General features: G+C 64.0%; 114 protein-coding genes, 2 tRNA genes and 6 pseudogenes (1 of these 122 cut by a window edge). 71 read left to right on the top strand and 51 right to left on the bottom strand.

The window, feature by feature from the left end; genetic code table 11:
- The 5 genes from XH88_RS23960 to XH88_RS23940 all read left to right on the top strand — a co-directional run.
- Nucleotides 1-89 carry the 3' portion of a DNA-directed RNA polymerase subunit alpha gene (locus XH88_RS23960; RefSeq protein ID WP_271670748.1) on the top strand. It extends 943 nt beyond the left edge of the window, so the window shows 89 of its 1,032 coding nt (coding positions 944-1,032); the start codon falls outside the window, past its left edge; the stop codon is at nt 87-89.
- 120 nt (nt 90-209) lie between these two features.
- Nucleotides 210-626 carry a 50S ribosomal protein L17 gene (gene rplQ / locus XH88_RS23955; protein ID WP_057745449.1) on the top strand — a complete coding sequence of 139 codons (417 nt, stop codon included), beginning with the start codon at nt 210-212 and terminating at the stop codon, nt 624-626.
- Between the two features lie 199 nt (nt 627-825).
- A complete protein-coding gene (locus XH88_RS23950; RefSeq protein ID WP_271670747.1) occupies nt 826-1,614 on the top strand; it encodes an SDR family NAD(P)-dependent oxidoreductase in 789 nt (262 codons plus the stop codon).
- A 9-nt stretch (nt 1,615-1,623) separates the two neighbouring features.
- Nucleotides 1,624-1,920: a DUF1330 domain-containing protein gene (locus tag XH88_RS23945; RefSeq protein ID WP_271670746.1), complete on the top strand. Its 297-nt coding sequence runs from the start codon at nt 1,624-1,626 to the stop codon at nt 1,918-1,920.
- Between the two features lie 57 nt (nt 1,921-1,977).
- Nucleotides 1,978-3,291, top strand: coding sequence for a chloride channel protein (locus XH88_RS23940; RefSeq protein ID WP_271670745.1), 1,314 nt, complete (start codon nt 1,978-1,980; stop codon nt 3,289-3,291).
- Nucleotides 3,292-3,323: 32 nt separating this feature from the next.
- Here XH88_RS23940 and XH88_RS23935 read toward each other — a convergent pair whose 3' ends face one another.
- The gene (locus XH88_RS23935) at nt 3,324-4,337 is read right to left on the bottom strand and encodes a zinc-binding alcohol dehydrogenase family protein (RefSeq protein WP_271670744.1); all 1,014 of its coding nucleotides are present in this window, start codon (nt 4,335-4,337) and stop codon (nt 3,324-3,326) included.
- 120 nt (nt 4,338-4,457) lie between these two features.
- Here XH88_RS23935 and XH88_RS23930 point away from each other — a divergent pair, with 120 nt between their 5' ends.
- The 4 genes from XH88_RS23930 to XH88_RS23915 all read left to right on the top strand — a co-directional run bounded on the left by XH88_RS23930 (nt 4,458) and on the right by XH88_RS23915 (nt 9,161).
- A complete protein-coding gene (locus tag XH88_RS23930) occupies nt 4,458-4,835 on the top strand; it encodes a winged helix-turn-helix transcriptional regulator (protein ID WP_271670743.1) in 378 nt (125 codons plus the stop codon).
- A 306-nt stretch (nt 4,836-5,141) separates the two neighbouring features.
- Entirely contained in the window at nt 5,142-6,545 is a 1,404-nt protein-coding gene (locus XH88_RS23925; RefSeq protein WP_271670742.1) for a DegQ family serine endoprotease, read from the top strand.
- On the top strand, nt 6,542-7,879 hold the full coding sequence (locus XH88_RS23920) for a replication-associated recombination protein A (RefSeq protein WP_271670741.1): 1,338 nt from the start codon (nt 6,542-6,544) through the stop codon (nt 7,877-7,879). The genes XH88_RS23925 and XH88_RS23920 overlap by 4 nt, the downstream gene beginning before the upstream one ends.
- Before the next feature lie 52 nt (nt 7,880-7,931).
- Entirely contained in the window at nt 7,932-9,161 is a 1,230-nt protein-coding gene (locus XH88_RS23915; protein ID WP_271670740.1) for an RluA family pseudouridine synthase, read from the top strand.
- A gap of 134 nt (nt 9,162-9,295) precedes the next feature.
- Here XH88_RS23915 and XH88_RS23910 read toward each other — a convergent pair whose 3' ends face one another.
- Nucleotides 9,296-9,742 (bottom strand): hypothetical protein, encoded by a 447-nt coding sequence (locus tag XH88_RS23910; protein WP_271670739.1) that lies wholly within the window; start codon nt 9,740-9,742, stop codon nt 9,296-9,298.
- Nucleotides 9,743-9,816: 74 nt separating this feature from the next.
- Here XH88_RS23910 and XH88_RS23905 point away from each other — a divergent pair, with 74 nt between their 5' ends.
- Genes XH88_RS23905 through XH88_RS23895 form a run of 3 tightly spaced genes read left to right on the top strand, consistent with a single transcriptional unit; the run spans nt 9,817 to nt 12,573 of the window.
- Nucleotides 9,817-10,611 carry an ATP12 family chaperone protein gene (locus XH88_RS23905; RefSeq protein ID WP_271670738.1) on the top strand — a complete coding sequence of 265 codons (795 nt, stop codon included), beginning with the start codon at nt 9,817-9,819 and terminating at the stop codon, nt 10,609-10,611.
- A gap of 58 nt (nt 10,612-10,669) precedes the next feature.
- A complete protein-coding gene (locus XH88_RS23900) occupies nt 10,670-12,313 on the top strand; it encodes a flagellar hook-length control protein FliK (RefSeq protein ID WP_271670737.1) in 1,644 nt (547 codons plus the stop codon).
- Entirely contained in the window at nt 12,310-12,573 is a 264-nt protein-coding gene (locus XH88_RS23895; RefSeq protein WP_271670736.1) for an EscU/YscU/HrcU family type III secretion system export apparatus switch protein, read from the top strand. Before XH88_RS23900 ends, XH88_RS23895 begins: the two co-directional genes overlap by 4 nt.
- Before the next feature lie 137 nt (nt 12,574-12,710).
- Here the strand turns inward: XH88_RS23895 and XH88_RS23890 are convergent, their stop codons facing one another.
- From XH88_RS23890 to XH88_RS23880, 3 genes are all read right to left on the bottom strand, one after another.
- Nucleotides 12,711-13,703, bottom strand: coding sequence for a dienelactone hydrolase family protein (locus tag XH88_RS23890; protein WP_271670735.1), 993 nt, complete (start codon nt 13,701-13,703; stop codon nt 12,711-12,713).
- A 69-nt stretch (nt 13,704-13,772) separates the two neighbouring features.
- Complete coding sequence (locus XH88_RS23885) at nt 13,773-14,369, bottom strand: hypothetical protein (RefSeq protein ID WP_271670734.1); 597 nt, start codon at nt 14,367-14,369, stop codon at nt 13,773-13,775.
- Between the two features lie 152 nt (nt 14,370-14,521).
- On the bottom strand, nt 14,522-14,926 hold the full coding sequence (locus tag XH88_RS23880; RefSeq protein WP_271670733.1) for a DUF4260 domain-containing protein: 405 nt from the start codon (nt 14,924-14,926) through the stop codon (nt 14,522-14,524).
- A gap of 140 nt (nt 14,927-15,066) precedes the next feature.
- Between XH88_RS23880 and XH88_RS23875 the strand changes: the two genes are divergently transcribed.
- Nucleotides 15,067-16,599: an acyl-CoA carboxylase subunit beta gene (locus XH88_RS23875; protein ID WP_271670732.1), complete on the top strand. Its 1,533-nt coding sequence runs from the start codon at nt 15,067-15,069 to the stop codon at nt 16,597-16,599.
- Between the two features lie 67 nt (nt 16,600-16,666).
- Nucleotides 16,667-17,014, top strand: a complete 348-nt coding sequence (locus tag XH88_RS23870) for a hypothetical protein (protein WP_271670731.1) — start codon at nt 16,667-16,669, stop codon at nt 17,012-17,014.
- A gap of 9 nt (nt 17,015-17,023) precedes the next feature.
- Here the strand turns inward: XH88_RS23870 and XH88_RS23865 are convergent, their stop codons facing one another.
- Nucleotides 17,024-17,176: a hypothetical protein gene (locus XH88_RS23865; protein WP_271670730.1), complete on the bottom strand. Its 153-nt coding sequence runs from the start codon at nt 17,174-17,176 to the stop codon at nt 17,024-17,026.
- 92 nt (nt 17,177-17,268) lie between these two features.
- Nucleotides 17,269-17,922 (bottom strand): glutathione S-transferase family protein, encoded by a 654-nt coding sequence (locus XH88_RS23860; RefSeq protein ID WP_271670729.1) that lies wholly within the window; start codon nt 17,920-17,922, stop codon nt 17,269-17,271.
- A gap of 172 nt (nt 17,923-18,094) precedes the next feature.
- Here XH88_RS23860 and XH88_RS23855 point away from each other — a divergent pair.
- Nucleotides 18,095-18,405 (top strand): annotated as a pseudogene (locus tag XH88_RS23855) (twin-arginine translocation signal domain-containing protein).
- A 115-nt stretch (nt 18,406-18,520) separates the two neighbouring features.
- Here the strand turns inward: XH88_RS23855 and XH88_RS23850 are convergent.
- The 3 genes from XH88_RS23850 to XH88_RS23840 all read right to left on the bottom strand — a co-directional run bounded on the left by XH88_RS23850 (nt 18,521) and on the right by XH88_RS23840 (nt 20,753).
- A complete protein-coding gene (locus tag XH88_RS23850) occupies nt 18,521-18,766 on the bottom strand; it encodes a GCG_CRPN prefix-to-repeats domain-containing protein (protein WP_271670728.1) in 246 nt (81 codons plus the stop codon).
- Between the two features lie 190 nt (nt 18,767-18,956).
- Nucleotides 18,957-19,964: an alpha/beta fold hydrolase gene (locus XH88_RS23845; protein ID WP_271670727.1), complete on the bottom strand. Its 1,008-nt coding sequence runs from the start codon at nt 19,962-19,964 to the stop codon at nt 18,957-18,959.
- Nucleotides 19,965-20,054: 90 nt separating this feature from the next.
- Nucleotides 20,055-20,753 carry a winged helix-turn-helix domain-containing protein gene (locus tag XH88_RS23840; protein ID WP_271670726.1) on the bottom strand — a complete coding sequence of 233 codons (699 nt, stop codon included), beginning with the start codon at nt 20,751-20,753 and terminating at the stop codon, nt 20,055-20,057.
- A 156-nt stretch (nt 20,754-20,909) separates the two neighbouring features.
- Here XH88_RS23840 and XH88_RS23835 point away from each other — a divergent pair, with 156 nt between their 5' ends.
- From XH88_RS23835 to XH88_RS23825, 3 genes are read left to right on the top strand one after another with little or no spacing between them, the layout of a single operon-like run.
- Nucleotides 20,910-21,218 carry an NIPSNAP family protein gene (locus XH88_RS23835; protein ID WP_271670725.1) on the top strand — a complete coding sequence of 103 codons (309 nt, stop codon included), beginning with the start codon at nt 20,910-20,912 and terminating at the stop codon, nt 21,216-21,218.
- A 24-nt stretch (nt 21,219-21,242) separates the two neighbouring features.
- A complete protein-coding gene (locus tag XH88_RS23830; RefSeq protein WP_271670724.1) occupies nt 21,243-21,593 on the top strand; it encodes an antibiotic biosynthesis monooxygenase family protein in 351 nt (116 codons plus the stop codon).
- 51 nt (nt 21,594-21,644) lie between these two features.
- The gene (locus tag XH88_RS23825) at nt 21,645-22,454 is read left to right on the top strand and encodes an isocitrate lyase/PEP mutase family protein (protein ID WP_271670723.1); all 810 of its coding nucleotides are present in this window, start codon (nt 21,645-21,647) and stop codon (nt 22,452-22,454) included.
- A 173-nt stretch (nt 22,455-22,627) separates the two neighbouring features.
- Here XH88_RS23825 and XH88_RS23820 read toward each other — a convergent pair whose 3' ends face one another.
- Nucleotides 22,628-23,020: a hypothetical protein gene (locus XH88_RS23820; protein WP_271670722.1), complete on the bottom strand. Its 393-nt coding sequence runs from the start codon at nt 23,018-23,020 to the stop codon at nt 22,628-22,630.
- Between the two features lie 165 nt (nt 23,021-23,185).
- Between XH88_RS23820 and XH88_RS23815 the strand changes: the two genes are divergently transcribed.
- Nucleotides 23,186-23,830 carry a trimeric intracellular cation channel family protein gene (locus XH88_RS23815; protein WP_271670721.1) on the top strand — a complete coding sequence of 215 codons (645 nt, stop codon included), beginning with the start codon at nt 23,186-23,188 and terminating at the stop codon, nt 23,828-23,830.
- Between the two features lie 131 nt (nt 23,831-23,961).
- On the opposite strand, the gene XH88_RS23810 is transcribed toward XH88_RS23815, so the two are convergent.
- Entirely contained in the window at nt 23,962-25,173 is a 1,212-nt protein-coding gene (locus XH88_RS23810) for a c-type cytochrome (protein WP_271670720.1), read from the bottom strand.
- Between the two features lie 281 nt (nt 25,174-25,454).
- Between XH88_RS23810 and XH88_RS23805 the strand changes: the two genes are divergently transcribed.
- From XH88_RS23805 to XH88_RS23765, 9 genes and pseudogenes are all read left to right on the top strand, one after another.
- Entirely contained in the window at nt 25,455-28,946 is a 3,492-nt protein-coding gene (locus tag XH88_RS23805; RefSeq protein ID WP_271670719.1) for an indolepyruvate ferredoxin oxidoreductase family protein, read from the top strand.
- Nucleotides 28,947-29,314: 368 nt separating this feature from the next.
- On the top strand, nt 29,315-30,472 hold the full coding sequence (locus XH88_RS23800; protein ID WP_271670718.1) for a thiolase domain-containing protein: 1,158 nt from the start codon (nt 29,315-29,317) through the stop codon (nt 30,470-30,472).
- The gene (locus XH88_RS23795; protein WP_271670717.1) at nt 30,472-30,858 is read left to right on the top strand and encodes a Zn-ribbon domain-containing OB-fold protein; all 387 of its coding nucleotides are present in this window, start codon (nt 30,472-30,474) and stop codon (nt 30,856-30,858) included. The genes XH88_RS23800 and XH88_RS23795 overlap by 1 nt, the downstream gene beginning before the upstream one ends.
- Nucleotides 30,859-31,053: 195 nt before the next feature.
- Nucleotides 31,054-31,914, top strand: a complete 861-nt coding sequence (locus XH88_RS23790; protein ID WP_271670716.1) for a MaoC/PaaZ C-terminal domain-containing protein — start codon at nt 31,054-31,056, stop codon at nt 31,912-31,914.
- Between the two features lie 165 nt (nt 31,915-32,079).
- Nucleotides 32,080-32,957, top strand: a pseudogene (locus tag XH88_RS23785) (SDR family oxidoreductase).
- A 107-nt stretch (nt 32,958-33,064) separates the two neighbouring features.
- Entirely contained in the window at nt 33,065-34,018 is a 954-nt protein-coding gene (locus XH88_RS23780; protein WP_271670715.1) for a dihydrodipicolinate synthase family protein, read from the top strand.
- Nucleotides 34,019-34,022: 4 nt separating this feature from the next.
- Nucleotides 34,023-34,817 (top strand): NUDIX hydrolase, encoded by a 795-nt coding sequence (locus tag XH88_RS23775; RefSeq protein WP_271670714.1) that lies wholly within the window; start codon nt 34,023-34,025, stop codon nt 34,815-34,817.
- A gap of 65 nt (nt 34,818-34,882) precedes the next feature.
- Nucleotides 34,883-35,182, top strand: a pseudogene (locus XH88_RS23770) (EamA family transporter); the annotation flags it as partial.
- 100 nt (nt 35,183-35,282) lie between these two features.
- On the top strand, nt 35,283-37,970 hold the full coding sequence (locus XH88_RS23765) for a PAS domain S-box protein (protein ID WP_271670713.1): 2,688 nt from the start codon (nt 35,283-35,285) through the stop codon (nt 37,968-37,970).
- A 108-nt stretch (nt 37,971-38,078) separates the two neighbouring features.
- Here XH88_RS23765 and XH88_RS23760 read toward each other — a convergent pair whose 3' ends face one another.
- The gene (locus tag XH88_RS23760) at nt 38,079-38,432 is read right to left on the bottom strand and encodes a GrlR family regulatory protein (RefSeq protein WP_271670712.1); all 354 of its coding nucleotides are present in this window, start codon (nt 38,430-38,432) and stop codon (nt 38,079-38,081) included.
- 263 nt (nt 38,433-38,695) lie between these two features.
- Between XH88_RS23760 and XH88_RS23755 the strand changes: the two genes are divergently transcribed.
- On the top strand, nt 38,696-39,193 hold the full coding sequence (locus XH88_RS23755) for a hypothetical protein (RefSeq protein WP_271670711.1): 498 nt from the start codon (nt 38,696-38,698) through the stop codon (nt 39,191-39,193).
- 37 nt (nt 39,194-39,230) lie between these two features.
- Here the strand turns inward: XH88_RS23755 and XH88_RS23750 are convergent, their stop codons facing one another.
- A complete protein-coding gene (locus XH88_RS23750) occupies nt 39,231-39,617 on the bottom strand; it encodes a VOC family protein (RefSeq protein WP_271670710.1) in 387 nt (128 codons plus the stop codon).
- A gap of 164 nt (nt 39,618-39,781) precedes the next feature.
- Between XH88_RS23750 and XH88_RS23745 the strand changes: the two genes are divergently transcribed.
- The 3 genes from XH88_RS23745 to XH88_RS23735 all read left to right on the top strand — a co-directional run bounded on the left by XH88_RS23745 (nt 39,782) and on the right by XH88_RS23735 (nt 41,172).
- Entirely contained in the window at nt 39,782-40,333 is a 552-nt protein-coding gene (locus XH88_RS23745; protein WP_271671009.1) for a hypothetical protein, read from the top strand.
- Between the two features lie 157 nt (nt 40,334-40,490).
- Nucleotides 40,491-40,949: a hypothetical protein gene (locus XH88_RS23740; protein WP_271670709.1), complete on the top strand. Its 459-nt coding sequence runs from the start codon at nt 40,491-40,493 to the stop codon at nt 40,947-40,949.
- 146 nt (nt 40,950-41,095) lie between these two features.
- Nucleotides 41,096-41,172 (top strand) — tRNA-Arg (locus XH88_RS23735).
- Nucleotides 41,173-41,252: 80 nt separating this feature from the next.
- Here XH88_RS23735 and XH88_RS23730 read toward each other — a convergent pair.
- The 3 genes from XH88_RS23730 to XH88_RS23720 all read right to left on the bottom strand — a co-directional run bounded on the left by XH88_RS23730 (nt 41,253) and on the right by XH88_RS23720 (nt 43,503).
- The gene (locus XH88_RS23730; protein ID WP_271670708.1) at nt 41,253-41,537 is read right to left on the bottom strand and encodes a GYD domain-containing protein; all 285 of its coding nucleotides are present in this window, start codon (nt 41,535-41,537) and stop codon (nt 41,253-41,255) included.
- Between the two features lie 258 nt (nt 41,538-41,795).
- Nucleotides 41,796-42,773, bottom strand: coding sequence for an AraC family transcriptional regulator (locus XH88_RS23725; protein WP_271670707.1), 978 nt, complete (start codon nt 42,771-42,773; stop codon nt 41,796-41,798).
- Between the two features lie 442 nt (nt 42,774-43,215).
- On the bottom strand, nt 43,216-43,503 hold the full coding sequence (locus tag XH88_RS23720; protein WP_271670706.1) for a hypothetical protein: 288 nt from the start codon (nt 43,501-43,503) through the stop codon (nt 43,216-43,218).
- A gap of 318 nt (nt 43,504-43,821) precedes the next feature.
- Here XH88_RS23720 and XH88_RS23715 point away from each other — a divergent pair, with 318 nt between their 5' ends.
- Nucleotides 43,822-44,283, top strand: a complete 462-nt coding sequence (locus tag XH88_RS23715) for a host attachment protein (RefSeq protein WP_271670705.1) — start codon at nt 43,822-43,824, stop codon at nt 44,281-44,283.
- 36 nt (nt 44,284-44,319) lie between these two features.
- On the opposite strand, the gene XH88_RS23710 is transcribed toward XH88_RS23715, so the two are convergent.
- A complete protein-coding gene (locus XH88_RS23710; protein WP_271670704.1) occupies nt 44,320-44,583 on the bottom strand; it encodes a hypothetical protein in 264 nt (87 codons plus the stop codon).
- Between the two features lie 306 nt (nt 44,584-44,889).
- Between XH88_RS23710 and XH88_RS23705 the strand changes: the two genes are divergently transcribed.
- From XH88_RS23705 to XH88_RS23695, 3 genes are all read left to right on the top strand, one after another.
- On the top strand, nt 44,890-45,333 hold the full coding sequence (locus XH88_RS23705; RefSeq protein ID WP_092294986.1) for a hypothetical protein: 444 nt from the start codon (nt 44,890-44,892) through the stop codon (nt 45,331-45,333).
- Nucleotides 45,334-45,422: 89 nt separating this feature from the next.
- Nucleotides 45,423-46,301 carry a DMT family transporter gene (locus tag XH88_RS23700; RefSeq protein WP_271670703.1) on the top strand — a complete coding sequence of 293 codons (879 nt, stop codon included), beginning with the start codon at nt 45,423-45,425 and terminating at the stop codon, nt 46,299-46,301.
- 88 nt (nt 46,302-46,389) lie between these two features.
- Nucleotides 46,390-47,133, top strand: coding sequence for a hypothetical protein (locus XH88_RS23695; protein ID WP_271670702.1), 744 nt, complete (start codon nt 46,390-46,392; stop codon nt 47,131-47,133).
- Nucleotides 47,134-47,313: 180 nt separating this feature from the next.
- Here XH88_RS23695 and XH88_RS23690 read toward each other — a convergent pair whose 3' ends face one another.
- Complete coding sequence (locus XH88_RS23690) at nt 47,314-47,973, bottom strand: peroxiredoxin (protein ID WP_271670701.1); 660 nt, start codon at nt 47,971-47,973, stop codon at nt 47,314-47,316.
- A 393-nt stretch (nt 47,974-48,366) separates the two neighbouring features.
- Between XH88_RS23690 and XH88_RS23685 the strand changes: the two genes are divergently transcribed.
- Entirely contained in the window at nt 48,367-48,939 is a 573-nt protein-coding gene (locus tag XH88_RS23685; RefSeq protein WP_271670700.1) for a hypothetical protein, read from the top strand.
- A 39-nt stretch (nt 48,940-48,978) separates the two neighbouring features.
- On the opposite strand, the gene XH88_RS23680 is transcribed toward XH88_RS23685, so the two are convergent.
- The gene (locus XH88_RS23680) at nt 48,979-50,847 is read right to left on the bottom strand and encodes an alkaline phosphatase family protein (protein WP_271670699.1); all 1,869 of its coding nucleotides are present in this window, start codon (nt 50,845-50,847) and stop codon (nt 48,979-48,981) included.
- Between the two features lie 572 nt (nt 50,848-51,419).
- On the bottom strand, nt 51,420-51,596 hold the full coding sequence (locus tag XH88_RS23675) for a hypothetical protein (RefSeq protein WP_271670698.1): 177 nt from the start codon (nt 51,594-51,596) through the stop codon (nt 51,420-51,422).
- Between the two features lie 333 nt (nt 51,597-51,929).
- Between XH88_RS23675 and XH88_RS23670 the strand changes: the two genes are divergently transcribed.
- Together XH88_RS23670 and XH88_RS23665 are read left to right on the top strand one after the other, a co-directional pair.
- Entirely contained in the window at nt 51,930-52,148 is a 219-nt protein-coding gene (locus tag XH88_RS23670) for a hypothetical protein (RefSeq protein ID WP_271670697.1), read from the top strand.
- A gap of 1,229 nt (nt 52,149-53,377) precedes the next feature.
- The gene (locus tag XH88_RS23665; RefSeq protein WP_271670696.1) at nt 53,378-53,590 is read left to right on the top strand and encodes a hypothetical protein; all 213 of its coding nucleotides are present in this window, start codon (nt 53,378-53,380) and stop codon (nt 53,588-53,590) included.
- Between the two features lie 92 nt (nt 53,591-53,682).
- Here XH88_RS23665 and XH88_RS23660 read toward each other — a convergent pair whose 3' ends face one another.
- Nucleotides 53,683-53,904, bottom strand: a complete 222-nt coding sequence (locus XH88_RS23660; protein WP_271670695.1) for a hypothetical protein — start codon at nt 53,902-53,904, stop codon at nt 53,683-53,685.
- Nucleotides 53,905-54,050: 146 nt separating this feature from the next.
- Nucleotides 54,051-54,528, bottom strand: a pseudogene (locus XH88_RS23655) (SOS response-associated peptidase family protein); the annotation flags it as partial.
- Between the two features lie 243 nt (nt 54,529-54,771).
- On the opposite strand from XH88_RS23655, the gene XH88_RS23650 reads away from it, so the two are divergent.
- A complete protein-coding gene (locus tag XH88_RS23650) occupies nt 54,772-55,233 on the top strand; it encodes a hypothetical protein (protein ID WP_271670694.1) in 462 nt (153 codons plus the stop codon).
- A gap of 25 nt (nt 55,234-55,258) precedes the next feature.
- Here XH88_RS23650 and XH88_RS23645 read toward each other — a convergent pair whose 3' ends face one another.
- Together XH88_RS23645 and XH88_RS23640 are read right to left on the bottom strand one after the other, a co-directional pair.
- Entirely contained in the window at nt 55,259-55,651 is a 393-nt protein-coding gene (locus XH88_RS23645) for a hypothetical protein (protein ID WP_271670693.1), read from the bottom strand.
- 79 nt (nt 55,652-55,730) lie between these two features.
- Entirely contained in the window at nt 55,731-56,567 is an 837-nt protein-coding gene (locus XH88_RS23640) for a GNAT family N-acetyltransferase (protein WP_271670692.1), read from the bottom strand.
- A gap of 137 nt (nt 56,568-56,704) precedes the next feature.
- Between XH88_RS23640 and XH88_RS23635 the strand changes: the two genes are divergently transcribed.
- The gene (locus XH88_RS23635; RefSeq protein WP_271670691.1) at nt 56,705-57,409 is read left to right on the top strand and encodes an SDR family oxidoreductase; all 705 of its coding nucleotides are present in this window, start codon (nt 56,705-56,707) and stop codon (nt 57,407-57,409) included.
- Between the two features lie 34 nt (nt 57,410-57,443).
- On the opposite strand, the gene XH88_RS23630 is transcribed toward XH88_RS23635, so the two are convergent.
- Nucleotides 57,444-58,628, bottom strand: a complete 1,185-nt coding sequence (locus XH88_RS23630) for a serine hydrolase (protein ID WP_442868465.1) — start codon at nt 58,626-58,628, stop codon at nt 57,444-57,446.
- A 132-nt stretch (nt 58,629-58,760) separates the two neighbouring features.
- Here XH88_RS23630 and XH88_RS23625 point away from each other — a divergent pair, with 132 nt between their 5' ends.
- From XH88_RS23625 to XH88_RS23615, 3 genes are all read left to right on the top strand, one after another.
- Entirely contained in the window at nt 58,761-59,201 is a 441-nt protein-coding gene (locus tag XH88_RS23625) for an ArsR/SmtB family transcription factor (protein WP_271670690.1), read from the top strand.
- Nucleotides 59,202-59,203: 2 nt separating this feature from the next.
- Complete coding sequence (locus tag XH88_RS23620) at nt 59,204-59,695, top strand: SRPBCC family protein (RefSeq protein WP_271670689.1); 492 nt, start codon at nt 59,204-59,206, stop codon at nt 59,693-59,695.
- A 197-nt stretch (nt 59,696-59,892) separates the two neighbouring features.
- The gene (locus XH88_RS23615; protein WP_271670688.1) at nt 59,893-60,735 is read left to right on the top strand and encodes a hypothetical protein; all 843 of its coding nucleotides are present in this window, start codon (nt 59,893-59,895) and stop codon (nt 60,733-60,735) included.
- A gap of 103 nt (nt 60,736-60,838) precedes the next feature.
- On the opposite strand, the gene XH88_RS23610 is transcribed toward XH88_RS23615, so the two are convergent.
- The 5 genes from XH88_RS23610 to XH88_RS23590 form a co-directional block, all read right to left on the bottom strand.
- Nucleotides 60,839-62,047: an ABC transporter substrate-binding protein gene (locus XH88_RS23610; protein WP_271670687.1), complete on the bottom strand. Its 1,209-nt coding sequence runs from the start codon at nt 62,045-62,047 to the stop codon at nt 60,839-60,841.
- Between the two features lie 73 nt (nt 62,048-62,120).
- Complete coding sequence (locus XH88_RS23605; RefSeq protein WP_271670686.1) at nt 62,121-63,323, bottom strand: ABC transporter substrate-binding protein; 1,203 nt, start codon at nt 63,321-63,323, stop codon at nt 62,121-62,123.
- A 64-nt stretch (nt 63,324-63,387) separates the two neighbouring features.
- Nucleotides 63,388-64,239: a fumarylacetoacetate hydrolase family protein gene (locus tag XH88_RS23600; protein ID WP_271670685.1), complete on the bottom strand. Its 852-nt coding sequence runs from the start codon at nt 64,237-64,239 to the stop codon at nt 63,388-63,390.
- A gap of 24 nt (nt 64,240-64,263) precedes the next feature.
- Nucleotides 64,264-65,766 carry a bifunctional 3-(3-hydroxy-phenyl)propionate/3-hydroxycinnamic acid hydroxylase MhpA gene (gene mhpA / locus XH88_RS23595; RefSeq protein ID WP_271670684.1) on the bottom strand — a complete coding sequence of 501 codons (1,503 nt, stop codon included), beginning with the start codon at nt 65,764-65,766 and terminating at the stop codon, nt 64,264-64,266.
- A gap of 74 nt (nt 65,767-65,840) precedes the next feature.
- Nucleotides 65,841-66,632 carry a DNA-binding transcriptional regulator gene (locus XH88_RS23590; RefSeq protein WP_271670683.1) on the bottom strand — a complete coding sequence of 264 codons (792 nt, stop codon included), beginning with the start codon at nt 66,630-66,632 and terminating at the stop codon, nt 65,841-65,843.
- A gap of 148 nt (nt 66,633-66,780) precedes the next feature.
- On the opposite strand from XH88_RS23590, the gene XH88_RS23585 reads away from it, so the two are divergent.
- A complete protein-coding gene (locus tag XH88_RS23585) occupies nt 66,781-67,764 on the top strand; it encodes a VOC family protein (RefSeq protein ID WP_271670682.1) in 984 nt (327 codons plus the stop codon).
- A 22-nt stretch (nt 67,765-67,786) separates the two neighbouring features.
- On the opposite strand, the gene XH88_RS23580 is transcribed toward XH88_RS23585, so the two are convergent.
- Nucleotides 67,787-68,440, bottom strand: a complete 654-nt coding sequence (locus tag XH88_RS23580) for a response regulator (RefSeq protein ID WP_271670681.1) — start codon at nt 68,438-68,440, stop codon at nt 67,787-67,789.
- A complete protein-coding gene (locus tag XH88_RS23575) occupies nt 68,437-69,822 on the bottom strand; it encodes a sensor histidine kinase (RefSeq protein ID WP_271670680.1) in 1,386 nt (461 codons plus the stop codon). The genes XH88_RS23580 and XH88_RS23575 overlap by 4 nt, the downstream gene beginning before the upstream one ends.
- 185 nt (nt 69,823-70,007) lie before the next feature.
- On the opposite strand from XH88_RS23575, the pseudogene XH88_RS23570 reads away from it, so the two are divergent.
- A pseudogene (locus XH88_RS23570) lies at nt 70,008-70,445 on the top strand (DUF2380 domain-containing protein); the annotation flags it as partial.
- Between the two features lie 87 nt (nt 70,446-70,532).
- Here XH88_RS23570 and XH88_RS23565 read toward each other — a convergent pair.
- The 3 genes from XH88_RS23565 to XH88_RS23555 are packed head-to-tail and all read right to left on the bottom strand — an operon-like array spanning nt 70,533 to nt 73,568.
- The gene (locus XH88_RS23565; protein ID WP_271670679.1) at nt 70,533-71,564 is read right to left on the bottom strand and encodes an L-idonate 5-dehydrogenase; all 1,032 of its coding nucleotides are present in this window, start codon (nt 71,562-71,564) and stop codon (nt 70,533-70,535) included.
- A gap of 24 nt (nt 71,565-71,588) precedes the next feature.
- Entirely contained in the window at nt 71,589-72,356 is a 768-nt protein-coding gene (locus XH88_RS23560) for an SDR family oxidoreductase (protein ID WP_271670678.1), read from the bottom strand.
- 12 nt (nt 72,357-72,368) lie between these two features.
- Nucleotides 72,369-73,568 (bottom strand): mandelate racemase/muconate lactonizing enzyme family protein, encoded by a 1,200-nt coding sequence (locus XH88_RS23555; protein ID WP_271670677.1) that lies wholly within the window; start codon nt 73,566-73,568, stop codon nt 72,369-72,371.
- A 175-nt stretch (nt 73,569-73,743) separates the two neighbouring features.
- Between XH88_RS23555 and XH88_RS23550 the strand changes: the two genes are divergently transcribed.
- Complete coding sequence (locus XH88_RS23550) at nt 73,744-74,511, top strand: GntR family transcriptional regulator (protein WP_271670676.1); 768 nt, start codon at nt 73,744-73,746, stop codon at nt 74,509-74,511.
- Between the two features lie 24 nt (nt 74,512-74,535).
- Entirely contained in the window at nt 74,536-75,900 is a 1,365-nt protein-coding gene (locus XH88_RS23545; RefSeq protein WP_271670675.1) for an MFS transporter, read from the top strand.
- Nucleotides 75,901-75,909: 9 nt separating this feature from the next.
- Here the strand turns inward: XH88_RS23545 and XH88_RS23540 are convergent, their stop codons facing one another.
- From XH88_RS23540 to XH88_RS23530, 3 genes are all read right to left on the bottom strand, one after another.
- Nucleotides 75,910-77,160, bottom strand: coding sequence for an arsenic transporter (locus tag XH88_RS23540; protein WP_271671007.1), 1,251 nt, complete (start codon nt 77,158-77,160; stop codon nt 75,910-75,912).
- A 63-nt stretch (nt 77,161-77,223) separates the two neighbouring features.
- Nucleotides 77,224-77,664: an EamA family transporter gene (locus tag XH88_RS23535; protein ID WP_271670674.1), complete on the bottom strand. Its 441-nt coding sequence runs from the start codon at nt 77,662-77,664 to the stop codon at nt 77,224-77,226.
- Between the two features lie 11 nt (nt 77,665-77,675).
- Nucleotides 77,676-80,153, bottom strand: a complete 2,478-nt coding sequence (locus XH88_RS23530) for a hybrid sensor histidine kinase/response regulator (RefSeq protein WP_271670673.1) — start codon at nt 80,151-80,153, stop codon at nt 77,676-77,678.
- A 214-nt stretch (nt 80,154-80,367) separates the two neighbouring features.
- On the opposite strand from XH88_RS23530, the gene XH88_RS23525 reads away from it, so the two are divergent.
- From XH88_RS23525 to XH88_RS23510, 4 genes are all read left to right on the top strand, one after another.
- Nucleotides 80,368-81,450, top strand: a complete 1,083-nt coding sequence (locus XH88_RS23525; RefSeq protein ID WP_271670672.1) for a zinc-binding metallopeptidase family protein — start codon at nt 80,368-80,370, stop codon at nt 81,448-81,450.
- Nucleotides 81,451-81,628: 178 nt separating this feature from the next.
- Nucleotides 81,629-83,644 (top strand): acetyl-CoA carboxylase biotin carboxylase subunit, encoded by a 2,016-nt coding sequence (locus tag XH88_RS23520; RefSeq protein ID WP_271670671.1) that lies wholly within the window; start codon nt 81,629-81,631, stop codon nt 83,642-83,644.
- A gap of 165 nt (nt 83,645-83,809) precedes the next feature.
- Entirely contained in the window at nt 83,810-84,676 is an 867-nt protein-coding gene (locus XH88_RS23515; RefSeq protein WP_271670670.1) for an isocitrate lyase/PEP mutase family protein, read from the top strand.
- Nucleotides 84,673-84,972 (top strand): acylphosphatase, encoded by a 300-nt coding sequence (locus tag XH88_RS23510; protein ID WP_271670669.1) that lies wholly within the window; start codon nt 84,673-84,675, stop codon nt 84,970-84,972. The genes XH88_RS23515 and XH88_RS23510 overlap by 4 nt, the downstream gene beginning before the upstream one ends.
- Nucleotides 84,973-85,029: 57 nt before the next feature.
- Here XH88_RS23510 and XH88_RS23505 read toward each other — a convergent pair whose 3' ends face one another.
- Nucleotides 85,030-86,550 carry a PAS domain-containing sensor histidine kinase gene (locus XH88_RS23505; RefSeq protein WP_271670668.1) on the bottom strand — a complete coding sequence of 507 codons (1,521 nt, stop codon included), beginning with the start codon at nt 86,548-86,550 and terminating at the stop codon, nt 85,030-85,032.
- Nucleotides 86,551-86,702: 152 nt separating this feature from the next.
- Here XH88_RS23505 and XH88_RS23500 point away from each other — a divergent pair, with 152 nt between their 5' ends.
- Together XH88_RS23500 and XH88_RS39100 are read left to right on the top strand one after the other, a co-directional pair.
- Entirely contained in the window at nt 86,703-87,260 is a 558-nt protein-coding gene (locus XH88_RS23500) for a GbsR/MarR family transcriptional regulator (protein ID WP_271670667.1), read from the top strand.
- A 16-nt stretch (nt 87,261-87,276) separates the two neighbouring features.
- Nucleotides 87,277-87,656 (top strand): annotated as a pseudogene (locus XH88_RS39100) (DUF4166 domain-containing protein); the annotation flags it as partial.
- A gap of 63 nt (nt 87,657-87,719) precedes the next feature.
- On the opposite strand, the gene XH88_RS23485 reads toward XH88_RS39100, so the two are convergent.
- Nucleotides 87,720-88,574, bottom strand: a complete 855-nt coding sequence (locus tag XH88_RS23485) for a LysR family transcriptional regulator (RefSeq protein ID WP_271670665.1) — start codon at nt 88,572-88,574, stop codon at nt 87,720-87,722.
- 112 nt (nt 88,575-88,686) lie between these two features.
- Here XH88_RS23485 and XH88_RS23480 point away from each other — a divergent pair, with 112 nt between their 5' ends.
- Nucleotides 88,687-89,109, top strand: a complete 423-nt coding sequence (locus XH88_RS23480; RefSeq protein WP_271670664.1) for a tautomerase family protein — start codon at nt 88,687-88,689, stop codon at nt 89,107-89,109.
- A 44-nt stretch (nt 89,110-89,153) separates the two neighbouring features.
- Here XH88_RS23480 and XH88_RS23475 read toward each other — a convergent pair whose 3' ends face one another.
- Together XH88_RS23475 and lipB are read right to left on the bottom strand one after the other, a co-directional pair.
- Nucleotides 89,154-89,867 (bottom strand): DNA helicase, encoded by a 714-nt coding sequence (locus XH88_RS23475; RefSeq protein ID WP_271670663.1) that lies wholly within the window; start codon nt 89,865-89,867, stop codon nt 89,154-89,156.
- Nucleotides 89,868-90,077: 210 nt separating this feature from the next.
- Nucleotides 90,078-90,815 carry a lipoyl(octanoyl) transferase LipB gene (gene lipB / locus XH88_RS23470; protein WP_271670662.1) on the bottom strand — a complete coding sequence of 246 codons (738 nt, stop codon included), beginning with the start codon at nt 90,813-90,815 and terminating at the stop codon, nt 90,078-90,080.
- A 112-nt stretch (nt 90,816-90,927) separates the two neighbouring features.
- Between lipB and XH88_RS23465 the strand changes: the two genes are divergently transcribed.
- Nucleotides 90,928-91,170 carry a FliM/FliN family flagellar motor switch protein gene (locus tag XH88_RS23465; RefSeq protein ID WP_011088012.1) on the top strand — a complete coding sequence of 81 codons (243 nt, stop codon included), beginning with the start codon at nt 90,928-90,930 and terminating at the stop codon, nt 91,168-91,170.
- A gap of 160 nt (nt 91,171-91,330) precedes the next feature.
- Nucleotides 91,331-91,415, top strand: a tRNA-Leu gene (locus tag XH88_RS23460).
- 137 nt (nt 91,416-91,552) lie between these two features.
- Here the strand turns inward: XH88_RS23460 and XH88_RS23455 are convergent.
- Nucleotides 91,553-92,119: a type II toxin-antitoxin system VapC family toxin gene (locus XH88_RS23455; protein ID WP_271671006.1), complete on the bottom strand. Its 567-nt coding sequence runs from the start codon at nt 92,117-92,119 to the stop codon at nt 91,553-91,555.
- 1 nt (nt 92,120) lies between these two features.
- Nucleotides 92,121-92,492 (bottom strand): hypothetical protein, encoded by a 372-nt coding sequence (locus XH88_RS23450; RefSeq protein WP_271670661.1) that lies wholly within the window; start codon nt 92,490-92,492, stop codon nt 92,121-92,123.
- 313 nt (nt 92,493-92,805) lie between these two features.
- Between XH88_RS23450 and XH88_RS23445 the strand changes: the two genes are divergently transcribed.
- The gene (locus tag XH88_RS23445; RefSeq protein ID WP_271670660.1) at nt 92,806-93,030 is read left to right on the top strand and encodes a GDCCVxC domain-containing (seleno)protein; all 225 of its coding nucleotides are present in this window, start codon (nt 92,806-92,808) and stop codon (nt 93,028-93,030) included.
- Nucleotides 93,031-93,269: 239 nt separating this feature from the next.
- Here XH88_RS23445 and XH88_RS23440 read toward each other — a convergent pair whose 3' ends face one another.
- Nucleotides 93,270-93,932 carry a hypothetical protein gene (locus XH88_RS23440; protein WP_271670659.1) on the bottom strand — a complete coding sequence of 221 codons (663 nt, stop codon included), beginning with the start codon at nt 93,930-93,932 and terminating at the stop codon, nt 93,270-93,272.
- Between the two features lie 334 nt (nt 93,933-94,266).
- Between XH88_RS23440 and XH88_RS23435 the strand changes: the two genes are divergently transcribed.
- From XH88_RS23435 to XH88_RS23400, 8 genes are all read left to right on the top strand, one after another.
- A complete protein-coding gene (locus XH88_RS23435) occupies nt 94,267-94,596 on the top strand; it encodes a hypothetical protein (protein WP_271670658.1) in 330 nt (109 codons plus the stop codon).
- Nucleotides 94,593-95,207, top strand: a complete 615-nt coding sequence (locus XH88_RS23430; RefSeq protein ID WP_271670657.1) for a TlpA disulfide reductase family protein — start codon at nt 94,593-94,595, stop codon at nt 95,205-95,207. Before XH88_RS23435 ends, XH88_RS23430 begins: the two co-directional genes overlap by 4 nt.
- Nucleotides 95,208-95,346: 139 nt before the next feature.
- The gene (locus XH88_RS23425) at nt 95,347-95,691 is read left to right on the top strand and encodes a BufA1 family periplasmic bufferin-type metallophore (protein WP_271670656.1); all 345 of its coding nucleotides are present in this window, start codon (nt 95,347-95,349) and stop codon (nt 95,689-95,691) included.
- 49 nt (nt 95,692-95,740) lie between these two features.
- On the top strand, nt 95,741-96,625 hold the full coding sequence (gene bufB, locus XH88_RS23420) for an MNIO family bufferin maturase (RefSeq protein ID WP_271670655.1): 885 nt from the start codon (nt 95,741-95,743) through the stop codon (nt 96,623-96,625).
- Nucleotides 96,609-97,397, top strand: coding sequence for an HvfC/BufC N-terminal domain-containing protein (locus XH88_RS23415; protein WP_271670654.1), 789 nt, complete (start codon nt 96,609-96,611; stop codon nt 97,395-97,397). The genes bufB and XH88_RS23415 overlap by 17 nt, the downstream gene beginning before the upstream one ends.
- The gene (locus tag XH88_RS23410) at nt 97,394-97,903 is read left to right on the top strand and encodes a DoxX family protein (protein ID WP_271670653.1); all 510 of its coding nucleotides are present in this window, start codon (nt 97,394-97,396) and stop codon (nt 97,901-97,903) included. The genes XH88_RS23415 and XH88_RS23410 overlap by 4 nt, the downstream gene beginning before the upstream one ends.
- Nucleotides 97,900-98,532, top strand: coding sequence for a sigma-70 family RNA polymerase sigma factor (locus XH88_RS23405; RefSeq protein WP_271670652.1), 633 nt, complete (start codon nt 97,900-97,902; stop codon nt 98,530-98,532). The genes XH88_RS23410 and XH88_RS23405 overlap by 4 nt, the downstream gene beginning before the upstream one ends.
- Nucleotides 98,529-99,197 (top strand): DUF1109 domain-containing protein, encoded by a 669-nt coding sequence (locus tag XH88_RS23400; protein WP_271670651.1) that lies wholly within the window; start codon nt 98,529-98,531, stop codon nt 99,195-99,197. Before XH88_RS23405 ends, XH88_RS23400 begins: the two co-directional genes overlap by 4 nt.
- A gap of 177 nt (nt 99,198-99,374) precedes the next feature.
- Here the strand turns inward: XH88_RS23400 and XH88_RS23395 are convergent, their stop codons facing one another.
- The 3 genes from XH88_RS23395 to XH88_RS23385 form a co-directional block, all read right to left on the bottom strand.
- Nucleotides 99,375-100,199 carry a DUF2182 domain-containing protein gene (locus tag XH88_RS23395; protein ID WP_271670650.1) on the bottom strand — a complete coding sequence of 275 codons (825 nt, stop codon included), beginning with the start codon at nt 100,197-100,199 and terminating at the stop codon, nt 99,375-99,377.
- Between the two features lie 51 nt (nt 100,200-100,250).
- On the bottom strand, nt 100,251-100,880 hold the full coding sequence (locus tag XH88_RS23390; protein WP_271670649.1) for a DUF1326 domain-containing protein: 630 nt from the start codon (nt 100,878-100,880) through the stop codon (nt 100,251-100,253).
- 231 nt (nt 100,881-101,111) lie between these two features.
- Nucleotides 101,112-101,369 (bottom strand): hypothetical protein, encoded by a 258-nt coding sequence (locus tag XH88_RS23385; protein ID WP_271670648.1) that lies wholly within the window; start codon nt 101,367-101,369, stop codon nt 101,112-101,114.
- A 247-nt stretch (nt 101,370-101,616) separates the two neighbouring features.
- Here XH88_RS23385 and XH88_RS23380 point away from each other — a divergent pair, with 247 nt between their 5' ends.
- Nucleotides 101,617-101,991 (top strand): hypothetical protein, encoded by a 375-nt coding sequence (locus tag XH88_RS23380; protein ID WP_271670647.1) that lies wholly within the window; start codon nt 101,617-101,619, stop codon nt 101,989-101,991.
- 10 nt (nt 101,992-102,001) lie between these two features.
- On the opposite strand, the gene XH88_RS23375 is transcribed toward XH88_RS23380, so the two are convergent.
- Nucleotides 102,002-103,246 (bottom strand): polysaccharide deacetylase family protein, encoded by a 1,245-nt coding sequence (locus tag XH88_RS23375; protein ID WP_271670646.1) that lies wholly within the window; start codon nt 103,244-103,246, stop codon nt 102,002-102,004.
- Between the two features lie 180 nt (nt 103,247-103,426).
- Nucleotides 103,427-104,194 (bottom strand): polysaccharide deacetylase family protein, encoded by a 768-nt coding sequence (locus XH88_RS23370; RefSeq protein ID WP_271670645.1) that lies wholly within the window; start codon nt 104,192-104,194, stop codon nt 103,427-103,429.
- Between the two features lie 122 nt (nt 104,195-104,316).
- Between XH88_RS23370 and mgtE the strand changes: the two genes are divergently transcribed.
- The 4 genes from mgtE (at nt 104,317) to XH88_RS23350 (ending at nt 108,253) form a co-directional block, all read left to right on the top strand.
- A complete protein-coding gene (mgtE, locus tag XH88_RS23365) occupies nt 104,317-105,738 on the top strand; it encodes a magnesium transporter (RefSeq protein ID WP_271670644.1) in 1,422 nt (473 codons plus the stop codon).
- Between the two features lie 229 nt (nt 105,739-105,967).
- On the top strand, nt 105,968-106,279 hold the full coding sequence (locus tag XH88_RS23360) for a helix-turn-helix domain-containing protein (protein ID WP_271670643.1): 312 nt from the start codon (nt 105,968-105,970) through the stop codon (nt 106,277-106,279).
- A gap of 158 nt (nt 106,280-106,437) precedes the next feature.
- Complete coding sequence (locus XH88_RS23355; protein ID WP_271670642.1) at nt 106,438-107,256, top strand: aldo/keto reductase; 819 nt, start codon at nt 106,438-106,440, stop codon at nt 107,254-107,256.
- A gap of 49 nt (nt 107,257-107,305) precedes the next feature.
- Nucleotides 107,306-108,253 carry a hypothetical protein gene (locus XH88_RS23350; RefSeq protein WP_271670641.1) on the top strand — a complete coding sequence of 316 codons (948 nt, stop codon included), beginning with the start codon at nt 107,306-107,308 and terminating at the stop codon, nt 108,251-108,253.
- Nucleotides 108,254-108,400 lie beyond the last annotated feature (147 nt).

The following is a 108,400-nucleotide window of genomic DNA, read 5'->3' as shown; positions in this document are numbered from 1 at the left end:
AGATGGGTCTGCACCTCGGCATGGAAGTGCCGGGCTGGCCGCCGGAGAACATCGACGAGCTCGCCAAGCGCTTCGAAGATCACTACTGATCCGACTTCACCGTGACGGCCGGCGTCCCCGGCCGTCATTTTTATGGGCGAACGCAGGCAGCCCACCTGAGCAACATGTCCGACGAACCGTCGCGGCAGTTTTAAGTAAGGACTACACACATGCGTCACGGCAAGGTTCATCGGAAGCTCAACCGCACGGCCGAGCACCGCCGCGCGATGTTCGCCAACATGGCGGCCGCGCTGATCAAGCACGAGCAGATCGTCACCACGCTGCCCAAGGCCAAGGAGCTTCGCCCGATCGTCGAGAAGCTCGTTACCCTCGGCAAGAAGGGCGGCCTGTCCATGCGTCGCCAGGCCATCTCCGAGATGCGCGACAAGGACCAGGTCAAGAAGCTGTTCGACGTGCTGGCGCCCCGCTACAAGGACCGTCAGGGCGGCTACACCCGCATCATCAAGGCGGGCTTCCGCTACGGCGACAACGCCGCGATGGCCGTGATCGAGTTCGTCGATCGCGACGTCGATGCCAAGGGCCAGGACTCCGGTCCCGTGCAGGCGAAGGAAGCCGAGGCGGCGTAAGCCTGAAGGCATAGAGTTTGGAAAAGCGGCGCCCTCGAGCGCCGCTTTTTTGTTGGCCGTTCTCGAAGCTTTGGTCCGGCTTGAGATTGTTCGGGGCTTCGAACAGGCAACGAGCAGAATCCTCTCACGCATCGGTGAGAGACGATTGCAGCTGCTTTCGCCGCGCACGATATCTCCGTCAGCATCAAGGAGATATTGCATGCACATCGACCTTTCCGGCAAGACCGCGCTCGTGACCGGCTCGACCGCCGGCATCGGCCACGCCATCGCCAAGGGCCTCGCTGGATCCGGCGCCAGCGTGGTGATCAACGGGCGCGGCCAGGACAAGGTCGATGCGGCCGTACGCAAGCTGGAGGGAGTCGGGGCCAAGGTGCGCGGCATCGCCGCTGATGTCTCGACCGCTTCGGGCTGCAAGGCGCTGGTGGCGGCGTTGCCCGAGGTCGATATCCTCATCAACAACGCCGGCATTTTCGAGCCGAAGGATTTCTTCGCGATTCCGGACGAAGACTGGAGCCGCTTCTTCGAGGTCAACGTCATGAGCGGTGTGCGGCTGTCGCGCGCCTACATGAAGAGCATGCTCAAGCGCAACTGGGGCCGCATCGTCTTCATCTCCTCGGAGTCCGGCCTCAACATTCCCGTCGAGATGGTCCACTACGGTATGAGCAAGACGGCCCAGCTTGCGGTCGCGCGCGGCCTCGCGCAGCTCACCAAGGGTACCGGCGTCACCGTGAACTCGGTGCTTCCTGGCCCGACCATGTCCGAGGGCGTCGAAACCTTCGTGAAGGATCTCGCCAGGCAGAACGGGCAGTCGGTCGACGAGGCCGCGGCCAACTTCGTCAAGCAGCACCGCCCGAGCTCGCTGATCCAACGTTTTGCCAGCGTCGACGAGATCGCGAACATGGTCGTCTACGTGGCCTCGAAGGAAGCCTCCGCAACCAATGGCGCGGCGTTGCGCGCGGAAGGCGGCATCGTCAACACGATTGCCTAGGAGCGATGCATGACGGCTTATGTGATTTCCGAAGTCGAGATGCGCGATCCCGAGGGATTTGAAGCCTATCGCACCCTTGCCGCAAAGACGGTCGCACAGTACGGCGGGCGTTACCTCGTGCGCGGCGGCAAGGCCGAACTGGCGGAAGGCAACCTCCCGCCGAAGGCTGTCGTGGTCGTCGAATTCCCGTCCATGGTGCGGTTGAAGGAATGGTATGCCTCGCCGGAATATGCCGAGGCGCTCAAGCTGCGGCAGACGGCGCTGCAGCGGCGGCTGCTGTTTGTCGAGGGGGCGGCCCCCATCTAGCTGATCTGCCGGTTTGCCCCTTCTTTTCCGAGCGCAACCGGCTACAACAGGGGCTCCATGCTCTGGCCCCTCTCGACCCGACACAAACGTCTGTTCAGGCTGACATCCGCGCGATGGCAGCGGCGGACGATTTTCGTGCTCGGTGGCATTGGGGTCGGCGCCGCTGCGGTGGCGCTGGCGCAGCTCGCCGATCTCGCGCAGTATGCCTTTGCGCTCCTGCTGACCAGGTCGCGTTACGCCGTGCTGGCGGTGACGCCGCTCGGCTTCATGCTGTCAGCCTATCTGACCATCCGCCTGTTCCCGAATGCGCAGGGCAGCGGAATCCCACAGGCAATCGCGGCCCGGCATCTGACCGATCAGGCGGCACGCGCGAGTCTGGTCTCGATTCGGATCGCGGTCGGCAAGATATTCCTCACTCTGTTCGGCCTGCTGTGCGGCGGCTCGGTCGGGCGGGAAGGACCGACCGTCCAGATCGGCGCCTCCATCATGTTTGCACTCGGCCGTGTCTCGCCGCGCCGCCAGCCCGGGTTGATCCTGGCTGGGGCCGCCGCGGGCGTCGCCGCGGCTTTCAACACGCCGCTTGCGGGAATCGTCTTCGGCATCGAGGAGATGAGCCGGGCGTTCGAGACCCGCACGTCGAGCCTCATCATTGCTGCTGTCATTGCCGCCGGCCTGACCTCGCTCGCACTGGCCGGAAATTACGCCTATTTCGGCAGTAGCGCGATGTCGCTGGCGCGTGGCGCCGATTGGCTTGCTGTTCCGCTTTGCGGCGTGGCGGGGGGGCTTGCGGGCGGCCTGTTCAGCCGCGTCGTTATCGCCATGGCGCGCGGTTTCGACAACCCGCTCGGCAGGGCGATCAAGGCACATCCGCTCTGGTTCGCATTTGCCTGCGGCCTCGCCGTCGCCATCTGTGGCCTGGTGTCCGGCGACACGATCTACGGCACAGGTTATGCGCAGGTGAGGACCGCGCTCGACCACAGCTCGCCATTGCCCCAGGATTTCGGAATCCTCAAACTTCTGGCGACGACCTTTGCCGCGATCAGCGGTGTCCCGGGCGGCATATTCTCGCCATCACTCGCCGTCGGTGCCGGCATCGGCAGCAACATCGCATCTTTCTTCCACGACGCGCCGCTCGGCGCGATCATGCTGCTCGGCATGGTCTCCTATTTCGCGGGCGTGGTGCAGGCGCCGATCACGGCTTTCGTGATCGTGACCGAGATGACCGACAATCACGGCATGGTCGTGCCGTTGATGGCGGCCGCGCTGATCGCCCACGCGACCTCGCGGATGATCTGCGAGGAGGGCATCTATCATGCCCTCGCCAAAGGCTATATCGAGCGGGCGACGCGCCCGAAGGAAGAGGAATCGTAGGACGGGCAAAGCCCATCCTACGGTGTCTTCCGCTACCATCCCTCCAGCACGATCTTGCCGCGCGACTTGCCGCTCTCGAGCAGCGCGTGCGCGCGCTTGAGGTTGGCTGCGTTGATCGTGCCAAAGGTCTGGTCGAGCGTGGTGCGCAGCACGCCCTTGTCGATGAGATCGGCGACGTCATTGAGCAGGTGATGTTGCGCGATCATGTCCGATGTCTGGAACGAGGAGCGCGTGAACATCGATTCCCAGTGCACCGAGATCGCCTTGCCCTTGAACGTGCTCATGGTGAACTCCGGGGGATCGTCGATCAGGCCGAAGCGGCCCTGCGGCGCCATGAATTCAGCAATGCTCTTGTAGTGCTGATCGGTGAAGGTGAGGCTCGCCACCAGCGCGACCGGCGGCAGCTTGAGCTTTTCGATCTGCTCCTTCATCGGCTTGCCGTGGTCGATCACCGCATGCGCGCCGAGATCGAGGCACCATTTTTGCGACTCCGGTCGCGTCGCGGTCGCGACCACAGTGAGCCCGGTGAGGCGACGGGCAAGCTGGATCAGGATCGAGCCGACGCCGCCGGCGCCGCCGGTGATCAGGAGCGTGCGCGGATCGATGCTCTTGCCGGGAATTGCGCCGAGCCGGTCGAACAGCAATTCCCAGGCGGTGATGGAGGTGAGGGGCAGGGCGGCGGCCTGTGCGAACGAGAGCGACTTCGGCTTGTTGCCGACGATGCGCTCGTCGACCAGGTGGAATTCGGCATTGGTGCCCTGGCGCAGGATCGAGCCTGCGTAAAATACCTCGTTGCCCGGCTTGAACAGCGTGACCTCGGGACCGACGGCATCGACCACGCCGGCGGCGTCATAGCCGAGAATCTTGGTCTCGCCCTCGGGCGGGGCGGCGCGCTTGCGCACCTTGTAATCGACCGGATTGGCCGAGATGGCCTTCACGACGACGCGAATGTCGCGTCCCTGCGGCTCGGGCTTGGCGGTTTCGAAATCGATCAGCGCGTCCTGATCCTCGATCGGAAGCGATTTCTTGTAGCCGACGGCCTTCATGGCTTGTCTCCATCAGATGGCGTTTCGCCTGCCGCTCTAACTGTCGTTCTGGCTCCGGTTTGGCAAGTACTGTAAATTCGGGGATATAGTCCCTGTTTGGATACTATTGGGAAAACACGCATGAGACGGCGCAATTTTGCCCGGCGTCCGGGCTGCTCGGTCGAGGCGACGCTGGACCTGATCGACGGCAAATGGAAGGGCGTGATCCTTTACCATCTCCAGGGCGGCACCCAGCGCTTCGGCGAATTGCGCCGGCGGATGCCTGGCATCACCCAGCGGATGTTGACCAAACAGCTTCGCGCGCTGGAGGAGGACAAGCTCGTCATCCACAAGGTCTATGCCGAAGTGCCGCCGCGGGTCGAATACTGCCTTTCCGAACTCGGCGAGAGTCTCAGGCCGGTGATCGACATCCTGAAGGCCTGGGGCGAGAGCCACCAGCAGCGGCTGTCCTGCGCGCCGCCGCCAGTGGTCGTGAGGAAGCCGAAGCGCGCGGCGTGAGAACCGGCAGCGGCGTGTGCCGCTCTCGGTAGAGATCGCCTTGGAACGCCACAAGCGTACGCATGGCGACCGCACGCAAGGACGAGCCGGTGTTGACCGAAGATGTCGCGCTCGCCTGCTTTCGACACGTCGCCATGCAGATGACCCAGCCCGAAGCGGACGCTGCTGTTGACGTTCCAGTTCGGCGTGGCGCACGCAGAACTTGTAGGCCCAAGGCGTCCTGATGGACCCCAATATTGCCCCCGGGCGCCCTTCTATTGAGGGACGAACGCGCCTATATTCCGGCGTCTTTTCCAAGAGGTAGGAATGTTTCGATCGACCTGGACCGCCGTCGTCACGGCATTGTGCATAGGCTTTTCGACCCACTTCAATCCGGCTGCCGCGCAGGAGCGCCGCGTCCCGTCGTCGCCGGCCGAACTGCGGCTGTCTTATGCGCCGATCGTGCAGCGGGTGCAGCCGGCTGTCGTCAACGTCTATGCCGCCAAGGTGGTGCAGAACCGCAATCCGCTGCTGGATGATCCGATCTTCCGCCGTTTCTTCGGCGACGGGCAGCAGCAGGAGCAGGTGCAGCGCTCGCTGGGCTCGGGCGTGATCGTCGATTCCTCCGGCCTCGTCGTCACCAACGTTCATGTCATCGAAGGCGCCGACCAGGTGAAGGTGTCGCTGTCGGACAAGCGCGAGTTCGAAGCCGAGATCGTGCTGAAGGATTCGCGCAGCGACCTCGCCGTGCTGCGTCTCAAGGATAGCCACGAGAAGTTCCCGGCGCTCGAGTTCACCAACTCCGACGAGCTGATGGTCGGCGATGTCGTGCTGGCGATCGGCAATCCGTTCGGTGTCGGCCAGACCGTGACCCACGGCATCATCTCGGCGCTGGCGCGCACGCAGGTCGGCATCACCGACTATCAGTTCTTCATCCAGACTGATGCGCCGATCAATCCAGGCAATTCCGGCGGCGCGCTGGTGGACATGAATGGCCGGCTCGCCGGCATCAACACTGCGATCTATTCGCGCTCCGGCGGCTCGCAGGGCATTGGTTTTGCGATTCCGGCCAACATGGTGCGCGTCGTCGTGGCCTCCGCCAAGAGCGGCGGCAAGGCGGTGAAGCGTCCGTGGCTCGGTGCGAAGTTGCAGGCGGTGACGCCGGAGATCGCCGAAAGCCTCGGCCTCAAGACGCCGAGCGGCGCCCTGGTCGCCAGCGTCGTGCCGAACGGTCCCGCGGCGAAGGCCGGCCTGAAATCCTCCGACCTGATCACCGCGATCGATGGCCAGACGGTGGATGATCCCAATGCGTTCGACTACCGCTTCGCCACCCGTCCACTCGGCGGCACCGCGCAGATCGACGTGCAGCGCGGCAGCAAGCCGCTCAAGCTGACGATTGCGCTCGAGACCGCGCCCGACATCGGCCGCAACGAGCTCGTTATCACCACGCGTTCGCCGTTCCAGGGCGCGAGGATCTCCACCATCACGCCGGCGGTGGCTGACGAGCTGCATCTGGACGCCGACACCGAGGGCGTCGTCGTCACCGACATCGGCGACGGTACGGCGGCACAGAATGTCGGCTTCCAGAAGGGCGACATCATCCTGTCCGTGAACAACCAGAAGATCGGCAAGACCAGCGACCTGGAGCGGGCAGCGAAGGAGCAGCCGCGGCTCTGGCGCATCGCGCTGGTGCGCGGCGGTCAGCAGATCAACGTTACGCTGGGCGGATGAGTCCGAAGCGACCACAGGAGGCGCCAACTCTCTTTGCCGCGGCGGGGCTCGATCACGATGCCCCGCATCCGCTGCCGGACCGGCTGCGGCCGCGCGCGCTGTCGGAGGTTGTCGGCCAGGATCACATCCTCGGCCCCGACGGTGCGCTGACGCGCATGCTGGAGACGCGCACGCTCGGATCGCTGGTGTTCTGGGGACCGCCCGGCACCGGCAAGACCACGGTGGCGCGGCTGCTTGCCGATGCGACCGACCTGCATTTCGAGCAGATCTCGGCGGTGTTCTCCGGCGTCGCCGATCTGAAGAAGGCGTTTGATGCCGCGCGTGCCCGGCGCGAGATGGGCAAGGGCACGCTGCTGTTCGTCGACGAGGTGCACCGCTTCAACCGGGCGCAGCAGGATTCGTTTCTGCCGGTGATGGAAGACGGCACCGTCGTGATGGTCGGCGCCACCACCGAGAACCCGTCCTTCGAGCTCAATGCGGCGTTGCTCTCCCGCGCGCGCGTCCTGGTGTTTCGCTCGCTCGATGCGGCCGCGATCGAGAAGCTGTTTGCGCATGCCGAAGAGGTCGAGGGCCGCAAGCTGCCGCTCGATGCGGAAGCACGCGCCGTGCTGGTCCGCATGGCCGATGGCGATGGCCGCGCGTCGCTGACGCTGGCCGAAGAGGTCTGGCGCTCGGCACGCGCGGACGAAATCTTCAACGCTGCGCAGCTGCAGGAGATCCTGCAGCGCCGCGCGCCGATCTACGACAAATCCGCCGACGGCCACTACAATCTGATCTCGGCGCTGCATAAGTCGGTGCGCGGTTCCGATCCGGATGCGGCGCTCTACTACCTCGCGCGCATGCTCGATGCCGGCGAGGACCCGCTGTTCCTGGCCCGCCGCGTCGTGCGCATGGCGGTGGAAGACATCGGTCTTGCCGATCCGCAGGCGCTCGTCATCGCCAACGCGGCGAAGGATGCCTTCGACTTCCTCGGCCATCCCGAAGGCGAGCTCGCCATCGCGCAGGCCGTCGTCTATCTCGCCACCGCGCCGAAATCGAATGCGGTTTACACGGCGTTCGGTACCGCGATGCAGGTCGCAAAACAGGCCGGCTCGCTGCTGCCGCCCAAGCACATCCTGAACTCGCCGACGAAGCTGATGAAGTCGGAAGGCTACGGCTCCGGCTACGAATACGACCACGACGCCCCCGATGCCTTCTCCGGCCAGGACTATTTCCCGGAGGCCCTCGGCCGCCAGACCTTCTATGATCCGCCCGAGCGAGGCTTCGAGCGCGAGATTCGCAAGCGGCTGGATTACTGGGCCAAGCTGCGCAAGGAGCGGGGCGGCTCGCGCTAGAGGTCGCCGTTTCGTCGTGACGAAAGGCAGCTTTTAGGGTAGGCAGGCAAGCATGAGCCGCCGCATCAAAAGAACCAACCAAGAGTCCCGTTCGCGCGATGAGCGCAAGGAATCGCGCCCGTTCAAGGCGCGGAGCGCGAAGAAGGCGGGGCCGCGTCCGGGCGGCAAGCCCGGCGGGAAGCCGCCGCGCTTTGCGGGCGAGCGCGCGGAGCGTCGTCCGCCCCAGGCCAAGCTGGAGAAGGCTGAGCTGCAAAGGGCCGCGCCGGCGAAGTCGGTCGAGCCGCTGCTGCCGACCAAGGTGCAGACCGTCGCGGTCACGGCTGATGAGAACAACATGCGGGTCGATCGCTTCCTCGAAGCGCGCTTTCCCGGCCTGTCGTTTTCCCACATCCAGCGCGTCGTCCGCAAAGGCGAGCTGCGCGTCGACGGCAAGCGCGTCGACAGCAAGGACCGGTTGGAGGAGGGGCAGAGCGTCCGCATTCCGCCGCTGAAGCTCGATGCGCCGAAGGTCGGCGGCGAGCTCTCGGAGGCTGCGCAGAAGACGCTCAAGGCGCTGAAGGAGATGACGATCTACGAGGACGACGACGTCCTCGTCCTGAACAAGCCCGCCGGCCTCGCCGTGCAGGGTGGCTCGGGCATGACGCGCCACATCGACCAGATGCTGGAGGTGATGCGCGATTCAAAGGGGCAGAAGCCGCGGCTCGTGCACCGCATCGATCGCGAGACCTCGGGCTGCCTCTTGATCGCCAAGACGCGCTTTGCCGCCTCGCACTTGACCGGCGCGTTCCGTTCGCGCTCGGCGCGAAAAGTCTATTGGGCGCTGGTGCCGGGTCTGCCGAAGCCGAAGCAGGGCCGCATCTCGACCTTCCTGGCGAAGGACGAAGGTGAGGACGACACCATCATGCGCATCGCCCAGCATGGCGACGAGGGCGCGAGCCACGCCGTCACTTATTACGCGGTCGTCGAAACCGCCGGCAACAAGCTGACCTGGGTGTCGCTGAAGCCGGTGACGGGCCGCACGCACCAGCTTCGCGCCCACATGGCCCATATCGGCCATCCCATCGTCGGCGATCCCAAATATTTCAACATCGAGAACTGGCAGCTGCCGGGCGGCCTGCAAAACCGGCTGCATCTGCTCGCGCGCCGCATCGTCATCCCGCATCCGCGCGGCGGCGTGATCGATGCCACCGCGCCGTTGCCGCCGCACATGCAGCAGTCGTGGAATCTGCTCGGGCTGGACGCCAGCCGGTTTGATCCGATCGAGAATGCGCCGGAGGAGTAGGGGCGTAACACCTCCTCAGCGTCATCGCCCGAAGGCGGGCGATGCAGTATTCGAGAGGGGAGCCGAATTCGCTCTCACCATATCCGCCGCGGCGTACTGGATGCCCGGTCAAGCCCGGGGCATGACGGCGGCGGCTAGTTCCGAAACTGCTCGAGAAACATCCGCAATGAATCATGCGGACTCTCAACGTCCGTGATCAGCCAGCCTTCCGGACCGTTGACCAGGATGAAGTTCAGCGCCACCCGTCGTCCGCGATTGTCGAAATTCGCCGCGACATAGGTCTTGTCGTATTGCTTGCGCAGGATCGCGATCGCGACCGGGCCGAGTTTCCAGTTCGGGCTCTGCACCAGGAAGTCGTAGGGTTCGTTCCGCGGCTCGGACCATGCTTTGCGCAAAGAGGGATCGAAAAATTGCCGGGTGGTCGCCGCGTCCCGCGGCAGGCCTTTGGAAAGCTCCGGTGCACCTTCGCCATAGTAAGCGTAGACGTTCCGGACCAGCGATTCCGGGGTGCGAAAACCGGCCTCGGCTGCGGCGGGCCAAAGCCCGGTCAGCAGGGCCACAATGCCAGCAAGTTCCCTCATGCCCGCCGCTCGCTTTATCGGCCACAGGTCTTATCTTAAAAGCTAGCATCGAGCGACCGGGACCGAAAACTCACATGCGCGAATTGTTCGAAGAAGCAGCTAACCAGCCCCCGCCGGATCCCAGGGAATCGGCGCGGGCGTCCGCGCGCACGCCGCTGCGCAAGCGCTTCTACAAGGAAGCCGGCATCGTCGAGGCCGAGGGCGGCTTTGCCATCACGCTCGACGGCAAGCCGATCCGCACCCCGTCCGCCCGCCAGGTGTTGATCCCTTCGCAGGCGCTCGCCGATGCCGTGGCCGCGGAATGGGCCGCCCAGGGCGAGGCGATCGATCCCGTCACCATGCCGCTGACGCGGATCGCCAACAGCGTGGTCGAGGGGGTGGTGGATCGCGTCGAACTCGTCACTGATGACCTCGCAAAGTACTTCGAGACCGACCTGCTGTTCTATCGCGCCGGGCATCCCGAGGGGCTGGTCGCCCGCGAAGCCGCGCATTGGGACCCGGTGCTGTTCTGGGCCGCGGAGGCGCTGGGAGCACACTTCATCCTCTCCGAAGGCATCATGCATGTGAAGCAGCCGGACGAGGCGGTCAGGGCCGCCCGCGCGGCACTGCCTGATGATCCCTGGTCGGTGGCGGCGCTCCACATGGTGACGACCCTGACCGGCTCGGCGCTCCTGGCGCTGGCGCTGGCCCATGGCGTGCGCGACGCCGATCAGGTCTGGGCCGCCGCCCATGTCGACGAGGATTGGAATATCGACCAGTGGGGCGTGGACGAGGAGGCGGTCGCCCGCCGCGCCACCCGCCTCAGGGATTTCGAGGCCGCCGTGGCGGTGCTGGCCGCCGTCAATCCCGACGTGGTCAAAGGTCCTTAACGAGAGGTTTACGACGGCGGCCTTAGGGTGGGGACCAGCGTTCTCCCGGGCCTCTGAAATGCCGACGCCAGTCACTTCGATCCTTCCCGTCAGTGCCCCCAGCCCCGTGGCTGATGCGGCGACGCCGGATCTTGTGCTGCAGGCCGGTAGCGTGGTCGAAGCCAGGGTCGTCAGCCTGCTTGCCGACAATCTGGTGCGGATCGCGATCGCGAACCTCTCGATGGACGTGATGTCCGAGGTGTCGCTGACCCCAGGGCAGAATCTCCAGCTCGCGGTCTCGCAGAACGACGGCACTATCAGGCTCGCCGTGGTCAACGGGCCAGGCGAGGCCAGCGCCGATCAGGTTAGTTTAACGCCGAGGGCGGCCTCGCTGATCGACAGCCCCTCGCTCGCACCATCCGCGACCGCGGCACGCATTCCCCTGACGCCGACCGAGCAGGCTGCGGTGACCGTGGCCTCGGCCGAGGCCGTGACCAAGCAGGGCAGCCAGGCGCCGTTGTTCGCCAATCTGACATCCGTCGTGACCGGCAGCGATTTGCCGGAAGGCTTGAAGCAGGCCGTGCTGGACGTGCTGGCGCAACAGACGCCGCTCCACACCGCCCTCGACGGCGGCGATATCGAATCCGCGTTCCAGAAGTCCGGCCTGTTTCTCGAGGCCTCGCTTGCCGCAGGCACGACGCCGCCGTCGGGCACCATGCCGGACCTGAAGGCCGCGCTGCTGGTGCTCCGCCAAACGCTGGCGGCAACATCAGGCACCATGGAGCCCGCCGTGCCACAGGTCGCGGCGCCAAGCGCATCACTTCCGTCCGGCACTGCGGCCACGCTGCAGACTGCAGCCTCGCCGCTGCAAGTGACGGGCGAGGCCGCCCAGGCCGTGCTGTCACCGCTCGAGGTTGGGACTGCGCAATCCGCGCAATTGCCACGCGAGGCTGCGTTGGCGGCTGCCGTGCTGGCGGATGTGGCTGGCGCAACTCCGCAGCCGGCATTGCCGCGCACCACCATGTCAGCAGGTGTTGCCGCAACCCTGCTGCAAGAGGTCACGCAAAGCTTGCCGCGCATGACCGGCAACGTTCCGGGCTCCAACAAGCCCGTGCCTGACAGCCGCATCTTCGAAGCGGCCGCACTTACGACGACGCCACCGCCGTTCCGCGGTGCGTTGCCGTCGCCGCAAGCCGTCGCCTCGCCATCGCTGGCACCAAACCCGCCGCTCGCGGCAACCGTGCATCGCCTGCTTGGCGATACCGACGCCGCGATCGCACGGCAGACGCTGCTGCAGGTGGCGTCGCTTCCTGATCGTACCGATGCCAGCGGACATCGCATCGATCCGACCGCGCCGCAGTGGAATTTCGAGATTCCGTTCGCGACGACGCAGGGCACCGCGATGGCGCAGTTCGAGATCTCGCGCGATGGCGACAACGAAACACCAGAACTTGCCAAGCGTGCCTGGCGCGCGCGATTCACGCTCAATCTCGAGCCGAGCGGACCCGTGCACGCGCTGATCACGCTGAGCGGCGACAAGACCTTTGTGCGGATGTGGGCCGAGCGGCCGGGGACCGCGCAGCAGCTCCGCGCCGGGATCGGTGAGCTCAATCTGGCGCTGACCAAAGCCCAGCTCAAGCCCGGCGACATCATCGTGCGCGACGGCACGCCGCCGCAGCCGGCGCCCGCGCGTGCGGGGCATTTCCTGGATCGCGCCACATGAGCGAGGAGTCCAAGCTCGCCATCGCGCTGCATTACGAGAAGGGCCGCGGCGCGCCCGTGGTCGTCGCCAAGGGCGAGGGCACGATCGGTGCCAAGATCGTCGAGATCGCCAGGGCGCATGACATCCCGATCGAGGAGAATGAAGTGCTCGCCGGCGCGCTCTCCAAGGTTGAACTCGGCGAGGAGATCCCGCCCGATCTCTACAAGGCCGTGGCCGAAGTGCTGGTGTTCGTGCTGCGGCTGTCGGGGCGGGGGCGGTAGGGGATAACGCCAGCACACGCGATGCCGTAGGGTTGGGCAAAGGCGCGCAGCGCCGTGCCCGCCATCTGCAATTGGTGGGGGACGCTTTCGCTTTTGCTTACCCTACGGCAGCTGCACTCGTAGTGCCGGCGTCGGCTCTATCCCAGCTTGAACAACGCCTGCAGGAACTCCACCACCGCTTTCTGCGACTCCGCGGCCGTGGCGGGATTGCCGCCGACATGCGGGTTGAGCTCGACGCACGCGTCCTTGTAGGTGAATGGCGCGTTGGTATCGCCGTTCATCAGCACGCCGCCGTCGCCCTCTTTGATGTGGCAGTTGCGTACGGTCTGCGAGTTGGCCGAGACCGTGACCCTGTTGACGCCGAGCAGGCCGCTGTCGAAGCCGTGCGCGCTGTCAGGATATTCGGTCAGCACCACGTCGCGTCCCGCAGACTTGAGCCGCTCGACGAAGGCCTTGCAGCTCCTCACGGGGTTATAGTCATCGGGCGTGCCGTGGAAGATGCGGATCGGACGCGCGGCGACTTCGGTGTCGGTCTGATAGGTCGTCGAGCAATCGGGATAGAACGGGATGTAGGCCGCGAACTGCAGGCCGGACCTGTTCCAGAGCTTGTGGAAGCGGTCGAGGCTCGCATAGAGCGTCGCCTGGCCGCCGCGCGAAAAGCCCATCAGCACGATGCGGTCAGGATCGACCCGCGGGTGCTTCGCCAAAATCTCCAGCGAGCGATAGACGTCGATGATGAGATTGAGCCGGCCGAGCAGAGCCTGGTTCGGTCCGACCACGGTGAGACCGCGGCCGGTAAAGCCGTCGATGACGAAGGTCGAGATGCCCATGGCGTTGAACGCGTGCACCCAGGCGTCCGTGGTGGGGCTGACGCCGCTTGAACCGTGCATCAGCACGACGACCGGCATCTTGCCCGAGCCTTGCGCGACGCGGAATTCGCCGGCAACCGTGACCGGCTTTCCGGCCGCGGCATCGCCGCTGAGGAATTGCTGGTCGGAGAGGGTGAGTGACGGGATCGGGAAGATCTCGGTCCGGGCCGGCGCGTTCTTGGGAAGCGATTGAGCGCTGGCGAGCCCGGTCGAAATGCAGAGCGCGATAAGCGCCGCAGCGGCGCGCAATGCCGTCGGCATCGGATCCTCCCTTGATTTTCGGGAAGTAGATCAACGCCCGTGCGCGCTGTCAATTTGCGCGGGCGCGCCTCACGTCTTGTCGGCCGGATTCTTCGCCGTCAGCGCCTGGTCGATGGCGAAGCCGCCGATCTCGCTCATCGCCGCCGAGATCACATCGCCTTTGCGCGCAAAGTCGCTGGAGAGATAGTCGAACTGGGTGCGCGCCAGCCGCAGCACTTCGATCGGCACTGAGACGACGGTCTCGTTGAAAGCATCGACGGAGGTCCGCAAGCTCTCGAGCTCGGTGGTGAGCTTGCCGATGTGACTCTCCGCATCCCGCATCAGCATGAGCAGCTTGCCGCGCTCGGTATCGAAGGCGGCGCGTTCGGCGGCGGCGGCCGTGGTGACCTCCGCAAGCTGCGTCCGCAGCGCGGCGATCTGATTGATCATGGCGTTGGAGGCGAGCTCGGCGGCTGCACGCCGCTCGGCGAGGTGCTTGTTCTCCTCCTGCTGCTCGTGAAACAGCCGCTCGGCCGACATCGCCCGCTGCGCCAGCGATTGGATCAAGCTGGCCGCACGCAGCAGCATCTCGCCGTTCCCGCCCGACACCATGCTGGCCATCCGCCGCAGGAAATCGGTGGTCTCGGACGCTCTGTTCGGAGGCAGGGGAACGACCGTGGCGGACATGGGAGATGCTTGCAGCCGGACGTGATGACCGCCGCCGTACCGACTGAGCTCACGCAACATTCGGCGCCTGATCGTGACAGGAGCAAGCCTGAATCGGCTGGCCCGGTCAACCGGCCAACGGCAATAAAATGCCGGCCATCCCGTGGGCGGGATCAGGTACCGCTCTGCCGGCCGATCCGCCCCAAATGGGTGAAGCCGAAGCCGGCGGAATATTTCAGGCCGTAGCCCAGCGCCCGGTCGATGCCGATATGGGCGAGCCAAATCAAGGCGATGGACAAGGTGAGGGGCGAGGCGAGGCCAAAGCCCAGCGTCAGCAGCGCCACCGGCGCCATGTAGCTGTGGACGGCGTTGTAGACCATGGCGCCGAATTTGGCGTCGACGAGATAGGCCAGGAAGCTCAGATCGGGGACGAAGAAGAGCAGGGCAAATACCCACCAGGAGCCGTCCCAGGCCCAGTAAAGCACCACCATCCCCGCAAACAGGGTCAGCCCCTCCAGCCGCAGCAGGATGTTGACGCCGCCCGTTGCCGCGCCGGTTTCGGCCGTTGCTTCACTCATGCTCGCCTCCCGCGGCAAAACTCTGAAATTCCTTGCGCTTTCACGCTGATTCAGGGCTGCCCTGCAAGGCTGAAAGCCGCTTCCCGCCCCGCAAAATGCCGTGTTAGAACCCCGCATCACTTAAGAACTGGCGGGAGCAAATGAAACATATCCTGGACGCCCTTGAAGACCGTCGTGCCGGGGCCAAGCTCGGCGGCGGGGAGAAGCGCATCGAGGCGCAGCACGCCCGCGGCAAGCTGACCGCGCGCGAGCGCATCGAGCTCCTGCTCGACAAGGGATCGTTCGAGGAGTTCGACATGTTCGTCGAGCACCGCTCCACCGAGTTCGGCATGGAGAAGACCAAGGTCCCCGGCGACGGCGTCGTCACCGGCTGGGGCACCGTCAACGGCCGCAAGACGTTCGTCTTCGCAAAAGACTTTACCGTGTTCGGCGGCTCGCTGTCCGAAACGCACGCGCTGAAGATCACAAAACTCCAGGACATGGCGATGAAGGCGCGGGCGCCCATCATCGGCCTCTATGACGCGGGCGGTGCCCGCATCCAGGAGGGCGTTGCCGCGCTCGCCGGTTATTCCTACGTGTTCCGCCGCAACGTGCTCGCCTCGGGCGTGATCCCGCAGATCTCGGTCATCATGGGCCCCTGCGCCGGCGGCGATGTCTATTCGCCCGCGATGACCGACTTCATCTTCATGGTGAAGAACACCAGCTACATGTTCGTCACCGGCCCGGATGTCGTGAAGACCGTCACCAACGAGGTCGTGACCGCCGAGGAACTCGGCGGCGCCTCGGTGCACGCCACGCGCTCCTCGATCGCGGACGGCGCCTTCGAGAACGACGTCGAGACGCTATTGCAGATGCGGCGCCTGATCGACTTCCTGCCGTCCAACAACAGCGACGGCGTGCCGGAATGGCCGAGCTTCGACGATCCTGCACGGATCGACATGTCGCTCGACACGCTGATCCCCGACAATCCGAACAAGCCCTATGACATGAAGGAGCTGATCCTGAAAGTCGTGGACGAGGGCGACTTCTTCGAGATCGCGGAAGCCTTTGCCAAGAACATCGTCACCGGCTTCGGCCGCATCGCCGGCCGCACCGTCGGCTTCGTCGCCAATCAGCCGATGGTGCTGGCCGGCGTGCTCGACTCTGACGCATCGCGGAAGGCCGCGCGATTTGTCCGCTTCTGCGATGCCTTCAACATCCCGATCGTCACCTTCGTCGACGTGCCGGGCTTCTTACCCGGAACCGCGCAGGAATATGGTGGCCTGATCAAGCACGGCGCAAAGCTGTTGTTCGCCTACTCGCAGTGCACGGTGCCGCTCGTCACCGTCATCACCCGCAAGGCCTATGGCGGCGCCTTCGACGTCATGGCGTCCAAGGAAATCGGCGCCGACATGAACTACGCCTGGCCGACCGCCCAGATCGCGGTGATGGGCGCCAAGGGCGCGGTCGAGATCATCTTCCGCTCTGACATCGGCGACCCCGACAAGATCGCCGCGCGCACCAAGGAATACGAGGACCGCTTCCTGTCACCCTTCATCGCCGCCGAGCGCGGTTACATCGACGACGTCATCATGCCGCACTCGACACGGAAGCGGATCGCGCGGGCGCTGGCGATGCTGAAGGACAAGAAGGTGGAAGCGCCGGCGAAGAAGCACGACAATTTGCCGCTGTGAGATCGTAGCCCGGATGGAGCGCAAGCAAAATCCGGGTTCTCCGTCGACCGTTGCTGGTTGATAGCCAATGACCGAAGACGATCCGACCGACGAAATCTCCGACATCGAAGACCGGATCGAGCGGCTCGCCGAGATCGCGGAGCGGTGCCGGAAGTACATCCTGGCGTCCAAGATCGCGATCGGCGGCGGTGCGGCGCTGCTCGTGATCACCATCCTCGGGCTGTTTGGTTTTGGTCAGACCGCCGCGCTCGGCTCGATCGCGCTGGTGCTCGGCGGCATCGTCTCGCTCGGCTCGAACATCAGCACGTTGCGGCAGACGGACGGTGCGATCGCTGCTGCCGAGGCGCGCCGCGCCGCGCTGATCGGCAGGATTGATCTCCGCGTGGTCACCGATACGCCGATGAAGCTGGTGTAGTGCGCTACCTTACGCGGCAGGCTTGAGGTTCAGCACCTGCAACTCCGCGCGACATTCGGCGGCGAACGCTTGGAGCCGTTCCGAGGTTTGCTGGTCGAGGATCGCTTTCGCCAGACGCTCGGCACGGGCTACTTGCTCTCTGAGATAGTCGATGCGGGTCATGTGTCACCTTCCACCGGACAATTTGAAGCAAATTGCTTCGTTCCAGTGGCCATGAGCGTATGGCTAACGGCGGGTTAATGATGTGCGGCGGGTCACATCCCGCGCGCCTTATCCGCCGCAGCGAAATGCGCCATCTGATCCGCGTGGGCTTTCGCGAACGCCGGGCGGCCCGTTGCACGCGCGACATAGGCGCGGCAGGCGGGGCTGTCCGCCAGCCCGTCGAATTGATCGACGACGCGCAGCACGTCCGACATCAGGACGTCGGCGACGGAGAAGGATCCCGCCAGCCATTCGCGCGCCGCAAGCACCGGCTCGAGATGCTTGAGACGGAGCTTGAGGAAGTCGTCCACGAACTTCCACGCCGCCGTGTCGCTCGGATGGCCCATGAATTTCGACATCGTCCAGGGCAGGCTCGCCATCTCCACCGAATTGAGCGCGGCGAACAGCCATTCCGTCGCCTCAACGCGGCCGCGCGGATCTGATGGCATCAGCTTCGCGCTGAGCGCGCCGAGATGGAGCAGGATCGCGCCGCTTTCGAAGATCGAGAGGTCGCCATCGGTCAGCCACGGCACCTGGCCGAACGGCTGGTGCGCGAGATGTTCGGCGCCGCGCCCGTTGAACGGCACGCTCGCGACGCGATAGGGCAAGGCGGCTTCCTCGAGCGCCCAGCGCACCCTGAGGTCGCGCACAAAACCGCGCGGGGGCGGGGGAACCCAGTCGAAGGTGGTCAGGGTGAGATCGGACATGTGGTGTCTCCGTGCTGTCTGGCAGAGGACGGGTGGAGAAAGCGCGTTCCGACATGTCGAGAGATCTTTTTTTCGCATGGGCCCACATCTGAACGAGCGATTCGGTGGCAGTTCATATCATCGTCGCGACACTTCCTCTGCATCACTTGATCGATCAAACAGAGGACACGCCATGGAGCGTAGGAACTTTTTGAAACTTGCCCTTGGTGTCGCGGCGGGAGCCGCCGCGTTGATGCCGCCGCACAGGCCGCGCCATCGGCGCCGCAGCCGCTGCGTCGTGCCGGCATGCCCCAGGGCAGTCCGGAAGTTGATCCTGCGGTGACCAGCAGCGAGGAAGTCGCGCAGCTCAAGCCCGAGCAGGTGCACTGGCGCGGCCGCTGGCACCACCGTCACTGGGGCTGGCACCATCGTCACTGGGGCTGGCGCCATCGCCATTGGGGCTGGCGTCGTCGCTGGCATCGCAATCACTGGCGTCATTGGTAACAGCGCGTGGAATGAAAGAGGAGATCGCGATCACGATTCCCTTTTTATTGACGTCAGGCGCTCAATGAAAATGGCCGCGCAGGCTCATGCGCGGCCTTTCGCATGGTGCGGAAGATCAGAACGGACGGCAGCGGCCGGCGTACCAGCGGAAGCCGTAGGGGCAAACGCGCGGGCGCACGACGACGACAGGCGGGGCGACCACGACGGGAGCGGGGCGCACGACAACCGGACCGCGCATCGGACGGCAGCCGCCATAGGGGCCGAGATACCAGCCCGGTCCGCAACCGCCGGCGGCGCTGGCCGCCTCGCCGAACCCGACGACCGCGCCGGCGACCATCAGGGCGGCGAAGAGATATTTCATGGGGTCTTCCTTCTCGTCCTTGGGGCAAATCTTTGAGCTTGCGCGCTTGCGCGCACGATGAATCAAAAGACACGATTCGACACGTTAAATCTGGCAGTCGTGTCGGCACGTTGCGATGCAAGCCTGCCAATCATGATCTGAATGCGGCATGAACATTTGTCGCGCGCGGCTTTGCGCGACATGAATGGCGCTAGCGGCGGAGAAAGCTCAACACCATTTCCTTGTACTTCTCCGGCGCCTCCAGGAAAACGAGGTGGCCGGTGTCCGGGATTACCTCCGCCCGCGCATCCGGCATCTTTGCTGCCAGTGCTTTTGCGAGCGCGGCGTTTTGTCCCATCTTCGTGCGCAATGCTTCCGGCGCGTTCGGTCTGCCCGGTGCATTGTGATCGTCGGCGCCCATGATGAACAGCACGGGTCCCGTGATGAGAGCGATCTCGTGCGCGACCGGCTCGCGATAGATCATCTGGCCGGAAGAGACGAAGGCATGCAGCCAGCGCGGATAGTCCGGGCTGCCCTTGATGTTGAAGCGGGCATCGGTGAACGGCGCGATGGCGTCGGGCGGCAGCTTGATCGCATAGTTGGTCTGGAGCTGGTTGCGATAGCCGTCGGCGGTGAGCTTGTCTTCGGCCTCCATCATCTTCTCGGTCGGCGTCGGCGGCACGTAGAGGCGATAGTCCTCGAGGCCGATCGGTGCGGTCAGCACCAGATGGGTGACGCGGTCCGGATAGGCGCGCGCGATGCGCACGCCCAGCATGCCGCCCATTGAATGCGCGACGATGTCGGCTTTGTCGATCTTGAGATGATCGAGCAGCGCGATGGTGTTGCGCGCCAGCGTATCGAAATGCAGCTCGCCCACAGGCTTGGAGGATTTGCCGAAGCCGATCTGGTCCGGCACCACGACGCGATAGCCGGCCTCGCTCAGCATCTTGATGACATCAGCCCAATAGCTCGACGGAAAATTGCGCCCGTGCAGCAGCACCACGGTGCGGCCGTTCGGCTGCGACGCCGCGACGTCCATATAGGCCATGCTGAGCCGCTCGCCGTCATTGACGACCGGCAGCAGGTGCACGGGATAGGGATAGGCAAAACCTTCGAGCGCGATGCCGTAGGGTTCGCGTTGTGGCGCGTCGGTGGCGCGGGCTGCGAGTGGGACAGCGAGCAGGGCGGCTGCGAGCGCGGCCGGAATGATGCGGTTCATGGGAGGTCTCGTGTTTTTGACCCGTGAAAACGTGAATGGCCGGGTCAAGCGCGGTCACGACGACGGTGACAGCTGACACGCAAACGCGTGTCAGTCTTTCCCGTTCCCGAACAGCGCCGCGAACTGCTTCTCGCCGGTGCGGGTGAAGTTCACCACGCGGCTGCCGGGCGTGGCGTCGCGCGCTGCCCATTTCAGCTCGGAGAAGCGCTGCATGATGGCGGCGCCCAGCGTGCCGGCGAGATGGTGGCGCCGTTCGCTCCAGTCGAGGCAGGCCTTGCAGACCGGGCGGCGCGGATGGCTGAGCATCTCAGGCGAGATCTGCAAATGCTTGGCCAGGAAGCGCTCGCCTTCCGCCGTCAGCTCGATGTCTTGCTTCTTCTGCCTGACGAGATTTCGCGCACGCATCGTGTCGAGCATCTGCACGCCGAGGTCGCCGGCGAGGTGGTCATAGCAGATCCGCGCACGGCGCAGCGCCGGGTCCTTCGGTCCAGTGCGCACGCGCATATGGCCGGTGCGCGCGGCAAGGCCCGCAAGGCCTTCGAGCACCCCGGCGACGTCGTCGTCAGTCAGGCGGTAATAGCGGTGACGGCCCTGCTTCTCCGGCTCGACCAGCCCGCCGGCCTCGAGCTTGGCGAGGTGCGAGCTCGCGGTCTGCGGCGTGATGCCGGCTTCCTGCGCCAGCTCGCTTGCCGTGAGCGCGCGTCCGTTCATCAGCGCCGTAAGCATGTTGGCGCGCGCGGGGTCGCCGACCAGCGAGGCGACCATGGCGATGTCGGGTCCTGCTTTCATGCTTCGATGATAGCCGAAGCATTGTGGTCGGGCAAGGGCGTAGCCTCTCACCATCTCGTCATTGCGAGGCGCGCAGCGACGAAGCAATCCAGACTGTCTCCGCGGAAGGATTACTGGATTGCTTCGCTGCGCTCGCAAGAAACAGGAGAACTCATCATGTCCGTCACCGTCTTCATCCGCTACCAGCTCGATCCGTTCAAGCGCGCGCAGTTCGAGGAGTACTCGAAGCGCTGGCTCACCATCATCCCGAAATGCGGCGGCGACCTGATCGGTTATTTCATGCCGCATGAGGGCACCAACAACATCGCCTTTGCGCTGATCAGCTTCGAGAGTCTGGCCGCCTACGAGGCCTATCGCGCGCGGCTGCGGCAGGATGCGGAAGGCATGGCCAATTTCCACTTTGCCGAGGACAACAAATTCATCATGGCGGAGGAGCGCACCTTCCTGCGGAAGGTGATAGTGTAGTCCATCAACGACAAGGAGACGCCCATGATCGCCGTGATCTTCGAAGTCTGGCCCAAGCCGGAACATCGCCAGGAGTACTTCGACCTCGCGGCCGATCTGAAGCCGATCCTGCAGACCATCGACGGCTTCATCTCGGTCGAGCGGTTCGAAAGCCTGACCGAGAAGGGCAAGATCCTGTCGGTCTCGTTCTGGCGGGACGAGGCCGCGGTCCAAGCCTGGCGCAACACGATGGAGCATCGCCGCACCCAGGCCAAGGGCAGGGCGCAGATCTTTGCCGATTATCATCTGCGCATCGCCAGCGTCGTCAGAGACTACGGCATGAACGATCGCGAGCAGGCGCCGAGGGACAGTCGCTCGGTGCACGACGCGCACTAGCGGTCATGAATGCGCGTGCCTATCTCTGCGCGGCCAACAAGGGAGAGAAACATGCATGTGACAACTGCTGACAAGCGCGCGACATTCCGGAAGATGCACGAGAGCGGTTGCTTCATTTTGCCCAATCCGGTCGATGTCGGCGGCGCCAAGGCGTTGCAGCATCTCGGTTTCAAGGCGATCGCCTCGTCGAGCGCGGGCTTTGCCTGGACCGTCGGCAAGGCCGACAATCGCGTCACCGTCGAGGACGTCTGTCAGCACCTGGCAGCACTGAGCTCGTCCGTCGACATCCCCGTGAATGCGGATTTCGAGGGCGGCTTCGCGGTCGAGCCGGATCAGGTCGCCGATCATGTCGAGCGTGGCGTGCGCACCGGTGTTGCGGGCCTCTCGATCGAAGATTCCACCGGCGACAAGGACAAGCCGCTCTATGAGCGCTCGCTCGCGGTCGAGCGCATCAAGGCCTCGCGCAAGGCGATCGGCGACAGCGGCACGCTGCTGGTCGGTCGCTGCGAGGCTTACTTGTGGGGCGTGACCGACCTCAAGCTCGTCATCGACCGGCTCACAGCTTATGCCGACGCCGGCGCCGACTGTCTCTATGCACCCGGCCTGAAGACCCGCGAGGACATCAGCGCTGTGGTGAAGGCCGTCGCACCCAAGCCGTTCAACCTCTTGATCGGCGGCTCCGGCCTGTCGCTGAAGGAGGCCGAAGATCTCGGCGTCCGCCGGATCAGCGTCGGCGGCTCGCTCGCCCGCGCCGCCTGGGGCGGCTTCATGCGCGCGGCGAAGGAGATGGCGGAGAAGGGGACATTCGCCGAGCTTGCCAGCGGCTATCCCGGCGGCGAGCTCAACAAGATGTTCAGCTAGAGCGTCTGGGAAACGAAAGGCGGCGGAACGTGAGTCCCGCCGCTCATCCTCTCGGTGTCGTGCCCCGGCTTGACGGCGGCATCCGGTACGCCGCAGTCTCTCGATCGATCACGACCGCCTCCGAGTACTGGGTCGCCCGGTCGAGCCGGGCGACGACGGCCGTCCTGTTAGTCTTACTTCGCGCCGTCAGACGGCGTCTGCGTGTCCGGAGCCGGCTTGCTCGGCGCAGCGCCCGTGGTCACGCCAGGTGCAGTGTTGTTGCGCGGCGTTACGTCGCGCATGCCGGGAGGCGCGGCCGGATTGGCAGGCTGCGTCTGCTGAGCGGTCTGCGTGGCCGGCGTATTGCTTGCCTGGTTGCCGGTCCTCGTGTTGTTCAAGCCATAGAACACGGCCCCCAGCACCAGGGCGATCGCCACGGCGAATAGTGCGACCTTGCCGCTGGAGGCGGGGCCTTCGCCCAGCTCGGGATCGGCCTGCAGGTCGGCATCCCGGCGCGCCGCGCGAAGATACTCATCGTCGGCGAGGTTCGGGCGGTACGGATCGTTGGGAAAACGGTCGTCAGCCATCGATTGGTCTCCTCGTTGATTGCGCGGTGACAACCCTCAGGCGAGAGGTTCTGTTCCGCGCTCCCTAATGCTTTCGTCGTATGTTGCCCTCCTACGAGGAATCGGGAACCTGTTCATCGGGGAACCCCGCGCGATGGTTCCATCGAGGAGGAAGGGAACAAGGCGATGTGGAGCCTGCCGCCGAGCGATAGTGTGCTGCATTTCCTGTCATTGGTTGCCGTGGCCGCGCAGGGCATGACGGCCGCGCTCGCCGCTGGGCGACGCAGCATGGACTGGCTCGGCGTGTGCTTCCTGGGCTGCATCACGGCGCTCGGCGGCGGCACGCTGCGGGATCTCTTTCTCGGGCACTATCCGCTGGCCTGGGTGCAAAACCCGATCTATCTCGCTCTCGCCGGTGGCGCCGCCTTCCTCACCATTTTGACCGCACGGCTCGTGCACCGGCTAAAGGTCGCCTTCATCGTGCTCGATGCGATCGGCCTCGTCGTCTTCACCATGGCCGGGTGCGACATCGCCTGGCAGATGGATGCCTCGCTGCCGATCGTCATCGTCTCCGGCATGATCACGGGCTGCGCCGGCGGCGTGCTGCGCGACGTGCTTTGCAACGACGTGCCGCTGCTGTTTCGCTCCGAACTCTACGCCAGCGTCTCCGTGGTGACCGGTCTGTTCTATGCCACGGCCTTCGGCCTCAACCTGAACGCCGAGCTCTGGACCATCCTGACCTTCGCCCTCGGCATCTCCTTCCGCCTGCTTGCTGTGCGCTACAAATGGGAGATGCCGAAATTCGTGTTCACGGGGGACGAGGAGAAGTAGCCAGCTCCATCCACTCGTCATTGCGAGTTTAGCACCGGCCGAAGGCCGACCCAGTGATTCCAGAATCATTCCGCGGGGGGATTCTGGATTGCTTCGTCGCTGCGCTCCTCGCAATGACGGGGAGAAGAGAGCTATGGCCCTTGCCCGCGCGCCTTCGCCACCTGCGCCGGCGTCACCAGCGGGCCGGCGTTGCCCCAGGAGTTGCGGATGTAGTTCGTCACCGCTGCGATCTCTTCGTCGGACAGTTGCTTCGCATAGCCCGGCATCTCCCCGGTGTTCGGCGCGCGCGGCGTCGTCACGGTGTGGGCGCCGTCGAGAATGATGCGCAAGGTCGAGGACGGATTGATCGATTGCAGCAGCGCATTGGCCGGCAACGGCGGATAGATGCGCGGGGCGCCGCTGCCGTCGGCTTCATGGCAAGCAATGCAGAGCTTGGCATAGACAGCCTGGCCTGCTTTCATCTCAGCCTCGTCGGGCGGCGTCACAATGCTCTCGCGGCGCGCCGGCGGCAGGCTCTTCAGGTAAACCGCGATCGCGTGCACGTCGGCGTCGCTCAGCTTAGAGGTCGAGGCGATGATCACCTCGGCCATTGGTCCGCCGGCATGGCTCTTCGCGTTGCGGCCGGTTTGCAGATATTCGGCGATGTCCTGCTCACTCCACGACTGCAATCCAGCGCGCGCGGCGCCATCGAGCCGCGGTGCGTACCAGCCGCCGAGCTCGCTGCCGGTCAATGCCTGCGCGCTCTTGTCTGCGCCAAAATAATTCTTCGGCGTGTGGCAGGCGCCGCAATGGCCGGGTCCCATGACGAGATAGCCGCCCCTGTTCCACGCCACGCTCTTGCTCTGGTCAGGCTCGAAAAGGCCGGGCTTGAAGAACAGCCAATTCCAGGCGCGCATCAAGCCGCGATAACCGAACGGCCAGCGCAGCTCCGGCGGCTTGTTACGGCTGACAACAGGCGCGAGCGTGCCGAGATAGGCGCGGATCGCCAGGGTGTCGTCCTTGGTCATCCGGGTGAAGTAGGGGTAGGGGAAGGCCGGGTAGTAAAGCGAGCCGTCCGGCGCGGTGCCGTAGCGCACGGCGCGGGTGAAATCGGCGTCCGTCCAGGCGCCGATCCCGGTGTCGCGGTCCGGCGTCAGGTTCGGCGCATAGATCGCACCGAAGGGCGTTTCAATGCGCTTGCCGCCGGCGAACGGCTTTGTCGGATCGGCGGTGTGGCAGCCGGCACAGTCGCCGGCCTCGACCAGCGTCTTGCCGGTGGCGATCAGTTCGGGTGACGGCTCGGCGGCGACGGCTGCGCTCGCAACCGCAGTGCACAAGACCAGGCCAGCCAGAATCCTCCGCATCGTCGACCCTTCTTGCTGCGACTCATCAGCCCACTCGCATCATATGGCGTCACGTCATTTCGCGGCGCCGGGCCATGGTGACACAAATTGAAAATCGCCAATGCCTTTCCGGCCACGAAATTGCGTTTTTTTCCCGTCGCCGGGTGAGATCCAGATTTGTGATGCGGAAGGTGAAATATCCGACATAGAGTGGCGCAGGTGGTCGGGGCGCCCTAGCTAAAAACAACGGGTAGGCAACGGCTTAAGTGGCCAAACGCTCAAGAGGGCGGAAGAGGACAACGATGGGCATCAACCAGGGTCCGATCAGTCTTGATCAAAAATACACGCAGGAAACCGGACACGTCTTCACCACCGGCATCCAGGCGCTGGTCCGCCTGCCCATGGCCCAGATCCGGCGCGATCGCGCCAGTGGCCTCAATACCGCAGGCTTCATCTCCGGCTATCGCGGTTCGCCGCTCGGCGGCTACGACCAGCAGCTGTTTGCGGCGCGAAAGCACCTCGAGCAGTACAACATCAAATTCCAGCCCGGCGTGAACGAGGACCTGGCCGCGACTGCCGTCTGGGGCTCGCAGCAGCTCAACCTCTCGCCCGGCGCCGCCTATGATGGCGTGGTCGGCATCTGGTACGGCAAGGGCCCGGGCGTCGACCGCTGCGGCGACGTCTTCCGGCACGGCAATGCCGCGGGCTCGGCCAAGAACGGCGGCGTGCTGTGCCTTGCCGGCGACGACCACGGCGCCAAATCCTCGACCGTGCCGCATCAGTCCGACCACGCCTTCATCTCGGCCTTGATGCCGTATCTCTATCCCTCGAGCATCCATGAGATGATCGAGATGGGTCTGCTCGGCATTGCGATGTCGCGCTATTCCGGCTGCTGGGTCGGCATGAAGGTGATCACGGAAACGGTGGAGACAACGGCCGAGATCGACCTCACCGACGAGATGAAGCCGTTCATCATCCCCAGCGATTTCGAGCTGCCGCCCGGCGGCCTCAACCTGCGCTGGCCCGACGATCGTTTCGAGCAGGACCGACGCCTGCAGGACTACAAGGGCTTTGCCGCGATCGCCTTCGCCCGCGCCAACAGGGTCAACCGCGTCACCATGGATTCGCCGAACGCGCGTTTCGGCATCATGGCATCGGGCAAGAGCTACGAGGACGTGCGGCAAGCGCTGCGCGAGCTTGGGATCACCGAAGAGGTTGCCGCCAAGATCGGCCTGCGTCTCTACAAGATCGGCATGCCCTGGCCGCTGGAGCCGGAAGGGGTGCGCCAGTTCGCCGTCGGCCTCGAAGAAATCTTCATCGTCGAGGAGCGCCGCGAAATCGTCGAGAACCAGGTCAAGCAGGAACTGTTCAACTGGCGCGACGACGTGCGGCCGCGCATCGTCGGCAAGATGGACGAGCACGACAAGCGCTTTTTGACCTTCGCCGCCGAGCTCAGCGTCGCCTCGCTTGCGACTTCGCTCACCGAGCGACTGCTTCGACTGAATCTCAACCCCGAGATCGCGGACATGCTCCGCGCCAAGGCCGACTGGTTCAATGGCCGCCAGGCCACCCAGATGCAGGCCGTCGCGCCTGTCTCCCGCACTCCCTACTTCTGCTCCGGCTGTCCCCACAACACATCGACGAAAGTGCCCGAAGGCAGCCGCGCGCTGGCTGGCATCGGCTGCCACTTCATGGCGCTGTGGATGGATCGTTCGACCGAGACCTTCACGCATATGGGCGGCGAAGGCGTGCCATGGGTCGGCATCGCGCCCTTCACCAACGAGAAGCACATCTTCGCAAATCTTGGCGACGGCACCTATTTCCATTCCGGCAGTCTCGCCATCCGCCAGGCGATCGCCTCCAAGGCCAGCATCACCTACAAGATCCTCTATAACGACGCGGTCGCCATGACCGGCGGCCAGCGGCATGACGGCGATCTGTCGCCGCAGAAGATCATGGCCCAGCTTCACGCCGAAGGCATCAGCGAGATCTACCTCGTCTCGGAAAATCCCGATGCCTATCCGGCCGACACCATCGCGCCCGGCGTGAAGAAATATCACCGCGACGAACTGCAAGACGTGATGAAGTTGTGCCGCGAGTTCAAGGGCACATCCGCAATCGTCTTCGTCCAGACCTGCGCCGCCGAGAAGCGCCGCCGCCGCAAGCGGGGCCTGATGGAGGATCCGGCGCGCCGCGTCATGATCAACCCGGCCGTCTGCGAAGGCTGCGGCGACTGCTCGGTGCAGTCGAACTGCATCTCGGTCGAGCCGCTGGAGACCGAGTTCGGCCGCAAGCGCGCCATCAACCAGTCCTCCTGCAACAAGGACTATTCCTGCGTGAAGGGCTTCTGCCCGTCCTTCGTCACCATCGATGGCGGCGCGCCGCGCCACCGCGCGCCGGCGGAGCTGGAGGAGATCGGCGCGCTGCCGGAGCCGGCCTCGCGGCCCAGTCTGGACAAGCCCTACAATATCGCCGTCGGCGGTGTCGGCGGCACCGGCGTCCTCACCATCGGCGCGCTGCTCGGCATGGCCGCCCATATCGAGGGCAAGGCCTCGATGATCCTCGACATGTCGGGCCTGGCACAGAAGGGAGGTGCGGTGCTGAGCCATGTCCGCCTCTCGGATCATCCGGCCGAGGTGACCTGCTCGCGCATCGTCACCGGCACCGCCGATCTCGTCCTCGCCGCCGACGAGGTGGTCGCGGTCGCCAAGGACACGATTTCGCTCTGTGACAGCAGCCGCACCCGCGGCATCATCAACAGCCACGTCATTCCCACCGCTGACTTCATCCTCAACCGCGACTTCAACTTCCAGACCCGCAAGCTGAACGGGCTATTGGAAACCGCGTTGCACAAGGACTCCGTTTTCTTCGACTTCACAAAGCCGGCCGAGCAGCTGCTCGGCGATGCCATCGCCACCAACATGATGATGATGGGCTACGCCTATCAGAAGGGCCTGCTGCCGCTGTCGGCGGAGGCGATCGAGCAGGCCATCGAGGTCAACGGCGTCTCGATCAAGATGAACAAGGAGGCCTTCCGTCTCGGTCGTCTCGCGGTAGCCGATCCGTCCCGCCTTGCCGGCCTGCTGAAGGGCACCGACGAAGCGGTGGCGCCGAAATCCCTGGACGCGATGACGCTCGATGAGATCATCGAACATCGCGCCAAGCATCTGACCGCGTATCAGAACACCCGTCTTGCCAAGCGGTATCGCAGGCTGGTCGACCAGGTCCGCGACGCTGCGGTCAAGGGCGGCTTTGGCGATGCCCTGCCGCGCGCGGTCGCGGTGAACTACGCCAAGCTGCTCGCCTACAAGGACGAGTACGAAGTCGCGCGCCTCTTTACCGACGGCGCCTTCGAACAACAGCTGCGCGACCAGTTCGAGGGCGACTACAAGTTCAACTTCAATCTGGCGCCGCCGATCCTCAGCAATGGTGTCGACGCGCTGGGCCGCCCGAAGAAGCGCGCCTTCGGGCCGTGGATGCTGAACGTCTTCCGTGTGCTGGCAAAGTTCAAATTCCTGCGCGGCACGCCGCTCGACATTTTCGGCCGTAGCGCCGACCGCAAGCTCGAGCGCGATCTGATCACCGGCTACGAGAAGGACGTCGCCACCGTGCTCGGCCTGTTGTCGCCGGTCACGATCGACACGTCGGTCGAACTCCTGTCGCTGCCCGACCGCATCCGCGGCTACGGCCCGGTGAAGGAGAAGGCGGTCGCGGACGCCAAGGCCCGCTACGCCCAGCTCGCGGCCGATCTCGCCAGCCCGCCGCCCGCGCCACGGCAGATCGCGGCGGAATAAATCCAGCAGTCTCGTAGGGTTGGCAAAGGCGCTCTTGCGCCGTGCCCACCATCTTCGTTGGCGTAATTCCAGAAGACGGTGGGCACGCTTCGCTTTGCCCACCCTACGATTTCTTGTTTGAAATCAACCACCCTTCTACTGTGCATGGGGTTGTTTTCGACAAAAAGGGCCTCTTCCGATAAAGCGAAAAGATGCTTGTGCCGTCGGGCAGAACACCTTTAGGATTTTGGCTGTCGCTTCGTCATTGCAAGTAGCTCTTGCGCCCACGCGCTATCCTCTCGCCCGACGGAATATTTCCGCGCTTGCCAATCAGCCCGGTGCGGTTCAGAAAAAAGCGCGAAGAAGAAACGCGAGCGGAGACCTCTGTTTTGACCATCAAGGGCAAGGCCTACATTGCCGGGATTTTTGAACACCCGACCCGGCATGCGCCGGACAAATCCACCGCACAGCTCCACGCCGAAGTCGCCAAGGGCGCGATCGAGGATGCCGGGATCAGCAAGGACGATGTCGACGGCTATTTCTGTGCGGGCGATGCGCCCGGCGGCGCCTGGCCGATGGTCGACTATCTCGGCCTGAACACCAGAAAACTCCGTCACGTCGATTCCACCGAGACGGGCGGCTGTTCCTACATCATCCATCTCGGCCATGCCGCCGAGGCGATCGCGGCGGGAAAGTGCTCGATCGCGCTGATCACGCTCGCCGGCAAGCCGCGCACCGGTGTGATGCCGCCGCGTGCGGCCGGCGCCGAAGTCGATTTCGAATCCGCCTATGGCGCGACCACGCACAATGCCTACGGCATGTGTGCCATGCGCCATATGCACGACTACGGCACCACCTCCGAACAGCTCGCCTGGATCAAGGTCGCGGCCTCGCATCACGCGCAGTACAATCCGCATGCGATGCTTAGGGATGTCGTCACGGTCGAGGACGTCCTGAACTCGCCGATGATCTCCGATCCCCTGCATCGCATGGATTGCTGCGTCGTCTCCGACGGCGGCGGCGCGCTGATCGTGACGACGCCTGAGATCGCCAAGAGCCTGAAGAAGCCGCAGGTGCGCCTGATCGGCCATGGCGAGGCGATGAAGGGTCCGCGCGGCGGCAAGGATCTCGATCTCACATACTCCGCGGGCGTCTGGTCCGGTCCGCGCGCGTTCGAGGAAGCCGGCATCACGCCGAAGGACATCAAATACGCATCCATCTACGACAGCTTCACCATCACCGTGCTGATGCAGCTCGAGGACCTCGGCTTCTGCAGGAAGGGCGAGGGCGGCAAGTTCGTCGCCGACGGCAATCTGATTTCGGGCGTCGGCAAGCTGCCGTTCAACACCGATGGCGGCGGCCTCTGCAGCAACCATCCCGTCAACCGCGGCGGCATGACCAAGATCATCGAGGCGGTCAGGCAGCTGCGCGGCGAGGCCCATCCGAAGGTGCAGGTGAAAAATTGCGATCTCGCCATCGCCCACGGCACCGGCGGCCTTCTAGGCGTCCGCCACGCCGCCTCGACGGCCATTCTGGAGCGCGTGTGATGAGCGAAAAGAAATATCCAGCCCCGGTGACGAACCCCGAGACCGCTGCGTTCTGGGATGCGGCGAGAGGGGGCAAATTCATGATCAAGCGCTGCACCGCCTGCGGCGAAGCGCACTACTTCCCGCGCTCGATCTGTCCGTTTTGCTATTCCGACAAGACGGTGTGGGAGGAAGCGTCGGGCGAAGGCACGATCTACACCTACAGCCTGATGCGGAAGTCTCCGACCGGTCCTTACGCGATCGGCTACGTCACGCTGAAGGAGGGGCCGTCGGTGCAGACCAATTTCGTCGACTGCGATCTGGAGAAGCTGAAGATCGGCCAGAAGGTGAAGGTGGTGTTCAAGCCAACCGACGGCGCGCCGTTGCCGTTTTTCACGCCGGTGTAGTTCTTACTTCCCTTCTCCCCTTGCGGGAAGGTGGCGCGAAGCGCCGGATGAGGGGTCTTTCTCAACGGGAAGACTTTCACTGCGGAAGCAACCCCTCACCCAAATGAGTTTGCCGCACCGTCCTCGCCCTCTCCCACAAGGGGAGAGGGCTCTTCAACTGGCGGTGCCGAAGACATTCGGGAGGAAACAAACAAAATGTCTGCCAGATACGAAGAGCTCAAAGGCCTGAAAAACCTCGGCCAGAAATATGCCTACACCGATCGCGATGTGATGCTCTACGCCTACGGCATCGGCCTCGGCGCCGATCCCATGGACGAGAAGGAACTCGCCTTCGTCAACGAGGGCACGCTGACGCCGCGGCCGCTGAAGGTGGTGCCGACCTTTGCCTCCGTTGCGGCCTGGGGCTCCGGCCCCGGGGAGATGAACCTCAATCGCGTGATGGTGGTCGACGGCGAGCGCGACATCACCTTCCACCAGCCGCTGCCGGTCGCCGCCAACATCACCGCCGACTCCTCCGTGCTCGAAGTCTACGACAAGGGCAAGGACAAGGGCGTCGTCATCAGCCACCAGACCGTGCTCAAGAACGAGAAGGGCGAGAAGCTCGCAACGCTCGTCGCCTCGCGCTTTGCCCGCGGCGACGGCGGCTTTGGCGGCCCGAACCTGACCCAGCCCGATCCGCACAAGATCCCATCGCGCAGCCCGGACAGGACCATCGACATCACCACGCGGCCCGATCAGGCGCTGGTCTATCGCCTCTGCGGCGACCGCAACCCGCTGCACTCGGATCCCGAGTTTGCGAAGAAGGCCGGCTTCCCGCGACCGATCCTTCACGGCATGTGCACCTACGGCATCACCTGCCGCGGCGTGCTCCAGACCTACGCCGACTACGACGCGTCAGCCTTCCGCCAGCATGTGGCGCGGTTCTCTTCCCCTGTCTATCCCGGCGAGACCGTGACCATGGATCTCTGGAAGGACGGCAACGTGGTCTCGTTCGAGGCCAAGGTGAAGTCACGCGGCGTCACCGTGATCAAGAACGGCAAGACAGTGTTGGGTTAGACGGTCTCGTGCCCCGGACGCAGCGCAGCACGCAGTGGTGCGCTGCAGGGCCGGGGCCCAGAGAGCCCAGGCGAAGAAAGAACTGGATCCCGGCTCTGCGACGCAGCGTTCCACGCTGCATCGCGTCCGGGACACCAGAGAAAAAACAAGCAGGGAGAAGCCACCATGGGACTACTCGACGGCAAGGTTGCGCTGATCACTGGCGCGGGCGGCGGGCTCGGTGAGGCCTACGCAAAACTGTTCGCGCGGGAAGGGGCTTCGGTGGTCGTCAACGACCTCGGCGGCCCGCGTGACGGCTCCGGGGCCGACACCTCGATGGCCCAGAAGGTTGTCGATGCGATCAGGGCCGAGGGCGGCAAGGCCGTCGCCAACGGCGCTGACATCTCCACCATGGAGGGCGGCCAGTCGGTGTTCGACGATGCCATCAAGCATTTCGGTCGCGCCGACATCCTGGTCAACAATGCCGGCATCCTGCGCGACCAGACCTTCCACAAGGCCAGTGAAGCCGATTGGGACAAGGTCATCAAGGTGCATCTGAAGGGCACCTTTTGTTGCACCATGCCGGTGTTTCGCTGGATGCGGGAAAACGGCGGCGGCGTCATCGTCAACACCTCTTCGACGTCAGGCCTGATCGGCAATTTCGGCCAGACCAATTACGGCGCGGCCAAGGGCGGCATCTGGGGGCTGTCCAACGTGCTGGCGATCGAGGGCCGCAAGTACAACATCCGGATCTGGACGCTCGCCCCGGGCGCCCTGACCCGCATGACCGCAGACCTGCCCCGCTATAAGGAGAACCCGGGTGCGGCGCTGGGCCCGGACGGGATCGCGCCGGCCGTGCTATACATGGTCAGCGATTTGTCGGGCGATCAGACCGGCAAGGTGCTGGTGTGTCCGGGCCCCGCGGCGTGCGCGAGATGCGGATGATGGAGATGGAAGGCTGGAAACCGCCGCATACGGGCTGGAACGCCCAGGACATCGTCGATCACGCCAAGGAGATCTTCTTCTCCGAAGAGCAGATCAAGATGGGAGCGCGGCGGTTTTAGGCTGATTTGTCGTTCCGGGCGACGCGAAGCATCGAACCGGAACCTCGAGATTCCGGGTTCGCGCCCTGCGCGTGCCCGAATGACGAACAGAGAGAGACGAGGACTAGATGAAACTGACCGCCGACGCCAAGGGCACTTTCGCAATCGCGCCGACGCCGTTCCATGATGACGGTCGCATCGACGAGCGCTCGATCGACCGCCTGACGGATTTCTACGAGGAAGTCGGCTGCGACGGCGTCACGGTGCTGGGAATCCTCGGTGAGGCGCCCAAGCTCGACGCCACTGAAGCCGAGCAGGTCGCGGTGCGCTTCATCAAGCGTGCGAAGAAGATGCAGGTGATCGTCGGCGTCTCCGCGCCGGGCTTTGCCACCATGCGCTCGCTGGCGAAGGCCTCGATGGATGCAGGCGCGGCCGGCGTCATGATCGCGCCGCCGCCGTCGCTTCGCACCGACGACCAGATCGTCGGCTATTTCAAGCAGGCCGCTGAGGCGATCGGCCCCGATGTGCCCTGGGTGCTTCAGGACTATCCGCTGACGCTCACGGTGGTGTTCACCCCCGCGGTTATCCGCAAGATCGTCATGGACAATCCGAACTGCGTGATGCTCAAGCACGAGGACTGGCCGGGCCTGGAGAAGATCACGACGTTGCGCGGCTTCCAGAAGGATGGTTCGCTCCGGCCGCTGTCGATCCTCTGTGGCAATGGCGGCACGTTCCTGGATTTCGAGATGGAGCGCGGTGCCGACGGCGCCATGACCGGCTATGCGTTCCCCGAGCTTCTGATCGACGTGGTCAACCTTTCCAGAGCCGGCAAGCGCGATGCCGCGCATGATCTATTCGACGCCCATCTGCCGCTGATCCGCTACGAGCAGCAGCCCGGGGTCGGCCTGACCATCCGCAAATACGTGCTGCAGAAGCGCGGCATCATCGCTTCCAGTGCGCAGCGCAAGCCGGGCGCGACGATAACGGCAACCGCGAAGGCCGAGGTCGATTACCTCTTGTCGCGCGTCGCCCGTTTCGACAAGCGGGCTAATCTCGGCCCGCAGTCCAGCGCCGCAGGTTAGTTGAATGGCCGAGACATCAGCATCACGCCCGGCCTCGACGATCCTGCTGCTGCGCGATGGTGCGAAGGAAGTTGAAATCTTCATGATGGTTCGCCATCACCAGATCGAGTTCAACTCGGGCGCGCTGGTGTTTCCGGGCGGCAGTGTCGATGCCGGCGATCAGGAGATCGTCGCTCGCGCCGATCTCTATTCGGGCGGCGAGGGCCTTAGTGAAGCTGACCGCGGATTTCGCATCGCCGCGATCCGCGAGACGTTTGAAGAGAGTGGCATCCTGCTGGCGCGGTCGAAAGGGTCGAATACGCATGTCGATGCCAGGCGCGCCGGGGAGATCGCCGACGCGCATCGCGTCGCGCTCAACGAACACAAGATCAGTTTCCTGAAAATCCTCGACGACAACGGCCTTCAACTTGCGCTCGACACGCTCGTGCCCTACGCGCACTGGATCACGCCGGAAGGCATGCCGAAGCGCTTCGATACCTGGTTTTTCCTCGCGGCCGCGCCGCCCGACCAACTCGGCGCGCATGACGGCCGCGAGTCGACCGACTCGATCTGGGTCTCGGCGCGCGAGGCGGTGGAGGGCGGCGAGAGCGGCCGCTTCAAGCTGCCGTTCCCGACCACGCGCAACCTGATCCGGCTTGCCAAGCAGCCAAGCGTGAGCGCTGCGCTCGACCATGCCAAGGGAATGTCGATCGTCACGGTGATGCCGGTCATGACCAAGACCGAAACCGGCCGACAGCTCCGCATTCCCCGCGAGGCAGGCTATGACGGCGAGGTGTTCGAGGTCGGCGCAGTCGGCTAGGACACTTCGATACCAAGCGAAGTATTGGCGGACGCGCTAGGTTCCGTCCATCGCGGAATGGACGGAGCGCGTCATGGACATCAGGCAGGACACCAATATCGCCGTCGAGCTGGCGCTGCTCGCGCTCGCCACGCTGTGGGGCGGCTCCGACCGCGGCGGCGTTCGCGATCTACTTCCGCCTGCTCCAGACCCTCGGCTCGGTCGGCACCACCGCCCAGGCGTACCTGCGTGTCCCCATCGGGGTCGCCATCAGCGTCGCCTTCCTGGGGGAAACCTTGGGCCGCACCGCCTGGATCGGTCTCGCCGGCGTTATCCTCGGCGTCGTCGCCATGACGATCCCGGCGAGGGGCCCGGGCCGTGGCTAAACCATCATGAAAAGCGGGCCGTTCCGGCAGAGGGAGCCATGTTCCCCCGGAGGGGCGATACAGCGTATATTAGGGGTATATGGAGTCCGGTTCCGCCCCAATGCCCGTCGAAACGCCACCGAATCCGCCGCCGAAGCGATCGTTTTCGCTGTCGATCGGCCAGATGACGTTCGGCAGCTTCATCCTGGTGCTGGCGGTGATCATCGTCACCTCGACCGCCAGCGTGATCGCGATCCGGCATATCGATGCCACCTTTTCCGAACTGCAGCGGCTGCAAAGTGTCGGCGATCTTGCTGAAGACATCGACCGCCGCATGAACGATTTGCGGCTCGCCGCGCGTGACTTCGTCACCGATCCCGGCGCAGGCGTCCAGTTCAAGCAGGTCGGCGAGGCCGCCTCGACCCTGAGCGAGATCCTCAAGAAGACCCGTATCGAGCTCGCTCCCGAGCAGCAGGATATGATCGATGGGGTTTCCGAGCGGCTGGCAACTTACCGCAGCGGTCTGGAGCGGATTTCGACCCTGATCGATCGCCGCGCGCAATTGCTCGCCGGGCTGCCCCCGTTGCGCGACCAATTCGATGCGGCGGTCTCGGAAAGCGGGGATCGTGAACTCGCTGCCCGCCTGTCGGAAGCGCAGAGCCGGATCGCGCTCGGGCTGCTTGCCCGCAATCCGTCCGCGGCCGAGCAGGCCGCGCAGGGTATGCGGACGATGGACATCGCCGATGGCAAGTTGAAGGCGGCCGTGAACAATTACGCCGAGGCCATCATCGCAGTCGCCGTCCGCGAACGGCAGATCTCCGATATCGACCGCGAGGTGCTGGGAACCGAGGGGAGGCTGATCGGCCGCGTCACCGAATTGCTCCGTGACGTCAGCGACCGCCGCGGCCATGTGCTGTCGCGCGATTTCGCCCGCACACTTGCGGAGGCGCGCTGGCAGAGCATCGTGCTCGGCAGCATGGGCGTGCTGATCGGCATCCTCGCCGCGGGGTTCGTGGTGCGTCGGACGGTGCGCCCGTTGGCCAAGATCGCGCGATCCATCCGCGCGCTTGCGGCCGGGGAGAAGAACACGTCGATCCCGTCGGCCGACCTCGACAACGAGATCGGCGATATCGCACGCGCCGCAGAGGTGTTTCGCCGCGCGCTGGAGGAGGCCGACACGGCTCGTGAGGCGGCGGTGCGCGCACTCACCGAGCAGCGGCTGGCCGAAGAGAGCTATCGAAAACTGTTCGAGGGCTCGGTCGACGGCATCTACGTGACGACGCCAGCAGGCGATCTCCTCAACGCCAATCCGGCGTTGGCGCGGATGATGGGCTATGACAGCCCGCAGCTCCTGATCGACAGCATCAGCGACATCGCCCACACCATCTACGTCGATCCCGCGGCGCGCGCGGAATATCAGCGGTTGATGCACCGCGACGGCATGGTGCGCGAGTTCGAGTATCAGGTTCGCCAGCGCAGCGGCAACATCCTCTGGCTCTCCGACAGCGCAACGGGGGTGCGGGACGAACAGGGCAGGATCGTCCGTTACGAGGGCACGCTGCGCGACATTACCGACCAGAAGCGGGCGGAAGACGCCATCGCCGAAGGCCGGCGCTTGCTCCAGCAAGTCATCGACACCGTGCCTGCCGTCATCAACGTCAAAGACCGTAACCTCCGCTACGTGCTGATGAACCGCTACATGGCCGGCATTTTCGGCATCGAGCCCGGCGACGCGCTCGGCCGTACCACCGCGGATCTGATGTCGCGCTACGGCGCGGCCAAGACCGACGAGAACGATAAGCGCGTACTCAGCTTGCGAAAGGGTCTCGGCTTCTACGAGGAGGAGTACCAGGACGCTTCCGGCAACATGCGGCAATGGCTGGTCAACAAGCTGCCGCTGCTCGATGCCGAGGGCGAGATCGAGCGGATCGTCACCGTGGCGCTCGACATCGGCGAACGCAAGCGCGGCGAGCAGGAGATGCGCAAGGCCAAGGACGCGGCCGAGACCGCGCTGCGTAATCTGCGCGAGACCCAGGCCTCGCTGATCGAGGCGGAGAAGCTCGCCGCGCTCGGACGCCTGGTCGCCGGCGTCGCCCACGAGGTCAATAATCCCGTCGGCATCAGCCTGACGGTTGCCTCAGCGCTCGAGCGCAAGACTGCAGTGTTCAGCGCAGAGGTGGAGCGCGGCGAGCTTCGCCGCTCGACGCTCAATGACTACCTCAACACCAGCCGAGACGCGTCCTCGCAGCTCGTCTCCAACCTCAATCGCGCGGCCGAACTGATCCAGTCGTTCAAGCAGGTTGCGGCCGACCGCAACTATTCGGACCAGCGCAGCTTCGACCTCGCCGATCTCACCGAGCAGGTGGTGATGAGCCTGCGCCCGGGCCTGCGCAAGCAGAACCTGACGCTCAACGTCGAGTGCCAGCCAAATCTGACCATGAACAGCTATCCCGGCCCCTACGGTCAGGTCCTGACCAATCTGTTCCTGAACTCGGTGGCGCACGCCTTCCCGGACGGACGTCCTGGAATCATCGACATCAAGGTGCGTGAGTCCGGCAAGGACAATGTCGAGGTCATCGTCTCGGACAATGGCTGCGGCATGTCGCTTGATGTGCGCCGCCGCGCCTTCGATCCGTTTTTCACGACGCGACGGGACCAGGGTGGCACCGGTCTTGGACTGCATATCGTCTACAGCATCGTCACCAACCGGCTCGGGGGGCGGCTCGATCTCGATTCCGAGCCGGGCGGCGGCACGCGCATCCAGATGATCCTGCCGCGCATAGCGCCGCTGGAACAGGCCGCCGAATAGTTCGCGCGAGAGCCCGTCCCGTGCCGATGGAATCGGCACGGGATCCTGGATCCTTGTTTGACGCGTTTTCTTTGACGCGAGCCGGTATCCAACTTAGCTCGAAACGCGCTAATCGACGTCGGTGAGCTTGTGCAGGGTGGCGCCGAAAATCAGACTCGCCTTGCCGACCAGCGCGGTGCCCGTCATCTCCGCCCGGGTGTCGGTGTAGGTCCCGCTGACGCCGATGCCGACCGGGGCAGGGCCGCCGAACAGCGGATTGTCGTCGCCGCGTGGCGTAGTGTGCCGTTGCACCAGCACCTCGCCCTTGAAGCTGCGGTCGTCCTTCACGACGTAGCTGCCGGTGTAATAGAGATAGGCATCGCCGCCAACGATCTTGCCGTCGCGAAAAACAATCACGCCGCTGCCCTTGCCGACTCGACCATCGAGCAGGCTCACGTGAATCGAATAGAGGCCGTTCTTCATAACGTCCCGCCGGCCGGCCGCCATCGCCCAATGGCGTAACCGGTGAAGCTTTTATGCCAAAGCGTAACTCCCCGCGCAACGCGGCAGTTTTGCCGGCGGCGATGCCACCATGCTGGCAGGCGAACCGTAATCGTCCCGGCTTGCGTATGACGGTGACATGACTGTCTGATCATGCAGCGAGGCCAGTCGTCGCGAATCAGAGTTGGCCCGCGAAATGCATAACCATTGTTGCACTGGCCGCGGGGTGCTGGAGCAAGACGAACGTGAGCAACTGGATCGATTCCGGCGGCGATGAGCCGCGCCTGTACAGTGCGCGTCCCACGATTTGCGAAACACGGCGGCGGAGGATTGGCCGCCTCAAACGGTGGCGAAGCGCGGCAGGTCTGGCTTGCGCGCTGACGCTGATCGCGCTGCTTGCCCCTCGCGGGCACGCACGCGACCGCGGCCAGTTCGTCAACACCAACGCGGAGCTGAAGGCCTGGTTCGACGGCTTGCGCAGCGGCAAGGGGCCGTGCTGCTCCGATGCAGACGGCTCGGCGATCTCGGACTCCGATTGGGAGAGCAAGGACGGGCATTATCGTGTCCGCATCCCGCGCCTCGGCTACGCTGTCGACGGCAAGCAGCAGGAGCTGGTCTGGGTCGATGTGCCCGATGAGGCCGTGATCTCGGAGCCCAATCGGGTCGGGCGTACCATGGTATGGCCGATCTACGGCTATATGGGCGTCACCATCCGCTGCTTTATGCCTGGTAGCATGACCTAGCGCGGCAGCGAGCTCGCTTGGCGCGTTAGAGCTCTCATCAGGTGTATTTCTTGTCGCGCTCGAGCAGCTCGATGGAGATGCCCTCGGGACCACGGATAAAGCAGATGCGGACGCCGGGCCGGATCGTGGTCGGCTCGCGCGTGAACGTCACGCCCTTGGCCTTGATCCCGGCGGCAACGGCGTCGATGTCCTTCACCGTGAGCCCGAAATGGTCGAGGCCCTGATGGGGATGCGGGGGCGGCGGGCTGACCGCGCTGTCGCCCTCCAGCGGCGCGATGAAGATTCTTGCGCCGCCGAGATTGACCTCGATGCGCCCCGGCGCGCGCACGATCTCGCCGCCGAGGATATCGCGCAGCCATGCCGCGGTTGCCTCCGGATCGGGGCTGCGCAGATGGACGTGATCCCAGGTGACGACGACTGGCATTTCAGATTCCTCCTGATACGGGCTTCGCAATGTTGCAGCGCATGTTAGCGATCCCGATCGATGATCGCTACCGCGGCTCCTATCTGAGATTCGCGCGCTCGCGGGAACCTCGCGGGAACCTTGGTTCGTGTCGCGGATTGAAGAAGGAGGTGAGTGACGCCTCCATGAATGCAGGGTCTGGCTGGATCGGACTGGGAAGCTTCGTCAGGAATGGCGAGGATGCCGCGCGATCCAGGCCCGCGATTTGGTTCACGTGCGGCCCGTTGCGGCTGCTCGCTGGGCTTCTGGTGTGGGGGACCGCCTGGCTTCTGATCCCGCCCTCTGGAGGTAATGTTGCGCAAGCCGCGCCGGTGAAATTGGCGCTGGCAAGTGTCGATCCGGCTTCTCCGACAGCTGCCTCAGATACCGCCGCGACTCAAGGAGCAGGCCTCGACGGGCTCCGGATTTCTTCGCAGACCTGGCGCCGCGGCGGGCTCGGCTCCAGGGCGCTGGTCACGTTCACCGTGCGAAATGACAACGACTATGCCGTAAAGGATATCGAGATCGTCTGCGCTTTCACGCGACGCGACGGAAGCCATCTGACCGACCGCAGCCGCGTGCTGACCGACACCGTCGGCATGAAGAGCCGCAAGACGTTTGCACGCGTCCCCGTCGGATTTGTCAACGTGAACGCCGATCAGGCGACGTGTTCGCTCGTCAAGGCGCGACGCGTCTAGAGGCTGCGTTTCCGCTAGCGGAAAAGTGACTGCCCTTGCCCCCTTGGTGAAAATCTTGGCGTTGCCATTTGAACCATTGGCTGGACACAGGAACCAATTAGAGGATCGCCGGTTAAGGCGAAAGGCCCACGCGGGGATGCGGGGGGCGGAGCGCGGCATGCCCATCTTTCGGTATTTCATGTTCGTCGGTGGAGCGCTGCTCGCCTTGTTGTTCGCAGCTGATTTCATCTGGCCTGCGTCGCCGGCTCCGCAGACTGTTGCGGGGGCAGGGTATGACCAGCCGCTGATCCGGATCCGATCGGACCGGCATCTGCCTGATCGTGTGGTGCTCGACACCAACCAGCCGACCATTGCCGCACCCGTTGTCACGACGGCCGCTGTCGCACCGGCAAAGCCGCCCGCGCCGGCGGATGTGCTGGCGGACATGTCTGCGAAGGCACGGGTGCGCGAGACGTTCGCCCAGCTCACGCCGAAGGCCGATGCGAAACCGCGGGCCCAGGCCCCCGCTCAGCCCCGACGCCGGGTTGCTCGGGCGCATCCGGCGCCGCAGCGCGGTCAGCCGATGATGCTGGTGGCACAGCAGCCGCATTTCGGTCTTTTCGACACAACTTGGTAACTGCGCCCTTGCCCGCTCAATTGTGGCAAAGAGGGCTTTTTATTGTCTGATCGCTCTGCTAATCCGAACCAATCCGAACGTCGATGTGCTGGCCTGCCGGCGTATGACCGTGACGCTTCGGCTAAGGCCCACCACCCAGGGCCAGGGCGCTCGTAGCTCAGCTGGATAGAGCATCGGATTTCGATTCCGAGGGTCGGGAGTTCGAATCTCTCCGAGCGCGCCATTTAACGCCAGAGCGCGATAGAGTGCCCTGTAGGCGCCCCGCCGCCTTCTCAGGTTCTGCACTCCGTGAGCCAGCAGCGCTTAGCTCGCTGCGTTCTTGATCGCGGTTTCGAAGCTCTTTGCGTCGAAGGCCGGCATACTTTGGATCCGCCCTAGACCTTGGGTCGAGTACCAGACGGAGAACGCCAGCACCGCTTCCGGATTCGGGGCATCAATGACGTCGACGAAATCGTAGTAGCCCTGCGTGTAGTAGATCGACTCGATCTTGATACCCAGATTGTCGAGCCTTGCCTTGGCCTTGCCGATCCGCTCCGATTGCTTGTTCGCCCACTCCGGGCTCAGATTGCCAAGCAGTACATATTTCATTGGCCACCTCCACGTCATGTTGATCATCGCGCGCGAAGGAACCTGACAACTATACGCCTTCCCGCGCCCCGCGTACATGCCGTTCCGCGGCGAAGGCGGCATGGGAGCCGGGCCTGAGAGGAGATTGCCCGATGACCCGTGATGCAAAATCGAAGGCTAGTCCTGCCATGGGCGACCGGACCGTGTCCCTGGCCACAACATCATAGCGCAACAGCGAACACGTAGTGCCCATCTTCATCGGCCGTGGCGCGCCATTTGTCAGCCCAAAGCCGTCGGAGCCGAAGGACCAGTTTGCCGGGCGCGCGCCAGCGTTTCCGAAGGCGCTTCGTGGAAGGTTGCGCGGTAAGCCGCGGAAAACTCGCCGAGATGATGAAAGCCATGGGCGCGCGCGCAGGTGGCAACCGAGGCGCCACCGTTCCTGAGGAGTTGCGTGCGGGTGGCCCACAGCCGCTTCAGGCGGATATATTGATGCAGGCTCATGCCGCGCACCTTGCTCACCGCGCCGCTGAGCGTACGGACCGAGACGCCGAATTCACCGGCGAGATCGGCGGTATAGATCGGTGCGGCCGGGTAGGCCGTGACATAGTCATCGACCTGCTGCACGAGTCTTGCGGATCGCACGCCAGCGCTCGGTGCGCTGCGCTCGGACAACGGGTCGATCTGAAACAGATCGTCGAGGGCGAGCAGCAGGCCCTCCTGGAGATGCGCTGCGACCTCCCTGGTCTCGAACATGCGCGGTTCGACCGATGCGGTCCTGAGAATGTCTTCCACAAGCTGGCGCGCATAGAGGTGAGCGGCGGGGTCCGCGATGCGGACCCACAGCGAGTCGGCGCGATCGAACCAGCCGCGATCCCTGAGTGTCGGCGAGAACATGATCAAGGCATGATGATTGATCTGGGGCTCGACGAAATGGCAATGGTGGTTGCCGCGCAGGGCGATGAAGAAGCGCGAGTCGATATCCATTCCGCTCGAGCTGGCGCGCAGATTGTCGCTCATCGGCAGGATCACCATGCCGCTTGGTGCGCGATAGGTGGTCTCCAGGATGCGCGCAAACGACCTCGCGACGATGATCCGGCACGCCGGCAGGTTCACGATCGCTCGCGCTGCGGCGAAATTGGCGACGTCGAGAGGAATGCTCCGGGAATCTTCCAATGCCTCGGCCGGTCGAAACGCGTCGACATCGGTAAACCTGGTCAGCTGGAGGGCGGACGAAGGGGCAAGAGCGTCGAAAAACATGCGTCTGGCCAATGTTGCAATGTGACAATGAAATGAACGTCGATACGTGGCCATCAATGACCAAACACGACGATTCAGTAAACCCGGATTCTGGACAGTAGGATTGCGGACATCGAAGCTGTCGAAGCGATGGCACTATCAACGGTCGCGGCTCATCGGCTGGCCGGTCCTGAGGTCAATGAAATGGAGCCTCATACAGGCAGGGCAGGTGAAGGACTCAAAGCTCGGCCCTTCCTGCCCCTGCCGCTTCTCAAGATGTGTTTGCACATTCAGGCCCGTCTGGGGGCACCGGAAAACAATCAAATCGGCCATTTGTGCAGAATGACCGCGCGATGATATTTCATCTTTGACCTAGATCAGTTTTGGAATTGCTCCAGGTCCGTTGGCTACGATGCCTGCACGATCTCGCAAGAGCGAAGGGGCCCGAGGGCCCCTTCAAATTCTACCAGCGGCGGTAGCCGTAATAGCCATAATAGCGTGGGCCATAATAAGGCCGCGGTCCGTAATAGCCGGGCCCATAGCCATAACCATAACCATAACCATAACCATAATAATAGTTCGGTCGCCACCAGCAACGTCCCCAGACATTGCAAGCCATGCGCACCTGCTCGACGTTGGAGACTTGCGGTGCTGCAGGGGCGGGCGCGACGGGCATGGCCGAGGCCGCCGTCGACGACGCCACAAGAGCACCGAACAAAGACGCGGCGACAAAGCCGACCTTAAGCTTCATGATATCTTCCTCCGCTTACGCAATACAGAATATCGAAGTTGTTCTGATCAAATTGTGGCGGGACAGAAATGTAATGCTGATGAACGATCTTCAGCCAGTCCGCCATAACCCCGATCAAGCATCGCAGCCTATGCATGTTGGCGGCGCCGATCGCCCATGGGCGCGGCGTCGCCCCCATGCTTGATCCTGCGCAATTCGCACGTTCGCCTTCCTCCTTAGTCTTGCCGCGTGGGCCGTCTTCGAGGGATTCGAAGCGCATTCGGACCGGCCGCCCGCGCCGGTGGGAAGCAAGACGGCCGGTTGTTTGGGAGCTGTGCAATGAACAAGATGAGGATCGATAAAGGCGACTGGCTCGTCGTATGCGACGGACGCAAGGCGCTCATCCTGGAAAATCTCGGCGACGAGATGTTTCCGAACCTTCACACCAGGGAGGTTCGCGAGCACACCAATCCGTCGACCTCAGCGCAAGGAACCGATGCGCCCGGCAGGCTGCATGCGGCGGTTGGGGGCGCCCGCAGCTCGGCGGAGCAAACCGACTGGCACGATGAGGCCGAACGCACATTCCTGCGCAGTCTCGCCGAACGACTCGATACCGCACTCAGTGCCGGGGAGACGTCGGCCCTGACCGTGGTGGCCTCTCCGCGCGCGCTGGGCATGATTCGTACCGACTATTCGGACTCGGTGCGCAGGGCGCTCCGAGCCGAGATCGGCAAAGATCTGGTCAAGCTGCCGGTCTACGAGATCGAGAAGCAGGTGCTGTTGTCGGGGGCCGTCGGATAGGTGCTCCCGCCCGCAAAAAGGACGCCGCGGCGCCCCTCAGTAGCAGGGGTGCCGCCGGTGGTCCTGGCCGACATAGGCCGCCGCGCTCTGATAGCAGTGGTTGGTGGAGGGGCCGTCGTAAAAGGCGAAGGTGCCGGGGGTCACCCCAGGACCGTAATTGTGCAGATAGCTGATCGGGTACGGTAGCGGATTGGCGTAGTGGCGGTGATACCGGTGATGCACCCGCGCCTCCGCCAGGCCAGGGGCTAGGATTGCCGCCGACAGGGCAGCAACCGCGGCTACAAGCGTCAACTTGCTCATCTCGATTCTCCGGAAAACCCGCGCCATTAGGTCTGCCATCTATAGCCATTTCGGGCCGCCGGGGCACCCGTGCGGAGCCTCGAAATCGGGACTAATCCCGCAGATTCCCGGGGAGGTGTGACAGAATTGCCGGAAGGGCGGTCGAAGCCCGCCCATTTTTGGCCTTTTCGGGATGCTTAACGAATTCCCCACACAAGTATGGCCAAAGAGAATCCGGTCAAAGATTCCTCCCGCCGGTCACCTTGGGGTTCGTTGGGTGTCTTCGAGGCCGGATCGTTTCCGCAAGGTTTTCTCCGTCACGCCGTCATGCGCATCACGCTCCTCAGCCTGCTGTTGCTCTTCGTCGCCGCCGCGCCAGCGCGGGCGGAGCTGCACATCACCCGCGATCATGGCGGCTATGTCGAGGAGTATAAGGCCAAGTACAAGCGCGTCCGGGACACCGGCGAGCGCGTGATCATCGACGGGATCTGCAACTCGGCCTGTACGCTGGTGCTCGGCATCGTGCCGATGAACAAGATCTGCGTGACCCCGCGCGCGAGCCTTGGCTTCCATCAGGCCTATTACGACAAGGCCTTCACCTTCGGAATCAAGGTCACCAGTGCCGAAGGGACGTCCGACCTGATGTCCTACTACCCTGATACGGTGAAGGACTGGATCCGCCGCAATGGCGGGCTCACCACCGACATGAAGAAGATCAAGAACGGGGTCGAGCTCTGGAAGATCATCAATCCCTGTCCTGAAGAATGGTGATCGGCTGATCTGAGCCGCAACGTCCGCCGCAGCGCAGCATCGGAAATTCGCATTGCCGCACCGCGCCCGCTCGGGCAATGAGGGCGGCAATGAATCATAATCAAGATCATCTGGCCGCGAAGGCGGCGCCGGTGCTGTTCGTCCTGCTCTGGAGCACCGGCTTCATCGGCACCAAATACGTCATCAACAATTCCGATCCCTTGACTTATCTCGCCATCCGCATGGCGCTGGTGGTCGGCCTGATGGCGATCATCGCAGGCGTTGCCCGCCCGAAATGGCCCGATCGCGCCGGCATCGCGCATAGTGCGGTTGCCGGCATTCTCGTCCACGGCTTCTATCTCGGCGGCACTGCGATCGCCATCGCGCACTCAATCCCGGCAGGACTCTCCGCGCTCATTCCGGGCCTCCAGCCGATCCTGACGTCGACCATTGCCAACCGTTGGCTCGGCGAGAAAGTGACGCCGGTGCAATGGGGCGGCCTGTTGCTCGGGCTCGGCGGCGTGGCGCTGATCCTGCACAATCGTCCCATGACGGGAGAGGCCGGGCTCGGCTGGCTCGCCTCGATGGTCTCGCTGATCAGCATCACCCTCGGCACGCTCTATCAGCGGCGCTTCTGCAACCACATCGACTGGCGCGCCGGCAATCTCGTGCAATATGTCGCCGTCACGATCTTCTTCACCATCGGCGCCTTCCTGTTCGAGGACCGCGTCGTGCACTGGACGCGGGAGTTCGTGCTTGCGCTGGCGTGGCTTGCGGTCGCGCTCTCGATCGGGTCGATCGGGCTGCTGTACTGGCTGATCCGCCACGCTGCGGCGACGTCGGTTGCGAGCCTGTTCTATCTGGTGCCTGCGGTGACGGCGCTGATGGCCTATCTGCTGTTCGGGGAAAAGCTCGATGCCGTCGCGATCGCCGGCATGGCGATGTGTGCGGCCGCGGTATTCGTGGTCAATCGCCGCTTCGGCGCGTAGGCGGGCTTGCCGGAATACATCCCTGACGTGCAGGGTGCATCGTGTTAGGCTGGCCGCATTTCAGTGGTCCTTTTACCCGGTGATTTCCATGAAGAAGGCGAGACGCGCACTGCTCGGCAGGTCCATGAAGCCGGTCCGGATTGCCTGCATCAATTACGCCAAGGCATCGATCAACGACCGCGAGATGAACCAGCTCACCGCGGCGCTGCAAAAGTGCTACGATGAGCATTTCCTGCCGGTGTGGGGCTATCCTGTCGCTCTCTATGTCACCCGCAAGCCGAAGCGGACCGATTGGCAGCTCGTCTATTTCGACGACGCCTCTCACAAGAACATGCTCGGGCGTCACGAACTGACACACCGGGGACAGCCGATCTCGAAGATCTTCGTCAAGGCGCTCGGCGATGAGCCGATCAGCGTGGCGGCCTCGCACGAGCTGTTCGAGATGGTGCTCGACCCCATGGCCAATCTCTGGGCCGACAAGAACCGCAACACTCAATATGCCTATGAGGTCTGCGACGCCGTAGAGGAGGACCCCTTCGTCGTCAGCGGTTTTCCGATGTCGAATTTCGTCTATCCATCCTGGTTCGAGCCCTTCCAGCATCCGCGCGGCACCAAATTCGACCACAAGGGAACGCTGAAGGCGCCGTTCTCGATGACCGAGGGCGGCTACGTCATCAAGAAGGTCAACGGTCGGAAGGTAATCAAGGCGTTCGGCTCGCCTGCGAAGCGGCGACGCTTCAATGAGGAAGACCGGCGCGGCCATCGCAGCGAATTTCGCGACCCGAAGGGAAAGCACCACCCGGGCCGGCGCTCGTCGAAGCGGAAGGGGTAGGCCAAATCTCCGGGGTGACCCGGAGATTTGCTCTCGATCTGCGATCAGCGTTTTTTCAGGGGCGGTCCGCAGGACCAAACTCCGGTGCGCGATGGCGCACCAGAGAATCTCGAGAGCCCCAGATGCGCAATTGCGCATCTGGGGCTCTGGTCCCTCGCGCCATCCGGGGATGGCTGTTGGTTATTTCGGCTGCGGCACGATCCGGATATAGGGCTTCGGCTCCTTCCAGCCCTGCGGATAGATCGTCTTGGCCTCGTCGTTGGAGACCGAGCCCGCGATGATGACGTCCTCACCTTGCTTCCAGTCCGAAGGCGTCGCGACGCGATGCTTGGCGGTGAGCTGGAGCGAGTCGATGACGCGCAGGATTTCCTGGAAGTTCCGCCCCGTGGTCATCGGATAGACCAACACCAGCTTGATCTTCTTGTCCGGCCCGATGATGAAGACGTTGCGGACGGTCTGGTTGTCGGCGGCCGTGCGGACGAGGGGATCACCCGAGACCGCGGCCGGCAGCATGCCGTACAGCTTCGAGACGTTGTAATCGGTGTCGCCGATCATCGGATAGTTCGGGGCCGCGCCTTGCGTCTCCTTGATGTCTTCTGACCATTTGGCATGGCGGTCGACGGGATCGACCGAGAGACCCATCAGCTTGACGCCGCGCTTGTCGAACTCCGGCTTCAGCTTGGCGAGAGCACCGAGCTCGGTCGTACAAACCGGCGTGAAGTCCTTCGGGTGCGAAAACAGCAGTGCCCAGTTGTTGCCGATCCAGTCGTGGAACTTGATTTTCCCCTCGGTTGTCTCGGCTTCGAAGTCGGGGGCGGTGGCGCCGATCGGAAGTGTCATGGTTTGACCTCATCGCATTGAATTTACTTTGGAATTTCTGTCTGGCCGTCGCGTGCAGTATAGGGCCTGGGCGGCGTCAAGTGAACGGCATCTGAACCGCTTGAAGTAAAATGTGAATTCCTCCCCTGAAGGGCTGATTTCCGAGCACGTTTTTGTTACGGCCGCGCCGGCGGCGAAACATCTCCCCCGGGGGCTTCACGGCCCCGATTGCCCCGATAATGCCTTTTATGACCCGCATCACGCGCGCCCGACGCTCTTACGGAACCGAAATGGTCCTCACAGCGACTAATCGGCAACCATTGAGAAAAGTCGCGACCTCCATATCCAATCGTTAACCACCCCTTTACGCCCGCGTGAAAATGCTGGCGATCAGAAGAAGTCTGGAAGTGAACTATGTCTGCCGCACTGCCGAAGTCCGTTGAGTCGTCGTCCCTCGAACCGTCTTGCCGCGATACCGCGGCCCATGCGCTTTCCATCGTGCGCGACGGCGTGATCACGGGCGAAGGCCCGACCACCAAGGGCCGGGTGCACTTTTCCCGTTCCATCGATGCCGACGACGCCGCCTGGTGCGCCCGCATCCTGACCGCCACGGCCGTCAACGACCTGCCGGTCAGCCGCGCCGAGGCCGAGGCGCTGTTCGAGATCAACGAAGCTGCGACCGAGCGCGCCGATGGCGGCCGGTTCGATGATTTAATGACCAAAGCCGTCGCCCATTACGCCGCGAGCGCCTCGGGTTTGAAGGTGCCGCCGCGCAGCGTCGCGCTGGCGCAGGACACCGACATCGAGAGCTGGGCGTCGTCTTATGCATCCAAGGTCAACAGCGAGATGCTGGAGTGGATCGCCGGCCAGATGCGCGGCAAGCGCCACAACAACCGTCGCCTGATGGCGATGGTGGCGACCTTCCTGGGCGCCACCGCGCTGCCTCTGGCGGGCCAATTGCCGAACGTGTTCGACATCGGCATGTGATTCATCGCGCCTCTTCGAGGACGCGAACGAAGCGGCGGGTTATTTCCCCGCCGTTTTTTGTTTGCCGGCCTCCGGCTCGAGGCCCAGCGTGCGGCCGGGGAAACCGGCGGCATCAAAATAGCGCTGACTGCCGACGCGCTGGACGTTGAGCACGGTCTCGAGCCCGTTTTCGGACTTCTTCTTCGACTTCTCCACCGCCTTGAACGCCTTCGGCACGATGCCGTTGGGCAGGGCCTCCGACATCACCCGGCCGACCAGGCCGCCATTGTGCGCGCCGTGCAGGCCGAGCAGCCGGGCCGCGGTCATGCCGACGTCGGCATTGCTCACCGGCAGTTCGTCGACATAGCCGGCTTTGAAGTCCGGTCCGATCGCGGCCATGAAGTTGTAGGTGTCGCCGCGGCTGAAGCTGCCATGCATGCCCTGGCCCTGGCGCAGCACGGTATCGGCCACCTGCACCGAGCAGTTGGTCGGCGCCTCGCCGCAGTCGCTGGCGTAGGAGCGGAAGTTGACGACGATCGCCGGGGTCGGCGTCGCCGCCATGCCGCGCAGATTGATGCTCGACAGCGGCAGCGTGCCGGGGATGCGGCCGAGGGAGTCGTCCACGAACAGGCCGGAGACGTAGTCTTGCGCCAGCAGTGCGTTGATGGTCCTGGCCGCCAGCTTCTTGTCCTTGTTCGGCAGGTAGATCAGGTCCGAGCCACCGTTGGTGGCGACGACGAGGTCGGGCTTCTCCGGATTCTTGCCGAGCACGCCGTTGCCGGCCTTCGGATGCTTGTTACCTCCGACCTTTGCGTTCTTGTCGTTGGGATCGAACAGCGGCAGGTCGAGCGCCTTGGCCAGATCGAGGGCGACGAAGCCCATCGGCAGGAAGTCCTTCGGCGTGTCGTCATAGCTGACCTTGGCCGAGGGACTGGTCTTGCTCTCCTTGGAGATAGTGGAGAAGCCGTGATCGGCCTGGATCATGATGTTGGTGCTCGCGGCGAGGCCGAGTTCGTCCAGCGCCTTGCGGATCTGGGCGAGGTTGTTGTCGACGTTCTTGATGCTCGCCATCGTGCTCGGACCATTGATGCCCGGCAGGATCTGGTTGAGGCTGTCGCCCTGGTTATGCTGGGTGCCATCGGGATCGCGCGACCAGAACACCAGCACGAACGGCTTGTTGCGCGCCTTGAACATCGGCAGCACGACCTTGGTGGCGACGTCGGCGAAATAGGCCTGCTGCGCTACGTTGGCGACCGTGGTGCCGGGCGTCTTGGCGTCGCCCGCCTTGGCGTTGTCGCCGCGCGACGGCGTGGCGAGAGGGAGGCCGGCCTTGCTCAGCGCGTCCTTCATCTCGTCCGAGAGCGCCACGCCGTTCTTGCCGCCGGTGGAATCGTCGATCACGATCGAGTGCTGGCCGGGCTTGTCCGGATGATCCGTGTGGTCGAATTGGTAGGCCGGGCCGACCTTGCCGATCGTCGCCGTGCTCAGGCCCTTGTCGCGGGCCATCTTCAAAACGGTCTCTTCGTTGAGATAGTCGCCCTTGAAATGCTCGTCGATGTCACCGAGCACGGCGTCATTCTCGATGAAAGGGACCACGGTGTTGCCGGCAGGCACCGATGTATAGTTGGTCCAGATCGTGTTGGAGAACACGCCGGTGTCGCCGAGGTAGTGACCGGTCGACATCGCCGAGCCGTTGGCCATGGTGAAGGTCGGGAACAGCGAATGCGAGTTCTTGAAGTTGACACCCTTGTCGCGGACCTCGGCCATGGCCGGCGCAGTTTCCGGCGTGATCTTCATCGCGCGCAGCCCGTCGGGAATGAACAGGATCAGATTGCGGGGCGTGTTGTTCTCAGCGGAGGCGAGTTCGCTGAAAAGCCCGGTGGACAGCATGGTCAGCCCGGCTGACAGCAACACCAGTGAACGTCGCATCAAAATCTCCTAGCGGTGAGGCGGCCTGGCCGCCGAACCGCGGCCCCCGGCAATCGTTTAGTTTTGCTGCATGACGGTTTTGTTACAAGAGGGGATCGGCATGCAGAAGTGATGAGCGCGCCATCCGGTGTCGGCCGTTTCGGCAGGGATGAGGAGGGGACGCTCGCCTGGCCCGGACGTGCCTGCAGCGTGCTTACGCTGCTGCGCGAGTCGGGGCCCAGCAGCCGCGCCGTATGCTGATGGATGGGCCCGGCTCTGCAGCGCACCGTCGGAGAGACGCTGCGCTGTGTTCGGGCATTTCTCCGCAGAGACAGCCTGGATTGCTCCGTCGCGAGAGCTCCTCGGAGCATGCGGCAGCGACTTCGGTTCATTCGCATTTCCATTGCAGACACACCTTCGCATCCTCGCGGCGCGTCTCGCCCGAGCCTTGCCCGTCGCCTTGCCCTCGAAATGAAAGAGAATTCTGGGTTCGTGGCTTCTGGTGGATCGATGCGGTTCCGATAAAAGGAAGATGGTCCGCCGAGCAGACGGCTCTTTAGCCAATCAATCGAGCGCCGACCTTCGCTATCAAGTTACTTCGGTTTTTGCCTGTCAGCCAATTCGCGAGAAGCCAAGCTAAGCTCTAGCTCTTTAAGCTGTTCGACCAACTGCTCTATGATCGCTTCGTAGTCGGACGGCATCAGTGAATGCACGCCGCGTGAGGCCAATTCGTTTTGAAGGATCGTTACCATCATGGCTTTAACGCTCATGACCTCTCGCTCAAAAAGCTAATCGTCAAAAAAACAATCGGAAGTAGACGCCAAACACTGGGGGTGCGCAATCTCCGTAGAATTACGGCCTTGGCGGACCCTTGCAGTGCAAATAGGGGGCATGCTCCACGACCGCTTTGGCCGCGGGCTTCGACTATCGAGCGCGAAAGAACGTACTGGATTGCGTCCAGTGTGATTGACGCGCGATTTGAAGCCGCAACGAAAGCCGATCGCGCTTCGGAAAGTAAAATTGGTTCTGAGCTATAACTATAATGACTCCGACGCAAAAATAGAAAATAGGGTGCAAAAAACAAAAATAAATGGGAGGAGTAGATGGATAGTGTGAGTCGCCTGCGCGCGATGGCCTCGCTGTGCCGTCAGACTGCCGCGCATCATCCTGAAAAAAGTTGGAAACTGCTTGCCGAAGCTGAGTATTGGGAGCACCTGGCCAACGATGCGCTGCTCGGTCGCTCGTGCACATCTGGCTTCTCGCTCCCAGCAATCGGAGATGATGCGAACACCACGCCGTCGGCCCACACTATGGCGGCATGACCGCTTTCGGTACCAAAGTCCCCTCGACGGCTACAGCTAGCTCTCACTGTTTGCAGAGCGTTCTGTTCTGGGGGAAGGAGGTCTCAAACTTCCTCGCGGGGTACGAGCGAGTAAAGCTGAACTACATTTTCTTGGTAGGGGTTGCGTTCATGGATAGCGTAGAGCGGTGCTTCGCCGCAGTGACGGCAATCGGTTTCTTTGTGACCGTCGTCGGAATGATATTGTTGCAAACCATCTAAGTTCTAGCTCTGCGCGAATTGCTGGCCAGCTTGCGACCGGGGCCAGGCTTTGGGCTGTAGGTCAGCCGCGCTGCGCTCAAGATCGCTCCGGGACTATTTTTTCAAAAGCAGTCCCAGCGTTCGCGCCATGCGCCTCACCGATCCGGCGTGGCGGCCGAGTTCGGCGGCTATCTTTGACGCGCCGACTCCCTGTCGGGCCAGTGTGATCAATCGTCGGACCTCCTGCTCGGCCCATTGCTTCGGCTTTGGAATCTTCACGTGCAGCCCCTCAACCTGCACCAATTAACCAATGCACCTTGTTGGCCGCACTTGGGAAATTTACGGGTGGCATGCGCCCTAGTGAGGCGTGGGCGGGGCTGGCCGCTGTCCAGTTGCGACATGCGCCCGTTAAACTTAGGACGTATCGATGCGCAACCTCAGGTGAAAGGCCATGGGGGCCTGAGGCCACAAGTTAAGCAATCGGTTACTAATCACTGCCACCATCTGCACATTGGCCGCCAATCGCGGCAAGGCATTTTGAGAGCGGTTTTAAACACGCCCAGTTGGCGGTCTCTTCAGGAGAGGCCCAATGTTCAAGGGCTTCACGGTGGCAGTTGTGGCGCTGATTAGTACAGCGCAGCTGGATCAATACCTAACTGACGGTCGGCACACTGACGCGGCCATGGCTATGCTACGGCAAATCAGGCACGCGTTTGGGTTTTGAGATACCGCTCCGGACGACTTTGAGGCGCGCGCGATGGATGACATCTCATGGGCTGATCTTGACGCAGACGAGCAACGTGCCATTGCGATCTTGGGAGCCGGACTTTCTATCGAGCTGTGTGACCCAATTGCTCTCCTGACCTTAAGGCGGCTCGGTCTGATCGTAGGCAGCCATTTGACAGCTGCTGCGCACAATTTGCGGAGAAACTTTGTTCTCGGCGAACTCGGGACGCGTGATTGCGTACCGTAACTCTGTTTGCGCATTTCGAAAGGCCCAGGGGATGAGAGATGTCAGGGGCTCTTGAGCTGATCGTGGAGGGCTATGTTTCCCTCAAGGACCGGAAGGCGCTCGACGAGCTTCGCATGCACCGCCGGAAGCTTCTCGCAGATCTCAATGCGTGCACCGGGATCGACTGTACGGGTACCATCCAGCAGATTGAGGAAGAGATCATCGTGATCGAGGCTGGGCTGGCGCGGTTGGATGGGGCAGCCACGAGCTAAACCAAACAGACCCGGCTATTCGTCGGCAATGGCCGCCGCAACGCGTTCGCTTCATTCCGCGGCCATGCAATGCTCAAGTGGTTGTTCCCGGCTCACGACATCCCAAGCTCACGAAGCGCCTGCGAGGAAATCTCCGCTGGGTCTCGCACGCCGGTTTGCGCGATCTCGACGATCTTCCTCGCAATCATCTCGGCCATGGGGTCGTTGCGGTCTTTGATGCCGACGGCACGCAGCGCTTGCTCGTAAGCGGTCGTCACACGGTTAACTTCCTCCGGTCCCATCGGCAGATTTTGAAGCAACCGATAAATCGGCATTAGTTCAGCCCTCTGATATCCGGCGCAAGCACATTGGAACGGTTTTCGACCGAGCGAAAGCATTCCGTCGCAGCATGGTTAGCCTTTCGGCCACCGACAGCGATATCGGGTCGTCAAAGGTCCGCCGCCAGCACCTCGTATTGAATTCATGCCGCCGTGCGATCCTCCTTCTCCGCTCCATGCATCACGATCTTGATCCCATCATCCGGTAAAGGCCGCTGCAACGCCTTCGCGTCATCCCACGGCGCACGCATCCACATATCGCGCTCTTCATCGGTCGTCGGATCACCGGCATCGCCTTGGGATGGATCGGCTCAACCACTGCATTCGGCGTGGTCGTCAGGACACCATACACAAGATGCGGTCCTGGGATCAGTTTCGACTTGGTGCCGCGGTCGCGTTTGACTTCGGTCCAGATGCCACGCATGCCGTCAGCGGCCGATTGTCATTGAGCGCGAACCAGACGACACTCTTCTTCTTCGTCTCGGGGTTCGGCTGCGGCGCGTATTCGGCAAAGCTGTTGAACGGCACGAGACAGCGGTTCTCGAGCTTCAGCCAGCCGCGCCAGTGCGGCTAGGACGTATTGCGTGGGTTGGTGACAGGCGGCCCGCTCGTCGCAATGGGGGAGTGTTCCGGACCTATTGGGTGCGGTGCAATCAATTCCGATCAGCAGGTTATGAAACGGCGTTCCCGGGGCACCAAGTGGCTGAATTCCGGGGGGAACTCCGGGCGTTCGACCGCATCCGGCGCCTCGTTAAGTTCGCGCCTTAACCAATAATTAATTATACGTTTGCGGGTGGGTGACAGCCCGGCCTAGCGTGCAGTGGGGAGCCGCTATCCGCGAAGCCAAACGAGTTGGTGCGTATCATGATATCCAGATCATATGGGGCGTTGCTCGCCTCGCTCAGCGCAGCCGCGCTGCTCCTTAGCTCCAGCGACAGTTTTGCACGACCGGGCGGCGCCGCACCGCAAGGCGTGGTGACCCCAGCCGCACCGCCGCCTGTCGCGCGTCCTGCGATGGCGCCGGGCGCGCGATTCCGTGCCCGCAGCAATCGCTTCAACAATCCCTGGGTCTATTGGCCCGGTGGCGGCGGATTCTTCTACGATGGGGCGGCCTACAACGAGCCTTTTGTTGATGCCGGACAGCCCGTCACCAGCGACGTTCGCTATACTTATACCTACGACGTTCCCTGGGACTGGGCGCATCGCTTTCCGCCGAACGTCGTGCCGTCCGACCGGCCTTATGTATCGAGCTGCCCGACGGAGCACGTGACGGTTCCCGGCCGTGGTGGTGGCGAGCACACCGTCAACATCATGCGCTGCTACTGAGCAGCGCGCCGCATTTCACGGCTCGCTACAAAATGCCTGCCGCGGCTGCCTGGTCGCGCTCGGACTGCTTTTGCCTGACATTGGCGAGCTCGCGGCTGCAAGCCACAAACGCGTTCGTTCCCGGGCGCAGCCCGAACTGACCGCAGACATCCCGATCCTCATCGGCAATGACGCGCGCAAGCTCGGCCTGCGCGGCTTCCCGGATTGCCGGCGCAGAGACGAGTGCGTGAACCCCGATGGCTGCCACAACGGCGAGCACCAACGCAGCCGCGATGCCGAGGCGCTGCGTGTCATCGGCCGTGTGCTGGGAAGAGCGGGCCTTGGTTCTGACTTGGGTCATGAAGTCCTCTCGGATGAAATATCGATGGTCAAAAAGAATGTCATTCGAGCCGTCCGGCAAAATCGGCGGATGCAACACCCATACACGCCGCGCCAAAGCGGCGACGTGAACCAGATTACAAATTCCAGGATGGCACGGGCCTAATTTAAAATTGGTCCTAGCCCAATTCAAAGCTGGTTACGCCGAACACGCGGTCAAGCCGCAGTGTCGGGATCGGTCCAGTGTACATTCGCGCCGTTTCGAATGTCGGCTTCAGGCCAAGAGATTCCGCAACCGCTATAGCATCGCGGTTCATCGCGGGGATGTCGAGCACAATCTCATTGCTGCCGGGGCTCGCCAGCAAAGCCTTCAAAACGGCCTCCGCCGCGGCGCGGTCATCAGCTACCAGCGGGCCGATCTTGCGGCCTGTCCTGCAGGGGCGGATCACGCCCCACGCCGCGAGCTTGCCATCACGGAGCAGTGCGCGGCCAACGTGTGTGTTGATCCAGGCGCGCAAGAAAGCCGTGCGTGGCGCCGGGAACACGGTGTCATCGTCAGCTTGGACAAGCGGCCATGGGATCGTGTCGAGCGCAACAATTTCAGCGGGCGGCTTCGATGGCGCTTCGACAATGCCGCTGTAGCGGATATTGGCGTAAGCGAGCTGGAAGCCGGACTTCTTGTAATTGTCTTGCTGCGCCACCACGCCATCGAGCCCGATCACGCGCGCGCCTGCATGCGCGATCGCGGCGTTCCAGATGCGCAGGCCGTGGCCCCTGCCGCGAAAGCCTGCGCGCACGATGTAGAAGCCAAGAAAGGCGAAGCGGTCGTTGTAATTGACACAGGAGACGGTCGCGACCGGCTCGCCGTCGAGCTCGCCGACGAAGAAGCCTTGCGGGTCGGGGATCGCGAAGCAGGCGGCATCGGCAAGGCCGGGATTCCAGCCCTCGGCCGCCGCCCAGTCGATCGCGATGGAGATCTCGTCGGGCCGCAAATTGCGAATCTGCAAACCGTTCATTCGTGGTGCCTCGTGGTGATGGACCTGCAGGCAGGTCTGGCTGTAGAAGGCCTGATGACAGACTGAACCTTGGCGGACTGAACCTTGGCAGACTGGGGCTTGGGCTCGCCGCAACGCTATCACGGGGATTACAGGTCATGGCAGCAGAGAAGGTCGCGCTCGTCACCGCGGGCGGCAGCGGCATGGGGGCGGGGGCTGCGCGGCGGCTTGCAGCCGATGGCTTTCACGTCGCGATCCTGTCGTCTTCCGGCAAAGGCGAGGCGCTCGCGACCGAGCTCGGCGGCTTCGGCGTGACGGGTTCGAACAGGTCCAGCGACGATCTGAAGCGTCTGGTCGACGGCGCGCTTGCGAAATGGGGACGGATCGACGTGCTCGTCAACAGCGCCGGCCACGGTCCGCGCGCGGCGATCACCGAGATCACCGACGAGCAATGGCACATCGGCCTCGATACGTATTTGCTCAACGTGATTCGTCCAACCCGGCTGGTGACGCCGGTGATGGTCGCGCAGAAGGGGGGCACCATCATCAACATTTCGACCGCCTGGGCGTTCGAGCCGAGCGCGATGTTTCCGACCTCCGCGGTGTTCCGTGCAGGGCTCGCCGCCTTCACGAAGATCTTCACCGACACCCATGCAACCGACAACATCCGCATGAACAACGTGCTGCCGGGCTGGATCGACAGCCTGCCGCAGACGGACGCGCGCCGCGACAGCGTGCCGCTGAAACGCTATGGCAAGGTCGAGGAGATTGCGGCGACGGTCTCGTTCCTCGCATCCGACGGCGCCGCCTACATCACGGGCCAGAACATCCGCGTTGATGGCGGGCTGACGCGCTCGGTCTGAGGCGGCAGCGATCCGAGCCGCGCTCACTTGCTTGTTAGCCGCGCGCGGTCAGCAGGTGCGCCAGCGCGGGCAGGATCTTGTAGCGGGCGATCTCGTGCGGATAGTCGCCGCGATTGGCGAGCAGCACGATGCCGATCCGCCGGCCCGGCACCAGGCCGATATAGCCGGAGGCGTTGTTGAGACCACCCGGCTTGTCGACCACGGTGACATCGGGCAGGTGCACGGTCTCCCAGGCCATGGCTTGTCCGAAGGTGGCTTGTCCGAACGTCTGGCCGGTGTGAAAGCTCTCGCGTTGCGTCATCCGCAGCGCCTCGCGCAATTGCGGGTCGATCGCGCGGCCGTCGACGCAGGCGGCCGCGAATGTCGAGAGGTCCCGCGCGGACGAGAACATCTGGCCGGTGCCGGGGAAGTCGAAATAGCTCTGCTGGTTGCCGATCGGGCCGATTGCATTGCCCTGGTCGGAATAGCCCTGCACGACGCGCCGCAGCGCGGCTTCTTTCATCATCGCGCGGTTGTCCGGCCCGCGTTCGGGAATCGACGTGGCCTGCATGCCGAGGGGCGCGAGAATCCGGCTCTCGACCAGCCTTGAAATCGGCGTGCGATAGCAGCGCTCGAGCACGAGCTGAAGCAGCACGTAACCGGCGTGACTGTAGATGCGCTGTTTGCCGGGCGCAATGCCGGCGGGCGGCGCAAAGGCGTTGAGCATGTCGATGAATTGCGCCTGCGAGTAGGAGTCGTTCGGCCAGGGTGGGTGATCGGTCGGCAGCAGCAGTCCCGAGGTGTGCGTGGCGAGTTCGCCGACGGTGATCTTGCGAATATAGTCGCCGTTCAGCTCCGGCAGATATTTCGGCAGGGGATCGTCGTGCCGCAGCTCGCCGCGGAGCGTGCCGAGCGCGACCAGCGTCGCTTCGAACGGTTTTCTCAAAGAAGCGAGATTGAACAGGGTGTCCGGCGTCACAGGCCGCTTGGCGTCGTCGGCGAAACCGTAGCTGAAGAATTCGATATGGCGACCGGCATAGAGTGCGGCGGCGAGGCCGCCCGGTTGGTCCGGCGTCGCGGTCGGCGCGAGTTCGGTGGCGACGATGTCGCGCATCTGCGCGATCATGTCGGAATCCGCCGAGGCGCGTTGCGGCCCGGCAAGCGCTGCCGCAAAGGGAACGAGCGCGGCACGGGCGAGGGCTCGCCGGGTGATTTGCGGTGAGATGACAACAGGTGGCACGTGCTCTGACTGATCATGCAATGCGCCCCGATGACATCTTAGCGGGGCGGCCCCGGCGTCCAATTCACGATTGCGCGTGCAGGTTCCACAGCGACGGCCAGGAAAAATACTTAGCTCATGAGCTAACAATACTTGACGCCGGATCGCGGCGGCTCTATAGTTAGCTGCATGGCTAACCAATTACCTCAACTCGATCAGATTTTTGCCGCGCTTGCCGATCCGACGCGGCGGGCGATCGTGATGCGGCTGTGCACCGGTGAAGCTTCGGTCGGCGAACTCGCAGATCCCTTCGACATGGCGCTGCCGAGTTTCATGAAGCATATCCACGTGCTGGAACAGAGTGGGCTCGTGCAATCGGAGAAATCCGGCCGCGTGCGCACCTGCCGGCTGAGCCCGGACGCACTCCTCAGCGCGGAAGACTGGTTCCAGCACCAGCGCGCGATCTGGGAGGCGCGGCTCGACCGGTTCGAGGCCTATGTGATGAAGCTCAAGAGGGAGAGGACGGCTGCCAGGCAGCCATCCAAGACGGCCGATAAGGCAAAGAATAAGACAAGCAAACGGAAAGGTGCCTGACGATGACGAGTTCTGCCAATGCCGCCCTGTCGCAATGGTCGATGGACCGGGAGATCGTGATGTCGCGCGTGATCGACGCGCCGCGCGATCTGGTGTTCGAGGCATGGTCCGATCCAAAGCACCTGCCGCAATGGTTCGGACCGAAGGGTTTCAAGATCGAGACCTTCGAAATCGACGTGCGCGTCGGCGGCGTCTGGCGCTTCAACATGATCGGTCCTGACGGCATCGTCTATCCGAACCGCATGCGCTTCCGTCGCATCGAACGGCCGTCGCTGATGGAAATGGATCATGGCGACGACCGGGACGATGATCCCGGCATGTTCCGCTTCACCGTCACCTTTGCCCAGCAGAGCAATGGCAAGACCGTGCTGATGATGCGGCAGCTGGCGGCGAGCGCCGAGCAGCGCGACGGCATGATCGGCTTTGGCGCCGTGGAATACGGTTACCAGACCCTCGACAAGCTCGCGGCCTATGTCGGCGGATTGAAGAAATAAGGCGTCGTGCGTGATTCGGGGGCGCGCTCGAATTGGCGCCCCCGAATAGGCCTGGAAAGGCCATCGCCTTCGCAATTATGACAATCCGCCGGCGAATTATGACAGGGCCCGCCACGCAGATTTTTGTCGCGCGGAACGACAGATTTATGACAGGATTGCTACCGTTGGATGTCAAGATGACTACAGCGGAGTGATCCATGTTGCGGTGGCAGGCGCGATCAAATCCCCTCGCGTGGTGGTGGGGGTCCCTGACGCTGGTCAGCGCTGCCAACATCCTCGTCTGGTTCATGCTGTACCGCGAGTTCTACCCGAGCGTGGCCGGCAGCGTCGGCGGCGGCTCGGATATCGGCCTGATGTTCCTGCTCTGCGCGGCCTATGTGTTCGGCTGCGCCTTCCGCTCGGTGCTGCCGCGCGCCGACGTGCAGCGCATCTGCCTGTTCGACACCTGGTTATCGAGCGTGTTCGTCGGCCGCACGGTGGCGACGATCGCCGAGGTCTGCTTCGCCGCGCAATGGGCGATCATCCTGCATCAGCTCGGTCAGATGACCGGCGCCGAAACGGCGGTGAACATCGCACTCGTGATCGTGCCGATCATCATCGTTGCCGAATGCTTCTCCTGGTATGCGGTGGTGACGACCAACTTCCTCTACAACGCGATCGAGAACTCGTTGTGGGCGGTGACCTTCTTCCTCGCCGGCATCGCGCTGTGCCGCTTGATGCCGGAATTCCAGGGCGTTGTGCGCTGGGCGCTGATGTCCGGCATCGTCGGCATCGCCTGCTTCCTCGCCTTCCTCGTCACCGTCGACGTGCCGATGTATCTTAGCCGCTGGCGGGCAGGGCATGAAGAAGGCAACAGGCTGCTCGGCCTCCTCGAAGGCCTGCATGACGTCTCGACGCGATGGGTGGTGACCCACGACATCGCGCACTGGAAGGGCGAGCTGACCTGGATGTTCCTGTATTTCAGCGCCGCCGTCTGGTCGAGCCTTGCGCTCTGCGCGCTTTACGCCATGGAAGGCTATCTCACGCATTATCTGGCCTGAGGCCAAAGCCCCATTCCGATGAATCGGAACGGGGCTATGGCTTCTTCTTTCGACGCGTTTTCTTGACGCGAACCGGTGCCCACTTCGCTCGAAAACGCTTTGTTTATTTGCCGACCAGGCTGCACTTGCTGCGGTCGAGCGGGCGAAAGGCCTGGTCGGGCGGAATGGTCGCGACCAGCTTGACGAAGTCCCACGGGCCTTTCGACTCCTGAGGTGTCTTGACCTGCACCAGATAGAGGTCGTGCACCATGCGCTGGTCTTCGCGGATGCGGCCGCTCGTCGTATAGGCGTCCGAAACCGGCGTCGCCTTCATCTTCGCCATCACGACCGCGCTGTCGTCGGAGTCGCTGTCCTTGACCGCCTGCAGATAGTGGCGCACGGCGGAATAGACGCCGGCCTGGATCTGCGACGGCATCGCCTTGCGGCGCGCATAGAACGCATCGGAGAACTTGCGGGCGGCCGGCGAGACGTCCTCGAAGAACGAGGTGACGATCAGATCGCCGCGTGTCGCCTTCAGGCCAACGGCCTCGATGTCGACGTTCTGGAACGACATCGGCACGATCTTCATGCCCTGGTCGGCGAGGCCGAACTCCTCGGCCTGCTTGATCGCGGTGGCGTTGTCGCCGGCGACGTTGATCGCCAGGATCTTGGCGCCCGAGGACTGCGCCTGGAGCAGAAACGATGAGTAATCGGGCGTGCCGAGCTGGGCCTTGACGCTGCCGGCGACCTTGCCGCCAAGGGCTGCGATGCGCTCGCGCGCGGTCGCCTCGATCGAATGGCCGAAGGCATAGTCGCCGGTAATGAAGAACCACGGCTCCTTGCTGGTCTGCATCACGCCGGAGACCACGGCTGTTGCGGTCGAATAGGCGTCTTGCGTCCACTGCACGCTCGAGGGCGCGCAGGCCTCATCAGTGAGCTGGTTGGCGCCGGCGCCGGAGACGAGAAAGATCTTGCCGTTGCCGCGCACCAGCTCCTGCACCGCGAGCGCCGCGCCGGAGCTGCCGCCATCCGCGATCGCCTGCACGCCGTCGCTGAACCATTTTCGCGCGAGGGAAGCCGCTAGATCCGGCTTGTTCTGGTGATCGGCCTGCAGGATCTCGATCGGCTTGCCGTTGATCTTGCCGCCAAACTCCTCCGCCGCCATGCGCGCCGCCTCGACCGAGCCCGGCCCCATCGCGGTTGCGAAAATGCCGTTCATGTCGGTGAGGACGCCAATGCGAATGGCGTCGCCCTTGATCTCGGCGCGGGCAGCGCCGGCGAGCGCCAGCGAGATCAGCAGGACGGCGGTGGACGTGGTGCGAATGATGGCCATGGCGTTGTCTCGAACTTGAATGAGGGGAAGGGCGCCGCCGGCATTTGGCGCGCGCGGCGATGGAAGGCGTGTCCTAATTGATAATCGTGCAGGCGGGATCCTGAGGTCCGAAAGCCTCGTCACCCGGAATCTTCGTCAGGATCTTGTAGTAGTCCCAGGCGTATTTCGATTCCTCGGGGCTCTTGACCTGGGCAAGCCAGAGATCGTGCACCATGAGGCCGTCGGCGCGAAGCTTGCCGCCATGCGCGAAGAAGTCGTCGACCGGCGTGTCGCGCATCCTGCTCGCGACCTTGGCCGGATCGTCAGTCCCGGCTGCCTTGACGGCGTTGAGATAATGCGTGACCGCCGAGTAGACGCCGGCTTGCCACATCGTCGGCATCCGCTGCATCTTGGCGAAGAATCGCTTTGACCAGGCGCGCGTCTGCTCGTCCATGTCCCAGTAGAAGGCGGTCGTCAGCAACAAGCCCTGTGCGCTGTGTAGTCCAAGCGCGTCGACGTCCGTAATCAGCGCCAGCAGGGCGGCCATTTGCTGGCCGCCCTGAAAGAGGCCAAACTCGCCGCCGGTCTTGATCTCGTTCACGTTGTTCGGCGGGCCGCCGGCAATGCCGATGATCTTTGCTTTCGAGGCCTGCGCCTGAAGCACGAAGGACGACATGTCGGTGGTTCCAAACGGCGGCCGGGCGGAGCCCAGTACCTTGCCGCCCTCGCGCGTGATGACGGCGGTGGCGTCGCGTTCCAGCGCGTGGCCGAACGCAATGTCGTCGGTGAGGAAGTACCAGGTCTTGCCGCCGCGCCTGACGACTTCCTGGGCCGTGCCGACCGCAAGTGCGTGCGTGTCGAACACCCACTGCATGGTGTAGGGCGAACAGAATTTCCCGTGATAGTCGGCCGTTCCGGTCGCCGTGACGATGAGCAGCTTCTTCTTCTCGCTGGCGACGGTTTGGACTGCGAGCCCCACCGCCGACACCGGAACATCGACGATGAGGTCGACCTGCTCGGTGTCGTACCACCGGCGCGCGATAGCGGCGCCGATGTCAGGCTTGATCTGATGGTCTCCGACGATCAGCTTGACCGGCTTGCCCAACACACTGCCGCCGAAATCGTCGATGGCCATTTGAGCCGCGGTCACAGAGCCTTGCCCGGTCGGTGTCGACGAGGGTCCTGTCATATCGGAAAGGACCCCGATCTTGACCACCTCGTCTGAGATCTGGGCCTGCGCGGCTGTCACAGCCAGAATGAGCGCAGTCGCGGCGAGTGCGCGGACCAAGCCGTACATGGTGTTCCTCCCTGGCGTTTCCTGATGTCGTTTTTGTTTTGTTTGATTGATCAGTCGCGGTGGGTCAGGCCGCCTCGGCGATGACCTTGTTTCGAAGCGTTCCGATGCCGGAGATTTCGACCTCGACGGTGTCGCCGGGGCGCATCCACAAGGGCGGCGTGCGCTTGGCGCCGACGCCGCCGGGCGTGCCTGTCACGATGACATCGCCGGGAACGAGCGGACAGATCGTCGAGATGTAGGCGATCAGCTCCGGGATGGCGGTGATCAGCAGGTCGGTCGTGGTGTTCTGCACGACGGTGCCGTTGAGGCGCGTCTGCAAGGTCAGCTTCGAGGGATCGGGGATCTCGTCCGCCGTCACCAGCCACGGGCCGAAGCTGCCGCTCTCCGCAAAGGTCTTGCCGGAGAGGAATTGGCTGGTGTGGCGCTGCCAATCGCGGATGCTGCCTTCGTTGTAGCAGGCATAGCCGGCGATGTGGTCGAGCGCGCGGTTTGCCGGAATGTGGCGGCCCTGCTTGCCGATGACGAGTGCGAGCTCGCCCTCATAGTCGAAGTCGTCGCTGACCTCAGGTTTCACGATCGGCTGAAGGTGGCCGACCTGGCTGCAGGGGAAACGGACGAACAGCGCCGGCTTCTCGGTGACGGTGCGCCCCGTTTCGGCGACGTGGTCGCGATAGTTGAGGCCGACGCAGATGATCTTGCCGGGATCGGGAATGACGGGCGCAAAGCTGATCGTGTTGAGCGGATGATCGGGTGCCGTGGATGCGACCAGCTTTGCCGCCTCGGCCATGCGGCCGGTTTCGAGCAACTGCCGCAGCGTAGCGCAAGGCGCCATGCGCGTGCCGAGATCGACGACGCCATTGTCCTTGACGGCGCCGAAGGAAGCGCGACCGTTGGCGATGAAAGAAAGCAGCTTCATTGGATATCCCTAAAAGACGTTCGGTCAGGCCGCGGACGGCACGGGGGTGGAAGGCATGATGGCGGCGATGAGGCGGTCGAGTTCGGCATCGTTGCGGGCGGTGGCGCGGATGTAGTGGTCGGGGCGAACCAGCGCGGCGATGAGGCCGTGCTCGCGCAGCCAGGGTCCGATGCCTTCGGCGTCATTGCTGGTCAGGATTTTGAGTCCGGAAAGAGCAGGATGCGACAACAGCGCGGCCGTGTTTTCGACCAGCAGCAGATGGCTGTAACCGATCCGGTCATCGCCGCGACTGCCGTCCTTCAGCACGAACTGTGGCGCCAGATGCCCGGCGAGAGGCAGGTCGCCGAGTGCGAGTCCGGGGCCGAGCAGGGGCTTCTTCACCTCGAGCTTGACCGGCGCGTTCTCGCGCGCCTGCCCGGCGGCAAGGCCCGCTTCGATCGCCTTGGTGTTGATGACGCCGCCCAAGCGAATGGCGAGCTCGATGAACTCGCGGACATGCGGTTGGCGCTCGCTCTGGTAAGTGTCGAGCAGATCAGCCGAGGCGTCGTCACGGACGACCGCGGCCAGCTTCCAGGCGAGATTGGCGGCATCGCGAATGCCGGCGCACATGCCCTGGCCGAGGAAGGGCGGGGTCTGGTGCGCCGAATCGCCGGCCAGCAGCAGCCGGCCGCTGCGCCATTGCTCTGCGATGGCGGAATGAAATGTGTAGACCGCCGCGCGCTCGAGTTCGGCATCCTCAGGCGTGAGCCAGCGCGACAATAATTCCCAGACCCTGGCGGGCTGCGCGACGTCATTCGAATCTTCGTCCGGGAGAACCGTGATCTCCCAGCGCCGGCGCGTGCCGGTGCCGCGGACATAGGTTGCCGGCCGCCTGGGGTCGCAGTGCTGGAGACTGTAGTCGCCGAGGTCGTCGCGCGCCCGCTTGAGCAGGACGTCGATCACCAGCCAGCGCTCGTGAAAGCCAAGGTCATCCATCCCGGAGCCGATGAAGCGGCGGACGAGAGATCGCGCGCCGTCGCAGCCGATCACATAGCGGGCGCGGACCTCGCTGAGCCTGCCGCTGGAGAGGTCCTCGTAGCGGACGCGGACGCCGGTCTCGTCCTGATCCAGCGCGAACACGTCGCAGCGGTTGCGCAGGGTGACGTGCGGCCAACGAGCGAGGCCGGCGATCAGCACGTCCTCGAGATCGGGCTGATGGAAGCGGTAGCTGAGATTCCAGCCCATCGGCGTCAGCGTCTGCGGCCGCGACCAGTCCAGCAGCAGCTTGCCGTCGGCGTCGAGGAACAGCATGCCGGGGCTGAGGATGACATGCGGCAGGATCGCGTCAGCGAGGCCAAGCGTCTGGAACACGCGCATGCACTCGTCGTCGAAATGCACCGCGCGCGGCAGATGATAGGTCCGCGCCTCGCGCTCCAGCACCAGCGTTCGCACGCCGCACAGGCCAAGCAGATTGGCGAGCGTGGCGCCCACCGGGCCGCGGCCGACGATCACGACATCAAACTCTTCAGAGGCGGATTTATGTTGCATGGGGCTATCTCTTCCCCATCAAGCGCCGCAGCATCAACGTCGCCGCGCGAAGTGTCCGCCCAGCGGACGGACTCCTAGGCCTCGACGGGAATGGCCGCCGCCGTCGCCTGAAGCTGACCGACGAATTGTGCCGTGGCTTCCTCGGTCCCCAGCGCCGAGCGGATCCAGATGATGGAGATGCAGCCGTAGACCGTACCGTTCCGCACGATCGGCACCGCGATCGACGCCGTCTTCGGATTGTATTCGCCCTCGCTGCGGATCGCGTAACCCCGCGCGGCCGTCTCCGCTATCATCTGATCGAGGCGGCCCTGGTCGAGGAAGGGGCGGTCATCAGCCTCGTCGATGCGGCGGAGATGGCTGACGATGAGGTCGCGCTCGCGCGCGGGGCAGGCGGCGAGATAGGCGCGGCCCGCCGAGGTCCGCAGCATCGGCAGGCGTTTGCCGATCATGCCGCGGTCGATCGAGAGCGGGCTGCGCGAATGCGTGGTCTCCTGCACCACCATCGCGGCGTTCTCGTATGTGGAGAGATCGACCGGCCAGACCAGGCTCTTGCTGAGCTCGGCCAGATAAGGCGCGGCCGCCTGGCAGATCACCACGCCGGGGTCGTAGCCATCGCCAAGGCTCAGCGCGAGCCGGGTGACACGAAAGCGGTCGTCGCTGGCGCTGCGGGCGACATAGCCGAGTTCCTCCAGCGTTTCGAGCAGGCGATAGACGGTCGGACGGGGCAGGTCGAGCGCGCGGGCGACGTCGCCGGCGCGGATGCCGCCGGAGCGGTTGACCTCCTGCAGCACGTCCAGCCCGCGCTTGAAGGCGCGGACGCCCTCCGACTGCCGCGGCTTTCCGGTCCGCGTCCGCTCCTTGGACACTTCGTATTTCCTCCCTTGTGGCCGCCAGCCGCGTGACTATCGTCTTTGCGAACGCGAAGCGATTGCGGCATGTCACCGTAGGATCGCGCGCCGCCGGTATCAAGTTCCCCCGCGATAGGGCGAAGGCGATGCCCTCGGGAGGACGTCGATGGAAATCACTGCGCTCGGCTATATCGGGATCAATTCTTCGCAGATCGACCAATGGGGGCAGATGGCAACCGGACTGCTCGGCATGCAGCAGGTCGATCGCGGCGGCAAGATGCGCGCCTTCCGCATGGACGATCGCAAGCAGCGCCTAATCGTGGACGGCAGCAGTGATGCGGGCCTCGCGGTGATGGGCTGGGAGGTTGCCTCGACCGCGGAGCTCGATCAGCTGGCTAGCCGACTGGAAAGCCATGGCGTCAAGGTGACACGCGGCTCGCGCGCTCTTGCCGACGAGCGCCATGTGGCCGAGCTGATCACGTTCGCTGATCCGGCCGGCAACCGGCTGGAGGCGTTCTGCAAGCCCGAGCTTGCAAGCGAGCCGTTCAAGCCTGGCCGCCCGATCTCGGGCTTCCGCACCGGCGCGCTCGGCATGGGGCACGTCGTGCTTAATGTTGAGGATGTCGAGCCGCTATTGCCGTTCTATCGCGACGTGCTCGGCTTCCACGTCTCCGACTTCGGCCTCAAGCCCTACGGGCTCTATTTCTTCCACGTCAACGGCCGCCACCACTCTTTTGCGATGGTGGGTTCGGGCCGCAAGGCGATGCATCATTTCATGGTCGAGCTCGGCAGCCTCGATGATGTCGGGCAGGGCTATGATCTCGCGCAGCTCGAAGATGGCCGCGTTGCCTATACGCTCGGCAGGCACACCAACGACCACATGACCTCGTTCTACGTGAACACGCCGTCCGGCTTCTTCATCGAATATGGCTGGGGCGGGCGCGTGATCGATCCCGCGACGTGGCAGCCGCACGAGACGTTCGACGGCCCGTCGCTGTGGGGGCACGAGCGGCTCAACATGCCGGAGGAGCAGCGCAAGCGGCTGCGCGATATGCGGATGGATGCGGCGGCACGCGGCGTGCGCGTTCCGGATCCGCGGGTGCCGCCGCTGAACTGCGCCTGGCTGGATCAGGTGATCTCACGCGAATGATCGGCCGGCTTCTCGGCGCCGTTCAGGCCTCGCCGAGATCAGGCTCTGTCAATATCCCCTGACGCAACGCCAATCGGACCAGCTCGATGTCGGAGCCGACGCCGAGCTTGTCCTTGATCAGCGAGTGCAAATTTGCCACCGTCTTCGGGCTGACGTGCAGCGTCTCGGCGATCTCCTCCGTCGTGTTCTCGGCGAGCAGCAGCCGCAGCACCTCGAACTCGCGCGGCGTCAGCACGTCGGCGGCGGACCTCTCGCCGCTGATCCGGCTCAGCGCCAACTCGTGGTCGATGTCGGGGCTGATCGCGATCTTGCCGGCGAGCACGTCCATCACCGCGCGCACCAGGGTCTCGGGCGGGCTGGTCTTGGTGACATAGCCTCGCGCGCCGGCACGGATCGCCTGCATGGCGAATCCGGCATTCTCGTGCATGGTGAAGACGAGGATCTTTGCCGCCTTGTCCCGTTGCCTGATACGCCTGACGGCCTCGACGCCGCCGATGCCCGGCATGCTGAGATCCATAATGACGAGGTCGGGCGCCTCGGATTTGTACAGACGGTAGGCCTCGGCGCCGTCGCCGGCTTCGGCGATGACGCGCAAGCCCGGCTGTTTCTGCAGCACGGAGCGATAGCCCTCGCGGACCACCGAATGGTCGTCGACCAGCAGGATGGTCGCGGTCATGCCGCGTGCTCCAGCGCCTGCGGAGTCGCGGCCGCGAGCGGAATGACCACGCGGAGCGCCGAGCCGCCGTTGGCGCCGGCCTCAAAGCTGAGCCGGCCGCGCAGCGCCGCGACGCGCTCGCGCATGCCCAGCAGGCCCATGCCGGATTTCGCGGCGGGATCGTGCGAGCGTCCGTCATCGTCGACGGCGAGCGCGATCTCGTCGGCATGCATCGCGAGTTCGAGGTTCACCTTGGTGGCGCCGGCGTGCTTGGCAGCGTTGGTGAGGGCTTCCTGCACGATGCGATAGAGGTTGGCGCTGATCGTGGCCGGCAGGGTCTCGAACGTGCCGTCGAAGCGGATGGAAAAGCGCGTCTCGCCGCGACTGCGTCCGTTCCACCCCGCAACGAGACCTTCAAGACTGGCAACGAGGCCCAGCTCCTCGACATCAGGCGGGCGCAGCCGGAACAGAGCGCCGCGCAGCGTCTCCATCATGCCGGTCGCGGTCCGCGCGATGCCGTCGCATTCGCCGAGCAGGGCGGGACAATCCTGCGCGGCAGTCTGGCGGGCGGAGGAGGCGAGCGCGCGGATCGCGGCCAGCGACTGCCCGAACTCGTCGTGCAGCTCGCGGGCGAGATGGCGCCGCTCCTCGTCCTGGAGTGCGATCAGTTTCCGCGTCAACTCGGCGCGCTCGGCGAGCGCGGTATCGAGGCTCTCGGCGAGATGGTTGAAGACATCGCGCACCGCGGAAAGCTCGGCGAGATCGAACGGCGGCAGCCGAGCGGTGAGGTCGCCAGCGGCAATCTGCTCGAGGCCGGCGCGGATCATCCGCGTCGGGCGCAGCGCGCGCGCCAGCGCGGCATAGACCAGGACGCACAACAGCGGCAGGGCGATCGCCAGCGCCAGCATCAGGCGGCCGGCCTCGTGCCAGGCCTCGGCCGTCTGCACGGCCGGATCGACCGAGACGACGGCCTCGCCGAACTTCGTTCCGCGCAGGATCACGGGCCGTGCCGCTTCGCGGCCGGGGTCGAACAGGCCACGGTAGAACGCCGTGAAGAGCTGCGGCGGCGGGTCCTCAGGGATCGGTGCGCCGCTACAGAAGCGCTGGAGCATCTCGCCGCCGGTGCCGCGGAAGGCCAGGCACAGGCCGGGCGTCATCACATACGCCGAGACCGGGTCGAGGTTGGGAAAGTCCGAGCGCGGGCTCGCCGTCCACAGCACCTTGCCCTGCTGCAGCTCCAGCGTCTTTGCCACGATGGCGGCGATGCTGTCGATGCGGGCGTGCGCCGCACGGTCGGCCGTGATGAGGAAATAGGCTGATATCGCGGCGAAGCAGGCGGCCGATATGGCGGCCACGCGCAAGGTCAGGCGGACCTTGAGATCGAATCTTTCGCGGTTCCACATCGGCGGGCACCTGGCGCGAACGGAATGTCGCTTCCGCATTAAACGGCAGAACGCTGGCCGCGCAAAGCGGCACGCTTACTGCAGTGCAGCGTCGTGAAATTTTCCCGGCATTAGTCGGGATGGCCGCGGCTGCGGTGCGCGGAGCGACCGCCTAGCTTGCGGCGTTTCCGTCATGTGAGGCCCCAATGCGCCGTACCCTGTCGTTGCTGTCGTTCCTTGTTCTCCTCGGCGCCGGGCTGAATGGCCGGGCCGTCGCCGCTGACAGCACCGCCATTGCGCTCGACGATTTCAGCTACACCGATACCTCGGCCGAGCCGGCCGACCAGAGCGCGGCCCACGAGCGGCGTCTCCAGGCATTCATGGTCGCGCTCCGGCGGGATATCGCCGCCGATCCGCGCTACCGGCTGGCTCCGTCGGTGCAGGGCGGGGCGGCGTTCAAGGTCATCGGCGGCATCCAGAAGACGAGCACCCTGGTGCAATGGGCCAAGGTCGCGGTGATCGACGTCGGCGCCAGGAAGGTCGTGATGGACAAGCTCTACACCTTCCGCGGCGACAACGACGAATCGTGGGAGCGGGCCGAGATCTTCGTCTCCCGCGAAATCATGGGCGCGCTGGCGCAGCCTAAAGCGCGATGAATATCATCGCGCTTCAGCTTATTGTTTGAGCGTGATCCTTCCGGAAAACCGCTGCACACTTTTCCGGATCATGCCTTAGAACGTCAGCTGCACCTTCATCGATTGCGAGCGGTCGCTGGCAAGCTCGAACGCGGCGACCGCGTTCTCGAATGGCATCGTCGCCGTGATCAGCGGCTTGACGTCGATCAGGCCTTCGCCCATCAGCCGCACCGCAAGTTCGAACTCGGGATCGAAGCGGAAGGTGCCGCGAAGTTGCAATTCCTTGGCGACGATCGAGTTGATCGGCAGCGTCATATCGCCGCCGAGGCCGAGCTGGACCAGTGTCGCGCCGGGCCTGAGCACGTCGAGTGCGGTGCGCAGTGCGGCCTGATTGCCGGAGGCCTCGAACAGTGTGTCGAACACGCCCTTGCCGGCGCGCCAGGGATCGAGCGCGGTGGCATTGGTTGCGACATTGATGGCGTGGCTGGCGCCGAGCTTCTTTGCGACGGCGAGCGGGGCGTCGGCGACGTCGGTGACCACGATCTCGGACGCGCCGCCGAAACGTGAAACAAGGATCATGAGCGCGCCGATCGGGCCGCAGCCGGTGATCAGCACGCGCTTGCCGAGCAGGGGGCCGGCCTGCTTGCCGGCATGCAGGCACACCGCGAGCGGCTCGGCGACCGCGGCTTCCGCCAGCGACAGCTTGTCGGCGATCGGAACGGCCTGCGTCGCGTCGACCGTGATGAACTCGCGAAAGCCGCCCTGCACATGGGGAAAGCGCATCGCGCTGCCGAGGAAGCGCATGTCGAGGCACTGGTTGCGCATACCCTCCTGGCAATGCAGGCACGCCCCGCAGGGCTTGCTCGGATTGACCGCAACGCGCGTGCCGACGTTTACGCTGCTGACGCCGTCGCCAACCGCCGCCACCACGCCCGCGATCTCGTGCCCGAGCGCCATCGGCTGCTGGATGCGCACGACGCCGAAACCGCCGTGATGATAGTAGTGCAGGTCGGAGCCGCAGATGCCGCCATTGGCGATCTTGACGCGGACCTCGCCCGGGCCCGGCGCCGGATCAGGATAATTGTCGATCCGCAGATCCTTCGGGGCGTGAATGACGACGGCGCGCATGAGCTTGTTCCCTGGTATTCGCGATTACATCGCGGCGATCATGCCGCCATCGACATAGATGATCTGCCCGTTGACGTAGGTGGAAGCATCCGACGCCAGAAAGATCGCGGCGCCCACCAACTCGTCCGGCTTGCCCCAGCGCTTGGACGGGATGCGGCCCATCAGCCAGGTGTTGAAGTCGGTGTTGTTGACCAGCGCCTCGTTCATGTCGGTGAGCATGTAGCCCGGGCCGATCGCATTGGCCTGGATGCCGTGCTGGGCCCATTCCACCGCCATCGAGCGGGTCAGGTTCTTGATGCCGCCCTTGGCCGCCGTGTAGGGGGCAATCGTCGGGCGCGCCAGCTCACTGCCGAGCGAGCCGATATTGATGATCTTGCCGTGCTTGCGCGGGATCATCCGCTTGGCAGCCTCGCGGCCGATCACGAAGGCGCTGGTGAGGTTGGTCTCGATCACCTTGCGCCATTCGTCGGTGGTGAACTCGACCAGCGGCTTGCGATGCTGGATGCCGGCATTGTTGACGACGATGTCGACGGCGATGCCTTTTTTGTCGAAGTCGTCGAAGGCGGCGACGATCGCAGGCTCGTCGGTGACGTTGAAGGCGGCGCCTTCGGCCTGGTAGCCGGCGGCACGAAACTCGGCGACGGCCTGCTCGACGCGCTTGGCATCGACGCCATTGATGATGATCCTGGCGCCGGCCTTGGCCATGCCTTCGGCAATGGCGCGGCCAAGCCCACGCGAGGAGCCGGTCACGAGCGCGGTGCGGCCGGAAAGGTCGAAGAGGGCGGTGCTCATCTCAAGAAATCCTCAAGCGTTGGAGCGGCGCACGATCAGATCGGAGCGATCGAATACGGCGGGCAGAAGGTCGACGCCAAGGCCGGGACCTTCCATCGGGAAGACATGACCGTCCTTGATCACGGGCATCGTGGTGACGAGTTCATTGTACCAGCCCTTGTAGAAGGCGCGCACCGATTCCTGGATCAGCGTGTTGGGCTGGCTGAACGACATGTGGATGGCGGCAATGAAGCCGATCGGGCCAATGCAGTCATGAGGAGCGAAGGGCCGGTGATAGGTCTCGGCCATGGCCGCGATCTTGCGGCCCTCGGTGAGACCGCCGGTCCAGCACAGATCCGCCATCACCACATGCATGGCATCGCGGTCGAGCATGTCCTTGTAGGGGAAGCGCGAGCCCAGCGTCTCGCTGGCGCAGACCCAGACGTCGGTTGAGCGGGCATATTCGGCCAGCGCTTGCGGTGAGTTCATGCGGATCGGGTCTTCGTACCAGGTCGGCTTGTAGGGCTCGAGCGCGCGCGCGATCTGCTTGGCGGTCGGTAGATTCCACAGCGAGTGGAGCTCGACCATGATCTCCATCTTGTCGCCGACCGCTTTGCGGATCTTTTCGAAGGGCTCGATCGCCTGCTTCATCTGCGCGGCGGTGATGTAGAGACCCTTGTTCTCCTGGGCCGCGGGATCGAACGGCCAGATCTTCATCGCGCTGATGCCGCTCTCCAGCAGGCTTTCGGCCAGCGCGTCGGCGCGGTTCATGAAGCCGTCGAGGTCTTCGTAGGGTCCTTTGTTGGCGCCGAGATTCCAGTTCGCAACCGGGCTGATATTGGTGGAGCGGACATATTGCGTGCCGGCGCAGGTGTTGTAGATGCGCTGCTTGTCGCGGCAGAGGCCGCCGAGCATCTGGTGCACCGGCTGCCCGCAAACCTTGCCAAACAGGTCCCACAGCGCGATGTCGATCGCCGAAGCCGCTCGATACTCGACGCCGGTGGACGACTGCGCCATCGGCAGGTTCAGCATGTCGCGATGGATCGCCTCGATATGCAGCGGATTGCGGCCGAGCAGGCGGCCTGCAAAGGTGTCGTGGATCTGCGCTTCGACAGCGCCGGCACCGTAGAACGTCTCGCCAAGGCCGATCACGCCCGCATCGGTGTGAACGCGCACCCAGATGACATTGGAGAATTCCTCGGTACGCAGCGTCTCGATCGACGTGATCTTCACGGCCTTTGCTCCCATTACAGGCGCGATGCGCGCCTTGTTGTCATTTTGCAGCGCAGCATGTTGCGAGCGGCCCCACGTCTTACGCCTGCTTGTAATATATCACAACATGTTTTAAGGGTGCCACAAATGCGGCGCCACCCAGCAACGAGAGCGCGGGCTGACAGGAGAGGACGACATGGCACGGCGCAAGCGCGCGCTCGAGGTGGTGAGATCGGAGGACGGCGGCGAGGGCAGGCCCTCGCGGCGCAATCGTCTCAATTTCTTCGAGCTGGCCTATCAGAAGATCGAGGAGCTGCTCGTTCATTGCGAGCTCAAGCCCGGTCAGTTCATGACCATGCTGGAATTGCAGCAAATCACCGGCTTCGGCCGCACGCCGGTGCATCACGCCGTCAATCGTCTCTCCGCCGACACGCTGATCATCATCCGTCCGCGCCACGGCCTGCATATCGCGCCGATCGATCTGGCGCGCGAGCGCATGCTGCTGGCCTTGCGGCGAGACATGGAGCGTTTTGTCATTCGCCTCGCGGCGGATCGCGCCAGTCTGTCGCATCGTAATCAGGCGCTGCACATCGAGCGTGTGCTGCGCGAACGCCGCGCCACCTTGAGCCTCGACGAATTCAACAGCATCGACCGCCGGATCGACGCGCTGGTGCTGGAAGCGGCGGGCGAGCCGTTCCTGGTGCATACGCTCCGGCCGCTGCACACGCTGTATCGTCGCATCGGCTACATCCACCACCGCTTCATGCCGGGGCAGGCCGATCTGTCAGGAACGATCGATCATCATCTCAGTATTCTCAGCGCGGTCGCGAACCGCCGCGTCGAGGATGCCGTGAAGGCGAGCGACGCCCTGATCGACTACATGGGCGAGATGTTCACGGGCATGGAGGCGGGGATCGATCCGCGCCTGCTCGATTGCAGCATCGAGCCGCTGCTCGGCGCGTAAAGAAATTCAAAGAGAGGAACAAACATGTCAACGATGGCCGTGCCACAACCGACCGCGAGCGAAGCCGCTGTCCGCTACCTCATCACCAACTACAGTCCCAAGGGCAGCAAGGTCGGCTGGCTGATGATGGCCTCGATCCTGGTCGAGGCCTGGGACCTCTATTCGATCGCCTTCGTGCTGATCTTCATCAAGGAGCAGTACAATCCCGATCCGCTCATGCTCGGCCTTGCCGCGGCGGGCACGCAGGGCGGTGCGTTGATCGGCGCGCTGCTCGGCGGCTGGCTGTCGGACAAGATCGGCCGCCGGGTGATGTTCCTGGTCACGATGGTGATGTTTATCGTGCTGGCGCTGGCACAGGCCTTCGTACCCAACGTCACCTGGCTCGTCGTGATCCGATTCCTGCTCGGCATCCCGCTCGGCTCCGACATCTCGACCGGCTACACCTACATCATGGAATCCATGGCCAAGGGTGAGCGCGAGGTCATGGGCAACCGCTGGCAATTCATGTTCGCTGTCGGCGAGGTGCTGACCATCGGTGTCATCGTGATCTTCCTGCTGCTCGATATTCATCACGAGACGCTGTGGCGCGTGACGCTCGGTCTTGGTGCTGTGCCGGCGCTGATCATCCTGATCATGCGCCACGACGTGCCGGAGACCGCTGTGTGGCTGGTACAGAAGGGCCGCTTCCGCGAGGCCAAGCAGGTCGCGCGGGAGATGTTCAACGACGATCTCGCCATGCTGCCGGACCAGGACCAGGTCGTGCCGAGGGTCTCGACCCGCGCCTTCCTCGCCGACCTCAAGAAGGATCCGATCCGCTGGCGTGCCACGATCTACGGCTGGATCGCCTGTTTCATGCAGGCGAGCGAGTTCTCGACCTTCGCATTCTACCTGCCGGTGCTGTTCGCGATGGTCGGCGTCTCGTCAATGCTCGGCAACAACCTGGTGACAATGGCGCTGTTTGCGTTCGCCGGGCTGTCGGGCTGGGTCGGCCCCTTGCTGACGCCGAAGATCGGCCATCGCGGCATCTCGATCGCGGGCTTTTCGATCGTGCTGGTATCGCTGCTCGTCGCGGCGTTCGCGCTCTACACCGACAACAAGATGCTGTTGCCGTTCGCGGCCGCCGCCATGCTGTGGGGACACTACTGGGATGCTTCGAACTGCATGACGATCCCGACCATGGTCGCCAAACCGAAATACCGCGGCACCGCCAGCGGCTTCGCCTACATGTTCGTGAAGCTTCCGTCGTTCCTGGCGATCTTCCTGTTCCCGTCGCTGTTCGCCGCGATCGGGCAGGCCAACGCCACGCTGTTCGTCGCAATCTTCCCGCTGATCGGATTGCTGGCTGCAATCTTCATCCTGCCGGAAGTATACGGCTACGAAAACGACTAGCAGCGATCGCTATCTGATCGCGGCCGCCAAGGCCGCGATCAGCGCGGGCGGCGTCACCAGCATGCCAAGCCTAAGAAACGGCCAGGCGCCGACCTCGATCTTCTCCCGCCGCAGCGCGACCAGCCACAGAATGGTTGCAAGCGACCCCGTGACCGACAGATTGGGCCCGAGATCGACGCCGATCAGGATGGCGCTGACGACGGATGGGGGCAGATGGTCGCTCGCGGCAACGGAACCGGCGACAAGTCCGACAGGCAGGTTGTTGGCGACGTTGTCGGCGATCGCGGTCGCGATCCCGACGCTCCAGGCCGCTTGCGGGACTGATTGCCTGACCGCCTGCTGCAGCAGCGCGCTGAGCTGCCCGATCACGCCGGTCTTGATCAGCGCTTCCACCATCACGAAGAGACCGCCGACCAGCGGCAGCACGCTCCAGGAGACCCCGCGCAGCACCGGCAGCGGCGATTGACGGTTGATCAGCAGCACGATGGCGGCGGTCACCACGCCGCAGATGAAAGTCGGCAGGCCCAGCTGCTTGTCGAGTGCGGAGGCCGTGACCAGCACGAGGCCGATGGCGACGATGCCGACGGCCGTGAGCTTGCCGCCGCGGCCGAGCGTTGGATGTGGCACGCTGCGCGCGATGGTCTCTTCCTTGAGTGCGCGGTGCTGCGTCAGACGCAGCACGACATAGGTCAGCACGATCGAAGCCAACGACGGCAGGGCGAACAGGCGCAGCCATTCGCTCAGCTGCGGCATGCGTGCGCCGAACACGACGAGATTGGCGGGGTTGGAGATCGGCAGCACGAAGCTCGCGGCATTGGCGATGAAGGCGCAGACGAAGAGATAAGGCAGCGGCTTTGCGCCGGCCGCGCGGGTGGCGGCATAGACGGCAGGCGTCAGCACGATCGCGGTGGCATCATTCGAGAGTAGCACAGTGACGAGCGTGCCGACCAGATAGATCAGCAGGAACAGCCGTTGTGGCGAACCGCGCGCATGTTCGACTGCGAAGGCGGCCAGATAATCGAACAGGCCTTCGAGCCGCGCCAGCTCGGCGATCAGCATCATGCCGATCAGGAAGAGATAGACGTCGACGCCCTTCGCGATTCCGGTGAGGGCATCCTGCCACGGCAGCAAGCCGAACAGCACCAGCGCTGCCGCGCCGAGCACGGCCCAGATCGCCTCGGGCAGGCGAAAGGGGCGGATGATGACGCCGGCAGTGGCGGCGACGATGATGCTCCAGGCCCAGATGGCGTCAGACGGCAGGGTCGGCAAGTCGATCTCCAAAATTCTGCCCTGACTATCGCGCTCGGAATGGATCCGCCAGCCTCAAAATTTGACCGCCAGCAGCACCGCGCCGGCACCGATCATGGCGATCCCGATCCAGCCCTGCGCTGTTGGCCGCTCGCCGAGAAAGGCGCAGGCGAACATGGCGACCAGCACGACGCTGAGCTTATCGATCGGCGCCACCAGCGTCGCGGGACCGAGCTTCAGCGCGCGGAAATAGCACAGCCACGACGCGCCGGTCGCAAGTCCTGACATCACCAGGAAGAGCCATGTTTTCGGGGAGACCGCCGATGGCACGACGAACTGTCCGGTGAAGAACAGCAGAATCGAGAATGCCAGCAGCACCACGATGGTCCGGATGAAGGTCGCCAGATCAGGATTGATGTTCTCGACGCCGACCTTGGCGAAGATCGCGGTCAATGCGGCAAAGCAGGCGGAGAGCAGCGCCCAGGTTTGCCAGGCGGACAGGAGAGCGGGTTTCATGGGGATATTCCTTAGCGAGCCACCGACAGCTTCTCCGTGATCGCCTTGCGCAGAATGCGTGAGAGCGATTCGACGGAATAGGGCTTCTGGATCAGCTCGAAGCCGCGATGGGCGTTTTCGGCGAGCACGTTGCTGTAGCCGCTGGTAAGAACGACGGGCAGGCCCGGATAGCGCTCGCGAATGATGCCGGCGAGCTCGACGCCGTTCATGCCGGGCATGATGACGTCGGAGAACACGAGATCGACGGCGAATTCGTTCTCGCCGAGGATGGCGAGCGCCGCGTTGGCGTTGGGGACGCGGCGGGTGACATAGCCGAGGTCCTCCAGAAGCTCGGTCGAGAACTGGCCGACGTCGTCATTGTCCTCGACCACGAGCACGCGATAGCCGCGTCCGGTGGTGGCGGCTTCGCTGGTCAGCGCCGCGGCCTCCTTCTCAGTGGCGGGGCTCTGTGCCTGCGGCAGGTAGATCGTAAATGTCGCGCCCTGTCCAAGCGTGCTCGTCACCGCGATGTCGCCGTCGGACTGCTTGGCGAAGCCGAAAGCCTGGCTGAGCCCGAGGCCGGTGCCTTTGCCGACCTCCTTGGTGGTGAAGAACGGCTCGAAGATGGCATCGATGTTCTCAGGAGCGATGCCGCTGCCGGTGTCGGCGACCGAGATCGCGACATAGTCGCCGCTGCGCGCCGATTGCGCGCGCAGGTTCGGAATGCCCCGGACCTTGCGGACTGAAATGGTGAGGCGGCCTTCGTCGTGCATGGCGTCGCGGGCATTGATGGCAAGATTGATCAACGCAGTCTCGAACTGCGCGATGTCAGCGACGGTAAAGCAGTCGGCATCGTCGATCTCGACCGCGATCTCGATGCGGCCGCCGACCAGCGGACGCACCAGCTGCGCCACGCTTTCGACCTGGCTGCCGACATTGAAGATCTGCGGCTTCAGGGGCTGCCGGCGTGCGAACGCCAGAAGCTGCGCGGTCAGTTTTGATGCGCGCTCGACGGTGTCGGAGATGGCGTCGACATAGCGGCGGCGACGCTCTTCCGGCAGCTCGCGGCGGCGCAGGAAGTCGGTCGCCGAGCGGATGATGGTGAGGAGGTTGTTGAAATCGTGCGCGACGCCGCCGGTGAGCTGGCCGATCGCTTCCATCTTCTGCGACTGCCGCAGCGCTTCCTCGCCGCGGCGGCGCTCGGTGATGTCGACGGCCTCAGGCACCGCGCCGGTGATGTTGCCGTGACGGTCGAGCACCGGGCGCATGCCGAACTCGAAATCGCGCTCGCCGATCGGCAGCCGTAGCCGCATCTCCATCCGCACCGCCTGGCCTTTCAGCACGGTCTCGAAGGCCTCGCGCACGGCGGCGCCCATGCCGCTTGTGCCCGTGAACCAGGGCGTTTCCCAGAACGGCTTGCCGACCACATCCTCACTGCGCGCCTTGATGCCGTCGAGCGCGGTGTTGTTGGCGTAGACCAATTCGCCCTCGAGGTTCACCAGGAACTGGTATTGGTTGCTGGTCGCCAGGATCGCGCGAAGCCTTGCCTCGTTGGATTCGAGCTCGGCGGTGCGTTCGGCGATGCGCTCTTCCAGCGTCTCGTTGAGCTTGCGCAGCTCGATCTCGGCCTGCTTGGCGACGGTGATGTCGTGAGCGACGCCGATGAAGCCGATATGCTTGCCGGTCGGATCCCAGCGCGGCTGCGACTCCGAGCGCAGCCAGCGCCATTCGCCGGACGCATTCTTGTAGCGCGCTTCCAGCACGAAGGGCTTCAGCGAGGCTTCGCCTTGCACCGATTGCTGCAGGACGCGCTGCAGATCGTCGGGATGCAGCACCTTGCGCCAGTCGAAGGCGATGGCCTGTTCGTAGGGCAGGCCGAGAAAGTCGACATAGGCCCGGTTGGCGAACGAGCGCGTGCGGTCGAGCTTCGTCACCCAGATCGGCACCGGCGCGCTGTCGGCGATCAGCCGAAATCGCTCCTCGCTTTCGCGCAGCGTCTCGCGCACCAGCATCTGATCGGTGGCGTCGATATGGGCGCCGACGAGCCGGATAGCGCGGCCATCGGCGTCGCGCTCGATCTTGGCGACGACGCGGATCCAGCGGGTCTGGCCGTCGTTGGGACGGATAATACGGTATTCGGCGGTGTAGTCCTCGCTGGAGCCGGCCAGTGCCGCGAAGAAATGCTGGAGGCTCGCGTCGCGGTCGTCGGGGTGGATGCGACTGACCCAGTCCTCATGCGTCTCGCCCGTAGCCTCTGGCGGCAGCCCGTGGATCATCAGATATTCAGGCGAGCGACGGTTCTTGAAGCCTTCACGGAAATCAACCTCGAATCCGCCGACCTTGCCGATGCGCTGGATGCGCGCGAGCTCCGCCTCGCGCTCCTGGAGCGCGCGATAGGCATTGTCGCGCTCGCGCGCGATGTCTTCGAGGTGCTGACGCAGCCGTTCGGCGGCGATGGTCTCGGGCAAAGGATCGTTCAAGGCGTCGGCCGTTGTGATGCGGGGGCGCACGTGCCGGGCCAATATTCACACAGACAGGGCCTGATAGCCATTGCTCAAACGCGAATAGGTCAGGAAACGTCGCGCGGAAGGGCGTGTGGCGGGTATGAACGAACGCGAGATCCGGCTATTTGTTCCTGGTACTGGAACGATGAGCCTCAGCGCGCGTATGTGCGGGGCGCCACAGCTGATATTGGCGAGGCTCCCTTTCCCGAGAGGCCAAAGCTTGAAGCTCTTTGTCTGCCAGGACTGCGGCAATGTCCTCTACTTCGAGAACCGCGCCTGCGAACGCTGCGGCCATCGTGTCGTTTTCCTGCCGGAGCAGGAGACCATGTCGGCGGTCGAGCCGGATGGAGGAGGCTGGAAGACGCTTGCGGACAAGGGCGAGAGCTGCATGCTCTGCCGCAATGCCGAGTACGATGCCTGCAACTGGCTGACGGATGTTGGCGATACCACGGGCTTTTGCCGCGCCTGCCGCCACAACGGCATCGTGCCCGACCTCTCCGATCCCGCGCAGCTCGCCGGCTGGCGCGAGCTGGAGGTGGCGAAGCACCGGTTGTTCTATTCCCTGATCCGCTGGAAGCTGCCGCTCCAGACCCGGCAGGACGATCCCGAGCATGGCCTGATCTTCAATTTCCTCGCCGACGACCCGAGCACTGGGCAAAGGATCATGACCGGCCACGACAACGGTCTGATCACGATCGCGCTTACCGAGACCGACACCATCGAGCGCGAGCGGCGCAGGCTGGAGATGGGCGAGCCGTATCGGACGCTGCTCGGGCATTTCCGACACGAGGTCGGGCATTATTTCTGGGACGTGCTGGTGCGTGATGGCGAGAAGCTGCAAGAATGCCGCGCCGTGTTCGGCGACGACACTGTCGATTATGGTCAGGCCCTGCAGCGACACTATGCCGAAGGCGCGCCGCCGGACTGGCAGCAGAATTACGTCTCGACCTATGCGACCATGCACCCCTGGGAGGATTTCGCCGAGACCTGGGCGCACTACCTCCACATCGTCGACACGCTGGAGATGGCCGGCGAGTTCGGCATGGAGGTGCGTCCCAGGGTCGACCATGACGGGGAGTTGACGGCGCGGATTCGCTTCAACCCCTACGAGGCGAAAGGCGTCGAGGCGCTGGTCAACGCATGGCTGCCCTTCACCTTCGCCATGAACAGCGTCAACCGTGCCATGGGCTTGCGCGACCTCTATCCCTTCATCCTGTCCCCGGCGGTGGTCGCCAAGCTCGGCTTCATCCACAGCCTTGTCCGGGAGGTCGCCAGGGATAAGACCAAGGCCGGGAAGCCCTAGGCAGTCCCAGGGGCGCTCCGCGGCCGCGCCGGTCTTGTGCTGGTACGCCAGAGCGGGGCGGATTTAGACCGTTGCCTCCGGCCGATTTTGCTGTACCACGACAGGATACGGCCCCGTCCGGTCGGCCCGCCAACGGCCCCGGGAGGGGTCCCGCCCAAGGGACGAAGCTCAAGAAATCATGTTCAAACGCATCCTGATCGCCAATCGCGGCGAAATCGCCTGCCGGGTCATCAAGACCGCCCGCAAGATGGGCATTCAGACGGTCGCCGTCTATTCCGAGGCCGACCGCGACGCCCTCCATGTCGAGATGGCCGACGAGGCGGTCCTGATCGGCCCGCCCGCCGCGGCCGAGAGCTACCTGGTGATCGAGAAGATCGTCGAAGCCTGCCGGAAGACGGGCGCCGAGGCCGTTCATCCCGGTTACGGCTTTCTGTCCGAGCGCGAGGCGTTTCCGCGGGCGCTGCAAGCGGCCGGCATCGTCTTCATCGGCCCCAACCCGGGCGCGATCGCCGCGATGGGCGACAAGATCGAATCCAAGAAGGCGGCGGCGAACGCCGATGTCTCGACCGTGCCCGGCTTCCTCGGCGTGATCGAAGACGCCAAGCATGCGGTCAGGATCGCCGACGCGATCGGCTATCCCGTCATGATCAAGGCCTCGGCCGGCGGCGGCGGCAAAGGCATGCGCATCGCCTACTCGACCCAGGAGGTCGAGGAGGGATTTGGCCTCGCCAAAGCGGAAGCGAAGGCCTCGTTCGGCGACGACCGCGTCTTCATTGAAAAGTTCATCGTCGATCCCCGCCACATCGAGATCCAGGTCCTGGGCGACAAGCACGGCAACGTGATCTATCTCGGCGAACGCGAATGCTCGATCCAGCGCCGCAACCAGAAGGTCATCGAGGAAGCGCCATCGCCGCTGCTCGACGAGGCCACCCGCCGCAAGATGGGCGAGCAGGCCGTCGCGCTGGCCAAGGCCGTGAATTATGATTCCGCCGGCACGGTGGAGTTCGTCGCGGGTCAGGACAAGAGCTTCTATTTCCTCGAGATGAACACGCGTCTCCAGGTCGAGCATCCCGTCACCGAGCTCGTCACCGGGGTCGACCTCGTCGAGCAGATGATTCGCGTCGCTGCCGGCGAGAAGCTCGCCATCGCGCAGAAAGACGTCACGCTGACCGGCTGGGCCGTGGAGTCGCGCCTCTACGCCGAAGATCCGTTCCGCAACTTCCTGCCCTCGATCGGGCGCCTGGTGAAGTACCGTCCGCCGGCGGAAGCCAGCCAGGACGGCATCACGGTGCGCAACGACACCGGCGTGCAGGAGGGCGGCGAGATCTCGATCCATTACGATCCGATGATCGCCAAGCTCGTCACGCATGCGCCCTCGCGCGCGGCCGCGATCGAGGCGCAGGCGACTGCGCTCGACTCGTTCTATGTCGAGGGTATCAGGCACAATATCCCGTTCCTGTCGGCGCTGATGCATCATCCGCGCTGGCGCGAGGGCCGGCTGTCGACCGGCTTCATTGCCGAGGAATTCCCCAAGGGGTTTGCAGTGCGCGTGCCCGAGGGTGAGGTCGCGCGGCGGATCGCCGCGGTCGGCGCCGCCATCGATCACGTGCTCGGCGAGCGCAAGCGGCAGATTTCCGGCCAGATGGGCGGCCGGGTCGTGCAGCGCGAACGCCGCCGCGCCGTCTGGCTCGATCGCCAGGAAATCCAGCTCGAGGTCGGACGCGAGGGCGAGGCGATCGCGATCCGCTTCGCCGATGCCGAGGGCAAGGCCGGCAACGCGCATCTGCTGCAGTCGCCATGGAAGCCGGGCGATCCGGTCTGGCAGGGCACCATCGACGGGCATTTCGTTGCGGTGCAGGCGCGGCCAATTCCCAACGGCATCCGCCTTGCGCACCAAGGCGTCGAGGTGCCGGTCTATGTCTGGACCGAAACGGAGGCGACGTCTGCACGCCTGATGCCGGTCACCACGGCTTCTGACAGCGGCAAGAAGCTGCTCTGTCCGATGCCCGGCCTCGTGGTCTCGATCGCGGTCACCGAAGGGCAGGAGGTCAAGGCCGGCGAGACGCTGGCCGTGGTCGAAGCCATGAAGATGCAGAACGTGCTGCGTGCCGAGCAGGACGGCACCGTGAAGAAGATCCACGCCAGCGCCGGCGCGACGCTCGCGGTGGACGCGCTGATACTGGAGTTTGCGTGAGCGTAGGAGTTGGGCGGGCGATCTGCCCACAAGCATAGTCATTGCGAGGAGCCCTTCGCGACGAAGCAATCCAGTCGGTCTCCGCGGATGCATCTCTGGATTGCTTCGCTTCGCTCGCAATGACGGATTATGATGAGGCCTTCGTAACTCGATCGAGACAGCACCATGGCCTTTCGTTCCCGCCGCGAAAAACTGCGCCTCATCCTCTCGGGCTCGGCTTGCGTCCATCCCGGCTCGGTCTATGACGCGATCTCGATCCGCATTGCCGAGGATCTCGGTTTTCCGCTCGGCATGTTCGGCGGCTCGGTGGCCTCGCTTGCGGTGCTCGGCGACCCTGACGTCACCCTGATCACGCTCACGGAGCTTGCCGAGCAGATGCGGCGGATGTCGCGCGCGGCCAGCCTGCCGGTGCTGGTCGATGCCGACCATGGCTACGGCAATGCCCTCAACGTGCGCCGTACGGTGCAGGAGCTGGAGACGGCGGGCGCTGCCGGCCTCACCATCGAGGACACGCTGCTTCCCGCAGCTTTTGGCGAAGCCAAGGCGCAGCTGATCTCGTTGGAGGAGGGCGTCGGCAAGATGAAGGCCGCACTCGATGCGCGCAGCGATGCCTCGCTCGTCATCATGGGCCGCACCGGCGCCGCCTCGATCACCTCGATCGAAGATGCGATCAAGCGTGCCAGGGCCTATGAAGCGACCGGGGTCGATGCGCTGTTCTTCACCGGCATCAAGTCGCGCGCCGAACTCGAGGCGATCGCGTCCGCTACGCGCCTGCCGATTGTGCTCGGCGGTGCGCCGGATGAACTGAATGGCGTCGACTACCTCCAGAGCCAGCGCGTGCGCATCGCACTCCAGGGCCATGCGCCGATCGCCGCGGCGACGCAAGCGGTCTACGAGGTCCAGAAAGCGCTGCGCGAGGGCACGTCGCCGAAAGCACTGAAGGGAATGCCCTCGGCGGAGCTGACCAGGCGCATCATGCGCGACGCCGAAGTCAAGGCGCGCAGCGCCGATCTTCTCGGGCTGAAGCGATGAGCCGGGCGATCCTCCAGGTCATGATCCAGGGACGCGTCCAGGGCGTCGGTTATCGCGCCTGGGTCGAATACCAGGCGACCGCGAGCGGCCTCGAGGGCTGGGTCCGCAACCGCCGCGACGGCCGCGTGGAGGCGCTGTTCGCCGGCGCGCCCAAGCACGTTGCCGACATGGTCGCGCTGTGCCGGCATGGTCCGCCGTCATCGCGCGTGGATAGCGTGACGAGTGAGACGGCAACCGCCGATGAGCTGAACCTGCGCCGGGCAGGGGAAGCATTCTCAGTGTTGCCGACGGTGTAGGGGAACGATCGGCGCTCGCCGTGTTTACCTCTGCCTTCGGGAGAGGTGTAGAAACCCTCACCTCGGCAGCTTCGCGATCGCCTCGCTCAGCTCGTGGATTTCGTACGGCTTGCGCAGGATCGGGAAATCGCCGCGCACGTCGGCTGCGATGTCGCTGTAGCCGGTGGCGAGGAGGATTGGCAGGCCGGGGCGGATCTGGCGAAGGCGATGGGCGAGACTGAGTCCGTCCATCTTCCCGGGCATCACGATGTCGGAGAACACGAAGTCGACGCTGTTCTTCTCGACTTCGTGCAAGGCGGCTTCGGCATCAGCAACGCGCCGTACATTGTAGCCGAGCTGCTCCAGAAGTCCGGTGCTCACCAGGGCCACGTCGGGATTGTCTTCGACCAGCAGCACCGTGCCGCTGCCGCGCAGCGGCGCAGTCCCGGACGTCTCGCTCGGTGCGGTCTCGGTTTCACGCCGCAGCAGGATGGTGAAAGTCGTGCCCTGGCCGAGCTCGCTTGCGACCTTGACCGTGCCCCCGGCCTGGTGCGCAAAGCCGTGCACCTGCGACAGGCCGAGACCGGTGCCTTTTCCGACCGGCTTGGTCGTGAAGAACGGTTCGAAAATCTTGTCGACGACGTCTGAGGGGATGCCCAACCCGGTATCGGCGACGGTGATGGCGACGTATTCGCCGCTATGGAGCGGATCGTCCAGGACGACGTTGTGCGCGCCGATCGTCACCATGCCGCCGTGGGGCATCGCGTCGCGCGCGTTGATGACGAGGTTGAGCAGAGCCGTCTCGAACTCCGAGACGTCGGCCTTGATCGGCCAGACCTCGCGCTCGATCTCGAAGGCGAGACGGACGCCGCTGCCGACGCCGGCGTGGAGCACCTCGCGGATCGCCTCGATGCGATCGCCGAAATGGATCGGCTGCGGATTGACGCTCTGCCGCCGCGCGAAGCTCAGCAGCTGCCCCGTGAGCGCGGCGCCGCGCTTGGTGGCGGTCTCGATCGCCGAGATCGCGCGCTGCAATCTGGAATCCTCGGCGGCGCCCTTCTTCAGGACGTGAAGGCTGCCGCTGATGATCATCAGCAAATTGTTGAAGTCGTGCGCGACGCCGCCAGTGAGCTGGCCGAGCGCATCGAATTTCTGAGACTCGGCAAGCTGCCTGTGCATCGCCTCGAGCTTGAGCTGGTTGTTGCGGCGCTCGGTGATATCGCGGGTGATCTTGGCAAAGCCGACGAGGTTGCCGTCCTCGTAGATCGGGTCGATCACGACGCTTGCCCAGAAGAAGGTGCCGTCCTTGCGGACACGCCAGCCTTCCTCCTCGTAGCGGCCCTGGTCACGCGCGATGCCGAGTGCACGGGCAGGCTTGCCGTTGGCGCGGTCAGTTTCGGAGTAGAAGCGCGAGAAATGCTGGCCGAGGATCTCCTGGGGCGAATAGCCTTTGATCCGTTCGCCGCCGATGTTCCAGCTCGTGATGATCCCGTTGGGATCGAGCATGTAGAGGGCGTAGTCCGCGACTCCCTCAACCAACAACCGGAAACTCCGTTCGCTTTCGAACAAGTCTCTCTGTTGACTGGACTTTCTGATCATTCCGGACCCCGCCTTGACCGGAGCAAACGCTGCAGAATGCGTTTGGTTCCCGTTTCTGTGGGACGTTTATAGGCAAATAGAGCCGACGGTATGCAACAGGCAAGGCGCCGAAAGGGCTTGACAGACCATCAATCTGATCAGATATTTCTGTTATGACAGAAATCACCGGAAAGAAGAAACTCCCCGCGGCCGTCGAGCGCTTCATCCTGCATTGGGGCGACATGGGCGATCAGTGGGGCGTCAATCGCTCGGTGAGCCAGATTCACGGGCTGCTTTATCTCGCTGAAGCACCGATGACGGCCGAGGATATCGCCGAGACGCTCGGCATGGCGCGCTCCAACGTCTCCAACTCACTGAAAGAGCTGCTCGCCTGGAACCTGATCCGGCGGGTGCCGATCCTCGGCGACCGCCGCGATCATTACGAGGCCGAGACCGACATCTGGGAGGTCGCGGTCCGCATCGCGGCGCGGCGCAAGGAGCGGGAGCTCGATCCGGCGATCGCGGCGCTCAGGGCCTGCGTATCCGATGCCACCGGGGATCCGACCATCAATCCGGTCGCGAGCAAACGCTTGAAGGAGATGCTCGCCTTCACCGAGCTCGCCGACCACTGGTTCATGCAGATGCTGAAAGTGCCGCGGCCGCGGCTGGTCGCCTTGATGCGGCTTGGCGAAAAGATCGCCAACCTGCTGCCGATGGGCAAGGCCAGATAGTGGTGAGGAGGGTGCGATGACGTCGGCGAGATTATCAGGCTCCAACGCACCAACCCCTGCTCACATCAAACTGCTCGATGATCGCCGCTTCCGCGCGCTGCTGTCGGACGAGGATTGGGGGCGCCTGCCACTCGCGACCTGGCGGCGCTTTTCCAAGCGTGTCGCCGATGGCGACAGCTCGGCGTGGTCGAACAGGTCGCCTTCAGCGACATCGGCTGGTGGTTCGCGCAGGCCGCACGCCTGATCGGCGGCCCGCTGCCGACGGCGCGCGACACGGCTGTGCCGATGATCGTGACGGTCACCGAGGACGGCGCAACCGGCGGTCAGACCTGGACCCGGATCTGTGCGCGCAAGCGCGGCTTTCCGCAGGTGATCCAGCTTGCCACCGGCTACAGCGACGTGCTTTGTGTTCCGGCACGAGACGCTGCGCAGTGCGTTCGAGGCGATCCTGTGAGGTGCTCAGGTTGCAGCCAGGCTCCGGAACGTCGCCGCCACCGCGCGCAGTGCCGCGAGCTTGGCGGGATCGCTGACCTTCGAATGCAGCATCACCTTCGAGCTGCCGAGTTTCGGCAGCTTGTGCGCAGGCCCGATGTCAACAAGGCCCGCCGGAGCAATCCGTCGCGCCAGGGGCGCGACGGCGAGGCCGGCGAGTGCGGCGGCGACCACCGCCGTGACACCGCCGCCGACGAAGCGTTCCCGCCAGGCGAGGCCCGCCTTGTCGAGCGTGCGCACGGCGATCGCGCGGACGCCGCAAGGCGGAGCGAGGGTTGCGAGCGGCAACGGCTCACCCTTTGGCAAGGTGAAGCGTCGTGCGGCGAACCAGCCGAATTCGTCCTCGGTCAGTTTCTCGCCGCCACGGCGGCTGCCTTCCTGGCGGACGATGACCGCATCCAGCTCGCCTGCATCATAAGCAACCTGCATCTCGCGCGAGAAGCCGATCGTGACCGCGAGCGTGAGGTTTGACGACATCGCGTGCAGACGCTCCAGCAGCGGCACCAGTTCTGGGCCTGCGGCGTGATCGGAGATGCCAAGCGAGAGCGACTGCGCGGCCGGTGCCTCGCCGGACAGCGCGCTGTCATGCGCAGCCATCAGCGCGCGGGCGCGATCGAGGAAGCCTGCGCCATCGGCGGTAAGCCGAACCGCGCGCGGCGAGCGCTCGACGAGACGCTTGCCCAGTAGTGTCTCCAATCGTTGCAGCTTGAGGCTGACTGCCGCCTGCGTCGTTCCGAGCGCTTCGGCGGCGCGGGTAAAACTCTGGAGGTCGGCGACCAGCAGGAAAGCCTTGATGGTGGCGATGTCGAGGGTGGCGGTCATTAGAGATCGTTATCACTGTTATCATCAGAGATAACATACAAAAATGCCAAGGGAAGGTCTAGCTTCTCACCCACGCCGCGCACACAGCGCGACCTTGTCGAGGAGAACGACCATGCCCCTGATCACCGTATCCTATGCTTCGTCCCGCCAGTCGCCATCGCCGAAGGCCGATATCGCGAGCGCAGTCTCCGAGCTGACCGCGAAGATCCTGCACAAGGACCCTGAGGTCACCGCCATCATCGTCAAGTCCGTCGATGCGGGTGATTGGTTCGCCGGCGGCAAGTCGCTCGCCGAGCAGAAACTCGCCAGCTACTGGATCGACATCCACGTCACCGAAGGCACCAACACCAAGGACGAGAAGGCGGCCTATCTCGCCGCGATGTTCAAGCGCATGGCCGAGATCCTGGGCCCGCTGCATCCCGAGACCTATCTGCACGTCGACGAGGTCAAGGGCGACGCCTACGGCTTTGGCGGCCTGACGCAGGAACGCCGCTACATCGCCGGCAAGCTCGACGTGTCGCTGAAGGCGGCGTGAAGCTTTTGGGCCGCGGGTGAGCGATCTCACCCGCGGCTCATTAGTCAGCTTGCGGCCCGGAACCGGACTTCTGAATTGTTCAAGAAGCACGTCTTGTCGAACAGCTTCAGGTCCAGCGGGTTCGGCAGCCGGACATCGCTGAGGTCGGGGCAGGGCTTGGTCGCGGGATCAAAGGACCGGTCGATCTGCGAGATAAAGACAACGATCAGGCCCTTGTCGCGCGCAAAGGATTTCAGCGCGCGCACCTGCACGGTCAGGTCGGGGTTCTCCCGTCTCTGGTCCAGCAGTTGCAGATAGTCGATCACGACGACCGTGCCGCGCGGTGCTGTTGCCATTTGCTTGACGACATAGTCGGCGCTGATGGCGTCGGAGCAATCGACCTCGAAGAGTTCGTCGAATTGCGCTGGCTCCGCGCCGATCGCCCGCAGGCGGTCCAGCACGTCCTTCTCGGTGTATTCGAGCGAGAAGAATGCCGCGCGACGGCCTGACTTCATCGCCTCCACCGCGAGTTCAAGGCTCATCAAGGTCTTGCCTTGACCGGGACGCGCGCCAACCAGCACCAGGTCGCCGGGCCTGAACTGCGGAAACAGCTTGTTGGCAGGTTTCACTGCAGCGGCTTTCGCCGCGAGCATGCTCCAGGCGGAAAAGCCTTCCGTCGTGGCGATGCGGTCGAGAGCGTCGTGGAGCGGAATGCCTTCCGCGCGGGAAAGGTGCCTGGCTTTTCGCTTCAAATGATAGATTGGCGCAGACAGTTTCATCGTCAAACCTCCTGATGCGAGCAGAAAGCGCAGTCCCTCCTTATGCCCAGTGCTCGAACAGTCGGTCTGATGGTTTGGTCGCCCGGCATGAGGCGTGCTTTCCCGGCGGAGGGGGGAGGCGTGGGCGGCACCGGAGGCAATGTGTAGCTGATTCCGCGATGAGCGGTGAAGGCGCCTGGCCAGGCTCGAACAGAAAAGGAAAAAGAAGTGTCAGGCGGCCGCTTCCGGCAGCAGCACGCGGGTCGGCCCGAACAGCTCCTCAAAGGCCTGCCGGAGCGCGATGTCGACGTCGGCCATGGTCACGAACTGGCCGAGGTCGGCCAGCGAGGTGACGCCGTAGCGGGCATCAGTGACGCCACAAGGCACAATGCCGGCGAAATGCGACAGCTCCGGCTCGACATTGATTGCGATGCCGTGGAACGAGACCCAGCGCTTCAGCCGCACGCCGATCGCCGCGATCTTGTCCTCGTGCTCAGGTCCCTTGTCGGGCCGCTTCACCCAGACGCCGACCCGGTCTTCGCGCCGCTCGCCGCGGATGTTGAAGGCGGCAAGCGTCTTCAGGATCAGCTCCTCGAGGCTCGCGACATAGGCCCGGACATCAGGCCGGCGGCGCTTGAGGTCGAGCATGATGTAGGCCACCCGCTGCCCGGGGCCATGATAGGTGAGCTGCCCGCCGCGCCCGGTCGCGAAGGTCGGGAATCGGGCGCTGAGCAGGTCGGTCTCCTTGCCTGACGTTCCCGACGTGTAGAGCGGGGGGTGCTCGAGCAGCCAGACCAGCTCCGCGGCCTCGCCCGCCGCGATCGCGGCGACCCGCGCCTCCATCTCGGCCACCGCCTGCGGATAAGGTACCGGCGCGTCCGAAATCCGCCATTCGACGGGCTCGCCCCCGGCGGCGGAAAACGACGTCAAATCGAGTCGTTGGCGGGAGTTCTGAGGCGAATTAACCATTGGCTAACCATAACGTGGTGATGATCGCAGGCGCAAATGCCAAGTCCTTTGGCGTTGAGTCCCAAGTCTTAAGTCCCAAAGATCTTAAGTCCCAAGTTGCGGCGGTCTGACAGTGCCCACACTCGATAAAGTCACCGTGGATCTCATGGTCGTGCTCGGGACGACCACCATGCCGATCCATCAAGTATTACGTCTTTCCCGCGGCGCCATCATCGAGCTGGACGCAACCGAGGCTGACGAGGTCAAGGTCCTGGCCAACAATCTTCCGGTGGCCTCCGGCGTGGTGCTGGTCGACCGCAACCGAATCGCGGTCGAGGTCAAGCAGATGCTGCCGCGGACACCGGGGACGCGGTAGCGGTCGTTCCACCAGATAGGGCCGATCCGGGCGAGGACGAGACTTTCCTGCCAAGCCTGTGGAATTCAGGGCCTTTGCAGGCTTGTATCCCCCTGATGGATTTGTTAGATCGGCGGCCGCTGATCCGGCCAGCCTCACGACCTCAGGCCGGTATCTCCTAGCGCTCGTGGCGGAACTGGTAGACGCGCTGCCTTGAGGTGGCAGTGGGTAACACCGTGGGGGTTCGAGTCCCTCCGAGCGCACCAAAGGCTAACTCATTGAAATGTAATGTTTCATTTCAAAAAGTTACCCGAGCGCCACCCAGAAAGCTTCTCCTTAGTACGTTCCGCTACGGTCGCCGAAGCACCTTCACGGCTCCACGCCGATCCACTCCAAGATGACTTCATTTCGAACGATAGAACAGCGCGCGTCCTGTTGGAATGAGCTGGAGTAGAATATCGTAGTCGCCGACGTTCGGGGTCAGAACAACTAGGCCTAGCTTTTGCGCTTGAAGGAATAGCACGCAATCCTGGAGCGCGCGAAGTTTGCCGTCCTTCTCGTAGCCTTGGAGGCGGCAGAGCATCCCCGACAGCAGCGCACCACGTCCGAGAACCTCGGTGTCCGGCGCAAAAACCCGATGTGGTGACATTGCCCTGATCTGCTTGCCAATCACCTCAATCACAGTGGCGGTTCGCGCGTCGGATGGATCCAATACGCCGACCGTGTGCATCAGTTCCTGGATGGCGACAGTCGAATGATTGACCTGCCGCTGCGCGATCAGGTCGTCCAGGATTTTTGGCGAGCGACCTTGCATCTGATCGATGTATACGGAAGTATCAAGCAGGAGCCCTTGTCCGCCGATTGAGCTCGGATCGACGAACGGCAGCTCGTTGTCACTTCGTCGTGCCAGAGTTCTTGGCGGATCGACGCGCGCCCACCGCCGAGCAGCGTCGAAATCAAACTCCGCCACCTTAAAAACCAAGCTTCAGCTTCGGGTCGACCTGGGCGCGAGACTCCTTGAACGCGTCTGCGAAGTTGTCTTCAAGCGCGACCGTCGCCAGGGCAAACTCGATCAAGTCTGTATCCGTCTCGATGCCCGTCTGCCGTTTGGCCTGTCTCACCAATGCTGGGCTCACCCTGCCGCCGATACGGCCGCCTTTTTCGTTCAGGAGGCCCGACTTTTCCGCCGCGCGCATAACCGCCTCGAATCGCGCCTGGCCCACGACAAACCGGCCTGTCGTTGCCTCCCGATGATAGGCTTTCTGCCCCAAGCCGCCTTTGGCCGCGCCTGCCGCTCGCTTGCCCTGGCGGGCTGGTGATTTACTCGCTGATTCCTTTGTCATGGCAATTTGCCCATGTTCAACAAAACTCCATTTTGTCTAACACTGTAGTTTCCGAATTTCAAGGCGTGTGCTGAAGCCTAAAGCGCCGCCCAGCGATTTTGACGGCGTCTGATGTTGGATTCGCTCTGCGCGCGTTCGGGCCGACGGGATATCGAAGTCCGAGGCAGTCATTGGTTTGTGGTGACGTTGCGCGTTTCCGCGTCAGCACATTTTACGAGCCGAAAGCGGGCGGACGCGGATTGTCATCCTTGGATCGATACTTAAGTAGTGCTGTCAAAGCAGGGTGTCCGTCCGCACCCAAGAGCTGATCCGAATGCTGCTTCGATCGACCATCACCTGTCCGCACTGCGGCGTCGCGAAAACGGAGACTATGCCGACCGATGCCTGTCAGTTCTTCTACATATGCACCGGTTGTGGCACGAAGCTGAAGCCGAAGTCGGGCGACTGTTGCGTATTCTGCTCCTACGGCTCGGTGCCGTGTCCGTCAATTCAGGAGCAGCGCGCCGGCGGGTCAAGCGCCATCTCGTGTTGCGGCTAGTCTCTAATTAATTCTGCGCAAATCTTCCCTGCTTGATCTTGCACGTTTGCTCTCTGGTCGTCGCATCCCTCTTTGGACCAGTTCCCTGGGAAGACAAATCAGAGGGCGCTAGTGTAGCCCAGCGTAGAATTCGGCCGGGGCGTGCTCTCATCTGGCGCGCTCAACTCGCTCGGCATTATCGGGTGGATACTCTCTCGGCGCGGACCCGGGGCGGTAGTCCCAAGCAAAACGCTTCACGATCACTCGGGCCGCGCGATGATCTGGTGATGGGCGTCCACGCCGATGCGGCCGCGCTCCGTTCCATGCGGTTGGCCGCTGCTGTTGTAAATGAGCAGAACGGCATTGTCGTGAGTCGGCATGCTCGGCAGAGTCACGGTGACGGTGGCGGTGCCGTCGGCCTTCGCGGTGAAGCTGTTTGTCTTCCCCGCGCCGTCCATCGGCGTGAACGTGATCGGCTTCGTGTCGAAATGGTTCTCGAAGAGGCTGTAGCTCGCGTTCGGCTGCAGGTTCTTGAACGTCGCATCGAGCGTCAGTTTGCCGTCTTTCTCCACGATCGTGACGGTGCCGGCGGCGGAGAGCCACGACTGGAGATCGAAGCCCAGCGGCTTGTGCTCGGCGTTGAATAGCTTCGACGTCCTGGCGTCCTGGTCGATGAACGGTGGCCGCACTCCGGCGACATGCTTGATGCCCTGCGGACCGGTCGCCTCCGGTGCGGAGGTATCCTCGACGAAGACCTGAGGGTCGAGCGTCTTCGGCTGCTTGGTTTCCGCCGAGAAGAAGGCGGCGTGAGTGATGAATTCCAGTTTCAGAGACGAGGCAGCGAAGCCGCTTCCGATGGAAGCGATGAGCAGTCCGGCCGCCGCGGCCGAGAGCAACAGACGTCGTTCGAGCGATTTCTTCATGTGGGATCGTTGCCTTTCGAGGTGACCGAGTCGGCGCGCGGGGCCCGGCTGACGCCGTTCAAGGCACCGGTGGGCGCGAGCCCGACTTCCAGTTCGCTGCGATCCGCCCCGAGGTTACGTCCTGTCGGCGAGAAATCACCGCTCCGGTGCTCAGGTATGGACGCCTTGAATTTCCCTCGATGTGTCCTGACCGTCCGAGCGCATGGATGGTGCCCAAGACGAGGCCGAAGATGAAGTGCAACGAGGAGGCGAGATGGTCACACTGCGCGGCGACATGTAACCTTTCAGGCGATGCAGCGAACGGATTCATAGGTACCAAATCGGAAGTCGAAGCATGTCGCGGCACGTCCGGATCAGGCATCGAGCGAGCGGCGAAGTCATCGCGGAGGGACCGATTGGCCTTTTCGGAATCACGCCCTTCGAGGGCAACTACTACATCGCCCGCAAGTATCTGAGAACCTCGCGGCTGAAGCCGAACTGGATCCCCGGGCTCTGCTTCTACAAGTTCCTTTACGTGTGGCTTGACCTGCATCTTCCTGACGGGGGGCGCGAGCCGTCGATTGGGTGGCTCTACTGGCTCCCGAACCCGCTGTTCTTCTTCATCGCATTCCGGCCGGCAGTTCCTCAATCGTCGCCGGCGCTGTCGGTGCGGGAGACGGCTTGAAGAAGGAAGCGACAGCGTGGATGCCGTCACGCCGCGCCATCCTGCTGCGCGCACTGGCCGGCATGGCGGCCGAACTCATGCTGCGCGAGGCGACCGCGGCCGAAAACGACGTTCCCAGGTTCGCATCCGGACGCTACCAGTTCACCATCCTCCGTCCGCCGCAGGAACTGCCACTACTGCGGCTGTTCCGTTTGGAAGGCGGCACAACTGATCTGTCGGCGCTACGCGGCAAACCGATCCTGGTGAACTTTTGGGCGTCGTGGTGCGCGGCCTGCCGCTTGGAGTTGCCCGCCCTCGACAGGCTATATCGGGACGCCTGGCGGGGCAGGGTACAGGTCGTCGCCGTCTCGGAAGACCGCGGTCCGCGCGAGGCGGTGGTGCGTTTCGTGAAGTCGCTCGACTTGAAGGCGCTTCCGATCTTCCTGGACCCGAACGGATACGTGGCGCACTCCGACGCCGACAACGTCAGGAAGGCGCCGTTTGCGCTCTATGGCATGCCGATCACCTACGCCATCTCGGGCTCTGGCACAGTCGTCGGCTACTTGCCGGGCGAGGCGGATTGGTCGTCCGCGGCGGCGGGCGACCTCATTGCCTATCTTGACAGAACGTAACTCTGTGACGGCCGTGGGGCGCACAGGCCATGTAACCTTTACCAGGGACGCAGCGAACATCGGTACGGACGGGAAAACCAGCCCGTCGGACCAGCGACCATGCACCTCGCAAAGTCGCCCCGAACCCGGAGGAACTCGAATGTCCAATCGCACGCTCAACGCAATGGTCGCCGGCGCATTCGCCGTCGCTGTTGGAGCGCTCGCCGCCACGTCGGCCACCGCGCAGATGAACAAAGGCGACATGGAAAAGATAATGAAGGAGAAGCAGGCCCAGACCATGAAAGCGATGGCGGGCGGCAAGATGGAGAAGTGCTTCGGCGTCGCCCTGAAGGGACAGAACGACTGCTACGCCGGAGCCGGCACGACCTGCGCCGGCACCAGCACCGTCGACTATCAGGGCAACGCGTTCAAGCTCGAGCCCAAGGGCACCTGCACGACCATGAACACGCCGAAGGGCGCCGGAAGCCTCACCCCGAAGGCCTGACGAATCCCGGGCGGGCCGCGACGGCCCGCCCTCTATCCTCGAGGTTGCCATGCGCTTTCCGTCATCGCCAGAAGATCGCATACCGCCACGCGCCGGCGTCGGCCTCAAGGCCGAGCACTATCGCACGATCATCGACACGGCACCCGATATCGGCTTCTTCGAGGTGCATGCGGAGAACTACATGGGCCCGGGCGGTCCGCCGCACCGCTATTTGTCCGCCATTAGGGAGCGCTACCCGCTGTCCCTCCATGGCGTCGGGCTGTCGATCGGCGCGGACAGGCCGCTGGACGAAGATCATATCGAACGGCTGAGACTGCTCCGGCAGCGCTACAGACCCGGCCTGTTTTCCGAACATCTGGCGTGGTCGACGCACGACACCGGTTTCCTGAACGACCTGCTTCCCGTTCCCTACACGTCCGAGACGCTCCAGCGCGTCGTCGAGCACATCGACCAAATCCAGACAGCCCTCGGCTGCCAGATGCTCCTGGAGAACCCGTCGACCTATGTCGCGTTCGCCGAGAGCACCTACGCGGAGACCGACTTCATCGCCGAAGTCGTCCGGCGCAGCGGCTGCGGTCTCCTGCTCGACGTCAACAATGTCTTCGTCGCGTCGACCAATCAGCAGTGGGATCCGGTCGCCTATATCGAAGGCTATCCGCTCGCGAGCGTGAAGGAGATCCACCTTGCCGGAAACGACCGGCAGGCCGACGAGGCCGGGAGGCCGCTTCTCATCGATACCCACGATCGCCCGGTCGAGGATGCCGTCTGGTATCTCTACGAACTCGCGGTGCGGCTCGTTGGCCCGGTGCCGACGCTGATCGAGTGGGACGCCGAGGTGCCGCCTTGGCCGACGCTCGCAGGCGAAGCCGAACGTGCTGAGGTGATCATGTCCGCCAACCGTCCGGAGATGCCCCGTCATGCAGTCGCTGGCTGAGCGGCAACGGTCTTTCGCGGCCGCGCTGCTCGATCCCGCACTTCCGGCGCCGGCGGGCCTGGTCGGCCCCGACGGGAAATCGAGTTCGCGGCGTTTCGCCGTCTACCGCAACAACGTGATCGTCGGCCTGACGCAGACACTGAAGGATGCCTATCCCGCCGTGCACCGCATCGTTGGGTCGGAATTCTTCCACGCCTTGGCCCGCGCCTTTGTCGTCGGCGCTTTGCCCCGGTCGCCGATGCTCTTCGACTATGGCGCGGGCCTACCCGATTTCATCGACCGGTTCGAACCCGCTTCGGTATTGCCGTATCTGGCCGACGTGGCGCGTATCGAGCGGGCCTGGATCGAGGCCTACCATTCGGCCGAGGCCACGCCGATCGGCCCTTCCGCGTTCTCGGAGATTGATCCGGACCTGTTGCCGGACGTCAGTCTTGTGCTGCATCCGTCGGTCCGGATCGTCCGCTCGCGCTTTCCGGCACTGACGATCTGGCAGATGAACATCGATGGCGGCGTTCCGGGGCCGGTCGATTTGGCCGCCAGCGGCGAAAACGCGCTCGTTGTTCGGCCGGAGGCCTGCGTGGAGGTTCGATCGATTCCGAACGGTAGTCCGGAGTTCATCCACGCACTCGGATCCGGAAGGTCGGTGTCGGCGGCTTTCAAGGAAGCCATTGCCGCCGACCCGACCTTCGATCTTTCGGCGAATTTGTCGGATCTGATCGGGGCGGGCGTGGTGGTCGGTTTCGCCTTCGCACAGGAGCCGCTACGGACATGAGTCCCTTCTCGGCCATGTCGACCGTCGAAGGTGTCGTGCGACACCTTGTGGAGCACCTCGCGCAGGTCGCCCTCGTCGTGGCGCCACCGGTGCTTCGCATCGCCCTGGCGCTGCCGTTCTTCAAATCGGGATTGACGAAGTGGGACAGCTTCCTGTCCTTGTCGCCGGCGGCGGCGTACCTCTTCGAAGACGAGTTCAAGCTGCACATCTTCGGACACGCGTACGATTTTCCTTTTCCCGCCGTGTTCGCATATTTTGACGCAATCGCGGAGATCGTGCTGCCAGCGTTGCTGATCCTGGGATTTGCGACGCGCTTCAGCGCGCTTGCGCTTCTGGTCATGACTGGAGTGATCCAGCTCGTCGTGCCGGAGGGGTGGGCGAATTTCCATCTGCCGTGGGCGGCGCTCGCCGTGGCCCTTATGGCGATCGGTCCCGGCAAGCTTTCAGTCGATTATCTCGCAGCCTCGCGCTATCGGGCACCAGTCTCTGGCGGAGGACGTCAATGACCGAGCGAAACGGCTGCCCTCCGCAGCTCAGGCTCGTCGGCAGCGAAGGCGATGCTGCGCCGGCCGTCCCCGAGCCCATGAGCCGCAACACCGACTGGGCGATCCTGATGGCCCATGCCCAGGACGGCGACAGGCCGGCCTATCAGCGTCTCCTTCGGGAAATCACGCCCTACCTGCGTTCGCTGGCGGCACGCCGGCATCGAGATCCGAGCGATATCGAGGATGCGGTGCAGGACATCCTGCTGACCGTTCACGCGATCCGGCATACCTTCGATCCGACCAGGCCGTTCGGCCCGTGGCTCGTGACGATCGCGAACCGGCGGTTCGTCGACCGGCTACGGCGGCAAGGGCGCAGGCGGAACCGGGAAACGCCACTAATGCCCGAACATGAAACCTTTTCCGAGCCTCAAGCGAACTTGGAGGAAGGACCGGACAAACATGATCTCGAAAAGGCGATCGGCGAGCTTCCTCCCATGCAGCGCAAGGCAGTGCGTCTACTCAAGCTCAATGAGATGTCGCTGAAGGAGGCTTCGACAGCGAGCGGGATGTCGATCGCCTCGCTCAAAGTCAACATGCATCGCGCGGTGAAGGGCCTGCGGAAGATTCTGGGCGATCGGAGCGAACCATGATTGCGACACCCGATCTCATCGAATCCCTCGCCGCGAACATGAAGCCTGTGCGGCGCCTTCGGCCGCCGGTGACGCGGGCGGCCTGCTGGCTCCTGCTCGCAGCCCTGGTCGTGGCGCTTCTCGCGGTCAGTCAGGGTATCCGTCCGGACCTGGCGCAGCGGCTGCACGATCCGGCTTTCGCCGGCGGCGTGGTCGGGGCCGCCTTGACGGGCGTGCTCGCGGCCATCGCGGCTTTCCTCGTCAGTCTTCCCGACCGCTCGCGTCTGTGGCTGATCCTGCCCGCGCCGGCCGTGGCGATCTGGCTGTCGAACATCGGCTACCAGTGCCTCACGCAGTGGATATCGATGGGACCGAACGGGGTCAGTCTAGGCGAGACGACCCGTTGTCTTGCAACCCTGGTTCTGACGAGCCTGCCGCTGTCGCTAGCCATGCTGGTCATGCTGCGGTACGCGGCTCCGCTGCGCCCGACGGCCGTGACGTTCATGGGGAGCCTGTCGGTGGCCGCGATAAGCGCGACGGCCCTCTCGCTCTTCCATGCCGGCGATGCGACCTTGATGATCATCATGTTCAATATCGGAACGGCGGCCATGTTCGTCGGCCTCGGCAGCCTGTTCGGCCGTCGTATGTTCGAGTGGATGGCCCCGCGCTCCGACATCAGAAATTAGCCGGCAGATCGCTCGATTGGATGGCAGTTGAAACGGCTCATGGAATTCTTCCGTGGAGAGTCCGTTCTTCGCGGGTAACTGGCTGAATGGGTCACCCAAGCCGTACTCCTCCCCAATCCCGTGTTACTTGCAGAGCTCCAGCGGATCGCGATCGGCGAAGAGGCGCACGCAGGCCGCTCATCCCTGCGGTAGGAACACCAGCAGCCAGGCGCCAGCGGCCACACATGCAATGCCGGCAGCACGCGCGATCCATCGTCCGACCGGTGTGAGTTTCTCCAGCAGAACGAGCAGCGTCAGGAGCGCAATCCAAAGCACGTTCATGACTCCGCCCACGAACAGAAGCGCCATCAAAACCCAGCAGCAGCCGACGCAATAGCCGCCGTGCCGCAACCCCAGCAGGAGGCAGCCTCGAGCGTTGTCGCGAAAGCCGCCGTGGCGCATCAGGAACGTGAACGGCGACTGGCACTGAGCGAGGCAGACCTCTTTGAGCGGTGTCCATTGATAGATTCCCGCCGCGATCAGCACGATTGCGCCGAGCAGGTTGCTGACGATCACCATCCGGGAATCCAGCAGGGCCGCGCGCTCGATCACCCATTGGAGCAAGGTGGCTGCCAGCGAGAAGCCGCTCCAGGCGAGGAGATAGCCGGCCGCAAACCAGCCGGTCGCGGCGAACGGCTTGCCCTGCGCCTTGCCCCGTCGGCCCACGCCGGCATACATGAGGATCATGGGCGCGGCCGAGGGCGCCATCATTCCGACCATCATCACCGCCCACATCAGGAACACGTAGGCGAACTCGATCGCTCGCCACGGCGCGCTCGCCGGCATCATGATTCCGATCCCGGCCGGGATCATCCGGAAGCCGGTCATGTCCATGCCGCCCATATCCATGTCGTTGGCGAGCCAGAGCACGTAGCTCCATGCCAGCGCGACAATGATGCCGATGGCGCCGCTGACGACCCAGCGGTCACGGCGCAGCACGGTTTCCAGGGCGCTGTCGGTCATCTGCGATGGACGTTTTCCGGCCCTCGTCCAGGGCCGGTATCGGAAGTTGCATCAAGCCTGGTTCGACCAGCGGATCGGCGCATAGAGGCCGTTCTTGCCGGAATTATCCCAGTGCATGCCGTGATCGCTGAACGTGTTGCCGGCGGCGCCGACCGCCATGACCATGTTGTCGGGGCTCACCGGATGACCGATGTTCACCCACATTTCGCCGCTCGGATGCATGGTCGGCAATGGATCAACGGACATATGCAAAATACCCGGGATTTCCGCGGACCGGGTCTTGCCGTCGATCCGGAATGTGATCGGCACCTTGCGCACGCCCAGGTTCTTGCTGATCAACGGCGCGAAGGCGGCCATCGGACCACCGGCGGCGCCGGTGAAGATCGCAGCGAGAGCCTCGGTCTGCCGATCGTCGGCGCGCTGATCGATATAGGCGGCCACCGACCAATCTCCGTCTGCCATCACCCCGGGTGCGTGGAGGATCACCAGGACGTTGAGTCCATCGAGCGCGACGTCGCCATAGCGACCGCTTTCGACATGGAAGATCAGGGGGACGTTGCAGAAGCCCTCGGTCGGTCGCGATGTCAGCGGAGGAGCCGCGGACACAAGGCAGGGACACACGAGGCTGCAACTGCAGTTTTCGAAATAGTCACCGGAAAGCTGCCATGGGACATCTGCCATCGTTCTCTCCCGCTAGGTCGAACCCGATAGATTTCTCTCGCATGAGCTACGTGTCGTTGAAAATTACGCCGCGCGGCGAAGTCCCGCAAGCGGGGCTCGGCCGGCTTGCTGGAAAAAAGCACCGATCAGCTGGGAATGCACCTCAACCCTTCGAGCATTTCCGCAAGCCATTGAAATGTCGGCAAGGCGACTGCTCTCCCCCGCGCAATTCGGCTGCCCCGCGCGCGCTTCTCAGCCATATTCCTCGCCGATCCCATATTCCCGGTAGATCTCGAGCGGATCGAGATCGGGAAACAGACGGCATTTGGCCTGGGCCAGATGCAGCTTCACCGCCGCTGGCTCCTTGCCGTTCGACAGCATCTTGCGGATGTCGTCCATGTGTGCGCTCGGCTGGTGCTTCGCCTCGAGCTGCTCGAGCGCGACCAGGGCGGTTGCGAGCGCTTCGGTCAGAACCCAGTCGTCGTGGCCCGTGATTCCCTTCTTCGGCATCGGCAGACCCCAATCCGCAAGACTTCGCCTGGTGCGGCGGCAGCAGTCTACCGCAGCTTCCGCTGAATCTCCATCGGGCCGCACCGGGCGCGCGGTTTGGCGCGTCGAAGCGGGCGAGGAGCCAGGCTCTTGCTTGCTTTATGGCGGGGCGTGGCTAAAAGGCGGCGGCGCGGGGGGCGATGGTATCTTTCTTGAAACAAAATTGGCGTAGACGCGCCTCGCGCGACCTCTCTCGGCTGGAGCCAGCATGGTCTTTCTAAGCTTCGTCTACCGTTTCCTGACCAATTTCGCATTCATGGCGCTGGTCTATTTCAGCCTGAACTTCATGGAGAAGTACCAGAACCGGGCGATCCTCGCGATCCTGGTGCTGGTCTATGCCGGCATGCGCGCGGCCTCGACGCTGCGGGCGTTCTACTTCTTTCAGAAGATCGAGAAGCTCGAAGCCGAAACCAAGCGGCTCCAAGCGCCGATCAACGACGGCTCGGGTGGGACCAGCGCGCGCAAGCAGATCGTGACTGACGTGGCGCGGCTGCGCCGCGACGGCGAGCTCAAGTCCTATATGGACCTGTTCTTCCTGGCGCTGATCGTGCTGCTCTGCGTCGCCAACATCATGCGGCAGTAACGGCTTCTGTTCAGGCGCGCTTCTTCACGCTGGTGGCGAGGCGGGTCGGGCGGGGCGGCGTGGTCTTGACTTGAGCCGCGTGTTTCGACGCGGGGTAGGCAGCCGCCCGCCGCGGATGCATCCTGCCAGCCTTGCCGGCATGGGGCGCCTCGGCCGCCATCGCGAGCCGCGTCGCGGCCCGGCGCGACAAGGCGGTTGACAGCAGCACCTCGATCGAGCCCTCGGGAATAGCGAAGACATCGCGGCCGGGCGCGGGCAGGGTGGCCGCGATATCGGCCTGTGCCACGGTTTTGCGCGGCAGCAGCTGGGGCTGGCGTGCGGTCTGCGCGTTGAGATCGGCGAGCTCGGGCGCCGGCAAGGTCGCGGTCTGCGTGAAGGCGAAATTCGGCACGGCCGGCCAGCGCGCGATCGGCGTCGATTCCGTCGGCGGATGGAGCAGCCACTCGACCGGCGTGGTCGGCGTCGCCGGCCGGTCGGGCGTCGCGGGCACCACATGCACGATGCGATAGCCGCGCGCCTTCAACTCGCGGATGATCTTCGGCAGCGCCGCCACGGTGCGGGCCTGGATGTCGTGCAGCAGCAGAATGCCTTTGCCCTTGGCCTCCAGCCGCTGGATCGCGAGCTGGTAGACGCGATCGGGTGACACATGCCGCCAGTCGTCCGCCGGGAAGTCGGCGCTCCACACCTGGATGCCGCGCGAGATCAGATAGTCCTCGACGCCGTCAGCGCGCATCAGGCCGGGGATGCGGAAGAACGGCGCCAGCTTGGATGGGTCCGTCATTGCCGCCGAGGTCCAATCGATGCCGCCGTTGATCTCGGCCTCAGCCTTGTCGATCGGCATCCTGTTCATCGTCAGCGGATGGGTCATGCTGTGCGTCCCGACGGTGTGACCCGCCGCCACCAGCTTGCGCACGCCCTCCGGATTGGCCTTGGCCTGCTGACCGATAATGAAGAAGGTCGCCTTGATGCACTCGTTCGCGAGGATCTGGAGCACCTGGTTCGAATATTTCGGCAGCGGACCGTCGTCGAAGGTGAGGACGACCTCGTGGTCTTTCAGCGGCAGCGTCTCGCGATACTGCATGGTGCCGATGCGCGGATGCTCGCGCGGATCGACGACGAGGGTGCGGGAGGTGCCGAGCGCATCAGGATGACCGGGGCAGTCGGCCGCGAAGGCCGCCGGCGAGGCTGCGGTCAACAGCCCCAGAAGCAGGACGGTCCAGGATCGCGTCCGGATCACAACGCTACTGCCGATCATGAACCCTGTAAGTCCTCATTTGCGACTGTCGCCATAATTAGGTCGGTGACATCAGGAAACGGTTCAGGCGCAACGACCGTTCCTGGCTCGGCTCCCCCTCAATCATTGCATGGCGTAGCATGAACAGAGTGTTAATAGGCCTCAGATCACCCCATTTTGGTGAGGCGTGACATTCCGGCATCAATGCGCGTCGGCGTTGTTCTGCGCTGAGCCCGTCGGAACCACGTGAACCACGTGAAAGCCGTTCTCTCTGAGGTATCGCAGGAAGGCCGGCATGATGGCGGCTGTGCGCGCCTTGGAATCGTGGAACAGGATGATGCCCTTGCCGGCGGCAGCCACGCGTCCGGTGATCAGCTTCAATTCCTGTTCCGGCGTCATCTCGCTCCAGTCGCTGGCCCACAGATCCGCGCCGAACACGACGATGCCGCGCGCCTGGAGCAGGTCGAGCTCGGCCTGCGTCGCCTCGAAATAGGGAAAGCGGAAGAACGGTGTCGACGGTGTCGTGGTCGAGACCCCGTGGAGCGCCATTTCGTCGGCGGCGATGCCGCGGTCGATCTCGCTCCTCGCCTTGTCGGCCGGGATCCGCGCCATGAACGGATGTGAGAAGGTGTGGTGCCCGACGGTGTGGCCCTCGCGCGCCAGGCGCTTGACCATGTCAGGATGTTCGGCGGCATGCTGGCCGATCACGAAGAAGGTCGCGCGCACGCATTCCTGCGCCAGCGCCGCCAGCACCTTCGACGTCGTCGGCGGATGCGGGCCGTCGTCGAAGGTCAGCACGACCTCGTGATCGGCGAGCGGCAGCGTCTGCGGAAAGCTCTTCAATCCGACGCGCGGCGTGGTCTTGGCATCGACGCTCAGGACGCGAGAGGTGCCGAGCGCATCCTTGCGCGGGCAGTCCGCGGCTGCGACAGAACCGATCGCGGTGAGGGTGGTGAGAGCCAGGCCCATCCTGATCCATGTCCGTTCCGGTCGATGCATCTTTGCCATTGCGCTCGCGATTGCCTTGTGGGTATTGCCTGAACCATCAGCCCAGACCACTCGTTCCAACCTGTCAAACGGCGAGGCGCACCATGGATGAACATATGGACGGTGCTCACGTCGCTGAGGCCTCGGTACTCGACCACGTGCCGATGCGCAATGAAGACGGCGAAATCAGGCACGAATTCGTCGAGGAAATCGCCCATGCGATCGAGGCCGCCGACAGCGCTGCGCTGCGCGCCTGCGTCGCCGATCTCCATGAGGCCGACCTCGGTGATCTGATCGCGGCGCTCGCGCCCGACAACCGCGTCCGTCTGGTCGAGCTGACCGGCACCGACTTCGACTTTTCCGCGCTGAACGAGGTCGACGAGAGCGTGCGCGAGGAGATCCTCGACGAGCTGCCGCCCGAGACGGTGGCCGAGGGCGTCCGCGAGCTCGAATCCGACGATGCGGTCGAGCTGCTCGAAACCCTCGACGAGGACGAGCAGGAGGAGATCCTCGAGAAGCTGCCGCTCAAGGAGCGCGTCGCGCTCGAACGCAGCCTGCTGTATCCGGAAAACTCCGCCGGCCGCCGCATGCAGACCGAATTCATCGCCGTGCCGCAGGATTTCACGGTCGGGCAGGCGATCGACTACATGCGCGATACGCCCGACCTGCCGGACCGCTTCTACGAGATCTACGTCGTCGACAAGGACCAGCACTGGCAGGGCGCGATTCCGCTCGACGTGATCTTGCGCGCGCGGCGCCCGGTGCCGCTCACCGAGCTGACCGATGAGGATCGCCGCCGCGTCTCCGTCCTGGAGGACCAGGAGGAGGTCGCGCGCATGTTCGGCAAGTACAATCTCGTCGCCGCCCCTGTGCTCGACACCCAGGACCGCCTCGTCGGCGTCATCACCGTCGACGACGTGGTCGACGTGATCGAGGAAGAGGCGGACGAGGACCTCAAGGCGCTCGGCGGCGTCACCAGCGACGAAGAGCTGTCGGACACGTTCCTGACCATTGCGCGCGGCCGCTTCAACTGGCTGCTGATCAATCTCGCCACCGCGTTCCTCGCATCCTCCGTGCTCGGCCTGTTCGAGGGCCAACTCGAACAGATGGTGGCGCTTGCGGTGCTGGCGCCGATCGTGGCGAGCCAGGGCGGCAATGCCGCGACCCAGACCATGACGGTCGCGGTGCGCGCACTCGCGACCCGCGAACTCGGCTCCTCCAACGCCTGGCGCGTGATCATCCGCGAAACGTTGGTCGGTCTCATCAACGGCGTCGCCTTTGCGGTGATCACGGGCATCGCCGCGGTGGCCTGGTTCAAGATCCCGGGCCTTGGCGTCGTCATCGGCCTTGCGATGATCTGCAACCTCATCGCAGGCGCGCTCGGCGGCATCCTGATCCCGATGGCGCTCGAACGCGTCAGGGCCGATCCGGCCGTCGCTTCCGGCACGTTTGTGACGACGGTGACCGACGTCGTCGGCTTCTTCTCCTTCCTCGGTATCGCGACGCTGTGGTTCGGGCTGAAGTAGGGGGCGCGGCAACCATGCTCTCGTGCCCCGGACGCGGCGCAGCGCGCCTTCGCGGTGCGCAGCAGAGCCGGGGCCCATCGTGCTACGGAGCGCGTCCCTTTTTGGATCCCGGTTCTGCGCAGCAGCGCTACGCGCTGCAGCGCGCCCGGGACACGAGGGCGCGAGCATCGACCTCCCATCTTTAATCCGACCTTAAGCGACCTGCCGCATCATCGTCCCGCTTGGGGGAATGAGCATGCGGTTGCGGCTGAAAGCGGACGGACGGGTCGTTGAATTACGGGACGGGCAAGAGTTTCCCGTCCAGCCGGTCCCACCTGCGGTCGAGGCTCCGCCAGCCGAGGCCGGCTCGCTCGCGGTGCGCGATTTGCGCCGGCGCGCCTGCCTCACCCAGATGGAATTTGCCGCCAAGCTCGGTGTGCCCGTCGAGACCATCCGCAACTGGGAGCAGGGCAAGCGCGCCCCGCGCGGACCGGCCCGCGCCCTGCTGGCTGTAATCGCGCATGCGCCCGACACCGTGTTCCAGGCGCTCGCCAAAGCCTGACGTCAAGGCCTGACGTCACGTTCCGAATACGAGCCTCCCGTTGGCGTTGCGGCCCAAGATCCGCACCCGAGGCCCGTGTCGTCCGTTGCACTCTGGCGGACGGGGTCCATAATGACGCCATTGACGAGTCTGGGGCTGCCGCAACAGAGGGATTCCTCATGCTGTTCGTCGAGGCCAATGGCGCAAGAATCCCGGCGATCGGGCTGGGGACCTGGGAGCTGAGCGGCCGGACTTGCGCGCGCGTGGTCGAGCAGGCGCTGCGGCTCGGCTATCGCCACATCGATACCGCCCAGGTCTATGACAACGAGCGCGACGTCGGTGACGGTTTGCGCGCCTCCGGCGTCCGCCGCGATGACATCTTCCTCACCACGAAAGTCTGGACCAACCATTTTGCACCCCATGATCTCGAGCGGTCGATCAAGGAAAGTCTGGCGCGCTTGAGGCTTCCCGCCGCCGACCTCGTGCTGTTGCACTGGCCCAATCCGCACGTGCCGCTGGAAGAGACGCTGGGTGCCTTGGCGCACGCCAAGCGCATGGGCCTGACGCGGCACATCGGTGTCTCCAATTTCACGGTGGCCTTGATCGAGCAGGCCGCCTCCCTGTCGAGCGAGCCGCTGGTCTGCAACCAGGTCGAATATCACCCTTATCTGGATCAGGCGAAGGTGAGGGCTGCCTGCGACCAGCACGGGATGGCGCTGGTTGCCTATAGCCCGATCGCCAAGGGCCGCATCAAGTCCGACCAGACACTTCTGGAAATCGGCCACGCCCGTCGCAAGACGCCGGCGCAAATCTGCCTGCGCTGGCTGGTGCAACAGAATGTATCGGCGATTCCCAGAACCTCGCGCGTCGAGCGCCTGTCGGAAAACATCGAGATTTTCGATTTCGAGCTCTCGGATGACGAGATGGCGGCGATCTCCGCGCTGGCCAGCCCGAAGGGCCGCCTGACCGATTTCGGCTTCGCGCCGAAATGGGATTGAGGGGAGCCTGCGGTATGCTAGGAGCAGGCCGGCAACCCAAGATCGGGCGATGGAACTGCGGAAGATCATACGGACGGACATCGCAGCGTCAGCGATTGTGCATCTGACGCTGGTGGCGCTGATCATCGCGATCAGTGAGGTCCATCCGTTTCATTCCGTGCCGCCCGAAACCGTGACGGTCGATATCGTCACGCCGGAGCAGGTGAAGGAAGAGGCCAAAGCAGAAGAGAAAGCCCAGGAGCAGAAGGAGAAGCCGCCGGAGCCGCTTCTCGACCTGAAGCTGCCAAAGCTGGATCTTACCGACAAGCCGGATGCGGCGCAGAAGCCCGCGCCTGCCAGTGAGAAGGCGCCGACGCAGCAGAAGCAGGCCTCGCACGAGCCGGAGCAGAAGCCGCCTCAGCCGTCACAGGCGGCAAAGCAGCAAGAGGCCAACGCACAACCTCAGCAATCTCAACCGCAGCAGCAGCTACAGCCGCAGCCATCGCAACCGCCGCTACCTCAACCTCAAGCGACGCAGCAGCCACCTCCGGCGATGCCGCAGCCGCAGGCCGCACCTCCGGCCTATCAGGCGCCGGAGCCCGACGTCACCGTGAAGTATGGCGTCATACTGGGCCTGCCGCCCGAATTGCCGCCGGAGCCGAAGGACGCGTCCAAGGATGACGGCGGCGATGCAAAGGATTCGACCGCAGCCAAGCTGCCGCCCGAAGTCATCGCCGAGCTTCGCCGTCACCTGAGGACTTGCTCGAAACTGCCGACGGGCGTCGCGCCGACCGACGCCGTGCGCATCAAGCTGCGCGCGGTGCTCGCCGCCGACGGCACGCTGGTGCGTCCGCCGATCCTGATCGAGGCCCCGCCGTCCGCGAAGGGCGTGGCTATCGTGAAATCCGCGATGACCGCGATGCAGGCCTGCCAGCCCTACAAGATGTTGCCCGTCGACAAATACGCGGAATGGAAGGTGATGGACCTTTCGTTCACGCCGCAGGATTTCGGGTCGTAGCCTTCGCGGAGCGCCCGACGGGCAAAACACCGCGGACGGCGTCAATAAGCTTGCGCAAAAATATTCCGCTTTACCGAAATTCGGAAATATCGTATGTATCGCCCATCCCGGCTTGACCTTGAGGGGCGATCGTCCGTCGTCACGTTT

Origin of the sequence: Bradyrhizobium sp. CCBAU 51627, from assembly GCF_028128765.1 — a bacterium.
Taxonomy (GTDB): Bacteria; Pseudomonadota; Alphaproteobacteria; order Rhizobiales; family Xanthobacteraceae; genus Bradyrhizobium.
Note: the sequence above shows the minus strand (reverse complement) of the source record. Positions and strands in the feature narration are given on the sequence as shown.

What these genes read in the sequence shown, in the direction of transcription:
- XH88_RS23830 (WP_271670724.1), top strand. Translation starts at nt 21,243, where the DNA reads ATGATCGCCGTGATCTTCGAAGTCTGGCCCAAGCCGGAACATCGCCAG.
- XH88_RS23670 (WP_271670697.1), top strand. Translation starts at nt 51,930, where the DNA reads ATGGATAGTGTGAGTCGCCTGCGCGCGATGGCCTCGCTGTGCCGTCAG.
- XH88_RS23565 (WP_271670679.1), bottom strand. Translation starts at nt 71,564, where the DNA reads ATGCGCGCCGTCGTCATTCACGCCCCGAAGGATCTGCGGATCGACAAT.
- XH88_RS23620 (WP_271670689.1), top strand. Translation starts at nt 59,204, where the DNA reads ATGACGAGTTCTGCCAATGCCGCCCTGTCGCAATGGTCGATGGACCGG.
- XH88_RS23675 (WP_271670698.1), bottom strand. Translation starts at nt 51,596, where the DNA reads ATGAGCGTTAAAGCCATGATGGTAACGATCCTTCAAAACGAATTGGCC.
- lipB (WP_271670662.1), bottom strand. Translation starts at nt 90,815, where the DNA reads ATGGTTAATTCGCCTCAGAACTCCCGCCAACGACTCGATTTGACGTCG.
- XH88_RS23520 (WP_271670671.1), top strand. Translation starts at nt 81,629, where the DNA reads ATGTTCAAACGCATCCTGATCGCCAATCGCGGCGAAATCGCCTGCCGG.
- XH88_RS23725 (WP_271670707.1), bottom strand. Translation starts at nt 42,773, where the DNA reads ATGTTTTTCGACGCTCTTGCCCCTTCGTCCGCCCTCCAGCTGACCAGG.
- XH88_RS23750 (WP_271670710.1), bottom strand. Translation starts at nt 39,617, where the DNA reads ATGCCAGTCGTCGTCACCTGGGATCACGTCCATCTGCGCAGCCCCGAT.
- XH88_RS23930 (WP_271670743.1), top strand. Translation starts at nt 4,458, where the DNA reads ATGAGACGGCGCAATTTTGCCCGGCGTCCGGGCTGCTCGGTCGAGGCG.
- XH88_RS23665 (WP_271670696.1), top strand. Translation starts at nt 53,378, where the DNA reads ATGTCAGGGGCTCTTGAGCTGATCGTGGAGGGCTATGTTTCCCTCAAG.
- XH88_RS23440 (WP_271670659.1), bottom strand. Translation starts at nt 93,932, where the DNA reads ATGAAGAAATCGCTCGAACGACGTCTGTTGCTCTCGGCCGCGGCGGCC.
- XH88_RS23550 (WP_271670676.1), top strand. Translation starts at nt 73,744, where the DNA reads ATGGCACGGCGCAAGCGCGCGCTCGAGGTGGTGAGATCGGAGGACGGC.
- XH88_RS23940 (WP_271670745.1), top strand. Translation starts at nt 1,978, where the DNA reads ATGCTCTGGCCCCTCTCGACCCGACACAAACGTCTGTTCAGGCTGACA.
- XH88_RS23920 (WP_271670741.1), top strand. Translation starts at nt 6,542, where the DNA reads ATGAGTCCGAAGCGACCACAGGAGGCGCCAACTCTCTTTGCCGCGGCG.
- XH88_RS23890 (WP_271670735.1), bottom strand. Translation starts at nt 13,703, where the DNA reads ATGCCGACGGCATTGCGCGCCGCTGCGGCGCTTATCGCGCTCTGCATT.
- XH88_RS23680 (WP_271670699.1), bottom strand. Translation starts at nt 50,847, where the DNA reads ATGCGACGTTCACTGGTGTTGCTGTCAGCCGGGCTGACCATGCTGTCC.
- XH88_RS23635 (WP_271670691.1), top strand. Translation starts at nt 56,705, where the DNA reads ATGGCAGCAGAGAAGGTCGCGCTCGTCACCGCGGGCGGCAGCGGCATG.
- XH88_RS23885 (WP_271670734.1), bottom strand. Translation starts at nt 14,369, where the DNA reads ATGTCCGCCACGGTCGTTCCCCTGCCTCCGAACAGAGCGTCCGAGACC.
- XH88_RS23945 (WP_271670746.1), top strand. Translation starts at nt 1,624, where the DNA reads ATGACGGCTTATGTGATTTCCGAAGTCGAGATGCGCGATCCCGAGGGA.
- rplQ (WP_057745449.1), top strand. Translation starts at nt 210, where the DNA reads ATGCGTCACGGCAAGGTTCATCGGAAGCTCAACCGCACGGCCGAGCAC.
- XH88_RS23640 (WP_271670692.1), bottom strand. Translation starts at nt 56,567, where the DNA reads ATGAACGGTTTGCAGATTCGCAATTTGCGGCCCGACGAGATCTCCATC.
- XH88_RS23605 (WP_271670686.1), bottom strand. Translation starts at nt 63,323, where the DNA reads ATGTACGGCTTGGTCCGCGCACTCGCCGCGACTGCGCTCATTCTGGCT.
- XH88_RS23900 (WP_271670737.1), top strand. Translation starts at nt 10,670, where the DNA reads ATGCCGACGCCAGTCACTTCGATCCTTCCCGTCAGTGCCCCCAGCCCC.
- XH88_RS23880 (WP_271670733.1), bottom strand. Translation starts at nt 14,926, where the DNA reads ATGAGTGAAGCAACGGCCGAAACCGGCGCGGCAACGGGCGGCGTCAAC.
- XH88_RS23815 (WP_271670721.1), top strand. Translation starts at nt 23,186, where the DNA reads ATGTGGAGCCTGCCGCCGAGCGATAGTGTGCTGCATTTCCTGTCATTG.
- XH88_RS23790 (WP_271670716.1), top strand. Translation starts at nt 31,054, where the DNA reads ATGTCTGCCAGATACGAAGAGCTCAAAGGCCTGAAAAACCTCGGCCAG.
- XH88_RS23850 (WP_271670728.1), bottom strand. Translation starts at nt 18,766, where the DNA reads ATGAAATATCTCTTCGCCGCCCTGATGGTCGCCGGCGCGGTCGTCGGG.
- XH88_RS23380 (WP_271670647.1), top strand. Translation starts at nt 101,617, where the DNA reads ATGGTCTTTCTAAGCTTCGTCTACCGTTTCCTGACCAATTTCGCATTC.
- XH88_RS23360 (WP_271670643.1), top strand. Translation starts at nt 105,968, where the DNA reads ATGAGCATGCGGTTGCGGCTGAAAGCGGACGGACGGGTCGTTGAATTA.
- XH88_RS23875 (WP_271670732.1), top strand. Translation starts at nt 15,067, where the DNA reads ATGAAACATATCCTGGACGCCCTTGAAGACCGTCGTGCCGGGGCCAAG.
- XH88_RS23870 (WP_271670731.1), top strand. Translation starts at nt 16,667, where the DNA reads ATGACCGAAGACGATCCGACCGACGAAATCTCCGACATCGAAGACCGG.
- XH88_RS23385 (WP_271670648.1), bottom strand. Translation starts at nt 101,369, where the DNA reads ATGCCGAAGAAGGGAATCACGGGCCACGACGACTGGGTTCTGACCGAA.
- XH88_RS23720 (WP_271670706.1), bottom strand. Translation starts at nt 43,503, where the DNA reads ATGAAGCTTAAGGTCGGCTTTGTCGCCGCGTCTTTGTTCGGTGCTCTT.
- mhpA (WP_271670684.1), bottom strand. Translation starts at nt 65,766, where the DNA reads ATGCAACATAAATCCGCCTCTGAAGAGTTTGATGTCGTGATCGTCGGC.
- XH88_RS23840 (WP_271670726.1), bottom strand. Translation starts at nt 20,753, where the DNA reads ATGAAAGCAGGACCCGACATCGCCATGGTCGCCTCGCTGGTCGGCGAC.
- XH88_RS23425 (WP_271670656.1), top strand. Translation starts at nt 95,347, where the DNA reads ATGTCCAATCGCACGCTCAACGCAATGGTCGCCGGCGCATTCGCCGTC.
- mgtE (WP_271670644.1), top strand. Translation starts at nt 104,317, where the DNA reads ATGGATGAACATATGGACGGTGCTCACGTCGCTGAGGCCTCGGTACTC.
- XH88_RS23405 (WP_271670652.1), top strand. Translation starts at nt 97,900, where the DNA reads ATGACCGAGCGAAACGGCTGCCCTCCGCAGCTCAGGCTCGTCGGCAGC.
- XH88_RS23685 (WP_271670700.1), top strand. Translation starts at nt 48,367, where the DNA reads ATGTCTGCCGCACTGCCGAAGTCCGTTGAGTCGTCGTCCCTCGAACCG.
- XH88_RS23835 (WP_271670725.1), top strand. Translation starts at nt 20,910, where the DNA reads ATGTCCGTCACCGTCTTCATCCGCTACCAGCTCGATCCGTTCAAGCGC.
- XH88_RS23435 (WP_271670658.1), top strand. Translation starts at nt 94,267, where the DNA reads ATGTCGCGGCACGTCCGGATCAGGCATCGAGCGAGCGGCGAAGTCATC.
- XH88_RS23865 (WP_271670730.1), bottom strand. Translation starts at nt 17,176, where the DNA reads ATGACCCGCATCGACTATCTCAGAGAGCAAGTAGCCCGTGCCGAGCGT.
- XH88_RS23480 (WP_271670664.1), top strand. Translation starts at nt 88,687, where the DNA reads ATGCCCCTGATCACCGTATCCTATGCTTCGTCCCGCCAGTCGCCATCG.
- XH88_RS23695 (WP_271670702.1), top strand. Translation starts at nt 46,390, where the DNA reads ATGAAGAAGGCGAGACGCGCACTGCTCGGCAGGTCCATGAAGCCGGTC.
- XH88_RS23415 (WP_271670654.1), top strand. Translation starts at nt 96,609, where the DNA reads ATGCAGTCGCTGGCTGAGCGGCAACGGTCTTTCGCGGCCGCGCTGCTC.
- XH88_RS23760 (WP_271670712.1), bottom strand. Translation starts at nt 38,432, where the DNA reads ATGAAGAACGGCCTCTATTCGATTCACGTGAGCCTGCTCGATGGTCGA.
- XH88_RS23705 (WP_092294986.1), top strand. Translation starts at nt 44,890, where the DNA reads ATGCGCATCACGCTCCTCAGCCTGCTGTTGCTCTTCGTCGCCGCCGCG.
- XH88_RS23355 (WP_271670642.1), top strand. Translation starts at nt 106,438, where the DNA reads ATGCTGTTCGTCGAGGCCAATGGCGCAAGAATCCCGGCGATCGGGCTG.
- XH88_RS23745 (WP_271671009.1), top strand. Translation starts at nt 39,782, where the DNA reads ATGAATGCAGGGTCTGGCTGGATCGGACTGGGAAGCTTCGTCAGGAAT.
- XH88_RS23410 (WP_271670653.1), top strand. Translation starts at nt 97,394, where the DNA reads ATGAGTCCCTTCTCGGCCATGTCGACCGTCGAAGGTGTCGTGCGACAC.
- XH88_RS23390 (WP_271670649.1), bottom strand. Translation starts at nt 100,880, where the DNA reads ATGGCAGATGTCCCATGGCAGCTTTCCGGTGACTATTTCGAAAACTGC.
- XH88_RS23820 (WP_271670722.1), bottom strand. Translation starts at nt 23,020, where the DNA reads ATGGCTGACGACCGTTTTCCCAACGATCCGTACCGCCCGAACCTCGCC.
- XH88_RS23560 (WP_271670678.1), bottom strand. Translation starts at nt 72,356, where the DNA reads ATGAGCACCGCCCTCTTCGACCTTTCCGGCCGCACCGCGCTCGTGACC.
- XH88_RS23350 (WP_271670641.1), top strand. Translation starts at nt 107,306, where the DNA reads ATGGAACTGCGGAAGATCATACGGACGGACATCGCAGCGTCAGCGATT.
- XH88_RS23485 (WP_271670665.1), bottom strand. Translation starts at nt 88,574, where the DNA reads ATGACCGCCACCCTCGACATCGCCACCATCAAGGCTTTCCTGCTGGTC.
- XH88_RS23515 (WP_271670670.1), top strand. Translation starts at nt 83,810, where the DNA reads ATGGCCTTTCGTTCCCGCCGCGAAAAACTGCGCCTCATCCTCTCGGGC.
- XH88_RS23915 (WP_271670740.1), top strand. Translation starts at nt 7,932, where the DNA reads ATGAGCCGCCGCATCAAAAGAACCAACCAAGAGTCCCGTTCGCGCGAT.
- XH88_RS23660 (WP_271670695.1), bottom strand. Translation starts at nt 53,904, where the DNA reads ATGCCGATTTATCGGTTGCTTCAAAATCTGCCGATGGGACCGGAGGAA.
- XH88_RS23795 (WP_271670717.1), top strand. Translation starts at nt 30,472, where the DNA reads ATGAGCGAAAAGAAATATCCAGCCCCGGTGACGAACCCCGAGACCGCT.
- XH88_RS23475 (WP_271670663.1), bottom strand. Translation starts at nt 89,867, where the DNA reads ATGAAACTGTCTGCGCCAATCTATCATTTGAAGCGAAAAGCCAGGCAC.
- XH88_RS23775 (WP_271670714.1), top strand. Translation starts at nt 34,023, where the DNA reads ATGGCCGAGACATCAGCATCACGCCCGGCCTCGACGATCCTGCTGCTG.
- XH88_RS23445 (WP_271670660.1), top strand. Translation starts at nt 92,806, where the DNA reads ATGCTGCTTCGATCGACCATCACCTGTCCGCACTGCGGCGTCGCGAAA.
- XH88_RS23400 (WP_271670651.1), top strand. Translation starts at nt 98,529, where the DNA reads ATGATTGCGACACCCGATCTCATCGAATCCCTCGCCGCGAACATGAAG.
- XH88_RS23825 (WP_271670723.1), top strand. Translation starts at nt 21,645, where the DNA reads ATGCATGTGACAACTGCTGACAAGCGCGCGACATTCCGGAAGATGCAC.
- XH88_RS23700 (WP_271670703.1), top strand. Translation starts at nt 45,423, where the DNA reads ATGAATCATAATCAAGATCATCTGGCCGCGAAGGCGGCGCCGGTGCTG.
- XH88_RS23575 (WP_271670680.1), bottom strand. Translation starts at nt 69,822, where the DNA reads ATGTGGAACCGCGAAAGATTCGATCTCAAGGTCCGCCTGACCTTGCGC.
- XH88_RS23370 (WP_271670645.1), bottom strand. Translation starts at nt 104,194, where the DNA reads ATGGGCCTGGCTCTCACCACCCTCACCGCGATCGGTTCTGTCGCAGCC.
- XH88_RS23845 (WP_271670727.1), bottom strand. Translation starts at nt 19,964, where the DNA reads ATGAACCGCATCATTCCGGCCGCGCTCGCAGCCGCCCTGCTCGCTGTC.
- bufB (WP_271670655.1), top strand. Translation starts at nt 95,741, where the DNA reads ATGCGCTTTCCGTCATCGCCAGAAGATCGCATACCGCCACGCGCCGGC.
- XH88_RS23505 (WP_271670668.1), bottom strand. Translation starts at nt 86,550, where the DNA reads ATGATCAGAAAGTCCAGTCAACAGAGAGACTTGTTCGAAAGCGAACGG.
- XH88_RS23730 (WP_271670708.1), bottom strand. Translation starts at nt 41,537, where the DNA reads ATGAAATATGTACTGCTTGGCAATCTGAGCCCGGAGTGGGCGAACAAG.
- XH88_RS23450 (WP_271670661.1), bottom strand. Translation starts at nt 92,492, where the DNA reads ATGACAAAGGAATCAGCGAGTAAATCACCAGCCCGCCAGGGCAAGCGA.
- XH88_RS23650 (WP_271670694.1), top strand. Translation starts at nt 54,772, where the DNA reads ATGATATCCAGATCATATGGGGCGTTGCTCGCCTCGCTCAGCGCAGCC.
- XH88_RS23715 (WP_271670705.1), top strand. Translation starts at nt 43,822, where the DNA reads ATGAACAAGATGAGGATCGATAAAGGCGACTGGCTCGTCGTATGCGAC.
- XH88_RS23765 (WP_271670713.1), top strand. Translation starts at nt 35,283, where the DNA reads ATGCCCGTCGAAACGCCACCGAATCCGCCGCCGAAGCGATCGTTTTCG.
- XH88_RS23860 (WP_271670729.1), bottom strand. Translation starts at nt 17,922, where the DNA reads ATGTCCGATCTCACCCTGACCACCTTCGACTGGGTTCCCCCGCCCCCG.
- XH88_RS23545 (WP_271670675.1), top strand. Translation starts at nt 74,536, where the DNA reads ATGTCAACGATGGCCGTGCCACAACCGACCGCGAGCGAAGCCGCTGTC.
- XH88_RS23500 (WP_271670667.1), top strand. Translation starts at nt 86,703, where the DNA reads ATGACAGAAATCACCGGAAAGAAGAAACTCCCCGCGGCCGTCGAGCGC.
- XH88_RS23535 (WP_271670674.1), bottom strand. Translation starts at nt 77,664, where the DNA reads ATGAAACCCGCTCTCCTGTCCGCCTGGCAAACCTGGGCGCTGCTCTCC.
- XH88_RS23805 (WP_271670719.1), top strand. Translation starts at nt 25,455, where the DNA reads ATGGGCATCAACCAGGGTCCGATCAGTCTTGATCAAAAATACACGCAG.
- XH88_RS23780 (WP_271670715.1), top strand. Translation starts at nt 33,065, where the DNA reads ATGAAACTGACCGCCGACGCCAAGGGCACTTTCGCAATCGCGCCGACG.
- XH88_RS23600 (WP_271670685.1), bottom strand. Translation starts at nt 64,239, where the DNA reads ATGAAGCTGCTTTCTTTCATCGCCAACGGTCGCGCTTCCTTCGGCGCC.
- XH88_RS23710 (WP_271670704.1), bottom strand. Translation starts at nt 44,583, where the DNA reads ATGAGCAAGTTGACGCTTGTAGCCGCGGTTGCTGCCCTGTCGGCGGCA.
- XH88_RS23610 (WP_271670687.1), bottom strand. Translation starts at nt 62,047, where the DNA reads ATGGCCATCATTCGCACCACGTCCACCGCCGTCCTGCTGATCTCGCTG.
- XH88_RS23690 (WP_271670701.1), bottom strand. Translation starts at nt 47,973, where the DNA reads ATGACACTTCCGATCGGCGCCACCGCCCCCGACTTCGAAGCCGAGACA.
- XH88_RS23910 (WP_271670739.1), bottom strand. Translation starts at nt 9,742, where the DNA reads ATGAGGGAACTTGCTGGCATTGTGGCCCTGCTGACCGGGCTTTGGCCC.
- XH88_RS23585 (WP_271670682.1), top strand. Translation starts at nt 66,781, where the DNA reads ATGGAAATCACTGCGCTCGGCTATATCGGGATCAATTCTTCGCAGATC.
- XH88_RS23510 (WP_271670669.1), top strand. Translation starts at nt 84,673, where the DNA reads ATGAGCCGGGCGATCCTCCAGGTCATGATCCAGGGACGCGTCCAGGGC.
- XH88_RS23935 (WP_271670744.1), bottom strand. Translation starts at nt 4,337, where the DNA reads ATGAAGGCCGTCGGCTACAAGAAATCGCTTCCGATCGAGGATCAGGAC.
- XH88_RS23615 (WP_271670688.1), top strand. Translation starts at nt 59,893, where the DNA reads ATGTTGCGGTGGCAGGCGCGATCAAATCCCCTCGCGTGGTGGTGGGGG.
- XH88_RS23580 (WP_271670681.1), bottom strand. Translation starts at nt 68,440, where the DNA reads ATGACCGCGACCATCCTGCTGGTCGACGACCATTCGGTGGTCCGCGAG.
- XH88_RS23895 (WP_271670736.1), top strand. Translation starts at nt 12,310, where the DNA reads ATGAGCGAGGAGTCCAAGCTCGCCATCGCGCTGCATTACGAGAAGGGC.
- XH88_RS23740 (WP_271670709.1), top strand. Translation starts at nt 40,491, where the DNA reads ATGCCCATCTTTCGGTATTTCATGTTCGTCGGTGGAGCGCTGCTCGCC.
- XH88_RS23905 (WP_271670738.1), top strand. Translation starts at nt 9,817, where the DNA reads ATGCGCGAATTGTTCGAAGAAGCAGCTAACCAGCCCCCGCCGGATCCC.
- XH88_RS23925 (WP_271670742.1), top strand. Translation starts at nt 5,142, where the DNA reads ATGTTTCGATCGACCTGGACCGCCGTCGTCACGGCATTGTGCATAGGC.
- XH88_RS23810 (WP_271670720.1), bottom strand. Translation starts at nt 25,173, where the DNA reads ATGCGGAGGATTCTGGCTGGCCTGGTCTTGTGCACTGCGGTTGCGAGC.
- XH88_RS23395 (WP_271670650.1), bottom strand. Translation starts at nt 100,199, where the DNA reads ATGACCGACAGCGCCCTGGAAACCGTGCTGCGCCGTGACCGCTGGGTC.
- XH88_RS23950 (WP_271670747.1), top strand. Translation starts at nt 826, where the DNA reads ATGCACATCGACCTTTCCGGCAAGACCGCGCTCGTGACCGGCTCGACC.
- XH88_RS23375 (WP_271670646.1), bottom strand. Translation starts at nt 103,246, where the DNA reads ATGATCGGCAGTAGCGTTGTGATCCGGACGCGATCCTGGACCGTCCTG.